Annotated in this window: 118 protein-coding genes and 3 riboswitches (1 of these 121 only partly in view); of the genes, 84 read left to right on the forward strand and 34 right to left on the reverse strand. The window is 38.2% G+C overall.

Going from position 1 to position 115,343, the window contains the following annotated elements; genetic code table 11:
* Positions 1–506 (reverse strand): hypothetical protein (locus ACH0CI_RS23110; RefSeq protein WP_406902326.1); only part of this gene is annotated, 506 nt, incomplete at its 3' end.
* 214 nt (positions 507–720) lie between these two features.
* On the opposite strand from ACH0CI_RS23110, the gene ACH0CI_RS23115 reads away from it, so the two are divergent.
* The 7 genes from ACH0CI_RS23115 to ACH0CI_RS23145 all read left to right on the forward strand — a co-directional run bounded on the left by ACH0CI_RS23115 (position 721) and on the right by ACH0CI_RS23145 (position 7,648).
* Positions 721–1,242: a M15 family metallopeptidase gene (locus tag ACH0CI_RS23115; protein ID WP_335706969.1), complete on the forward strand. Its 522-nt coding sequence runs from the start codon at positions 721–723 to the stop codon at positions 1,240–1,242.
* A gap of 476 nt (positions 1,243–1,718) precedes the next feature.
* On the forward strand, positions 1,719–2,447 hold the full coding sequence (locus tag ACH0CI_RS23120) for an amino acid ABC transporter ATP-binding protein (RefSeq protein ID WP_028410185.1): 729 nt from the start codon (positions 1,719–1,721) through the stop codon (positions 2,445–2,447).
* 21 nt (positions 2,448–2,468) lie between these two features.
* Positions 2,469–3,284, forward strand: coding sequence for a transporter substrate-binding domain-containing protein (locus tag ACH0CI_RS23125; RefSeq protein ID WP_033580702.1), 816 nt, complete (start codon positions 2,469–2,471; stop codon positions 3,282–3,284).
* A gap of 74 nt (positions 3,285–3,358) precedes the next feature.
* Positions 3,359–3,997, forward strand: coding sequence for an amino acid ABC transporter permease (locus tag ACH0CI_RS23130; RefSeq protein ID WP_013055074.1), 639 nt, complete (start codon positions 3,359–3,361; stop codon positions 3,995–3,997).
* A gap of 14 nt (positions 3,998–4,011) precedes the next feature.
* Positions 4,012–4,662, forward strand: a complete 651-nt coding sequence (locus tag ACH0CI_RS23135) for an amino acid ABC transporter permease (protein WP_033580703.1) — start codon at positions 4,012–4,014, stop codon at positions 4,660–4,662.
* Between the two features lie 225 nt (positions 4,663–4,887).
* Positions 4,888–6,243, forward strand: a complete 1,356-nt coding sequence (locus ACH0CI_RS23140) for an amino acid permease (protein WP_406902327.1) — start codon at positions 4,888–4,890, stop codon at positions 6,241–6,243.
* 127 nt (positions 6,244–6,370) lie between these two features.
* On the forward strand, positions 6,371–7,648 hold the full coding sequence (locus tag ACH0CI_RS23145) for a DUF445 domain-containing protein (protein ID WP_335707344.1): 1,278 nt from the start codon (positions 6,371–6,373) through the stop codon (positions 7,646–7,648).
* Positions 7,649–7,685: 37 nt separating this feature from the next.
* Here ACH0CI_RS23145 and ACH0CI_RS23150 read toward each other — a convergent pair whose 3' ends face one another.
* The 6 genes from ACH0CI_RS23150 to ACH0CI_RS23175 all read right to left on the reverse strand — a co-directional run bounded on the left by ACH0CI_RS23150 (position 7,686) and on the right by ACH0CI_RS23175 (position 13,603).
* On the reverse strand, positions 7,686–8,222 hold the full coding sequence (locus ACH0CI_RS23150) for a PepSY domain-containing protein (RefSeq protein ID WP_335707345.1): 537 nt from the start codon (positions 8,220–8,222) through the stop codon (positions 7,686–7,688).
* A 133-nt stretch (positions 8,223–8,355) separates the two neighbouring features.
* Complete coding sequence (locus ACH0CI_RS23155; protein WP_406902328.1) at positions 8,356–8,931, reverse strand: PepSY domain-containing protein; 576 nt, start codon at positions 8,929–8,931, stop codon at positions 8,356–8,358.
* Positions 8,932–9,003: 72 nt separating this feature from the next.
* Positions 9,004–10,350 (reverse strand): HAMP domain-containing sensor histidine kinase, encoded by a 1,347-nt coding sequence (locus ACH0CI_RS23160; protein ID WP_406902329.1) that lies wholly within the window; start codon positions 10,348–10,350, stop codon positions 9,004–9,006.
* Positions 10,351–10,353: 3 nt separating this feature from the next.
* Complete coding sequence (locus ACH0CI_RS23165; protein ID WP_033580709.1) at positions 10,354–11,046, reverse strand: response regulator transcription factor; 693 nt, start codon at positions 11,044–11,046, stop codon at positions 10,354–10,356.
* Between the two features lie 80 nt (positions 11,047–11,126).
* Positions 11,127–12,881, reverse strand: coding sequence for a sensor histidine kinase (locus ACH0CI_RS23170; protein ID WP_406902330.1), 1,755 nt, complete (start codon positions 12,879–12,881; stop codon positions 11,127–11,129).
* Entirely contained in the window at positions 12,878–13,603 is a 726-nt protein-coding gene (locus ACH0CI_RS23175) for a response regulator transcription factor (protein ID WP_098112292.1), read from the reverse strand. Before ACH0CI_RS23175 ends, ACH0CI_RS23170 begins: the two co-directional genes overlap by 4 nt.
* Before the next feature lie 170 nt (positions 13,604–13,773).
* Here ACH0CI_RS23175 and ACH0CI_RS23180 point away from each other — a divergent pair, with 170 nt between their 5' ends.
* The 7 genes from ACH0CI_RS23180 (at position 13,774) to ACH0CI_RS23210 (ending at position 20,567) form a co-directional block, all read left to right on the forward strand.
* Positions 13,774–14,988, forward strand: a complete 1,215-nt coding sequence (locus tag ACH0CI_RS23180) for a DUF418 domain-containing protein (RefSeq protein ID WP_406902331.1) — start codon at positions 13,774–13,776, stop codon at positions 14,986–14,988.
* A 35-nt stretch (positions 14,989–15,023) separates the two neighbouring features.
* On the forward strand, positions 15,024–15,707 hold the full coding sequence (locus ACH0CI_RS23185; RefSeq protein ID WP_406902332.1) for an ABC transporter permease: 684 nt from the start codon (positions 15,024–15,026) through the stop codon (positions 15,705–15,707).
* A gap of 1 nt (position 15,708) precedes the next feature.
* Positions 15,709–16,641, forward strand: a complete 933-nt coding sequence (locus ACH0CI_RS23190; protein WP_406902333.1) for an ABC transporter ATP-binding protein — start codon at positions 15,709–15,711, stop codon at positions 16,639–16,641.
* A gap of 146 nt (positions 16,642–16,787) precedes the next feature.
* Complete coding sequence (locus ACH0CI_RS23195; RefSeq protein WP_028412492.1) at positions 16,788–17,381, forward strand: undecaprenyl-diphosphatase; 594 nt, start codon at positions 16,788–16,790, stop codon at positions 17,379–17,381.
* A 152-nt stretch (positions 17,382–17,533) separates the two neighbouring features.
* Positions 17,534–17,953 (forward strand): organic hydroperoxide resistance protein, encoded by a 420-nt coding sequence (locus tag ACH0CI_RS23200; protein ID WP_028412491.1) that lies wholly within the window; start codon positions 17,534–17,536, stop codon positions 17,951–17,953.
* A 105-nt stretch (positions 17,954–18,058) separates the two neighbouring features.
* A riboswitch (cobalamin riboswitch) is annotated at positions 18,059–18,241 on the forward strand.
* 133 nt (positions 18,242–18,374) lie between these two features.
* Positions 18,375–19,172 (forward strand): HoxN/HupN/NixA family nickel/cobalt transporter, encoded by a 798-nt coding sequence (locus ACH0CI_RS23205; RefSeq protein ID WP_406902334.1) that lies wholly within the window; start codon positions 18,375–18,377, stop codon positions 19,170–19,172.
* Between the two features lie 231 nt (positions 19,173–19,403).
* Positions 19,404–20,567, forward strand: a complete 1,164-nt coding sequence (locus ACH0CI_RS23210; RefSeq protein WP_406902356.1) for a M20 family metallopeptidase — start codon at positions 19,404–19,406, stop codon at positions 20,565–20,567.
* Positions 20,568–20,634: 67 nt separating this feature from the next.
* Here ACH0CI_RS23210 and ACH0CI_RS23215 read toward each other — a convergent pair whose 3' ends face one another.
* The gene (locus ACH0CI_RS23215; RefSeq protein ID WP_033580717.1) at positions 20,635–21,057 is read right to left on the reverse strand and encodes a DoxX family protein; all 423 of its coding nucleotides are present in this window, start codon (positions 21,055–21,057) and stop codon (positions 20,635–20,637) included.
* A gap of 306 nt (positions 21,058–21,363) precedes the next feature.
* On the opposite strand from ACH0CI_RS23215, the gene ACH0CI_RS23220 reads away from it, so the two are divergent.
* From ACH0CI_RS23220 to ACH0CI_RS23265, 10 genes are all read left to right on the forward strand, one after another.
* Positions 21,364–21,888 (forward strand): type 1 glutamine amidotransferase domain-containing protein, encoded by a 525-nt coding sequence (locus tag ACH0CI_RS23220; RefSeq protein WP_013055087.1) that lies wholly within the window; start codon positions 21,364–21,366, stop codon positions 21,886–21,888.
* Between the two features lie 238 nt (positions 21,889–22,126).
* Positions 22,127–22,327, forward strand: coding sequence for a hypothetical protein (locus ACH0CI_RS23225; RefSeq protein WP_326137952.1), 201 nt, complete (start codon positions 22,127–22,129; stop codon positions 22,325–22,327).
* Between the two features lie 30 nt (positions 22,328–22,357).
* Positions 22,358–22,723 (forward strand): YwqH-like family protein, encoded by a 366-nt coding sequence (locus ACH0CI_RS23230; protein ID WP_406902357.1) that lies wholly within the window; start codon positions 22,358–22,360, stop codon positions 22,721–22,723.
* Entirely contained in the window at positions 22,723–23,013 is a 291-nt protein-coding gene (locus ACH0CI_RS23235; RefSeq protein WP_406902335.1) for a YwqI/YxiC family protein, read from the forward strand. The genes ACH0CI_RS23230 and ACH0CI_RS23235 overlap by 1 nt, the downstream gene beginning before the upstream one ends.
* Positions 23,014–23,027: 14 nt before the next feature.
* Complete coding sequence (locus ACH0CI_RS23240; RefSeq protein ID WP_406902336.1) at positions 23,028–24,527, forward strand: T7SS effector LXG polymorphic toxin; 1,500 nt, start codon at positions 23,028–23,030, stop codon at positions 24,525–24,527.
* Between the two features lie 18 nt (positions 24,528–24,545).
* Positions 24,546–24,797, forward strand: a complete 252-nt coding sequence (locus ACH0CI_RS23245) for a hypothetical protein (protein ID WP_406902337.1) — start codon at positions 24,546–24,548, stop codon at positions 24,795–24,797.
* Positions 24,794–25,105, forward strand: a complete 312-nt coding sequence (locus ACH0CI_RS23250) for a DUF4176 domain-containing protein (protein WP_406902338.1) — start codon at positions 24,794–24,796, stop codon at positions 25,103–25,105. Before ACH0CI_RS23245 ends, ACH0CI_RS23250 begins: the two co-directional genes overlap by 4 nt.
* On the forward strand, positions 25,102–25,509 hold the full coding sequence (locus tag ACH0CI_RS23255) for a DUF4176 domain-containing protein (RefSeq protein WP_406902339.1): 408 nt from the start codon (positions 25,102–25,104) through the stop codon (positions 25,507–25,509). The genes ACH0CI_RS23250 and ACH0CI_RS23255 overlap by 4 nt, the downstream gene beginning before the upstream one ends.
* A gap of 44 nt (positions 25,510–25,553) precedes the next feature.
* Positions 25,554–25,772, forward strand: a complete 219-nt coding sequence (locus ACH0CI_RS23260) for a hypothetical protein (RefSeq protein ID WP_025752849.1) — start codon at positions 25,554–25,556, stop codon at positions 25,770–25,772.
* A gap of 563 nt (positions 25,773–26,335) precedes the next feature.
* Positions 26,336–26,824 carry a DinB family protein gene (locus tag ACH0CI_RS23265; protein ID WP_033580719.1) on the forward strand — a complete coding sequence of 163 codons (489 nt, stop codon included), beginning with the start codon at positions 26,336–26,338 and terminating at the stop codon, positions 26,822–26,824.
* A gap of 26 nt (positions 26,825–26,850) precedes the next feature.
* Here the strand turns inward: ACH0CI_RS23265 and ACH0CI_RS23270 are convergent, their stop codons facing one another.
* Complete coding sequence (locus tag ACH0CI_RS23270; RefSeq protein ID WP_033580720.1) at positions 26,851–27,603, reverse strand: lipase family protein; 753 nt, start codon at positions 27,601–27,603, stop codon at positions 26,851–26,853.
* Between the two features lie 256 nt (positions 27,604–27,859).
* Here ACH0CI_RS23270 and ACH0CI_RS23275 point away from each other — a divergent pair, with 256 nt between their 5' ends.
* Complete coding sequence (locus ACH0CI_RS23275; RefSeq protein ID WP_028412486.1) at positions 27,860–29,314, forward strand: alanine/glycine:cation symporter family protein; 1,455 nt, start codon at positions 27,860–27,862, stop codon at positions 29,312–29,314.
* A gap of 32 nt (positions 29,315–29,346) precedes the next feature.
* Here ACH0CI_RS23275 and ACH0CI_RS23280 read toward each other — a convergent pair whose 3' ends face one another.
* Positions 29,347–30,402, reverse strand: a complete 1,056-nt coding sequence (locus ACH0CI_RS23280; RefSeq protein WP_335707243.1) for an aromatic acid exporter family protein — start codon at positions 30,400–30,402, stop codon at positions 29,347–29,349.
* A gap of 143 nt (positions 30,403–30,545) precedes the next feature.
* Between ACH0CI_RS23280 and ACH0CI_RS23285 the strand changes: the two genes are divergently transcribed.
* Positions 30,546–31,712 carry a M20 family metallopeptidase gene (locus tag ACH0CI_RS23285; RefSeq protein ID WP_047751748.1) on the forward strand — a complete coding sequence of 389 codons (1,167 nt, stop codon included), beginning with the start codon at positions 30,546–30,548 and terminating at the stop codon, positions 31,710–31,712.
* A gap of 54 nt (positions 31,713–31,766) precedes the next feature.
* Here ACH0CI_RS23285 and ACH0CI_RS23290 read toward each other — a convergent pair whose 3' ends face one another.
* Positions 31,767–32,222, reverse strand: a complete 456-nt coding sequence (locus ACH0CI_RS23290) for a ferritin-like domain-containing protein (protein WP_406902340.1) — start codon at positions 32,220–32,222, stop codon at positions 31,767–31,769.
* 151 nt (positions 32,223–32,373) lie between these two features.
* Here ACH0CI_RS23290 and corA point away from each other — a divergent pair, with 151 nt between their 5' ends.
* The 16 genes from corA to essA all read left to right on the forward strand — a co-directional run bounded on the left by corA (position 32,374) and on the right by essA (position 52,489).
* On the forward strand, positions 32,374–33,339 hold the full coding sequence (gene corA / locus ACH0CI_RS23295; protein WP_028412482.1) for a magnesium/cobalt transporter CorA: 966 nt from the start codon (positions 32,374–32,376) through the stop codon (positions 33,337–33,339).
* 154 nt (positions 33,340–33,493) lie between these two features.
* Positions 33,494–35,080 (forward strand): DcuS/MalK family sensor histidine kinase, encoded by a 1,587-nt coding sequence (gene dcuS / locus ACH0CI_RS23300; protein WP_406902358.1) that lies wholly within the window; start codon positions 33,494–33,496, stop codon positions 35,078–35,080.
* Entirely contained in the window at positions 35,073–35,798 is a 726-nt protein-coding gene (locus ACH0CI_RS23305) for a response regulator (RefSeq protein WP_406902341.1), read from the forward strand. Before dcuS ends, ACH0CI_RS23305 begins: the two co-directional genes overlap by 8 nt.
* 141 nt (positions 35,799–35,939) lie before the next feature.
* Entirely contained in the window at positions 35,940–36,599 is a 660-nt protein-coding gene (locus ACH0CI_RS23310; RefSeq protein ID WP_406902342.1) for a cobalamin B12-binding domain-containing protein, read from the forward strand.
* On the forward strand, positions 36,589–37,338 hold the full coding sequence (locus ACH0CI_RS23315; RefSeq protein ID WP_335707239.1) for an STAS domain-containing protein: 750 nt from the start codon (positions 36,589–36,591) through the stop codon (positions 37,336–37,338). The genes ACH0CI_RS23310 and ACH0CI_RS23315 overlap by 11 nt, the downstream gene beginning before the upstream one ends.
* Before the next feature lie 293 nt (positions 37,339–37,631).
* Positions 37,632–38,726 (forward strand): ATP-binding protein, encoded by a 1,095-nt coding sequence (locus ACH0CI_RS23320; RefSeq protein WP_224980631.1) that lies wholly within the window; start codon positions 37,632–37,634, stop codon positions 38,724–38,726.
* Positions 38,727–39,090: 364 nt separating this feature from the next.
* Positions 39,091–40,296, forward strand: coding sequence for a DEAD/DEAH box helicase (locus ACH0CI_RS23325; protein ID WP_028412476.1), 1,206 nt, complete (start codon positions 39,091–39,093; stop codon positions 40,294–40,296).
* Between the two features lie 252 nt (positions 40,297–40,548).
* Positions 40,549–40,866, forward strand: coding sequence for a hypothetical protein (locus ACH0CI_RS23330; protein ID WP_013055102.1), 318 nt, complete (start codon positions 40,549–40,551; stop codon positions 40,864–40,866).
* Positions 40,867–40,975: 109 nt separating this feature from the next.
* Positions 40,976–41,575, forward strand: a complete 600-nt coding sequence (locus ACH0CI_RS23335; RefSeq protein WP_335707238.1) for a WXG100 family type VII secretion target — start codon at positions 40,976–40,978, stop codon at positions 41,573–41,575.
* Between the two features lie 61 nt (positions 41,576–41,636).
* Positions 41,637–42,029, forward strand: coding sequence for an SseB family protein (locus ACH0CI_RS23340; RefSeq protein WP_033580724.1), 393 nt, complete (start codon positions 41,637–41,639; stop codon positions 42,027–42,029).
* Between the two features lie 369 nt (positions 42,030–42,398).
* Positions 42,399–42,692, forward strand: a complete 294-nt coding sequence (locus tag ACH0CI_RS23345; protein ID WP_028412473.1) for a WXG100 family type VII secretion target — start codon at positions 42,399–42,401, stop codon at positions 42,690–42,692.
* A 93-nt stretch (positions 42,693–42,785) separates the two neighbouring features.
* Entirely contained in the window at positions 42,786–43,025 is a 240-nt protein-coding gene (yukD, locus tag ACH0CI_RS23350) for an ESX secretion system protein YukD (protein WP_025752817.1), read from the forward strand.
* A 14-nt stretch (positions 43,026–43,039) separates the two neighbouring features.
* A complete protein-coding gene (gene essB / locus ACH0CI_RS23355; RefSeq protein ID WP_406902343.1) occupies positions 43,040–44,344 on the forward strand; it encodes a type VII secretion protein EssB in 1,305 nt (434 codons plus the stop codon).
* A 12-nt stretch (positions 44,345–44,356) separates the two neighbouring features.
* Entirely contained in the window at positions 44,357–48,835 is a 4,479-nt protein-coding gene (gene essC, locus ACH0CI_RS23360; protein WP_406902344.1) for a type VII secretion protein EssC, read from the forward strand.
* Positions 48,832–52,014 carry a type VII secretion protein EsaA gene (gene esaA, locus ACH0CI_RS23365; RefSeq protein WP_406902345.1) on the forward strand — a complete coding sequence of 1,061 codons (3,183 nt, stop codon included), beginning with the start codon at positions 48,832–48,834 and terminating at the stop codon, positions 52,012–52,014. Before essC ends, esaA begins: the two co-directional genes overlap by 4 nt.
* On the forward strand, positions 51,992–52,489 hold the full coding sequence (gene essA / locus ACH0CI_RS23370) for a type VII secretion protein EssA (protein ID WP_033580728.1): 498 nt from the start codon (positions 51,992–51,994) through the stop codon (positions 52,487–52,489). The genes esaA and essA overlap by 23 nt, the downstream gene beginning before the upstream one ends.
* 50 nt (positions 52,490–52,539) lie before the next feature.
* On the opposite strand, the gene ACH0CI_RS23375 is transcribed toward essA, so the two are convergent.
* On the reverse strand, positions 52,540–53,016 hold the full coding sequence (locus ACH0CI_RS23375) for a hypothetical protein (protein WP_028412469.1): 477 nt from the start codon (positions 53,014–53,016) through the stop codon (positions 52,540–52,542).
* A gap of 287 nt (positions 53,017–53,303) precedes the next feature.
* Here ACH0CI_RS23375 and ACH0CI_RS23380 point away from each other — a divergent pair, with 287 nt between their 5' ends.
* Together ACH0CI_RS23380 and ACH0CI_RS23385 are read left to right on the forward strand one after the other, a co-directional pair.
* Positions 53,304–54,458: an endonuclease gene (locus tag ACH0CI_RS23380; protein WP_335707234.1), complete on the forward strand. Its 1,155-nt coding sequence runs from the start codon at positions 53,304–53,306 to the stop codon at positions 54,456–54,458.
* Between the two features lie 104 nt (positions 54,459–54,562).
* A complete protein-coding gene (locus ACH0CI_RS23385) occupies positions 54,563–56,200 on the forward strand; it encodes a family 14 glycosylhydrolase (RefSeq protein WP_033580731.1) in 1,638 nt (545 codons plus the stop codon).
* A gap of 48 nt (positions 56,201–56,248) precedes the next feature.
* Here ACH0CI_RS23385 and msrA read toward each other — a convergent pair whose 3' ends face one another.
* Complete coding sequence (gene msrA, locus ACH0CI_RS23390) at positions 56,249–56,764, reverse strand: peptide-methionine (S)-S-oxide reductase MsrA (protein WP_028412466.1); 516 nt, start codon at positions 56,762–56,764, stop codon at positions 56,249–56,251.
* Positions 56,765–57,111: 347 nt separating this feature from the next.
* On the opposite strand from msrA, the gene ACH0CI_RS23395 reads away from it, so the two are divergent.
* Positions 57,112–58,449, forward strand: a complete 1,338-nt coding sequence (locus tag ACH0CI_RS23395) for an ATP-binding protein (protein ID WP_406902346.1) — start codon at positions 57,112–57,114, stop codon at positions 58,447–58,449.
* Between the two features lie 160 nt (positions 58,450–58,609).
* A complete protein-coding gene (locus ACH0CI_RS23400; RefSeq protein ID WP_406902347.1) occupies positions 58,610–59,506 on the forward strand; it encodes an amidase in 897 nt (298 codons plus the stop codon).
* Between the two features lie 194 nt (positions 59,507–59,700).
* On the opposite strand, the gene ACH0CI_RS23405 is transcribed toward ACH0CI_RS23400, so the two are convergent.
* Positions 59,701–61,257, reverse strand: a complete 1,557-nt coding sequence (locus ACH0CI_RS23405; protein WP_028412463.1) for an ABC-F family ATP-binding cassette domain-containing protein — start codon at positions 61,255–61,257, stop codon at positions 59,701–59,703.
* Positions 61,258–61,518: 261 nt separating this feature from the next.
* Between ACH0CI_RS23405 and ACH0CI_RS23410 the strand changes: the two genes are divergently transcribed.
* Both ACH0CI_RS23410 and ACH0CI_RS23415 read left to right on the forward strand, forming a co-directional pair.
* Positions 61,519–62,451 carry a D-2-hydroxyacid dehydrogenase gene (locus ACH0CI_RS23410; RefSeq protein WP_033580734.1) on the forward strand — a complete coding sequence of 311 codons (933 nt, stop codon included), beginning with the start codon at positions 61,519–61,521 and terminating at the stop codon, positions 62,449–62,451.
* Positions 62,452–62,550: 99 nt separating this feature from the next.
* Positions 62,551–63,636, forward strand: coding sequence for a nitric oxide synthase oxygenase (locus ACH0CI_RS23415; RefSeq protein WP_335707229.1), 1,086 nt, complete (start codon positions 62,551–62,553; stop codon positions 63,634–63,636).
* Between the two features lie 48 nt (positions 63,637–63,684).
* Here ACH0CI_RS23415 and ACH0CI_RS23420 read toward each other — a convergent pair whose 3' ends face one another.
* Both ACH0CI_RS23420 and ACH0CI_RS23425 read right to left on the reverse strand, forming a co-directional pair.
* The gene (locus ACH0CI_RS23420) at positions 63,685–63,816 is read right to left on the reverse strand and encodes a YflJ family protein (RefSeq protein ID WP_016762840.1); all 132 of its coding nucleotides are present in this window, start codon (positions 63,814–63,816) and stop codon (positions 63,685–63,687) included.
* 173 nt (positions 63,817–63,989) lie between these two features.
* Complete coding sequence (locus ACH0CI_RS23425; RefSeq protein ID WP_028410145.1) at positions 63,990–64,439, reverse strand: Rrf2 family transcriptional regulator; 450 nt, start codon at positions 64,437–64,439, stop codon at positions 63,990–63,992.
* A 216-nt stretch (positions 64,440–64,655) separates the two neighbouring features.
* Here ACH0CI_RS23425 and hmpA point away from each other — a divergent pair, with 216 nt between their 5' ends.
* The 4 genes from hmpA to ACH0CI_RS23445 all read left to right on the forward strand — a co-directional run bounded on the left by hmpA (position 64,656) and on the right by ACH0CI_RS23445 (position 68,960).
* The gene (gene hmpA / locus ACH0CI_RS23430; protein WP_335708324.1) at positions 64,656–65,837 is read left to right on the forward strand and encodes an NO-inducible flavohemoprotein; all 1,182 of its coding nucleotides are present in this window, start codon (positions 64,656–64,658) and stop codon (positions 65,835–65,837) included.
* A 72-nt stretch (positions 65,838–65,909) separates the two neighbouring features.
* Positions 65,910–67,199: a lysine N(6)-hydroxylase/L-ornithine N(5)-oxygenase family protein gene (locus tag ACH0CI_RS23435; protein ID WP_406902348.1), complete on the forward strand. Its 1,290-nt coding sequence runs from the start codon at positions 65,910–65,912 to the stop codon at positions 67,197–67,199.
* Between the two features lie 143 nt (positions 67,200–67,342).
* Positions 67,343–67,855 (forward strand): type 1 glutamine amidotransferase domain-containing protein, encoded by a 513-nt coding sequence (locus tag ACH0CI_RS23440; protein ID WP_335708325.1) that lies wholly within the window; start codon positions 67,343–67,345, stop codon positions 67,853–67,855.
* A 358-nt stretch (positions 67,856–68,213) separates the two neighbouring features.
* Positions 68,214–68,960, forward strand: a complete 747-nt coding sequence (locus tag ACH0CI_RS23445; RefSeq protein ID WP_406902349.1) for a CAP domain-containing protein — start codon at positions 68,214–68,216, stop codon at positions 68,958–68,960.
* Between the two features lie 238 nt (positions 68,961–69,198).
* Here the strand turns inward: ACH0CI_RS23445 and ade are convergent, their stop codons facing one another.
* Positions 69,199–70,935, reverse strand: a complete 1,737-nt coding sequence (ade, locus tag ACH0CI_RS23450; RefSeq protein ID WP_335708327.1) for an adenine deaminase — start codon at positions 70,933–70,935, stop codon at positions 69,199–69,201.
* 83 nt (positions 70,936–71,018) lie between these two features.
* Positions 71,019–71,120: riboswitch (purine riboswitch) on the reverse strand.
* A gap of 182 nt (positions 71,121–71,302) precedes the next feature.
* A complete protein-coding gene (locus ACH0CI_RS23455) occupies positions 71,303–71,530 on the reverse strand; it encodes a DUF1128 domain-containing protein (RefSeq protein ID WP_013055127.1) in 228 nt (75 codons plus the stop codon).
* A 176-nt stretch (positions 71,531–71,706) separates the two neighbouring features.
* Between ACH0CI_RS23455 and ACH0CI_RS23460 the strand changes: the two genes are divergently transcribed.
* Genes ACH0CI_RS23460 through ACH0CI_RS23470 form a run of 3 tightly spaced genes read left to right on the forward strand, consistent with a single transcriptional unit; the run spans position 71,707 to position 73,412 of the window.
* The gene (locus ACH0CI_RS23460; RefSeq protein ID WP_335708328.1) at positions 71,707–72,180 is read left to right on the forward strand and encodes a low molecular weight protein-tyrosine-phosphatase; all 474 of its coding nucleotides are present in this window, start codon (positions 71,707–71,709) and stop codon (positions 72,178–72,180) included.
* Between the two features lie 39 nt (positions 72,181–72,219).
* A complete protein-coding gene (locus ACH0CI_RS23465; RefSeq protein WP_098112305.1) occupies positions 72,220–72,558 on the forward strand; it encodes a YtxH domain-containing protein in 339 nt (112 codons plus the stop codon).
* Between the two features lie 14 nt (positions 72,559–72,572).
* On the forward strand, positions 72,573–73,412 hold the full coding sequence (locus tag ACH0CI_RS23470; RefSeq protein WP_045291980.1) for a YihY/virulence factor BrkB family protein: 840 nt from the start codon (positions 72,573–72,575) through the stop codon (positions 73,410–73,412).
* Positions 73,413–73,641: 229 nt separating this feature from the next.
* On the opposite strand, the gene ACH0CI_RS23475 is transcribed toward ACH0CI_RS23470, so the two are convergent.
* Together ACH0CI_RS23475 and ACH0CI_RS23480 are read right to left on the reverse strand one after the other, a co-directional pair.
* A complete protein-coding gene (locus tag ACH0CI_RS23475; RefSeq protein WP_034267025.1) occupies positions 73,642–75,561 on the reverse strand; it encodes a heavy metal translocating P-type ATPase in 1,920 nt (639 codons plus the stop codon).
* 225 nt (positions 75,562–75,786) lie between these two features.
* Positions 75,787–75,936 carry a BH0509 family protein gene (locus tag ACH0CI_RS23480; protein ID WP_013055132.1) on the reverse strand — a complete coding sequence of 50 codons (150 nt, stop codon included), beginning with the start codon at positions 75,934–75,936 and terminating at the stop codon, positions 75,787–75,789.
* Between the two features lie 208 nt (positions 75,937–76,144).
* On the opposite strand from ACH0CI_RS23480, the gene ACH0CI_RS23485 reads away from it, so the two are divergent.
* A complete protein-coding gene (locus ACH0CI_RS23485; RefSeq protein WP_034267028.1) occupies positions 76,145–76,462 on the forward strand; it encodes an ArsR/SmtB family transcription factor in 318 nt (105 codons plus the stop codon).
* A gap of 15 nt (positions 76,463–76,477) precedes the next feature.
* On the forward strand, positions 76,478–77,404 hold the full coding sequence (locus ACH0CI_RS23490; RefSeq protein WP_028412452.1) for a cation diffusion facilitator family transporter: 927 nt from the start codon (positions 76,478–76,480) through the stop codon (positions 77,402–77,404).
* Between the two features lie 14 nt (positions 77,405–77,418).
* Here ACH0CI_RS23490 and ACH0CI_RS23495 read toward each other — a convergent pair whose 3' ends face one another.
* Complete coding sequence (locus ACH0CI_RS23495; RefSeq protein WP_406902350.1) at positions 77,419–78,603, reverse strand: MFS transporter; 1,185 nt, start codon at positions 78,601–78,603, stop codon at positions 77,419–77,421.
* Between the two features lie 181 nt (positions 78,604–78,784).
* Between ACH0CI_RS23495 and ACH0CI_RS23500 the strand changes: the two genes are divergently transcribed.
* The 3 genes from ACH0CI_RS23500 to ACH0CI_RS23510 all read left to right on the forward strand — a co-directional run bounded on the left by ACH0CI_RS23500 (position 78,785) and on the right by ACH0CI_RS23510 (position 80,344).
* The gene (locus ACH0CI_RS23500) at positions 78,785–79,240 is read left to right on the forward strand and encodes a DUF3237 domain-containing protein (protein ID WP_028412450.1); all 456 of its coding nucleotides are present in this window, start codon (positions 78,785–78,787) and stop codon (positions 79,238–79,240) included.
* Positions 79,241–79,265: 25 nt separating this feature from the next.
* Positions 79,266–79,754: a phenolic acid decarboxylase gene (locus tag ACH0CI_RS23505; protein WP_034263740.1), complete on the forward strand. Its 489-nt coding sequence runs from the start codon at positions 79,266–79,268 to the stop codon at positions 79,752–79,754.
* Positions 79,755–79,960: 206 nt separating this feature from the next.
* Positions 79,961–80,344 (forward strand): OsmC family protein, encoded by a 384-nt coding sequence (locus tag ACH0CI_RS23510; RefSeq protein WP_406902351.1) that lies wholly within the window; start codon positions 79,961–79,963, stop codon positions 80,342–80,344.
* 19 nt (positions 80,345–80,363) lie between these two features.
* Here ACH0CI_RS23510 and ACH0CI_RS23515 read toward each other — a convergent pair whose 3' ends face one another.
* On the reverse strand, positions 80,364–80,777 hold the full coding sequence (locus ACH0CI_RS23515; protein WP_034263743.1) for a pyridoxamine 5'-phosphate oxidase family protein: 414 nt from the start codon (positions 80,775–80,777) through the stop codon (positions 80,364–80,366).
* Between the two features lie 200 nt (positions 80,778–80,977).
* Here ACH0CI_RS23515 and cax point away from each other — a divergent pair, with 200 nt between their 5' ends.
* Positions 80,978–82,033, forward strand: a complete 1,056-nt coding sequence (gene cax / locus ACH0CI_RS23520) for a calcium/proton exchanger (protein WP_034263745.1) — start codon at positions 80,978–80,980, stop codon at positions 82,031–82,033.
* A gap of 140 nt (positions 82,034–82,173) precedes the next feature.
* On the forward strand, positions 82,174–82,974 hold the full coding sequence (locus ACH0CI_RS23525; RefSeq protein WP_028412446.1) for a YfkD famly protein: 801 nt from the start codon (positions 82,174–82,176) through the stop codon (positions 82,972–82,974).
* A 35-nt stretch (positions 82,975–83,009) separates the two neighbouring features.
* On the opposite strand, the gene yfkAB is transcribed toward ACH0CI_RS23525, so the two are convergent.
* Positions 83,010–84,128 (reverse strand): radical SAM/CxCxxxxC motif protein YfkAB, encoded by a 1,119-nt coding sequence (gene yfkAB, locus ACH0CI_RS23530; RefSeq protein WP_034263747.1) that lies wholly within the window; start codon positions 84,126–84,128, stop codon positions 83,010–83,012.
* A gap of 203 nt (positions 84,129–84,331) precedes the next feature.
* On the opposite strand from yfkAB, the gene ACH0CI_RS23535 reads away from it, so the two are divergent.
* The 7 genes from ACH0CI_RS23535 to ACH0CI_RS23565 all read left to right on the forward strand — a co-directional run bounded on the left by ACH0CI_RS23535 (position 84,332) and on the right by ACH0CI_RS23565 (position 94,529).
* Entirely contained in the window at positions 84,332–84,517 is a 186-nt protein-coding gene (locus tag ACH0CI_RS23535; RefSeq protein WP_013081532.1) for an SE1561 family protein, read from the forward strand.
* A 162-nt stretch (positions 84,518–84,679) separates the two neighbouring features.
* Positions 84,680–86,221, forward strand: coding sequence for a fumarate hydratase (locus ACH0CI_RS23540; protein ID WP_098627107.1), 1,542 nt, complete (start codon positions 84,680–84,682; stop codon positions 86,219–86,221).
* Positions 86,222–86,315: 94 nt separating this feature from the next.
* Positions 86,316–87,125, forward strand: a complete 810-nt coding sequence (gene pdaA / locus ACH0CI_RS23545) for a delta-lactam-biosynthetic de-N-acetylase (RefSeq protein ID WP_034263749.1) — start codon at positions 86,316–86,318, stop codon at positions 87,123–87,125.
* Between the two features lie 162 nt (positions 87,126–87,287).
* A complete protein-coding gene (gene rlmD / locus ACH0CI_RS23550; RefSeq protein WP_406902352.1) occupies positions 87,288–88,673 on the forward strand; it encodes a 23S rRNA (uracil(1939)-C(5))-methyltransferase RlmD in 1,386 nt (461 codons plus the stop codon).
* Between the two features lie 302 nt (positions 88,674–88,975).
* A complete protein-coding gene (locus tag ACH0CI_RS23555) occupies positions 88,976–90,325 on the forward strand; it encodes an FAD-binding oxidoreductase (protein WP_406902353.1) in 1,350 nt (449 codons plus the stop codon).
* A gap of 199 nt (positions 90,326–90,524) precedes the next feature.
* A riboswitch (glycine riboswitch) is annotated at positions 90,525–90,605 on the forward strand.
* A 159-nt stretch (positions 90,606–90,764) separates the two neighbouring features.
* On the forward strand, positions 90,765–92,108 hold the full coding sequence (locus tag ACH0CI_RS23560) for an amino acid permease (protein WP_028412440.1): 1,344 nt from the start codon (positions 90,765–90,767) through the stop codon (positions 92,106–92,108).
* A 279-nt stretch (positions 92,109–92,387) separates the two neighbouring features.
* Positions 92,388–94,529 carry a PAS domain-containing sensor histidine kinase gene (locus ACH0CI_RS23565; protein ID WP_028412439.1) on the forward strand — a complete coding sequence of 714 codons (2,142 nt, stop codon included), beginning with the start codon at positions 92,388–92,390 and terminating at the stop codon, positions 94,527–94,529.
* Between the two features lie 423 nt (positions 94,530–94,952).
* Here ACH0CI_RS23565 and ACH0CI_RS23570 read toward each other — a convergent pair whose 3' ends face one another.
* The 4 genes from ACH0CI_RS23570 to ACH0CI_RS23585 all read right to left on the reverse strand — a co-directional run bounded on the left by ACH0CI_RS23570 (position 94,953) and on the right by ACH0CI_RS23585 (position 98,077).
* Positions 94,953–95,069 (reverse strand): YfhE family protein, encoded by a 117-nt coding sequence (locus ACH0CI_RS23570; RefSeq protein WP_013055148.1) that lies wholly within the window; start codon positions 95,067–95,069, stop codon positions 94,953–94,955.
* Positions 95,070–95,170: 101 nt separating this feature from the next.
* Positions 95,171–95,731: a GNAT family N-acetyltransferase gene (locus tag ACH0CI_RS23575; protein WP_013055149.1), complete on the reverse strand. Its 561-nt coding sequence runs from the start codon at positions 95,729–95,731 to the stop codon at positions 95,171–95,173.
* Between the two features lie 255 nt (positions 95,732–95,986).
* A complete protein-coding gene (locus ACH0CI_RS23580) occupies positions 95,987–97,114 on the reverse strand; it encodes an amidohydrolase (RefSeq protein ID WP_033580772.1) in 1,128 nt (375 codons plus the stop codon).
* A gap of 60 nt (positions 97,115–97,174) precedes the next feature.
* Positions 97,175–98,077, reverse strand: coding sequence for a TIGR01777 family oxidoreductase (locus ACH0CI_RS23585; protein WP_155008634.1), 903 nt, complete (start codon positions 98,075–98,077; stop codon positions 97,175–97,177).
* A 98-nt stretch (positions 98,078–98,175) separates the two neighbouring features.
* Here ACH0CI_RS23585 and recX point away from each other — a divergent pair, with 98 nt between their 5' ends.
* Entirely contained in the window at positions 98,176–98,985 is an 810-nt protein-coding gene (gene recX, locus ACH0CI_RS23590) for a recombination regulator RecX (RefSeq protein WP_098999469.1), read from the forward strand.
* A gap of 108 nt (positions 98,986–99,093) precedes the next feature.
* On the opposite strand, the gene ACH0CI_RS23595 is transcribed toward recX, so the two are convergent.
* Positions 99,094–99,747, reverse strand: coding sequence for an SDR family NAD(P)-dependent oxidoreductase (locus tag ACH0CI_RS23595; RefSeq protein WP_406902354.1), 654 nt, complete (start codon positions 99,745–99,747; stop codon positions 99,094–99,096).
* Between the two features lie 82 nt (positions 99,748–99,829).
* Between ACH0CI_RS23595 and ACH0CI_RS23600 the strand changes: the two genes are divergently transcribed.
* A complete protein-coding gene (locus ACH0CI_RS23600) occupies positions 99,830–100,144 on the forward strand; it encodes a YfhH family protein (protein ID WP_028412434.1) in 315 nt (104 codons plus the stop codon).
* An 84-nt stretch (positions 100,145–100,228) separates the two neighbouring features.
* Here the strand turns inward: ACH0CI_RS23600 and ACH0CI_RS23605 are convergent, their stop codons facing one another.
* A complete protein-coding gene (locus ACH0CI_RS23605; protein ID WP_028412433.1) occupies positions 100,229–100,384 on the reverse strand; it encodes a small, acid-soluble spore protein K in 156 nt (51 codons plus the stop codon).
* A gap of 135 nt (positions 100,385–100,519) precedes the next feature.
* Here ACH0CI_RS23605 and ACH0CI_RS23610 point away from each other — a divergent pair, with 135 nt between their 5' ends.
* Entirely contained in the window at positions 100,520–100,789 is a 270-nt protein-coding gene (locus tag ACH0CI_RS23610) for a YfhJ family protein (protein WP_028412432.1), read from the forward strand.
* A gap of 63 nt (positions 100,790–100,852) precedes the next feature.
* On the opposite strand, the gene ACH0CI_RS23615 is transcribed toward ACH0CI_RS23610, so the two are convergent.
* Entirely contained in the window at positions 100,853–101,833 is a 981-nt protein-coding gene (locus ACH0CI_RS23615; protein WP_028412431.1) for a metal-dependent hydrolase, read from the reverse strand.
* 242 nt (positions 101,834–102,075) lie between these two features.
* Between ACH0CI_RS23615 and mutY the strand changes: the two genes are divergently transcribed.
* Positions 102,076–103,170, forward strand: a complete 1,095-nt coding sequence (gene mutY / locus ACH0CI_RS23620) for an A/G-specific adenine glycosylase (RefSeq protein ID WP_154990659.1) — start codon at positions 102,076–102,078, stop codon at positions 103,168–103,170.
* Positions 103,171–103,204: 34 nt separating this feature from the next.
* Here mutY and ACH0CI_RS23625 read toward each other — a convergent pair whose 3' ends face one another.
* Complete coding sequence (locus ACH0CI_RS23625) at positions 103,205–103,429, reverse strand: hypothetical protein (protein WP_406902355.1); 225 nt, start codon at positions 103,427–103,429, stop codon at positions 103,205–103,207.
* Positions 103,430–103,545: 116 nt separating this feature from the next.
* Here ACH0CI_RS23625 and fabL point away from each other — a divergent pair, with 116 nt between their 5' ends.
* The 5 genes from fabL to ACH0CI_RS23650 all read left to right on the forward strand — a co-directional run bounded on the left by fabL (position 103,546) and on the right by ACH0CI_RS23650 (position 107,789).
* A complete protein-coding gene (fabL, locus tag ACH0CI_RS23630; protein ID WP_028412429.1) occupies positions 103,546–104,295 on the forward strand; it encodes an enoyl-[acyl-carrier-protein] reductase FabL in 750 nt (249 codons plus the stop codon).
* Positions 104,296–104,392: 97 nt separating this feature from the next.
* Complete coding sequence (locus tag ACH0CI_RS23635) at positions 104,393–104,686, forward strand: gamma-type small acid-soluble spore protein (protein WP_028412428.1); 294 nt, start codon at positions 104,393–104,395, stop codon at positions 104,684–104,686.
* 189 nt (positions 104,687–104,875) lie between these two features.
* Positions 104,876–105,136, forward strand: coding sequence for a YgaB family protein (locus ACH0CI_RS23640; RefSeq protein WP_014461824.1), 261 nt, complete (start codon positions 104,876–104,878; stop codon positions 105,134–105,136).
* Between the two features lie 195 nt (positions 105,137–105,331).
* The gene (ntdP, locus tag ACH0CI_RS23645; RefSeq protein WP_013055163.1) at positions 105,332–105,868 is read left to right on the forward strand and encodes a nucleoside tri-diphosphate phosphatase; all 537 of its coding nucleotides are present in this window, start codon (positions 105,332–105,334) and stop codon (positions 105,866–105,868) included.
* A gap of 169 nt (positions 105,869–106,037) precedes the next feature.
* Positions 106,038–107,789, forward strand: a complete 1,752-nt coding sequence (locus ACH0CI_RS23650) for an ABC transporter ATP-binding protein (protein ID WP_013081549.1) — start codon at positions 106,038–106,040, stop codon at positions 107,787–107,789.
* A gap of 35 nt (positions 107,790–107,824) precedes the next feature.
* Here ACH0CI_RS23650 and ACH0CI_RS23655 read toward each other — a convergent pair whose 3' ends face one another.
* Together ACH0CI_RS23655 and ACH0CI_RS23660 are read right to left on the reverse strand one after the other, a co-directional pair.
* Positions 107,825–108,913 carry an FUSC family protein gene (locus ACH0CI_RS23655; RefSeq protein WP_013081550.1) on the reverse strand — a complete coding sequence of 363 codons (1,089 nt, stop codon included), beginning with the start codon at positions 108,911–108,913 and terminating at the stop codon, positions 107,825–107,827.
* A gap of 327 nt (positions 108,914–109,240) precedes the next feature.
* On the reverse strand, positions 109,241–110,539 hold the full coding sequence (locus tag ACH0CI_RS23660; protein WP_028412426.1) for a glutamate-1-semialdehyde 2,1-aminomutase: 1,299 nt from the start codon (positions 110,537–110,539) through the stop codon (positions 109,241–109,243).
* 202 nt (positions 110,540–110,741) lie between these two features.
* Between ACH0CI_RS23660 and ACH0CI_RS23665 the strand changes: the two genes are divergently transcribed.
* The 6 genes from ACH0CI_RS23665 to perR all read left to right on the forward strand — a co-directional run bounded on the left by ACH0CI_RS23665 (position 110,742) and on the right by perR (position 115,048).
* Positions 110,742–111,755, forward strand: a complete 1,014-nt coding sequence (locus ACH0CI_RS23665) for an ABC transporter ATP-binding protein (RefSeq protein ID WP_047751720.1) — start codon at positions 110,742–110,744, stop codon at positions 111,753–111,755.
* Positions 111,748–112,539, forward strand: coding sequence for an ABC transporter permease (locus ACH0CI_RS23670; RefSeq protein WP_274863198.1), 792 nt, complete (start codon positions 111,748–111,750; stop codon positions 112,537–112,539). The genes ACH0CI_RS23665 and ACH0CI_RS23670 overlap by 8 nt, the downstream gene beginning before the upstream one ends.
* Before the next feature lie 9 nt (positions 112,540–112,548).
* Entirely contained in the window at positions 112,549–113,334 is a 786-nt protein-coding gene (locus ACH0CI_RS23675) for an ABC transporter permease (RefSeq protein WP_013055169.1), read from the forward strand.
* A gap of 92 nt (positions 113,335–113,426) precedes the next feature.
* Entirely contained in the window at positions 113,427–113,819 is a 393-nt protein-coding gene (locus ACH0CI_RS23680) for an ion channel (RefSeq protein ID WP_013081554.1), read from the forward strand.
* Positions 113,820–113,888: 69 nt separating this feature from the next.
* Positions 113,889–114,359, forward strand: a complete 471-nt coding sequence (bcp, locus tag ACH0CI_RS23685; protein ID WP_028412424.1) for a thioredoxin-dependent thiol peroxidase — start codon at positions 113,889–113,891, stop codon at positions 114,357–114,359.
* 254 nt (positions 114,360–114,613) lie between these two features.
* On the forward strand, positions 114,614–115,048 hold the full coding sequence (perR, locus tag ACH0CI_RS23690) for a peroxide-responsive transcriptional repressor PerR (RefSeq protein ID WP_013055172.1): 435 nt from the start codon (positions 114,614–114,616) through the stop codon (positions 115,046–115,048).
* Positions 115,049–115,070: 22 nt separating this feature from the next.
* Here the strand turns inward: perR and ACH0CI_RS23695 are convergent, their stop codons facing one another.
* Positions 115,071–115,343 carry the 3' portion of a YgzB family protein gene (locus ACH0CI_RS23695; RefSeq protein WP_014461817.1) on the reverse strand. 87 nt of this gene lie beyond the right edge of the window, so the window shows 273 of its 360 coding nt (coding positions 88–360); its start codon lies off the right edge, out of view — the gene reads right to left on this strand; its stop codon occupies positions 115,071–115,073.

Here is a 115,343-nt window from a genome sequence, read left to right on the forward strand (position 1 = left end):
ACGCCAAGTTCTTTTAATTTGGCTTCAGCTTGTTCCTTAGTCAGCGTGCCATCGCGAAGCTGATCCATAATAGCTTTGGCTTTTTTCTTAGTGGCTGCATCTAGATTGCTAAAAGGACCACCTTTATGTTCAGGGAAGTCTACGCCAAGTTCTTTTAATTTGGCTTCAGCTTGTTCCTTAGTCAGCGTGCCATCGCGAAGCTGATCCATAATAGCTTTCGCTTTTGCCTTTGTACCAGCATCTAAATTGCTAAAGGGGCCTTCTTTATGATGCTGAGGTAAGCTTACGCCGAGTTTCTGTAATTTTTCCTGTGCTTTTTTCATGATATCATCAACTTTTTGTTGTGTTGCATCACTCGTAGTTGTTGTATTGCCATTTGTTCGCTCTACGACTGTTGAAGAGCTTGTTTCATCTTTGCTTGCTGCAAATGCCGTGGAATTTGCAGCGGCCATAACTCCTAATGTTAAACCGCTTGCCATGATATAACCCAATAGTTTCTTTTTCATGCTGTTGTCACTCCTTAAAAGTTATAGGGGTGTGGTACAGAGCTGTCCACAATTGTTAATGTAACCACCAATAGTGAAAAAATGGTGAAAATAGATAAAAAACGAAAAAATATAGACGTTTGTTGAACTACACAGCTCTTTTATTGGATAACACAATGAAATCCGATATGATTTTATCTAAACAACAGTAAAAAAGAATGGAGACTTTATATAGATGAATGTTCTTAAAAAATTGGCAATAGCTTTGATAGTTGTGATAGCGGTAAGCCTGGTATTTTTGTTTCGCGATGAGTTAAAGCCAGGTCCAACGCTAGAAGATTTTTCAGGAGCAGCTGAGTTACATCCTGTCGTAGAAGAAAAGAAAAATAAACTTGTTCAACAAGCAAGTGACCAAGGAATCTCGATTGTCATCACGGAAGGTTTCCGTTCAAAAGAAGAACAAGATAAGCTTTATGCAAAAGGCAGGACGGAAGAAGGCAACATTGTGACCTATTCAAAGGGCGGCCAGTCCTACCACAACTATGGACTAGCTATTGATTTTGCTATTCAGTCAAAAGATGGACGAGTTATTTGGGACATGGAATATGACGGTAATAACAACAATAAATCTGATTGGATGGAAGTTGTAGCTATAGCAAAAAAATTAGGATTCGAATGGGGAGGAGATTGGAAAGGGTTTAAAGATTATCCGCATTTTCAAATGAGTCCGGAAAATATAACAGACGACACACGCTAATAAAGCGTGTGTTTTTTTAAAAGAACAACATAATTTCATTATATTTATGTCAGAACCTCTACCGCGACTGAAATCTTGTACTTTCTTTTTTGTTAATTTTTTGACAAGAGAATTATATATATTAATATAATAAAAACATAAACGGATGAGTAGAAAGAAAAGTGATTAGAGAAAAATGCCCTATAAAAATGAAAGACAATTTGTATAAAGATATGCGTTAACTAATATAATCTATTGATTAAGCTTATACAAGTACCTTCAGCCTAGCGAACGTATGCTTACATATCGGGGGATGCCGACAAAACCTTTTATTTTTCTAGCATATTTTATTTGAAGATAGTTCATTTTGATTACAAAAAAGAGATAATTTGTCAACTGTTGACTTTTTTTTGAGGGTAAGAATATAATTTTTTATATATTTTAAATTTTTAAAATATTTAAATATTTATTGTTGTTCGCAGATTAGGAGGGGGAAAATGATTGTTTTTGACGGAGTGAACAAATATTACGGTGACTTTCACGTATTAAAAGATATCAATTTAACGATTAAAAAAGGGGAAGTTGTCGTCGTAATTGGACCGTCGGGTTCGGGTAAAAGCACGATGCTGCGATGCATAAATTATTTAGAAACAATATCTAACGGACAGTTAACGGTAAATAATATATTGGTCGCGGATAAAAAAACAAATATTAACAAACTGCGCCGCAATATAGGTATGGTGTTTCAGCATTTTTATTTATATCCGCACAAAACGGTTTTAGAAAATATCACGTTAGCACCTATGAAAGTATTGGGACAGTCGTCAGAAGAAGCTAAGAAAACAGCTCTATACTATTTAGATAAAGTCGGAATCGGTGAAAAAGCTAACGCCTACCCGTCCCAGCTTTCAGGCGGCCAGCAGCAGCGGGTAGCTATTGCGAGGGGACTCGCGATGAAGCCAGAAATTATGCTTTTTGATGAGCCTACCTCTGCTCTTGATCCAGAAATGATTGGAGAAGTGCTGGATGTCATGAAAACATTGGCTAAAGAAGGAATGACCATGGTAGTTGTAACTCATGAAATGGGGTTTGCAAAAGAAGTAGCGGACCGCATTGTATTTATGGATCAAGGAAAAATCTTAGAAGAGGCAACTCCGGCTGAGTTCTACGAAAACCCGCAAGAAGAAAGGGCACGTTTATTTCTTAGCCGTATTTTAAATCATTAATTGTTTAATAGGGGGAGTAATATGAAAAAATCAAAAACGTTTTTAAAGGCAGCTGTGCTTTCATTAGCAGCGGCTATGATGTTAGCGGCTTGTGGAGGAAAAAGTGAAGAAACGAGTGGATCATCAGCTAAAAAAGATGCGCTCACTGAAATTAAAGACAGAGGGAAAATTGTCATTGGTGTTAAAAATGATACGCGTTTGTTTGGCTTAAAGAATCCAAAGACGGGTGAAGTAGAAGGTTTTGATGTTGATATTTCTAAGCAGCTGGCTAAAGAGATTTTAGGAGATGAAAACAAGGTAGAATTTAAAGAAGTTACGTCCAAAACAAGGGTTCCTCTTCTTCAAAAAGGAGATATTGACGCTGTTGTTGCAACAATGACCATCACAGATGAGCGTAAAAAAGAAGTGGATTTTACGGACGTGTATTTTCAAGCTGGCCAGTCTCTTCTTGTGAAAAAAGGCAGTAAAATTAAAAGCGTTGATGATTTGAAGAAAGGTACTAAAGTGTTGGCTGTTAAAGGATCAACTTCAGCTATTAATATTCGCGAAAAAGCACCGGAGACAACGGTATTAGAGTTTGAAAACTATGCAGAAGCATTTACCGCTTTAAAATCTAAGCAAGGAGATGCTTTAACAACTGATGATGCTATTCTTTATGGAATGGCTGATGAAGATCCTTCTTATGAATTAGTAGGAAAGCCGTTCACAGAAGAGCCTTATGGCATTGCTGTGAAAAAAGGAAACAAAGAGCTTGTAGATGCATTAAACGATGCGCTTAAAAAAATGAAAGACTCTGGAAAATATGATGAAATTCACGACAAGTGGATCAAACAATAAGCGTACAGTTTTCTTTTCTCAGGATGAGCAGCATTATGCTCATCCTGCTTGTTTAGTTGAAAGGAGGAAGAAAATTGCTGGATTTTTCAATTCTTACGAACAATATGGATCTTTATTTAGAAGGTTTTAAGTACACCATTATCGCCAGTCTGATTGCTTTAGTGGCCAGTTTTGTACTTGGTACAATCATTGCGGTAATGCGAATAGCCCCTCTCAAAATAGTAAATGTAATTGGCACTGTCTACGTAGAGTTTATTCGAAATATTCCACTTGTGGTTATCGTCTTTTTTATTTTTATTGTGGCAGGAATCAGCGGTACAGCAGCCGGAGTGCTGGGATTAACTATTTATACGGCGGCTTTTATAGCCGAAGCCATACGAGCGGGAATTATGGCAGTTCCAAAAGGGCAGCTTGAAGCGGCGCGTTCATCCGGCCTTACGTACGGTCAGGCTATGCGATTCATTATATTGCCTCAAGCCATTAAAATTGTCATTCCTCCTCTTGGGAATCAATTTATTAATTTAGTGAAAAACTCATCCGTGTTAGGGATTGTTGCTGGTTTTGATTTAATGTATCAGGCAGATCTTGTTTCCTCTCAAACTTATGTAGTGTTTGATGTGTATATTTTTGTTGCTCTGTTTTATTTAGTTCTAACCATTCCGTTGAGTTTAGGAGTTGGTTATCTTGAGAAACGTCTTGGTAAAACAAGCTGAAAGGAGTGAAAGTGATGGATTTTATGGGTGCTTATTCTCCTGATCACCTTTCCTTCTTAATGGAAGGATTTTGGGTCACTTTAAAAGTGGCATTCATTTCGATTGTGTTAAGTTTTCTTATTGGAAGTATAGTAGGTATTTTAAGGTATGCCCGCATTCCAGTTCTGTCTCATGTACTCGCTTTTGTCGTAGAAATTATCCGGAATTTGCCGCTTCTTTTAATCATCTTTTTTACATACTTTGCTTTACCTGAAATCGGAATTGATATGGAAATTACGTCAGCAGCGATTGTGGCCCTCACTGTATTTGAATCTGCTATGATTTCAGAAATTATCCGAAGCGGATTAAAATCAATTGAAAAAGGACAAATTGAAGCGGCACGTTCATCAGGTTTAAACTATTATCAAACGCTTCGTTTTATTGTATTGCCACAAGCTTTGCGACGAATGGTACCTCCTTTAGTTAGTCAATTTATTTCATTATTAAAAGATACGTCGCTTGCAGTGGTCATCGCGCTTCCTGATTTGCTGCATAATGCTCAAATCATTTATGGACAGAAACAAAGTTACGTGGTGCCGATGTTTTTGATCATTGCGATGATGTATTTTATTGTAAACTATGCTTTATCAGTCATTGCACGAAGACTAGAAGTCAAAAGGGTGTAGATACTCTTTTGACTTTATTTTTGGAAAATAAATAACATTGACAATGCATTGTTGCAACGCATAAAATGACTAAAGTAACAGTGATTAAATGAGATTATTTTCATTCATTATATAGAAGAAAAAAACAGTGTTGGTCCAACCCCTACTGAATATCCGGTAGGGGTTTTTGTGCAAGAAGTGATTTGGTTAAACTAACACGTAAAATGAACAGAAGGGACGGGCATTATGGGAAAACAAGATCAAAATTTAAAAAAAGGTCTGTTGCCTCGTCATGTGCAGCTCATTGCACTTGCCGGCATGATTGGGACAGGCATTTTTAAAGGTAGCGCTGACACGCTAGGTATTGCAGGACCAAGTGTTGTACTTGCGTATTTATTTGGCGGCCTTATCTTATTTATTGTAATGACAGCACTAGCGGAGATGGCAATTGTCTATCCGAATATGAACGTACAAAATTTAGTGCATAAGGCATTCGGTACGCAAACCTCTTTTATTGTAGGGTGGCTGTACTGGGTAAACTGGATTGTTGTGACGGTTGTTGAACTGCTTGCGGGAGGAAGCTTTTTGAAGTTTTGGTTCCCTTCTGTACCTCTTTGGCTCTTAAGCTTTCTCTGTGCAGTGCTGATTGTAGGGATGAATTTATTTCAAGTGAAGTATTACGGAGAAATTGAGTTTTGGTTTGCCGGTATTAAAGTAATTGCTCTTACTGCTTTTATCATTTTGGGAGCTTTCATTTTATTCGGTGTAATTCCAAGTGATGTGCAAAATCCTTGGGCAAATTATACGGCTCATGGAGGCTTTTTCCCTCACGGCATGAGCGGTGTGCTGAGTGCCTTTTTAATTGTGATGTTCTCTTACGGGGGAGCTGAACTAATTGGTGTGGCCGTAACGGAAACAAAAGATGTAAAAAACGTTTTACCGAAAGTAATTAAAGGCACAGTATGGCGAGTGATTGGCTTTTATATTTTGCCTATTTTAATTATTTGCGGCCTTATGCCCTGGAATTCTGTATCGGGGCAAGACAGTCCCTTTGTGCAAGTGTTTAGTATTACCGGTCTGCCAGGTGCGGCTCACATTATGAACTTCGTTTTATTGACGGCCGTTTTATCAGCAGCCAATTCAGGGATGTATGCAACTTCGCGTACGCTCTATGCTATGGCTCAAAGCGGAGAAGCATCAAAGCGCTTCTTGAAAGTTTCAAAAAATGGCATTCCGATTAACGGTTTGATGATTACGGCTGCTTGTATTTTAATGGGTTTGTTTTTAGCCTATAAGACGCCGGATAATGTAATTAGTTATTTAATGACTATTCCAGGTTTCACGATCATTCTCATTTGGGTGAGCATTTGTTTAGCTCAATTAAAGCTGCGTAAAGGGTATAAAGAAAAGCCGTTTTTTGCCTTAAAGTGGTTTCCTTATACAACGCTCTTTGCAACAGCAGCACTGCTTGTTATTTTTGTATCGTTCATGTTTAACAAAAACAATGTGATTGGATCAAGCGTATGTGCGGTTATCCTGGTCGTACTCCTTATTTTTTCATTTATTAATAAAAGCCGAAAAGAAAAAAAGTTTGAAGTATAGCAAAAAGGCAATATACTAGAAAGACGAGGGTAAAAGCTTGTCTTTCTTTTTTTGCAGAAATTTCTGCATCACGTTACATATTTCTAGATGAAATGTTTAGTTAAATAAATAAAGGATGAGGACTACAATGGAATCAAATAATGTATTAAAAACAAACTCAAAGAAGAAATCAAAGCACTTAGCTACGATTTCTTTGGCGATTATGGGAGTGGGCTTCGTTGCCACAATGCCTTTTGGTGATTCAATTTGGGGTCGGTTGCTTCAAGGTGGATTCGAAGCTGGATTAGTCGGCGGCTTAGCGGATTGGTTTGCTGTTACGGCTCTTTTTCGTCACCCTTTAGGCATTCCTATTCCGCACACTGCCCTGCTTCCTAAAAACAGACAGCGTATTACAAAAGGGTTAGTCTCAACGCTTGAAAACGACTGGCTGTCAAAAGAAAGCATTCAAGAAAAAGTAAAAAGAATTGCGTTTACAAAACGTTTGCTTCCGATTGTTCGAAAAGGCGTTCATTCGGAAACGATTCAACAAAAAGGAACAGCACTGCTTGTTGATGCGATTAATCGTGTGGATACAGAGAAAGTAGTTCCTATTATTGAAAAAGAGCTCAAGTCATCGCTTTCAGCAATAGAGTTAAAGCCTATTGTGCATTCGGTTGTTGGAGAAGTGGTTAGAAATCAGTATGATGAAAAAGCACTTGATGTTCTTTTAAATAAGGGAGAGGGCTGGATTAAAAAAGAAGAAACCCAGTATCAGCTCGGAAGTATTGCTAAAAATGCGCTTGATAATATTGAGCTTGACGGTATTTTACAATTTGCTCTCAAATCATTTCAAAGCATGATTAACGAAGAGAAGCTAGGGTCTATTTTGCAAAATCTACTGCTTTCTATTACAGGTCGTCTTCGTAATGAAGATGATGAATATCGCCTTGCTTTGGTAAATGGAATTAGAAAAGAGCTGCAAGGCTTGGAGCACAATGAAGAGCTTCTTGAGAAATTAGAAGCATGGAAACAAAAAACGATTAATGAATTAAATGTAACGAATAAATTAACAGAAATCGTCGATAAAATGAAAGCGAAAGTGACGGCATTTATTGAAAGCCCTGAATTTATGAAAAGCTACGCCGTTCCTTACGTAGAGAGCTGGCTGAATGCTCTTGAAGTGGATGCACAGCGTCAAGAAGCAATTGATACGGCTATTCAAAAGCAAATCATGAGTTTTGTAGACGAGAATCATTCAAAAATTGGGCAGCTTGTTCAAGAAAACTTAGATAAATTAGATGATGAAACGCTTGTGGATATGATGGAAAACAATGTCGGAAAAGATTTGCAGTGGATTCGAGTGAACGGAGCTCTATGTGGATTCTTGATTGGTATTGTGTTAACGGTTATTAAATTAGCGGTATAAAAAAGAAGCACGCTCCTTTTGGAGCGTGCTTTTTCTATTAATCATCTATTTCTACACTGATTACGTCACCGTTTTTGGCATCTACTGAAACAGTTGCTTCACGTTTATCGGCTGTGTCAATTTCAATTTCATATACTAAACGGTTGTTTTCTTGGTCTAAATCCGTTTCGTTAACGGTTCCTTTAGCACTCTTTAAAGCTGTTTTGATTGCTTGATCTAATGAAATAGCAGGGGAAACGTTTTGAAGATTCTCTTCTTTCTCATCTTCATCGTCTTTTTGTTCTTCATCAAATTCAATGATTTTACCGCTGCTGCTGTCAATATCTACATCGTATTCTTTATTACCTTTTGTGATGTCTACTTCATATTGTTTAACGCCGTCATCTACGGCCAATTGGATATTTGTAATGTCACCGCCGTCTGTTTTTTGCAGGGCAATGTCTTTTGCCTTCGCTTCTTCAATCGTTGTTTGAGTCTTGGTACTGCTTTTAGACTGATCCGTCATGGCATATGCACTTGCACCTAATCCACCGACTAATACTGCACTGGCTAAAACGGTTGTAATAACTTTCATATGTTACGGCCTCCTTGGTTTGTTGTTAAGACTATCTTAGCCCATGAACTTTAAAGGAAAAGAAGAAGAAGTTTAAAATTTTCTTAGAAATAAATAAAGGTGTATAAAAAAAGCACAGCTTTTCGCTGTACTTTTAATCGTCGTCATTTTCATAGGTGATGGAATCTACATGCCCAGAGTAAGCGTTTATCATTACTTTAGCTTCTCTTGTTTTAGACTGATCAATTTCGACTTCGTAGAAGGTTTGGCCTTCTTCCTCTTCTATTTCAACTGAGGAAAACGTTCCTTTTACTTTTTGTAAAGCAATATCTCTTGCTTGTTCCATTGAAATGAGAGGCTCGTCGGATGTAGGAGAAACGGGTGGCTGCTCGCTCTTTTTTTGTTCTTCTTCTGTATCATTTTTAGTTTGAGTAGACGTTTGTTTCTCTACTTTTTGTTTGATTAATGACTGGACTTCTCCATTTTCTCCATTTACTGTGATGTGGTATGGAATATCACCTTTAAGCAAAGTGATTCGATAAATCGGTTCATCATCTTTTTGAGAAAAACTTGCATTTTCAATCGTGCCGCCATATTTCTGCTGAATCATACGGCTGATTTCAGACTCGGATAAAATGGTATCAGATCGATTCATTGCTTTTGCTATTCCATAAAAGCAAGCTGAACCAACAGCAAGAAAGATAAGTATAAAAAGCACCGTTTTCTTCATACATTCACCTCCAGTATCTTAAAAAGTAGTATATCAGGCAATTCTTAAAAATCTCTAAGAAACGGTGAGAAATTAAAGAGGAAAGCAAACCGTTACGGATGTCCCTTTTCCTTCATCGCTGCTAATCTCAATACGTCCGCTATGGGCTTCTACAATCTTTCGAGCAATGGATAATCCAAGCCCTGAACCACCGGTTTCTCGATTTCTTGCTTTATCTACGCGAAAAAAGCGTTCGTACACGTTTGATAAGTCTTCTTTTGGAATACCAATTCCTTGATCTGTGACCGTAATCATAAAGCTTTCGCTTCTTGTTATAGTTACTTCCACTGCTTTTTCACTATATTTAATGGCATTATCTAAGAGGATGTACAGCAGCTGCTTTAAGCGTTTTTCATCCGCTGTTACGACGGGATGATCCGTTTTTATATTTAAATAAATGGTTCGTTCAAAAGCTTGTTCTAGATGCTTGATTGTTTGGTTACAGACGGCCGCCGCATCTACGTGTTCCATGTGAAGCTCCCACTGCGACTCATCTTTCGCAAGCACCAGCATTTGAGACGTAAGCTGTTTCATGCGTAAAGACTCAGAGTGAATGGCTTCGATGGCTTCTTCTAAAATATCTGGACGCTTCATCCCCCATCGTTTTAGCATATTGGCATAGCTTTCTACCACGGTAAGTGGTGTTTTTAATTCATGAGAAGCATCCGATACGAACTGCTCTTGCTTTTTATAGTTTTCCTCTAATAAATCCATCATATTATTGAAGGTGTTGGCCATTTGATCTAACTCATCTTTAGAAGAGGAAGAGAGAGCGATTTTTTTGAATGTGCGAGACACTTGAATTTCTTCCATAGTATGAATAAGAGATTTGATAGGCCGCAAAATGATTTTACTTAAAAGCCGTCCGGCAAATATGGTCGGAATTAATATAACAAGAGAGGCAATAAGCAAGATGAATTTTAACGTCTGTAAAGATTGTTCCACGTCTTCGAGTTGTTCCGTGACTTCTAAAGAAACGACTTCACCGTTCGTCCAAATGACCGGAGTATGCGAAATTGCGTATAGGTGGCCGTCGTCTTCTTTGATGGTTGTTTGTTCATTTGAATAATAAGAATAGGATAAGTCCTGAAGCTCTTTCGTTTGATCAGTAACCGATACAACTAAAGGACTCCCTGATTTAGGCAAAATACGAATCATTCCGTTAGGAGGCAAATAGGCACGAAGCAAATTGGCTTGTTTAACCGTCGAACTTGTTTGTTTTAGCCCATTTGTTACGTTGCTTGTTTCTGCTTGCAAACGTTCAATTGCATTGTCTTCCATGGTTTTCTTGAAAATGAAGTAAATCGAGCTGTTCGCAATCACTAGCAGAATAAAAAGCAGCACAGTTGATGTAAGGATAATCTTTGTTTGCAGTTTCATAAGCTACTCCTTAAGCATATAGCCAACGCCGCGCACCGTTTGAATATAAGGTGTTGAAAATGGTGCATCAATCTTTTTGCGCAAATAACGAATGTATACGTATACAATATTGGTGTCGCCGTAGTAATCAAATCCCCATACGTTTGTAAGAAGTTGTTCAAAGCTTAGAACTTGATTGTTGTTTTGAAGCATATAGACAAGCAAATCATATTCTTTAGGAGTCAGCTCAATAGCTTCATTTTCACGCGTGACTTCTCGCGTTTTTTCATTCACAACTAAAGTTCCTAGCTGCAGAGTATCTGCTTCTTTTTCAGCAGGAGATGCTGATGCAGGATGGCGAAGCCAGACGCGGATACGTGCAAAAAGCTCCTCAATTTGAAAGGGCTTTGTAATGTAATCGTTCGCTCCTAAATCTAGTCCGCTTACCTTATCAGGAAGGGCGTCTCGAGCGGTTAATAAGATAACGGGCGTCTGATCATTGTTTGCTCGAATGCGACGCAGTACTTCAAGTCCGCTCAGTTCAGGAAGCATCACATCTAAAAGCAGCAAATCCCAATCGTGTTCTTGAAACTCTGCTAACCCTTCCGTCCCTGTATAAGCCATGCCCGTTTCGTACCCTTCGTGTTCAAGCTCGAGCTGAATCAAACGAGCAATTTTGCGCTCATCTTCTACAATTAAAATTCTGCCTTTACTCAAAAAAATTCCCCCTTGTGTCTATGTATAGTTGCGTACATTATAGCATGGAGAGGATTGAGGTGTATAAAAGCAGCTGGAGGTTAGCCCGGCTGCTGATTGCTTGAAAGAGGAATATGCAAGGTAATGGCAGTGCCTTGGTTAGGAGTGGATTTCACTTCAATATGCCCTTTATGAAGTTCGCAAATGGCCTTTGCGATACTCATGCCGAGTCCAGCACCTTCTGTTTTTTCGGTTGTATTTGTGCCGCGGTAGTAGCGGTCAAATAAATTTTTCTGCGTTTCTTCATCCATTCCAATTCCATCATCTTGAATTGTAATCAAGACGTTGTCACTTTTTAGAACGGTCAAAATTGTAATAGTGGTGTTCTCCGCATTATGTTTAATAGCATTAAAAATTAGGTTATCAACCATTCGTTCAAACCACCGTGCATCAGCTTGAATAAAAGGTTGAAGGTGAACGGGTACATAAGAGAATTGCACATTTTTAATGGTTCGATCGTTAACGAATTTTAAAACAATATGCTGAAGCAATTGATGAACGTCCACTTTTTTTGTTTCTAAGGCAACCACATTATTTTTGAGCTTAAAGGCTAGTGAAAAATCTTCTACAAGCCCCACCATATATTCACTTTTGTCACGCAGCGTTTGGCCAATTTCTTTTAGCTCTTCTTCGTTCCAATTATAATAGCCGCTTTCAAGCATATGACCATATCCTTGAATCGTCGAAAGGGGGGTTCGCAAATCATGTGATATTCCAGTCATCCATTCTTCACGAGTGGTTTCTAGCTGCTTTCGTTCTTTTTCAGCTAAGCTAAGCTGCTCTGCCATCTCATAAAAGGCGTTAATGACTTCTGAATACAAACGATATTGAAAACGTACTTTTCCATTTTTCCGAAAGACGCGCTTCCGCTCTTTTTCTGTTAGCACTTCTGAATAGTTTCCGCTTCCCATGCGCCCGAGCCAGCTGGTGAAGAGAAGTAAGGGACCACCGTAGCGAAAAGCGTTCCAGATGGAGAAAGTAATAGTGGCTATAAGAACAGAAACCGCCACGATGATGGAGATCATCCAAGCTTTTCGGATAATAGATTCATCGGTTATACTGTGATAATTATTAGGAGTGTAAAAAACCCAAGAAATTTTCTTCTTTGGATCATGGAATACAGTAGCCGTTGAATCATATTTATCTTGTTCAATTTTTCGGGAAATAATTTCTAAAGGATCGTAACGTGTTTTTTCTTTAGGCATTCTAATTGAAGCTAAGATATCACCTTTCTCATTTAAAATTTGAAGCGAAGCATCTTTTTCTTTTAACGCCTTTTTGATAAGTGGAATATCGCTTTTGGGAGGCACACTTTGTTTATTATATTTAGCATACAAAGCGTATAGCTGGTCTTTTAAATCACTTTTATAGCCCAAAATATAATAAGTAGGTGTAGTCAAAAAGGTATCAAGTTCTGTTACGACATTATAGTTTCTAAATTTTTTGGTTTTATCCATTTCTAATAACTCTGAAAGACCGTAGTACTTAGGTAAGTCTTTTGGGGAGTTAACTTCTCCAATTACTTTTCCTTGTTTGTTCAGTACTTGGTACCATAGTCCTTCTTGTTTAAGCTGTTTTGCTAAATCATCTGAAACGCTTGCTTTTCCACCTTCAACTGTTGTATCCCCGGTTAATACGCTAAGTGATCCAGAGGGCAAGTCTCTTTTGATATCTTGCTTTGAAAGGTAATAAGCTAGGAACATTAAAGCGCAAAAGAGAACGCAGCAAACACATGCAATAATCGCAATAAACTGAAACGAAAAATGAAAGGTCAACCTTCTTTTAATTGATTTCATAGTGCTTTTCCGTTCACTAATTTATATCCAAGCCCTCGTACCGTAACTAAATGTTTTGGATTGCTAGGATTATCTTCGATTCTTTCTCTAATTCTTCGAATATGAACGGTTACCGTATTATCGTCTACGAACTGGTTATATCCCCAAACGGCTTCAAGCAGCTGTGATTTAGAAAGAACCATGTTCATGTTTTTACAAAAATGAAGTAGCAGCAAAAATACTTGTGCGGGGCAAGCAACCGTTTGACCATCTACAATGAGCTCTCCAGCGGATTCATCTACGATAAAACGATCAAACTCATAGCGATTTGAAGGCTGTAATTCCATTTTTACAGGACTTCTTTCGATCAGCGTTTGTTTTCTGCGCAATCGTGCTTTAATTCGTGCCGCAATCTCTAAAGGATTAAATGGCTTGGTTACGTAGTCGTCTCCGCCCATGGCGAAACCTGTTAACACATCCAAGTCAGATACTTTGGCTGTTATGAACAGGATATATGCGTTTGAGAGCTCACGAATTTTAGGACAAATATCAAATCCGCTTTTATCGGGAAGCATGACGTCCAACAAAATAATATCAATCGTTTTATTATGTAAAACATCTAGCGCTTCTTGAGCGGTGTGAGCTTTATAGATTTGGTTGAAGCCTTCTTTTTTTAATACTGTCTCCAGCATTTTGACAATAGCAATTTCATCATCCACTAGCAAGATAGATGCATCTTCCAATATAAATCACCTCTGTTTCATTTCATACGTATTCGATTTTAGCATAAGAACATTACGAAAAGATTAACAAAATTGGAAAATGTTAAAGAAAAGATAATCTCCCGTTTATTTTCTTGAAACCTTCATTTCATATACTAAATATACAGACACATAGTAAAGGAGTTAAAAGGATGAGTAATGATGTTAGGCGGGTTAAAGTAATTGATAGTATGAGAGGATTCAGCTTGTTTGGTATTTTACTAGCGAATATGCTGATTTTTCAATATGGTATTTACGGAAAGGATACGATTCATCTCTTCTCGCTATCGCCAAGTGATTCAGCAGCCTATGTCTTTTTAAAAGTCGCGGTAGAAGAAAGTTTTATGCCAATCTTTACTTTTTTATTCGGTTATTCAATGGTGAAGATGAAAGAAAGTTTAGAAAGAAGGCAGTTAGGAGTAAAAAGGCATTTCTTTCGCCGCTTTCTTCTGCTTCTAGGGTTTGGCCTACTGCATGGAGTACTTTTATGGGAAGGAGATATTCTTACGTTTTACGGAATGATGGGGATATTTTTATTAGTTTTCTTTTTAAACCGTAAAGCTAAAACGCTGTTGGTATGGGCATCGATTTTACTAGTTCTTACGGGAGCAGCCGGTTACGGTTCATTAAACGATAATATGTATCTTCTTAGTGATAAGCAAACGCTCACCACATACGTAAAAGATACGATTCATGTATATGGAAGTGGAACTTATGAACAAATTAAAGACCACCGCAACAACGTTGATCCGATGAATATAGCAGGATATAAATTTGCGTTTGCCTTCTTGTTTACACCATTTATAATGGGTGCTTTGTTTTTGTTTGGTATGTATGCGGGGAAGAAAAATTGGTTTTACGACGTTTCAGCTAATCCAAAACAGTATGGCCGTTGGGCGGCCGTGTTGATTCCGCTTAGCTTGCTGTTAAAAGGAACTATGTACGTATGGCCAGATGCTAATTGGGCTGGTTCTACACATATGTTAGGTGGGAGTCTCTTATCTCTTGGTTATATTGCAGGCTTTGCTTGGCTATATGCGAAATACGAAAAGTCATTTTTGATGAAGGCTTTTGAAAGCGTAGGCAGGATATCGCTTAGTAATTATTTAATGCAAACGGTTATATGCACGACGATTTTTTATGGTTATGGATTAGGTTATTTCGGAAAGCTCGGCATGATTGCAGGGGTTTTTGTCTGCATAGGTATTTACGGAATTCAGCTTATCGGAAGTTATATGTACGTGCAAAAATTTCAAACTGGACCGGTGGAAAAGCTGCTGCGCATATGGACAAATTTTTCTTGGAACGGAAAGCCCAAAGAGAAAAAAGCTTTACCTGAGGGAATAAATCATCCTTTTGTTGGATGATAGCAGTCAAACTTATTTAAAAGGAGATTTTCGAAATGTGGGCCATTAGTGTAAAAGAGTTTCAAAGCTTATTTAAAAGTGTTAAATCAATTATCGTTATTTTAATCGTATGCGGTGCTTCCTATGGAATAGCCCATCTAGTTAGTCAACTTGGAGGTCAACTGACGAGCGCACAGATTCGAGATGGAGCCAACGGGGGAATTCTGGTGATGCTTCTCGGATTCGGACCCTTGTTTATTTCAAGTCTTTCTCATAATGTTATTAATCAAGAAATTAAAACAAGAACAGCTAGGTTTTTAGTTACCAAAACATCAAGAGAGCGTATTGTACTAGGGAAATTCTTAGGAATTTGTTGTTTCTGGCTTGTTTGTATCTCTATTTCTTTTCTACTGATTGGGTTTATTTCGCATCATTTTTCTTTTTATATATTTTTAGAGTGCCTGCTATTCACCGTTTGTATCATTTCATTTGTTTTAATGCTTTCAGCTTTAATACCAAGTCCAACTCATACTATGTTTTTATCAATTATTTCATCGTTTGTTCTACCGGTACTGAGTGGATGGAGCATATTTTCATCAAAAGCGTACATTGCATGGTTTAAGTATGTGACACCCTACTACTATTTAAAGTTGGAGAAAGGTTATTTAACGGTTCTTCTTATTTTTGCAGCACTCTGTTTATGTACGGCACTTTGGAGTTTTAAAAGGAGAGAAGTATAATATGTATGCTATTGAAACAAGTAAATTAACTAAAAAGTATGGATCTAAAACAATTGTTAATAGTATTAATTTGCAAGTCCCACAAGGAGAAATTTACGGATTTTTAGGGAGAAACGGAGCAGGGAAGTCTACATTTATTAATATGCTTACCGGCGTTTCATTCCCTTCAGCAGGAGAATTTACGCTGCTGGGACAGAGTGATATTGATTTAGGGCTTCAGAAGAAAATAGGTGTGCTTCCTGACTATGCTACCTTTTATGATGAGATGACGGCACTCAATCATTTGCGCTATTTTTTAAAGATAAACGGACATCGTTTTTCGAAAGAACACTGTAGTAATGTACTGAAGAAAGTAGGATTAGAAGGACATGACCATCAGAAAGTTGGAAAGTTTTCTTTTGGAATGAAAAAGAAGTTAGGAATTGCTCAAGCGATTGTAACAGACCCAGATCTTATCTTTTTAGATGAACCAACTTCTGGAGTAGATATTGAATCTGCTCTCCACATTCATGAATTAATAAGAGAACTTCAAAATCAGGGCAAGACAATTTTTATGACGTCTCATAATTTAAATGAAGTTGAGAAGATTTGTACACGTGTGGCGATTATGAAAAATGGTGTTATTTTAGTAGAAGGGACAATGGAAGAACTGCGTTTTCAATACCAAGCGAAAAAAACGGTGATGATTAAACATGATCCTTACCCAAGCAGTCATAAAGAATATATTCAACAGTTTTTCCGTACGGTGAGTCCGGACGTGGAATACCATCACACGTACACAAAAGTGATGCTTCAAAAAGAGAGAAATATCCCTCTGATTATTCGCGAATTGATTCAATGCGGCATCGATATTTATCAAATTCACGTAGAAGAGCCTTCTTTAGAAGAAATCTTTTTGCAAAAAAACATCGTGGATCATTCGCAGGTAAGTTAATGGGCAAAAATCTGTTGGCTTACCACTCAGCCTGACTACGTTATTTATAAATACCAGTTAGGAAGCTTCTGACAAAAACATGTTCATTTTCTTCAGAAACTGATAAGATAGCTAATGACATTTAAAAATAAGAAAGGATTTCGATTATGTTATCAGCTATTAATTCAGTAGACTATACCATTTTCCATGCGGTGAATCAGTACGCCTCGCATGTGAAGTTTGTAGATTCGCTGATGGTATTCTTTGCAGATTATGCCCAGTATGTACTTATTGTTTTACTCGGCTTGTTTTTACTTATTAATAAAAACGGCAGCCGTGTTGTAGCATTCCAAGCTTTATGTGCTTGTGCCACAGGAGTCATTATCAATAAAGTGATTAGTTTATTTGCTTATCGAGATCGTCCATTTATCTCTCACCACGTGAATCAGCTTATTGATCACGCCGCGAATTCTTCATTTCCAAGCGACCATGCTACGTCTGCATTAGTTATCACTTTTACCATTTGGCTACATTTCAAACGTTCAGGGCGCATGTGGGTTGTAATGGGTGCACTCATCGCATTTTCACGCGTATGGGTTGGCGTTCACTATCCATTCGATGTGTTAACAGGAGCTATTCTAGGCTGCGTGCTGGCGCTGTTTATTCATTATGTTATTTTTAATACGAAACTGATGAGGGCTATTACCAATTTGTCTATTTTTCGAAAATCAGCTTATGACGAACAGTCTCAATATTATTAAGAAAAAGCCGCAAATACGCGGCTTTTTTTATTGGGAAATTTTTAATGCATTTAATACTTGTTTTTTAAAATTAAATTGTGTACAATTAAATTACAGAAATGATAAATAAAAAACTTTTAATAAAATTACTAAAAAAGAGGAGAGATTTATACATGAAAGCTTTATATGAAACAACAGTCGTTAACACAGGTGGAAGAACAGGAGAAGTTCATTCTTTAGATAATATCTTTAATTTAGATGTTGCAACACCTCCAGCACTTGGTGGAGAAGCAACAACAGCAACAAACCCAGAGCAGCTATTTGCAGCTGGATACAGCGCTTGTTTCAACAGCGCTTTAGAATTTATGTTGAAAAAACACAATGTAGAAATCAAAAGCAGTGAAGTAAAAGCTACGGTTCAGCTGCTTCCTGATAAAGCTGATCAAGGAGTAAAAATTGCTGTAGCGCTTGAAGCTCATATCGAAGGCTTAGATTTAGAAACAGCTAAAAAATATGTAGACCTAGCTCACTCATACTGCCCGTATTCAAAAGCAATCAGCGGTAACGTAGACGTAACGGTAGAAGTAGTTTAATTGCTTTAAAAAGCCCTGCTAAGCATGTAAAGCTTAGCAGGGCTTTTTTATTTGAATTTTCTCTATTCATTTGTAAAGAGTACTAGTATAATGAGGAAGAAAATGAATCATTCGCACAGTTTAGGTGCTCTTACATAGCGTAAGAGGTAACAGGGAATCGAGTGCAAATCTCGAGCGGTCCAGCCACTGTAAGCAGGGAGTTTTCTATCTTATCGTCACTCAAAACGGGGAAGGCGGTAGAAAATGATGATCTCAAGCCAGGAGACCTACCTATTCTGTACACTTGACTCTTCTAGGAAAGAGGCGGTGTATCAAGGTACGCAGTGAGCAATTGCTGTTTATTTTCATATGCCGACACATCCTCAATTTCTATAGAATTGAGGCTTTTTTACGTTTTATTTTAAAAAAAGGAGTGTAGGAAATGGAAGGTTTATCAGTTTTTTTACTTGTCTTTTTATTAGGAATCAGGCACGGATTGGATGCAGACCACTTAGCTTTTATTGACGGCCAGACCCGATATAATTGGCGAATGGGCAGCCGTTTTGCCCCGTGGGTTGGAACGCTGTTTTCACTAGGTCACGGAGGAATGGTGGCCGTCACGGCCGGGGTGCTGGGCGTGGTGATGAAGAATTTTACATTTCCATCATATTTCGATCATTTTGCATCTTGGGTATCCATTATCTCCCTCTTTCTAATCGGGACATTAAACACATATCATTTGCTTCGAACTAAAAATAAAGAAGAAGAGTTTCAGCTGAGCGGGTTAAAAGGGAAGTTTATCCCCAAAATCGCAAAAGGAACAACGAATCCTTTTTTAATTATTCTTGTAGGAGCATTGTTCGCTTTAGCAGCCGAAACGGTCAGTCAAACGGCCGTGTGGTCTCTAGCTGTAGGGAACGCAGGCAAGTATACGCCGCTTTTATTAGGACTAGTATTTATGTTTGGAATGATGCTGACAGATACAATCGATTCACTGATTGTACATAAAATGGTGAATGAATCGAGTAAGTTTGGGCAATCTGCTTCCCGCTTGATGGGCTGGGTTATTGTTGTCCTCGCGTATGGTGTGTCCTTCTACTTAGCGTTCACTTTCTTTAACCCATGGGCCGAGGTGAATTTTGAAATGGTTGGCGTTATTCTATTTATTTTTTTAGTGTCTATGTTTGTTTTTGTTAGTGTGAAGTCAAGAGGAAAAAATATCAAAATAAATATCAATTAATAAAATGAAAGCTTTAATCTGCTGGAGATTGAAGCTTTTTTGTATGAATTTGTTGAAGTTTATGGCTATTTTCGGTCGGTTACGAATAAGTTAAAGTATTATCTGTATTTTAAGGATGGAAAATTGTCTGAAAACCATTATAATTAAGGATAATTTAAGGTCGTTATGTGAAACGTAGAACATACTCATACGTACGATAAATAAAAGCAGTGAATGCACAAGCAGCAGGGGTTGTTTGGAGGAGGAATTGATTTGAGTCAGGTAATGGTAGAACAAAGCGTATTTAGTTATTTAAAAGAACACGAACAAGAGATGCTCGAAGATTTAGTTGGATTTGTGAAAAAAGAATCACCGTCCTACAGTAAAGAGTTAGTGGATCAGTGTGGAATGTATTTAACGCAGCTGTTTCAAAAGCGTTTAGGGGTAGGGTATGAAATCATAGAAGAAAAAGAAGTAGGAAACCACTTGAAATTTACGATTGGGGAAGGAGAAAAGCAGCTTTTAATTATCGGTCACTTTGACACAGTATGGGAAAAGGGAAGGCTGAGCTTAAGAACAGAAGGAAACAAGCTTTATGGTCCGGGAATTTTAGATATGAAAGGCGGCATTGTGCAATCTATATGGGCGATTAAAGCGATTCAAGAACTTGGCTTAGCACTGGATAAAAAAATTGTGTTTTTCTGCAATTCAGATGAAGAGATTGGGTCGATTTCTTCTAAAAAATATATTGAAGAAGAAGCAAAAAGAAGTGAAGCGGTGCTAGTAGCGGAACCGGCGGTGGCGGGTTCAGGTGCGTTAAAAACGTCGCGCAAAGGAGCGGGGATTTTCACCGTAAAGGTGTGGGGACGAGCAGCACACGCGGGTAATCATCACAAAGAAGGAATCAATGCCATTGAAGAACTGGCGCGCCAAGTGATTTTTCTGCAGAGCTTAACTGATTATGAAAAAGGTACAACGGTAAACGTTGGGACGTTTACCGGAGGCAGCGGTACAAATGTAGTGCCGGAGTATGCAGAAGCGCACGTGGACTTACGTGTTTCTACCGAAGAAGAAGCCGAGCGCATGACGGATATTATTTTGAATTTAACGCCCATTTTAAAAGGGATTAAGATTGAAGTAACAGGAGGCATGAACCGTCCTCCAATGGTTAAGTCTAAACAAACGGAAGAGTTATTTGAATGCGCTCAGTCAATCGCGGCCAAACTTGGGATGAAATTGGAAGAAGCAGCTGTGGGCGGCGGAAGCGACGGGAATTTTACAGCGGCCATTGGCATTCCCACGTTGGATGGATTAGGAGCATGCGGAAAAGGAATACATGCAGAATATGAACATATTCAAATTGATACGTTGTCCGAGCGTTCTTCTTTATTTGCGAATTTGCTGCTTCAAATATAAAAAAAGCCCGCCTCAAACGGCGGGACTAACCTGAAAGCTTATAGTGGGAGAGTATAAGCGTTCTTTTTTACTTACTGCTTTCTTCTTGAAGAGAAAAAGCAGTTTCTTTCTTTTTAAATACCACTTTATCAAGAGCAAGGAACTGGCTTCCTGCAAGGAACAAGTGAGCAGACATGGCAATTAAAGCGATATCAAACTCAAACCCGCCAACAAATCCGCTTTTAAGCTTGGCTGTGAAAATAGCGCCAAGCATAACGGCCACAAATAAAGCAGCTACGACTCTTGTTGCTAGACCAAGAATAATAAGGACCCCACCTACAAGTTCAATCGTTGCAACAATGTAGGCCATAAAACCAGGGATTCCTAAGCTATCAAAGAATCCTACTGTATTTTCAATCCCGCCCTGCCATTTTTGAAAACCGTGTACTAAAAATGTAAAACCTAATACTAAACGAATAATAAGTGAACCAATTTCGACGTTTTTATTCACTTTACTTCCTCCTTTAAGTTTATTTAATTAAACACTACGTTATGTAGTGTGAAAGCCCGAAAAAAGAAATGTAGCAATTAAATCAGAAAGTCTTTCTTATTTGGATAATTTTACAACATTATAAACATCACACTACACATTGTAGTGTGGTGTTTGTCCCCAGTCAAGTGAAAATATAAAATTAGACCATTTGGCATACAAAAAATTTCTGAAGGGCACTTGAAAAATCCTTTAATTATGTACAAGTTAGTTCCTTATTTTCAATCTTATTCTCCAACATGCTATACTGATGGCGGAGGTGTTACGATGCGCTTAGAAAATAAAAGAGTTATTGCGCTTGTTAGTGCAGACTTTGAAGATCTAGAACTATGGTATCCAGTGATGCGTCTTCGCGAAGAAGGAGCAGAAGTACATTTAGTTGGAGAAAAAGCAAACGAAACGTACATGGGGAAATACGGTGTTCCAGCCGTATCGGACTACGCATTTAAAGATGTTGATCCAGCTGAATATGACGCTATTTTAGTACCTGGAGGCTGGGCGCCGGATAAGCTGCGCCGCTACCCTGAAGTAATTGAAATGGTTCGTCATATGGACGAACAGCAAAAGCCAATCGGCCAAATCTGCCATGCAGGATGGGTATTAATTTCTGCAAAAATCTTAGATGGCCGAAACGTAACAAGTACGCCAGGAATCAAAGATGATATGGAAAACGCGGGAGCTATTTGGCATGATGAAGCAGTCGTAATCGACGGCCACATCATTTCAAGTCGCCGTCCGCCAGACCTTCCACCTTATGCAAAAGCATTTGCGGATGTACTAGCAGAGCAATAAGAAAAAAGCCGAAACCATATTGGTTTCGGCTTTTTTGTGTAAGGTGTTTCCAATTTAGAGGGTGTTGGGTATATGAGACTAAAGGTTATGCAAAAAATTACATTGATTTAAACGAATCATATACAAATAGTGTAAAAGACCGTAGGGATGACCTATTTATTGGTAAAGAATAGGTCGTGTATGATGGAAGGTGGGTTAATTCATGAGGCAGCAGCTTTAAATAAAGGGAGGGATACTGGTGAGTGAACTATGGGAGCGCTACGGAAAAACTGCTTGTATCATCTTTTATGTTTTTGCACTTGCGATGCAAATGACAACAACATTTTTAATTTGGAACGGTCGGAGTTTATTCTGGATTATGATCATTATACAGTTTTTAATTACAACTGTTTTTATATTTATTGCGTATAAAGTAGCTAACCGGGTGTTGTTAAAGTAATGGAAAAGGAGGAGATACGTATTGGATATCATGTTAACACCCTACAACACAACGTTGAGTAATGAAAAAGAGAATTTAAAACGTCTACAAAGTTGTAGAAAAAGCTTAGAGGCATATGAAAAAGAATTCGCTGATAAAAAGCGTTTAGTTAAACAGCCATCTAGCTCACCAGACAGTTTTAAAGGCAATAAAGCAACTACTTTTTATACTTTAAGAGATCACGATATACAAGAGAAGTACCAAGCTATACTTACGACTCAATTTACCCAAATTTTTGCGGAAATTGATACAAAGATAGAGTCTATTCAAAGCTCTATTCAAGAAACTCAAAGGTTAATAATAAAACATGAAGAAGCCCTTGAAAACGAAAAGAATAATAAGGAAGGAGCTTATTGATGGGAAAAGAAATTTTAATGAAGTACTCTGAAATTGATACCGCCCTTTCACAGCTTCGATTATCTGCTCAAGCTTTAGATCCCTCATTTCCTCAAGATATAAAGGGGCTTAATGTTCTAGACACAATGGATAAGCTAAGCGAGATTAACACTAAATTAGAGGCGCTTCTTAAGTCTTATCAGGCTTTACTAATAAAGAGCGAACAAATGGCTGGAAGTTCAGTAGAATTAATGAGGGAAGCTGATCAAAAGCTTTCAACCGTATCCGTATCTACTTCTATCTTAAAATAAAAGGAGTGTATGCCATGGCAAAAGTGTTAGATGCTCATGCTTTTCGTGAAGCAATTTTAAATACAAAAAGAAATATAGCAGTTCAACAAAAGATGGTGAGCCAGATAGGAAAGAGCGTGGATGGAATTATTGCTCTTGATTCTTCATTGAAAGGTGAGGGAGGAGAAAAAATTCGTCAATTCTATCAAGAATGCCATAAGCCTTTTCTTATGTTCTACAGTCTATTCCTTACAAAGTATATGACAACTTTAACAACTATCGATACAGCTATAGATGAAGTTGATAGTAGTAAAGATGCATTAATTCATGAAAGCTATTTAGAAAATGATTTAACAAAGGGTTTGAGCGATGCACAGCAATCCACCGTTAACTTAACAGATGAAACGAATAAAATAATTGGACAAATCCAAGATTTAATCTCGGTTAGTTCACTCGATGACAGCGAAGTAGTTAGTGGGTTTAACGATGCAAAAAAGCAGTTAAGTGATTTGGTGCAAAAAATCAACGAGTTCGATGCTACGCAGTCCCAAAGCCTTGAATCCATCAGTAAAGATATACAAACAATGGAGCAGCATGTAGAATCAGTTCAAGGTATGCTTAGCAACGGTGCACGTACATTGGATGTCTACCAAAATGGATTTGTCAAGACTACACCACAGTGGCGAACCATGAATAAACGTAATACCGATTATGTGAATTTTGCTAGGGAGTATCCAGTAGTCTTTCAAAGAATTACGGTAGAGAGTCAGTACCGTAATATGTATGATTTGTACTATAGTGGCAAATATGAGAGTACATTAGCAGTATTTTCAACTAACTCTAACATAACTAATAGGTTGAGTATCTCTAAAGATAACAAAGATTTGTATAGTAAAATTGTAAAAAAAGAAACTAAAAAAACAGATGGATTTGAAATCAAGAAAGACGTATCTGATAGTTGGGATTCAGATGGTGTAGGAAATGCAAATCTAGAATTTTCTACAAAAGAAGATACTTTAAGTATGAAAACCAAGGCATCAATAATAGATACGGAAAAGATGGATGATATACCAGGCTTTTTATCACAACAAGTTCTATATGGTGAAGCTGAGGTGGCAATGCCATATAGTTATAAGTCAATGATAGAGTCTATCGATTATGGACAAACGATAGGATTAAAAGGGGAAGTAGGAGTTTCAAAAAGCTCTTTTCATACAAAAGATTCAGCAGTTAGTGCAGATTTTACTTTTGGGAAAGCAGAAGCTCAGGCTAACTATGAGAACTACCAGGTTAATTTAGGAGCTGAAGCTGCTGTAGGAAAAGCTGAGTTTAAAGTCGAACCATTAGAATTTCCATGGGTGAATAAAATTCAAAAAGCTGTTGGACTTGATTATGATCCTTACGTTGGAGTAGATCTTTCAGTAGGAAGTATTGGAATAAGTGGATCATTAGGAAAAGAAACAGGAATTCATGCTGCTCTGGGAGTAGGTGCAGGTTTTTCTTACGGTTTCCAGGAAGATGAAGATGAAGATTAATATAAAGAGGTTTTTAATATGATTACCAATAAAAAAGATCTAAACAAAGTACTAAGAGCTGCTTGTATGATTTATGCAATTGTGATATCTCTTACTTTTACAGGTTTACTAACAGCTACGTTTTTCGTTATTCTTCCTGAAGCAGGAGTCCATTCTAGCACAGTAAAAAAAGCGATGGCTGGCGTTGCTTTTATGGCTTACGGCACTTCTGCAATTGCAATTTTTATTCGTTCAAGAATTAAAAAAGACATAGGGAGTGATTGTGAGTGAATAATCAACAAAACATTCATTACAAGGACCTTTTACCAATAGGTAGTGTAGTAAAACTAAAGGATGTTGAAAAATTTGTGCTGATTTTTGGTAGGTTTCAAATTCAAGCATCTAGTCAACAAATTTATGACTATGTTGGTGTTCCTTATCCTGAAGGCAATATTACGAGTGATTATAATGTATTCTTCAATCGTAATATGATTCAAAGTGTTGAACATTTTGGTATGAAATCAATAGTAGAAGATAAAATGAGAAAAAAAATAGAAAAAGAAATCCAAAAAGCCCGAGAGGAGGAAACTCAACAATGAAAAAAAGAATCCTACTAGTTGTGCAAGCTCTGGTCATTGGAAGCTTATTAATAGGATGTTCTTCCAGCACAAGCTCTAAAGAGGAAAGCAAGGAGCTTAAATCTAGTGATGAAGCTGTTAAAGTTGATACAACAGAGCTCTTGCCAATTGGAACAGTAATGAAACTAAAAAATGTAGACAAGGCTGTTATGGTTTATGGGCAATACCAAAAGAATGTTTCAAATAACATTACATATGATTACATTGCTGTACCATATCCTGAAGGTAATGTTTCTTCAGATTACAATATGTTTTTTAATCGCAACCAAATAGAAAAGGTTTTGCATGTTGGATACGTAACACCTGAAAGTAGAAAGCTTTTGAAAAATGTACAGCAGCAAATAGATGGAACAAAAAGTAAATAAATTAACTATTTGCGTCTGGTTGCAATAGAAAAGAGGAAATTCGATTGCCTAACCAAAAAAGTAAATACTTCTTTATCCGTCTCATTTTGCTAGTGCCACTATTCGTTGCAATAGCAGCTACGATTTCTACAGCGACTTTGTTTATGGTGGAAGGAGCTAAAGGAAATCAGCTTTCGTTTTGGGCATTTGTTATGATTGTTGTTCCTTGGTATATCATTGGGGCTATTTGCTGGCGGATTCGGCGTAAGCTTGGAAAGCTTTAATAAAAAATCATCATTAAAAAAGCGAGCAGATGCATCTGCTCGCTTTTGTTCGTGTTTCTTATCAGTAACTTGCTTTTTGCAAGTGTAAAAACAAAATGATTACTTTCTTTATAAAATCCATGATTACGGTTTTTGTATGTTTCGTTGTTGTTAGGGCACAATTAGCATTGATTGTGCTTGCATGGATTTCATCCATTGCCGCGGTTTGTTTTTCCACATGATCGATTAACCTAAACGACGCAAGCCCTACCTCTCTTGCATCCTTACGGCTCCGAAGCCGATCCAGTGTGAATAAGTTTTGTTCAAAGACATGTGTCGAATGCCAGTATTTTTACCTTGCATTGTACGATACATCCTTTCAAGTTACTTTCACTATGTCCAGCTCTTAAAGAAAAGCCAGAAATCTAAATATAACACTTCAGTTGATCTATGTCAAATAGAAAAAAGATTTTTTTCACGTGAAACAATTGTAGCTAAAACATGGTTATGTAAAGGGATATCCTTTTTATATAGAAGAGTTTTTTGATACGATAAGCTAGAGGAATCCTAGAGGAGGATGAACAATGAACAAAAATGAACAGTTTCGAAATGATGTATTGAACAGTGTAGAATCATTAACATATGAACAATTAAATCAGCAGCCAGCATCTAATACATGGAGCGTTATGCAAGTATTAGAACATTTATATTTGATGGAGCGCATGATTGTTTCACGTGTAAAGGATCAGTTAGAAAACGGTGTAGATCAGCCAACCGAAGATAAGCCGTTTCATTTAGCGGTAGACCGTTCTCGAAAAGTAGATGCACCGGCTCAAGTTACGCCTTCTAATGAAAAGCAGACATTAGAAGAAATGAAGAGTAAGCTGGCGGAATCAAGAGCGGCTTTAGTAGAGTTAGAAGAAACAGCCAGTGAAGAAAACCTAAAGCAAAAATCGTTTCCACATCCTGTGTTTGGGTTAATGGATTTAAAGCAATGGATTGATTTTATTGGCTATCATGAAAAGCGTCATCAAGAACAAATAGAAGAAATCAAAACAGCAATTGGCGCATAAAAAAAACAGGCATTCCGCCTGTTTTTTTATTTTTGGACCAAAATAGGATAATCCGACATCATCCATATCCCAACACTGTATGTTTGGGGATTATGGTTCCCTACGGTAGAGCCTGTTTGGATGGTAAATGAGAGTTGCAGAGGGTCTTGATCGTAATAAATTGTTTGCTTGGTGGAAGGGGAATAGAGTCGCTTCGGAGGGATTTTAGGAACCGTATCCGTCGTGTTAACAAAACAGCGGCTATTTGAAACAAGATTTGTGTATGTTTGAACGAATTGAGGATCCCCTACTCGAGGAGCTCCGTAGTTGTACATTGTAACTTCCGGAAAAGATGCGTTTGTGGCGACATCCAAGGCATGAAGAGCAGCGAGTGCGCCACCTAGGCTATGACCCGTTATATAAATGGGCTTGGTGGGAAGCGATTTATATGTTTCAAAAATTTCATCACGGCATGATTCGTAAACAGCTAAAAAACCTTCGTGGACGAGACCCGCTTGTTGATTGTATGGATAAGGGCGCTGCCGAATGCGAGCATCAGCAATCCAGTCTGCCTCAGATTGAGTTCCTCGAAAGGCAATCACAATGGCTTCATCAGATTCTAAAATAAAACCAAACCATTCTTGCACCCCTACGGCAGAAGCTTTAAACGATTTAATAAGCCGGTAGCCTTCAGGTACATCAAATGTGCCTCCCTGTGCGTATTGCTTATAAGCTAAGACGCACGCATAAAGAAGGTCTAGAGCTAAAGAACGATAAAATAAAGGCTCGATTCTCATCATTGTTTTTCACACCTTCTAATAGAAAATAACTCCTATAGCCTATGTGTTCTTGAGAAGAAAGGTGCAGATATCTCTTTTTTGAGAGCAATAATTATGGAATGTAAACGATTTCTTATTGGATGTTTTTGAGGGGTTTATAACTTTTTTTGTGTATTTTAACTAAAAAACAAGTTTTAATTTAGAGTTTTATTGTTAAAATTTATAATTTAACTTATAATTTAAAATAGTCTGAATTAAAAAATAAGGGGGTTATCGTTTGGAGCAATTTGTAACGAGTTTGAATAATGTGCTATGGAGCACGCCTGTTATTTATGGGTGTCTTGCGATCGGCCTGTTTTTCTCAATTTTAACGAGGTTTTTGCAGGTAAGACACTTAAAAGACATGGTTATGCTTATGTTTCAGGGTAAAAGCTCAGAAGCGGGAGTTTCTTCCTTCCAAGCCCTGTCTTTAGCGCTGTCGGGACGAGTTGGAACAGGTAATATTGCTGGAGTTGCGACAGCTATCGCTTTTGGAGGTCCAGGGGCTGTATTTTGGATGTGGGCAGTTGCTTTTATTGGTGCTTCTAGTGCATTCATCGAATCAACACTAGCTCAAATTTATAAAGTTAAGCAAGATGGCCAATATCGAGGTGGTCCAGCGTACTACATTGAAAAAGGAACAGGTATGAAATGGTATGGCATTTTATTTGCTATTGCAGCACTTGTTGCGATGAGTATCTTAATGCCGGGCGTTCAGTCCAATTCCATCGCGCTTGGCATCGACAATGCATTTGGTGTTAGTCCAACGGTTACAGCAGTAGGATTAGTTATTATTCTTGCTTTTATTATTTTTGGAGGCGTTAAGCGTATTGCAGGGGTAGCCCAATTCGTTGTACCTTTTATGGCACTTGGGTATATTATTTTAGCTCTTATTATTATTGCAATGAACATTTCCGAGTTGCCGGGAGTTATCGCTCTTATTTTTAAAAGTGCTTTTGCATTAGATTCTGCTTTTGGAGGAATCGTTGGTTTAGCTGTTTCTTGGGGAGTGAAGCGCGGCATTTATTCAAACGAAGCAGGACAAGGGACAGGACCTCACGCAGCAGCTGCAGCAGAAGTTTCACACCCGGCGAAACAAGGTCTTGTACAAGCTTTTTCGGTTTATATTGATACACTGTTCGTTTGTTCAGCAACAGCGTTTATGATTTTATTCACAGGCATGTACAACACGGAAGGACCGGGAGGTTCATTTATTATTTCAAATTTACCGGGTGTAGAAGCAGGACCTGGATTTACACAAGCTGCTATTGAAACAGTGTTGCCGGGGTTTGGAGCTGGCTTCGTGGCAGTTGCCCTATTCTTTTTCGCGTTTACAACGATCATGGCTTATTATTACATTGCTGAAACAAATATTGCTTATCTAACTCGCGGAAAGAACGGAAAGTGGGCTATGTTTGCATTAAAACTTGTCCTGCTGGGAGCTACGTTCTATGGGTCAGTGAAACAAGCCTCATTAGCTTGGGCGTTAGGTGATGCAGGACTTGGTATTATGGTATGGCTAAATTTAATTGCTATCTTAATTTTAGCTAAGCCTGCGTTAGTTGCATTAAAAGACTATGAAGCTCAGAAAAAACAAGGGGTAGACCCCGTATTTGATCCTGTTAAGCTAGGAATTAAAAATGCGGACTACTGGGAGAAAGAATATAAGAAAGATGAGTCACAAGTTTCGTAAACAAGAAAATCCTCACATATGTGAGGATTTTTTTATGAAGAAAGTGAGACAGGCGAATTATTTAAGTTATAGCGTTCCTTCAAACGATGAATACGGTGTAGTTCTTCAAGCAGGTGATGAATTGCAAGAAGTTCGTACAGCATGGTTGTTTCTGTTGAAAAAGGCTGATCCACTCTGTTTTCTTCCTGCTTATGTGCCCAAAACCTTTGTTTTAAAGTCAAAACAAGCGTTTGATGCTGCAAAGAGCTTTTATATTGTTCATTTTGTAAGACGTTATGAAAGGAAGTGAAAGTGTCCCAAATCACTTGATGTTTTGCACTTTGCAGCTGATGAGCGGGCAAATAAATTAAATTACCAATATGGTAGACAAGCTGCCTCATAAGAGAAAGTTTCTTATATTCATAGTGGAATTTTCTCATAGCTGTACGAGTGAAATGATGAAATTTCCATTCTTTTCGCTGATACTTACAAAGCGTCTCAATTTTTTCAATTTCAGCAGAAAGCTGCTGAAATTGAAGCTTTGTTTGTTTATGACAAGCGTGTACTTGAGAAAGTTCGCTTCCTCTTTGCTGTAAGACGCTACTCATTTGTTTTGAGAGATTTTGAATTTTCCTCGTAATAATCGGTGTATAATTAGGAGGAAGAACAATGATATTTACAAGTGAAGAAGTAAGCAGCCCAATACTAGTGGTCGCTAGGCGAATTAAAAATGATATGAAATAATGGTCGTGCACAATCGTCAGCATAGCCACTCCTGTTAGCGTTGCAACGAGTGTTCCGGCATGTAAACGCAATTTATAACAGGATATAATAGTAGAAACAGCAACAAGCATATAGGTAAGCGGCGTTACGCCTAAAAGAAATGTATAAATCATGGCAAAAGCAGCTCCAATTGCTGAAGCAGGAAAGCGAATGAACGCTTTTTTGATAGAATCCGCAGCGGTTGGTTCAATCGTAACAATGGCTGTAATAACAGCGAGCATACACGGCCAGCCAACGGACTGACAAATGAGTGCAGTCAAAAAAACGGCAATGCCTGTTTTAATAATACGACCGCCTAAAAAATTAAATTTTTTTACGTTAATCATTATGCATACCTTCTTTAAAACAGTTAGTAGTTTAATTATAAGGCATATTAAGGTGATAGGAAAACACGTCTTAAAAACTAGCTTTCAAAAAAAGAATAAATATACTATAATTTGTTTAAATATTTAAAAGAGGAGTACAACTAATGAAACAATTAATAAATGAAACAATTAATAAATTACAGGATACATTTTATGATGTAAGCAAATATATTGGACAAAATCCTGAGCTTGGCCATGAAGAATTTAAGGCTTGCAAAGCATTAACAGATGTTTTAAAAGAACAAGGGTTCACAGTTGAAATTGGTACATGTGACTTGCCAACGGCTTTTACCGCTGTTTATGACAGTCAAAAGCCAGGTCCATCGATTGGGTTTATGGCAGAGTACGATGCTTTGCCGGATCTCGGACACGCATGCGGACATAACTTAATTGGAACCATGTCAATTGCCGCTGGTATTGGTCTGAGCAAAGCAGTCGCAGAAACGGGCGGTAAAATATACGTATACGGAACGCCTGCAGAGGAAACACGAGGCGGCAAAGTAACGATGGCTGAACAAGGGATTTTTAATCATTTAGACGTAGCTATGATGGTGCACCCTTATTACTGTCATCAAAAAAGCGGGCGTTCTCTTGCGATGGATGCGATTCAGTTTGAGTTCTTCGGAAAATCTGCACATGCAGCCGCTGCCCCTCATGAAGGAATCAATGCGCTAGACGGTGTATTACAAACGTTCAATAGCATTAATGCGCTTCGCCAGCATGTAAAGCCGGATGTACGTATTCATGGAGTGATTACAGAGGGTGGCAAGGCGGCCAACGTTGTACCGGATTATGCAGTAGCGCAATTTTATGTTCGCGCTTCAACTCGTGCATATGTAGATGAAGTAACAGATAAGGTGAAGGCATGTGCACATGGTGCTGCTTTAGCGACGGGAACAAAATTAAAAATCTCAAACTATGAGTTTTCTTATGATGATATGCAAACGAATCAAACATTATCCGACGTCTATACAAATAATCTCATCTCATTAGGTGTGAGCGAGCAAAGCATTACGGAAGACCAAGGCGATCATGGATCTTTAGATATGGGGAATGTGAGTCAGGTTGTTCCGGCTATTCATCCGTATATTCAAATTTGTGATGATTATTTTGTTTGTCATACGCACGAATTTAGAGAAGCAGCTTTAAGTGAGCAAGGAAGAGAAGCAATGATACTTGGTGCAAAAACAATGGCATTAACAGGGTATGACGTATTAACAAATCAAACGCTGCTCCAAAAAATTAAAGAAGAATTTAATGCTACAAAGTAAGAGATAATAATAAAACCATACTAAATAATACGCTTGCAGTGGCAAGCGTATTATTTAGTATGAGAAGTGGGACTGAATGGTTCGAAAAATTTGACCGTGGCGCTGTTCATCGCTCGCAGCTCGAACAATGCGGCTTTGAATTCGAGCATTTGTGATTCTTCTAGCGATTGATTGATAAAATGGAACGGTTTCTACTTCATCTTTAATGGATTCAGAGACCCCTTCTTGAAAAGTATTTGGCAGTTTTATGTTTAATGAAATCTGTGGGTAGCTGCCTGATAAATCATAATAGGTTTTAGAAAACCAGTCAAAGTGTTTAATTTCATCCTGCCGAATACCTAATATAGCTTGTTGAAACTTATCATTAGGAGCTAGCTCTGCTAGGCGTGTATAGTAGTGAATAGCGGAAAACTCATCGTTTACAGCTTTGTTTATATCTCTTAAAAGCTGTTCGTCTAGTCTTGTATCATCTTCCCAATATTCTTCATGCCGGGAGTAAAATTCATACATATGGATATACCTCCTCACCGTTTTGTTCTCTTGTCGTCACCATCATCGTATGTATAGACAAGAAAAGGCGTACATTAAAAGAAAAAAGTTTAACAAAATGGTAAAAAGGGTATGTGCAGAGAATAGTATCAAAAAAGACAGAGGTTATCTTATGATTAAAATTGTAGCTAAAACCAAAGAAGGAGCTATTAAAGAGATAGAAATGAATGAGATTCGTTCAAGCCATGACTTTCAATGGTATTGGGTTGATTTTTACAATCCCACCGAGGAAGAAAAAAAGCAGCTTGAACAATTTAATTTTCATCCTTTAGCAGTTGAGGACTGTTTGAATCAAGGTCAGCGGGCTAAATTTGAGTTGTATGATGAGCATTATTTTTTAGTGTATTATGCACTTCATAAAGAAGAGCTTGAGCACTTAGAAGTATCTGCATTTGTAGGAGATAACTTTTTAGTCACTTACCACTTGGACAAGCTAACGAGCGTGGCTAGAGTGTGGGAGCTTATCAAAAAAGACCCTGAGGCTACCGAAGATGGAACATGGGATATCATGTATGAACTCTTAGATCATACCGTTGATGAATACTTCCCTGTGCTTTATAAATTTGAAGATCACATAGACGACATTGAAGACAATGCAAAAGACGAACCTATGGATGAACTAATGAGGCAGCTTTATGACATCCGAAGTGATTTGTCACGAATGCGCCGGATTTTAAACCCCATGAGAGATTTAATGTATCGTATTATGTCAACCAATGCGTTAAAAGCAAAAGAGCAGGTTCGCTATTTTAATGATATTTATGACCACCTATTAAATATGATTGAAATTATGCAAGCAAGCAGGGATTTGTCAAATGATATTCGAGAAAGCTTTATGTCCATCAACTCGGATCGTATGAATTCAATCATGTTTACGCTAACGCTGATGTCAGCTATTTTCTTACCGTTGACGTTTATTGCTGGCCTCTATGGCATGAACTTTTCATATATGCCGGAACTGACGGGAAAATATAATTATTTTATTGTACTGGGCATTATGATTGGGCTTGTAGGCGTAATGGTCTTTGCCTTTTATAAAATGGGATGGTTCAAATATCGAAAAGGACCTAAACTATAAAGTAGATTGTTAACCTTCCTGTATAAATGTGTATCAGCTCAGTAAAAATGAAATTAAATAAGCGAAGATCTTATCTGCCTCTAGATAAGATCTTTTTCTTGTGCTATAAACAAGGAAAGCAGGGAAGCGAGGGAAGAATGTGAAACACGGAAGAATGGGACTGCGAAGCATCACGGTGCTGCTTGTATGCATGGTGGTAATTCTATCGCTATTGTTAACGGATTTATTAGTTAGCAGTTCAATTGGAAAAAACATCCGAGATCAACAGGCTGAAAAAGCTCGGACTATTGCTACAATTATTTCAGAATCAACGAACGTGAAAAAAGGACTAGAGACAAAAACACCTCAGTCAATTCAGGAATTTACTGAACGAATTCGTGAAAAATCAAGCGTCTTGTTTATCGTTGTTATAGATATGAATGGAATCCGCCAATCTCACCCAGATCCTAAAAAGATAGGAAAGAGGTTTGCCGGAGGCGATGAGCAAAAATCATTGCACGGGAAATCTTATGTATCTGTATCAAAAGGAACGCTTGATAAATCTCTGCGCGCTTTTGCACCTATTTATAATGAAAAAAATCAACAAATTGGCGCAGTGGCTGTGGGGATTTCTTTGAATAATGTAAATGAAGCGATTAGAGATGGGCATCGTCGAATTGTTTTAGGTTCATTAATTGGCTTACTTGTAGGCGTTCTTGGTGCTATTTTATTAGCGAATTACATAAAGAAAATTTTATTTGGCTTGGAACCTTCTGAAATTGCTAAAATTCTAGAAGAGAGAAGCACCATGCTGCAGTCGGTTCGTGAAGGAGTGATAGCTGTTGATAAAGAAGGTAATATTACACTTGCTAATCGTTCTGCACGCCGCTTATTTGTTAAAGCAGGGTTAGCACCAGAGCCAATCGGTTTGTCTATTCGAGAATATATGCCCACCTCCAGATTGGACGACGTTTTGTCTACGGGGGAATCTCATTATGATGAAGAGCAAGTCATAAATGGAGTAGCCATTGTAGTTAATAGGGTTCCGCTAGTGGTAAACGAAGAGATTGTAGGAGCACTTTCTACGTTTCGGGATAAAACAGAAGTTAATATCTTAGCAGAACAGCTAACAGGTGTTAAAATGTATGTGGAAGCGCTTCGAGCACAATCGCATGAATTTATGAATAAACTTCATGTGATTTTAGGAATGGTGCAGATGAATTATTATGATGAGCTAAAAACGTATATTCATCAGCTTGTTAATCATCGTGTCGATGAATCTAGTTCAGTGACTAAATCTATTAAAGATCATGCGTTGGCAGGGTTTCTCATGGGCAAAATGAGTTATGCTAGAGAGGAAAGCGTAGAACTGACGTTTTCCGCTGATGAAGTTATTCCAGAACCTTCAGATCCACACGTTACTCATCATCTCATTACCATTATTGGAAATTTAATTGATAATGCAATTGATTCAGTTTGTCATCAAGCTTCTAAAAAAGTGTCCGTTATGCTTGTGTATAAAAACAATAAGCTTACGATTCAAGTTACGGATACAGGCTGCGGCATTCCTTCCGATACAATGAATCAGATTTTCAAGAAAGGCTTTTCTACAAAAGGAACGAGCAGAGGGTTTGGGCTGCATTTAGTGAAGCAAACGATTGATGAACTAGGTGGCCAAATCGTTATTGACTCATTTATAAATAGCGGTACCACATTCTATATTGATATTCCGTACGAAACAAGGAGAGATCAAGTTGATTAAAGTATTAATTGTTGAAGATGACCCAATGGTTGCTCAGTTTAATCAAAAGTACATTGAAGAGATAGAGGGGTTTACAGTGGTCGCTGTTGCTCATTCGGGTCATGAAGCCTTAGTGAAGGTAAATGAATATCAAGTTGATTTAGTACTGCTTGATATCTTTATGCCTGGGCAAAATGGTTTGAGAATTTTACAAGAGATTCGAACAAAGCAAGAGGAAATAGACGTCATTTTTATCACCGCTGCTTCGGATGCCCAAACGATTCAGCAAGCTTTACGCTATGGAGCGATTGATTATTTGATTAAGCCTTTTACATTTGAACGCTTTTATCAAGCACTTTCGGCTTATAAACAAACATTTCGTACGTTAAAACAGCAACCTCAGCTTAATCAACAGGAATTAGACGGGCTGCTGTCTAATAAAAAAATAAAAGAAGCTCCGGTAGAGCCGTTGCCTAAGGGTCTAACGACAGGAACATTAGAAGTCATCGTAGAAGCCATTGTGCATCTTAAAGATCACCCTTTTTCGACCGATGATGTGGCTGAAAAAACGGGAATTTCAAGAGTGTCTATTCGAAAATATTTAAAATTTCTAACAGATATAGGTCTTCTTGGAGAAAGAATGACTTACGGCACAATAGGACGTCCTGTGTATGCGTACTTATACAATGAACAAAACCGTCACTTGCTGCATCACTACCTCGTTGACTTTGAAAAATAAAAAGATTTACCTGTCAGAGACGTCCGGTGCTATTTTGTCGGTGTGAGAATATTTTACTGTAGAGTGCCGGTGAGTTAAGTGGTATGGTTGATAATAACAAAGGAAAAAAACAAGTCGTTTGACTGAAAAAGAGGTGGTTTCTTGATTGAAAGCATAGAACGCTTGACTGAATTACTGTTATCAGGGAATCAAGATGAAGCTTGGAATATTGTGTGGAAAAAAAGACAGCAGGGTTTCGACACATTTTATATTTTTCAGCGATTCATTTCAGTGTCAATGGCTCAAATCGGTATGATGTGGGAAGAAGATGAAATTTCAGTGGCTGATGAACATTTAGCTACTACTACCTGTGACTATGTTTTGTCACGCTATCAATTGTGTATAAGACAAGAAGTTATTAAAAGTGAAAAAAAAGGTCTGTTTTTGTGTATAGAAAATGAACAGCATTTTTTAGGTTTAAAAATGATTTCCATTCTCTTTGAAGAGCACGGATGGCAGACGAAACTTTTAGGAGCAGATTCTCCGCTTTTACATGCAACGCACGCTGTTGAACAATGGAAACCTGATTTAGTAGGAATCTCGTTCAGTTTAACTCATCATATAGAAAAAGCAAACGAATATATAGAAGGATTAAAAAAGACAAAACATCAGCCGCTTATTTTAGTTGGAGGCCGAGTAGTTTCAAACTATAAGTTTCCTCTTGTTCAAACAAATCAAGTTCGATTTATTGCACAGCTAGAGGAGTTGAAAGAGCTTTTTCATTATCAATCAATTAGGGGGATTAAGGTTGTTGACTATTAAATATGCTCCGCTTCCTGCTTTTATTATGGATGAGGAAATGAATATTCTAGCGCAATCTGATGAAGCAGCCGCTTTATTCGGAGAGGTTCAACATTTTTTAGAAATTGTTGATGAAGATAGTCAGAACAAAGCTAGAAAACGATTAGGAAAGAAGGAAAAAATAAAAACAGAATTAGTCATGCATTCGCGTAAAGCTAAGATGTCTCTTTATACCGTGAATTGCAAATGGGAGCAAGATAAGGCGCATGTAATATGTGTAGAGGAAGATTCTCAAATTAGAATTCTCTCAGAAAAAATCGAACAGCATACAGCGCGTTTATGTGAAACAGACTTAGAACTGCTGCTGCAAAAAGAACGATTAGAAAAGGCCATGAACCGAGTTATAGAGCTGTCGGGACCGTTTATTCATTTATCGAACAACATGGTGCTTATACCTCTGTTTGGCGATTTATTTGAGGAAGTCATCATGAAAAATGAATATCGGCTGCTCAGACAAATAGATGAGGAAACGGTTGATCGAGTTATCATTGATTTTAATGGAATCGGTCAAATTGATGAACGAGGTGTTGCAGCCCTAGAACATTTAATATGGGAATTTCAGCTAATGGGCGTACAGATTTATTTAACAGGTGTGACACCCGATCACAGTCAATGGCTTCACCAGTATCATTTTCAAGCAAATGTAAAATCTATTAGTAATCTAGGTCAGGCCATTCATCAATTTTTTACAACGGCATGAAATGGCTACAAAAAGTGAACACTTCATATAAAGGCAATAAGACAGGGGATCAATACGGATAAACAGGTGATTAAAATTTGGTGAAACACGCGCGTAAAGTAGCTTTAAGGATTTCAATTATATATATCATTATTGGCGCTGTATGGATCTTGATATCTGATAATATATCTAGAACATTAGCGCAAGGTCGTTTTGAAGTATATATTTTTTTTCAACAATACAAAGGTTGGTTTTTTATTTTAGCTACGGGCATTATTTTGTATGGGTTGGTATATAGGAGAGCTTATAAACTAGTGGAGTCCCAGCAAGAGCTCGTAGTGAAAGAACACGAACTTCAAACGAGCAATCAGCACTATCAATCTTTGTTCAAACATAATCCTGATGGTGTTTTTGAAATAAGTAAAACGGGTGAAGTACTTCTTGCTAACCCGGAAGGTGAAGCAATCGTTGGATACTCCAGTGAAGAACTGCAAAAGATGAAACCTTCAGCTCTTATCGCAGCTGAAGAGTTTGATATGTGTAAAGAGTATTTTAAAGAAGTGCTGAATGGAAAAGGTGCTAAGTTCGAAATGAATGTGATCAATAGAAAGCGAGAAAGACGGTTGCTTAGGTGTTCTTTGCTTCCCATTATTGTTCATAAGCAGGTAGTAGGTGTATTTATGATTGCACGCGATATTACTACATACCGTCAAGATGAAGAGCTTATGATAACCTCGGAAAAAATGTCGGTTATTGGACAAATGGCAGGTGCCGTAGCACATGAAATTAGAAACCCCCTTACTTCTTTAAAAGGTTTTGTACAGGTTATGCAAGCCTCTAAGGAAACAAATGACACATATTTAGATATCATGATGTCTGAAATCGACCGCATCAACTTAATCTCCAGTGAAATGCTCATTCTTGGAAAAAAGCAGCATGTATCTTTTGAAAAGACCAATTTATGCGAGATTTTAAAACAAGTTATTACGCTAATGGAAGCGCAGGCCAATTTAAATAATGTTTCTATTTTATTGAAAGAAACAGCAAAAAGGCCTATTTATGTTTCGGCTGATGCAAATCAGTTGAAACAAGTGTTCATCAATGTGATCAAAAACGGTGTAGAAGCTATTATTGAGAAAGGCCATATTACAATAACAGTTGAAGAAAAAGATACACGAGCATTGATTCACTTTGAAGACAATGGAATCGGAATGAGTCAAGAGAGGATTGAACAAGTAGGGACGCCGTTTTATTCTACAAAAGAAGCTGGAACGGGCTTAGGGCTGGCCGTGTGTTACAAAATCATGGAGCGTCATCAAGGTACCATGCATTTTAAAAGCGGTAAAGGAAAAGGGACAACGGTTACTATTGATATGCCAATTACAGAACGAAACAGCCGCCTTTCGTAGTTCAGAGAGGCGGTTGTTTTCTTGAAAAAGATGAAGTAAGCAGCTGAGCCCTTTGCGTCCGGATCCATATAGGACATAAAACCTCCTTCTTATACAAGTTTTCGTCCATAATAAAGAGGATCATATTGTTTTCTATAGAAGCAATAGTGTATCATAGTTGAAGCTATGTATATCGATGTAGAAAAGTTAAGGCAACAATCGACTTTTCTACTGACGGATTGACAGGGTCCCTTGGGATAAGGAAGGTTTATTTATAAATAGAAATTAGGGTCAGTATTAACGCACATGGCCACTGATACATTCGTTTAATTGAAATAAAAAAATCGTTTATAATATCGAGAAAAGCATGGAAAAGGAGATAGATATGAGTCAGTTTATAGAGACTTTACAGCCTTTTTTACAAGAGGCGTGGAAAAAAGCAGGGTTCAATGAGCCTACTGCCATTCAAACGAAAGCTATTTCAGAGATTTTAGCTAATAAAGATGTAATAGGAGAATCCCCAACGGGAACAGGAAAGACACTGGCATATTTGTTGCCTGTCTTACATCGCATTCAGCCGGGACCATCTCATGTTCAAGCGGTTATTTTAGCATCTTCCCATGAATTAGTTATGCAAATTCATGGTGAAATTCAAACTTGGTCGCAGGGAAGCGGTATTTCAAGCGCTGCGTTTATTGGCGGAGCAAATATGAAACGGCAATTAGAAAAACTCAAAAAGCGCCCTAATATCATTGTTGGTACCCCAGGACGTTTGAACGAATTAATTAAAATGAAGAAATTAAAAATGCACGAAGTCAAAACAATTGTGATTGATGAAGCGGATCAATTGTTTGTACCTGAGCATGTTCAAACGGTTCAACAGATTGTAAAAATGGCGTTAAGTGATCGTCAAATCCTAGTCTTCTCAGCTACTGTATCAGAACGTACCAAATCGCTAGCGAAAGACATGATGAACCAGCCTCTTGAAATAGAGGTAGGAAGAGATGAACTCCCAGCTTCGAAGGTAGAGCATGTATACATCAAAAGTGAAGCTAGAGATAAAGTGGACGTGCTTAGAAAACTAGTTCGTCAAGAACAAATGAAAGCTTTAGCCTTTTTTAAAGGGATTGATACTCTGATCGAGTTTGAAGAAAAATTAACATTTAAGCGTGTAGAAGCAGGCTCTTTACACAGTGAAACGAAAAAAGAAGATCGTGCTACGACGATTAAAGGGTTTCGAAAAGGAGATTTCCCTGTCTTATTAGCAACGGATGTCGCAGCTAGAGGATTAGACATTAAGGGATTGACGCATGTAATTCATATCGATGTTCCTCAAGATGCAGATCAATACGTACATCGCTCAGGTAGAACAGGCAGATCGGGAGCAGAAGGTACAGTCATTTCTCTTGTCACTGAACGAGAAGAGCGAAATTTAAAACAAATCGCACGTGAACTTCAACTTTCATTAGCGAAAAAAGAGCTTTATATGGGCGAAATCGTCGATGAAGGTACAAAAGAGCAGTCCCGTACAGCTAAAAAACCTTCAAAAAAGCCATTTAACAAGAAAAAGAAACAAAAAGGTCGGATGTAAACTAGGTATTCTTCCTTTTTATAACAGCAGTGTCACAACCTAAAAAGCAACGTCTACTGCTTTATTACAGCAGCCTGGCGTTGTTTATTTTCTCTATTTCCCCTGTATAAATAAGTAAAAAAAGAGAAATGTAGATATTTTTTCCTAGGTATGAAAATAGTTTGAATGATGGATTTTGTTTTTTGTAACCTTATTTTAACATTACTTTAAGAGACTTCTAATAAAAGAGGAAGAAGGACGTGGGGACATTTTATGGATGCAATTGATGATCTCTTTGACGACATAGAGCGAAGAAGAAAAAGCAAAGAATATAGTCGAGATGCAGATCAATTAGAATCATATTTACATGAAGTTCAACGTATCATGGAATTTCTTGAAGAAGGTATCTATCTGTTTCAAAATTCGCACCAACAATATGCGTCAGATTGGTCAGGGCGTTCTAAGAGCTCATATGAGGATATTTATAATGATATTACGCAATCTACTTTTCATCTGTACGACGTAAGGGATGAATTGTTTCAAACTTTACGCTTAGAAATTTCACGATTAAGAGAGTTAGCATCGGCGTAATAAATAACATTATCGACTCACTCCTTTAGAAAGTGAGTCTTTCCGTATAGGCTTAAAAAATGTTTGGATGATAACTGAAGGCTTACAAGAGATAGGGGGACGGACATACATGGAGATAAAAGTAAATCCAGAGGTGCTGCAGACATTTGCAGAGCGAATTCAACAGTCTCATTCACAGACGGCTGATGCACTTCAAAAACTAAGCTGGGAAGCTACAAATCTACATTTCTTGTCTGTTGCAGATATTGATAAAGTGCTGGACTTGCAGGAAGAGTTACAGCATATGATTCGCAAACTTGATTCGCTAACGGAAAATGCACATTTATTAGTAAAAGACACTGCGGAGCAAATGAGAAAAGCAGATGGAGAGCTAGAAGGCTCTTCAGGCTGGACGGGGTTTTGGTCGAGCGTATGGAGCGATGGGAGCGCCCATTCGCAAGATACGTGGAATGACATAAAGAACTTAAAAGAATGGAACACGTATGACAATATGCATAGAACGATTGAAAAACCTCTAGGTACTCTTAATGTTATGTGGAATTCGCTTTCTATGTCTTGGGAAGAAAAAGTAGTGAATGGTTCTACATGCAGTCGAACGGAATTTTTTACTTATGGGGTTATTCAAATGGGATTGGGCATTTTAAGTCAGGAGATGAATCCTTCAAACATTATGTTTAGTGACAGCACAGAGGAAGTGAAGAGAGAATGAATGAAGTATATGATGGCGCTGGAAGTGAAATGGTACAGTTCCTTACAGGGTTGTCTCAGCAATGAAGTATACATTTAATTTATTAGAAAAATCGTTAATTGAAGCAATGAAAGATAATAAAAAAATTGCTCAATTTTATAAAACTTTAATGAATAGCAATTTATGGCTAGTTGTTAGCTCAGAACATGTAGCATCAGATATATTAATTGCAGAGCACTACGTTCAGACGATGAAAAGTGCAGCGTATCGATATTTACCTGTTTTTTCGTCAAAATATCCGATTGAACAGATGCTAAAAGATGAAAAAACCGTATGTGTATCATTTAAGGATATGCTGCCTGTATTAAATGAAGAAATAGCCATATTACTTAATCCTGACACGCCTCTCTCAAAATTATTCATCCCGGAAGAAATAAGAATGTTAAAAGAAGATCAAAATTATTTTAAGCAGTAGCCAAGGCGATAACAAGCACATGTCCTTTTTTAAAGCATGTCTGAATCTTAAATAAATAGGATATATATAGGCAGGGCCTTAAACAGGCTGCTGCTTTTTTATTACTAGTAAATAGTTCTATAGATAATAAATAGAAATGTAATTTAATAGTCTTATAGTTTTTATTTTCCTTTAAATAGGTACCTATAGATTAGATGGAAAAGGTTTAAATGAGAACAAAATCTTGGTTTTTCAGGTTTTATTTGCATTTTTTAGGGGTATTTGTAGATACATGTTCTCATTTTTGGAGGCTTTTGCAAGTAACCTTTGACCTTATCACTAGAGTTTCTTACAATAATAGTAAATATATAAACCGAAGGAGAGATATGTATGTCAGGAATTATTCGCGTAACACCAGCAGAGCTTCGCGACATGTCAGGTCGCTATACTAACGAAAGCGGTCAAGTTCAAGAACTAGTAAGCCGTCTTGATACAATGAAAAATCAACTTCAAGATATGTGGGAAGGTGCTTCAAGCGAAGCGTTTGCTGCTCAATACGAAGAATTAAAACCTTCTTTCGTTGAAATGTCTAACCTACTTACAAAAATTGCTAAGCAATTAGACGACTCTGCAAATGTTCTTGAAGATACAGATAACCAAATCGCTAGCCAAATCCGCGGTTAACTTCATCTAATAATCTAAGTGAAGTAATAAAAGGAGCGCCCCATTCTCAAAAGATGAAGGCGCTTTTTCTATGTTTTGAGGTGATGAAACCCTATGTATATAGAAGTAACAGTAGACTTAAAGCACTATACAGGTGATCGGTTCGATTTGCGACTATCAAACTATCATTCAATCAAAAAAGTAGTCGAGATCGTTTGGCAAGCTAAAAAGATTACTCAATCACCAAAGGACGGTGCGTGGATACGTGTTTCAAATAAAAATCTTATTTTCTCGGGAAATGAGACGATGATTAACTGCGGAATTACCACAGGTGATTGTATCGAAATTCTCTAAAGGAGTCTATTAGAATGTCAGAGAAGAAACCGACTTACTTAGAAGAGCAGCTCGAAGCTGTAATGACACGTCATAATAATGAATATACATTTGTTTTTCAAAAAGAAAAAATTCGACTTGATCGTTCTGTTGAAATTGAAATGTTAAAGGATGTAAACACGGCTTTTCAAAAAGAAATCATGATGAGCGATGATGAACTTAAAATAACAATTAAGCCTACCTCTGAATTTCAACCTTTTACAGCATTAAGGGGAAAAGAAGAACAGCAAAAGTGGCTGTTTGCAGATCAGCTTATCAAAAAGATAAAGCAGCATTCTTTTTCAAGGCTGCATTTGTTGATTTGTCCAGAAAATATCATTTTTGATAAAAGTTTAAGTCCTGCTTTTTTACATTATGGAGTGAAAGAAAGTTTACCTCCTTATGAGCCTAACGAGGAACAAAGCTTTCAGGAGTTAAAGGCTACGATAGCGGCGGCCGTTGACTCATCGCATACATTTGAACAGTATTTTAAGTTATACGAGACCTTGCAATTAAAAGAAGACGCTAAAAAAATAATGCATATCAGCAATGAGGAAGAGCTGAGTCAATTTGTTCAGCATAAGCTAACCCAAATTGAAAAACATCAAAAGACACTTGTTCAACTTCCTCAAAAACGCTGGACCATTTTTAAGTTTTCATCTGTCGGTATACTTGTCTTATTAATTCCAGCTCTTATTTATACTTTTTATTCTTATTTTTTTGCTCAGCCGAAACAAGAAGCATTTGTAGAAAGCAACGAATACTTTCTTGAAAAAAACTACAGCAAAGTAGTCGACACACTTGAAGATTACGATATTGAAAGTATGCCTAAAATTGTGCAATACGAAATAGCAACCTCCTATCTTGTTAATGAAAAGTTGGGAGAGGAGCAAAAGGCAAATGCTTTAAAGGATATTACGCTTCAGTCAGATCCTCAGTACTTTGCCTATTGGTTTTACATTGGCCGAGGAGACAACAAAAAAGCTTTAGAAGTGAGCAGGTTGTTAGAAGAACGTTCGTTAATTATCTATGCATTAATGAAATACGAAGGTCAGCTAAAGACAGACAACGATTTAGCGGCTGATAAAAAGCAAGAAGAGCTTGATAAAGTAGCGAATGAACTGGAAGAATTCAAGAAAGAAAATGATCAGCAAGAAGCGGAAGCAGCCAAGCAGCAAGAAGAGAAACAGGCTGAGGAAGCACAGGCGGCCAAGCAGCAGGAAGAAGAACAGAAAGCTGAAGAAGCCGAGAAAAAGAAAAAAGAAGAGCAGAAAAAACAGCAGGAAGATCAATCGAAGTAGGGAGGTAGTTGTATGAATATGCTTTGGATAGTTAGTGGGCAAACGTATCAGCAGCTGCCTATAGATTTTAAAACCTTTCGCCAAGCAACGGTTGGAAACACTCAGCATCAAACGTTTACTTTTTCCTATCCGTTTGAGAAAGGGCAAATGACGCTGTCATCTGAAAAGAACGGCCGGCTCTTGATTTCCTACGGAGAAGAAAGGATAGCAGAGCTATCTGTTTCTGAGTCGTTTGTATGGCAAGAACAAGGACAGGCTTTAACCTTTGCCCTTACAGAGACGGCTGTTAAAGAAGCTGTCTATTATATTGATTACGGATCAGAAGTCTCGTTTTCCACAAGTGATGAAGCAGCTGATGTGTATCAGCAGAAAGAAAAGTATGTAGTAGAGCCAAAAGAAGGATTTTACTTATCAAAGATAAACGGGAAGTGGAAGGTCTTTTGTAACCAAGAACGGCTTTATCTTAATGGACACCGAATAGAAGAGAATAGGAACCTTCAGCCCGGAGATCTTATTTTATGGTCTTCTATGACGATTCAATTGATTGAAAAAGATTTGCTGAAGATTCAAAGCTACTATGATTATGCATCTAAGCTTCCGGCTACGGCACAACCTATTTCTGAAATGAAAAAGAAGTACCCGGTTTATAGACGGACACCGCGCATGATATATGATTTGCCTAATGATAAGGTGAGCTTGTCCTTTCCGTCTCAAGACAATGATGAAAATAACCGAAGCTTATGGCTTACCATTTTACCCCCATTAGTCATGCTTTTAGTCATGGGTACGGTATCAATTATTCAGCCCAGGGGAATTTTTATTATTATATCTGTCATGATGTTTACGACTACGCTGATTGTATCTACCGTTCAATATTTCAAAGATAAAAAACAGCGCAAGAAGCGCCAAGAGCGTCGTCGTCGAATTTATACAAAGTACTTAGAGAACAAGCGCGAGGAATTACAAGAACTAGCATCAGTTCAACGAGATGTATTATCTTATCATTTTCCAACTTTTGAACGAATGAAATATTTAACAGAACAGATTTCCGATCGAATTTGGGAACGAACTGTGGAAAGCAGTGATTTCTTACAGGTGCGTCTTGGAAAAGGAACAGTTCCTGGAAGCTACCAAATTTCTTTAAATAGCGGAGATATGGCTAATCGAGAAATTGATGATTTGCTTGAGCAGTCTCAGCACATGGAAAAAGTCTATCGAGAAGTCAAAAATGCGCCTGTTACCGCTCACTTAGGTTTAGGCTCTATCGGTCTGGTAGGAAAGATGAAGACGGTGAAGAATGAACTGCATCAGCTTGTAGGACAGCTGGCATTCTCCCACAGTTATCATGATGTGAGATTCGTATTCATTTTTGATGAAGAAGAATATAAAGAGTGGGAATGGATGAAATGGCTCCCTCATTTTCAGCTGCCTCATTCTTTTGCGAAAGGCTTCATTTATAATGAACAAACGAGAGATCAGCTTTTATCTTCTATTTACGAAATGCTGAGAGAACGCGACTTGGATGAAGCAAAAGGGGAAGGGGTTTTCCTGCCTCACTTTGTTTTTATTATTACGAATCAGCAGTTAATTGCAGATCACGTTATCTTGGAGTATTTAGAAGGGTATCACCCTCATCTTGGGTTCTCTACGATATTTGCGGCAGAGACAAAAGAAAGCTTAACAGAGCATGTTCACACACTCGTTCGTTATATTAACGAATCTGAGGGGGATATATTAATTCAAAAGCAAAAAGCTGTGAATATTCCATTTCAGCTTGATAAACACAAGCTTGATTATAATGAAAGATTTGCAAGGATGCTGCGGACATTGGATCACCAAGTTGGCATGACCAACTCAATTCCAAATAGCGTTTCATTCTTAGAATTATTTAAAGCAAGAGAAATTGGTGAGCTGGATATCGTGCAAAGGTGGCACACCAATGAATCAGCTAAGTCGCTAGCGGTTCCAATTGGTTTAAAAGGAAAAGAGGATATTGTTGAACTAAATCTTCACGAAAAAGCGCACGGCCCTCATGGATTACTTGCAGGTACGACGGGGTCAGGGAAAAGTGAATTTTTACAAACGTACATTCTTTCTCTAGCGGTGAATTTCCACCCCCATGAAGTCGCATTTTTATTGATTGACTATAAGGGCGGAGGAATGGCTCAGCCGTTTAAAAACATGCCTCACCTGCTTGGAACCATTACAAATATTGAAGGAAGTAAGAATTTTAGTACAAGAGCCTTAGCTTCTATTAAAAGTGAATTAAAGCGACGCCAACGCTTGTTTGATAGATATGAAGTCAATCATATTAATGATTATACAGATTTATATAAGCAAGGTATGGCAGAAGAACCTCTGCCTCACTTATTCTTAATCTCGGATGAATTTGCTGAGTTAAAAAGTGAAGAACCAGAGTTCATTCGCGAATTAGTCAGCGCGGCGCGAATTGGACGTAGTCTAGGCGTTCATTTAATTTTAGCAACACAAAAGCCAGGCGGTGTTATTGACGATCAAATTTGGAGTAATGCGCGCTTTAAAGTAGCGTTAAAAGTCCAAGATGCCGCTGATAGTAAAGAAATCTTAAAAAATGCAGACGCTGCTTCTATTACGGTGACGGGTCGAGGCTATCTGCAGGTTGGAAATAATGAAGTGTATGAACTGTTTCAGTCAGCCTGGAGCGGCGCGCCGTACATGGAAGATACGTATGGGGCTGAAGATGAAGTAGCCATTGTCACAGATCTCGGGTTGATTCCTTTATCTGATGTATCTACTCAGCAGACGTCATCCAAACAAGCGGAAGCAGAAATTGATGTTGTGGTGCAAAAAATCGAACAAACGCAGCAGGAATTAGGTATCAAAAAATTAAATAGTCCATGGCTGCCGCCTCTTAAAGAGAGATTGCTTCGCAGTGAGTACAAAGAGAAGCGAGACGGCGTATTCCCAATTGGCTTAATTGATGAACCTGAAAAGCAAAGTCAAACGGTATATAACTATCAGCTGATGGACGATGGAAACATTGGTATATTTGGTTCGTCAGGATACGGTAAATCGTTTACAGTCATGATGTTGCTTCTTAGTCTAGCTGAAAGACAGAGCCCAGAGCAGCTTCATTATTACATTTTTGACTTTGGGAACGGTACGCTGCTGCCGCTTCGTCAGCTGCCTCATACGGCGGATTATTTCTTAATGGATCAAATGCGTAAAATTGAAAAATTCATGACGATTATCAAACAAGAAATCGCAAGGCGAAAGCAGTTATTTCAACAGCAGGAAGTTAGCAATATCAAAATGTATAATGCTTTAAGTTCAGAAGAGCTTCCTCTAATTTTTATCACGATTGATAATTTTGATCTTGTCAAAGAAGAAATGCAAGATCTAGAAATGCAGTTCACGCAGCTTGTGCGTGACGGCCAATCTTTAGGAATTTATATGATCTTTACCGCAACGCGCGTGAATTCTATTCGTCAGTCACTTATGAATAACTTGAAAACGAAGGTGGTTCATTACTTAATGGATCATTCAGAAGCGTATTCTATTTTAGGGCGTACGCCGTATGCGCTAGAGTCTATTCCAGGCCGGGCTATTATCAAAACGGATCAACCTTATTTTGCACAGCTGTTTTTACCTGCGGAAGGAAAAGATGATTTTGAAATTTTTGATGCAGTTAAGCTGCACATTCAACGATTAAAGAATCAATACGCTGATGCTATTCTTCCGGAGCCGGTGCCAATGCTGTCATCGAAACTTGTACTTGCCGAATTTATGACGGACAGAAGAGTTATTCGCGAAAAAGGAGTTATTCCTCTTGGGTTAGATGAAGAGTTTGTTCGACCGGTGCATATGAACTTTACGAAAAATAAGCATTGTATCGTCATGGGGCAGACGCAAAAAGGAAAGACAAATGTAGTGAAAGTCATACTGCAAACAGCGCTTGAACAAGGCGTGAAGCAAATCGGACTATTTGATTCGGTTGACCGTGGTTTATCAAGCTATGCAGCTGAAGAGCAAGTTGTTTACATGGAAACAAAAGAACAGATCGTCGACTGGCTTGACCTAACCGAAGAACGATTGCAGCGACGTGAAAATAAGTATTTGGAAGCAGTGCAGGAAGGAACCGTACACGGCCTTTCATTTGCCCCGATCATGCTTGTAGTAGACGGATTTGTACGATTCCAGCAAAACTTAGACAGTGTCTTGCAGGATCGTATTACAAAATTGATGAAAAATTATAGCCACCTGGGCTTTAACTTGATTGCTGCAGGGAACAACAATGAGTTTTCAAAAGGATTTGACGCGTTAACAACAGAAGTGAAGCAAATTGGCCAAGCTGTGTTGTTGATGAAGAAAACAGAGCAAAGCTTATTTACGCTTCCTTATGACCGAAAAGAAGCCGACGTTAACCCTGGCTTCGGTTATTATATTAAAAGTGGAAAAGAAACAAGAATTCAAATCCCGCTATGTGTAAGTGAAAGGAAGATCTTAACATGACCGAACAGCGTAAGTATACACTTAAAGTCATATTAGCTGTTGTTTTAATTTTGGCTCTTCCTTCTTTCTTTTTCCAGTATATTGGAGACAACCCGCTACAAGTCACAGAAAACTCAACAAGAACGATTGCGGTTGTTAACGAAGATAATGGAGTAAAAGAAAATAGTGAAAAAGCGATAGAATTTGGAGAAAAAGTGACTCCTCTTTTACAGGAGGGGTCAGATTATCAATGGACCGTGCTTGGACGAAGCGCAGCTACAAGCGGTTTACAGAATGGGAAATATGATGCGGTTATTTATATTCCCTCGACTTTCTCACAAAATATTTTATCGTATCAGGAAAAAAAGCCAGAAAAAGCTACTTTGGAATACAAAGTTCAAAGTCAGCTTAACGCAGTTAATAAGGAAAAAGTAGTAGGGGAATTAGAAGATGCTACTACAAAGGTTAATAATGAAATGTCCTCTTTGTACTGGAGTTATGTATCACAGGAAGTGGATAAGGTACGCGGACAGTTCGATAAAATTCTAAATAAAGAAATCGCCTTTCAAAAAACAATGGTCGCTTTTTATAAACCGAATTCAAAAGATTTAGCAGGTGAATTAAATGATCAAAAGAAAATTCTTCAGCAAATCCAAGATAATGTAAATAAAGCAGAAAAAGGTTCTAGCGACAGACAAGGCGACGTAGAACAGGTTGAAAAGAATTTAAACAGCTTCATTGAATATGTAAATCAATATCAAACATATCAAGAAACACAGAAACAAATGCTTGAAAAAACGCAGGCTCAAAGCGTCGCTGCGATTCAACAAGGGTTGTCTTCCCTTGAATCTAATCAGCCAAGCTCTAAGCAAAATTTTAATGAGCAGGCCAATCAAGTGTTTAGTGGCTTATCTTCCATTCAACAGCAGCTGGATGAAAATCAAAAAGCCGTTGGAGAACTTGGAGATCAACAAGCAGATAACGTCAGTGAACAAGAAAAAGCTCTGCAAGATTTGAACGGCCAAATCATCAGTTCATACAAACAGCAGACTGAGCAAACAACCTTAAATCAAATTGAAAGTAAGCTAAAGCCGCTTCGTGCGCAGCTAGAGACAGCTTCATCAAATGATAGTGGTGGAGGCTCAACGGATCCAGGGGAAAGTGATGGAACTCAGCCAGATCCTAATCAAGACGGAGAGACGCCAACGGACCCTGGAGAAGGTGACGGAACTCAGCCAGATCCTAATCAAGGTGGAGAGACGCCGACTGATCCTGGAGAAGATGATGGAACTCAGCCAGATTCCGGTCAAGGCGAAGGAACGTCAGAACCAATTCAAGTGGATTTATCTCAGCAAACAGCAAAGCTTGATGATATATCAAAAGGGCTTGATGATTTAGAAAAGCAGCTTCAAGGCATGACGAGTGAAACACCCGAAGCACCTGAGACACCTGAGACACCTGAGGGCACGGAAACGCCTGGAACGCCTGAAACACCGGATACACCGGATACATCAGGCACATCCAATGCTGTGAAAAGTGCGCTTGAAAAAGTGGCTAATCTAAAAACACAGGTACAGGCAGTCAAAGATGAGCTGCAAAATGTAACTGTTCAGCCTGAAAATTCAGGAGAAAATACGGATGCGCTGAAGCAGAAAATTGCCAGTTTGGAAGCAGACGTTGAGTCTTTGACAGCACAGAAAAACAAAGCAGAGAAAGACTTAGAAGAAGCAACCAAGTCGTCGAGCAGTCAAATTGCTAAGCTTCAAGAAGAAAATGAACGATTAAAAAAAGAGAATGAAAAGTTGAAAGAAGACGGCAAAAAAACTTCTAAAGGCAGTGCGGATGTTGATGGTCTCATTACGATGATTAAAAACAAAGAAGATAAAATCTTATCTTCTCCAAACCTTTCAGCTTCTCGAAAGGAAAAGCTGAGCAATACATTCTCAGGTAAGATTAAAAGCAGCAGTGCCGAAGATCTGTTAAAGTACTACGGTGATTTATCGCAGTATGATTTGACTTTAGCTCAAGTAGGAAATACAGACATACAGAACAGCGTCCTTAACAATGACTCTATTAAAGGAAGTTTGCAGCAGGCGTTAGCTGGAACCGTTTCTTCTCAAGACGCGCGTAAGCAAATCCAACAAAACCTGTCTCTAACAAAAGAAGAGTTAGCACAGTTCCAAAGTTCAGTGCAAGATTTTGCCGATCAATATGGACAAACAGTTGATGCTGAACAAGCATCGATTATGGAAGAGCTATCAGCTATTCAAGAAAAAGCAAATGCAATGAATCAAGAGCTTCAATCTAGCGCAGGTGAAGATCAAGCATTAGAAAAGAAAGAAGCTCCGGACGTAACAGGCTTAATGACGCTGCAGCAAAGCATGGGTCAAGAGTTGAAGGGAATGAACGAACTCATTTCATCTTTAGGTGAAAGACAAGCTAATGTTGTCACGTACACAGATGAATTGCAGAAGCGTGTAAATGAAGTTCAGGATAAGGCTGACACGCTTAACAGCAAGTGGGCCCAAAACGTGGATTCAACGAAGTTGGTGCGAGGCCAGGTATACCGCTTGTTAAATAATACATTAGTAGATGGACAGAATAATGATTACGTTTATCATTATTTAGCAAACCCTCTTCAAGTAAGCGGTGAAGTGCCGGCTGAAAAAGTAAAAGAGGTTCCACCGGTTGTCATTTTGGTTATTATCTTAATCAGCAGCCTACTAATTGGCTATTTCAGCCAATACTACCGACATGCACCTATGCTTGTAAAAGGTACGCTCTTTGGATTATTGAATTTGATTGTAGGGTTAATGGTAAGTATCTTTAGCCTTAATATTTATTCGTTATCGGGAGACCGGGCAATGGAATGGTCAATCTTTACGATCGTCTTATTGCTTGCTTCATCTACACTTGTACGTATTGCTTTCTTATTAGGAAGCTTCGCTGGATGGGTGACGACAGTAGGGTTGATTTTATTTTATATTACCCCGCTTCTTAACTTATCTATGCCAAACTTTAATTACGAAGATCCAGTATCTAAAGTGTACATGTCCATTCAATATGATACGCAGTCTCTGTTTGGACAGGCGCTTATTGTATTACTGGGAATGACTGCCGTTTTAAGTGTTCTGCCATCTATTATTCGTGCTTTAAAGACGACTAAAGAGGTTGAAAATGATGAAACCTATAGTGCTTAGTAAGAAGATTGGAAGTGTTGTTCTTATTTTTTCACTTTTTTGTTTCCCTATAGCAGCAGCGGCTGAAGCTGATGATGGAAACGTTGAAGAGATTAAACCAAATGTATATAAAGATGATCCCATTAACTTAGACCCCGAATCTTTGCTAGAAAATAAAAAAGAAGTAGGAAATATTCCGGAGGAAATAAAGGATCTTACATTTGAAAAAGAGGAAGATGCAGAGAAAGAGAGTTTAAAAGAAAGTCTTTTTGCGAACGCATCAGCTGAAGATAATACGATTTCTGCGAAAGCAAAAGAATATAACTTGTTTTCTTCTAAAAACACTTCCTACAAGAAAGATCGGACAGAACAAACGGCTTCTGAAAAGTCATCAGATCTACAATGGTTTTATTTATTATTGATTGGTGTGGGGGTTGTTGTATTATTTGTGGTTTTAATACCGCGCATTAGCCCTCAGCCTTCTGTGAAAAAATGAAAAAACCTCGCTGTTAATCAACAGCGAGGTTTTTGCGTATAGACGTAAATTTACAGGCGGCGGAAGCCTTCTTCAAACAAATAATCTTCTGCTTCTTCGTAAGATAAAAATGCTGCCTCTAAATTCAAGCCAGAATAAATATTCCACAGGTCATCTTCATGAACAAGTAAAAGCGTTGCATTGTCTGGGCCGTTCCAGCGCTGTTCATTTCCATTCCCTACAATAGCTTCTTCTCTAGCTGTATCAGGAAGGGTAGACAAAGATTCAATAGAAGCTTCAATAATTGATCGAAGATCTTCTTCAGTGTAATCACGGATATTCACAAGACCTTTGTCATTTGTTTCATATCCTTTTAAAAAACCTGCATATACAAATCCATTTCCGTTAGGATGCAGATGATGCACAACAACCGTTTTATCGTACACGCTTTCTTCATAATGAAAATTCACGCGTCCTAAAGATACATCTTTTCGATGCAGCTCTGGAAACGATGAAATAATAGCTAATTTTTCGTCAAAACTAAGCATAGACAATCCTCATTTCTATTTAAATCATTTCATTTTCTGAAATGGTATAAGCTCTTTTACGATTCGGTTGATTATACCATATATAAAGAAAGACACATAATGCTTTTTCCAGTGTGGACTTTTAAAAATATAACCCTTCGCATAAAGCAGCCGCCACTGCAAAGAAGAACACATCTTTTTCACTATAAAACTTAACAAAAAACAGGCAGGGAATTCACAGTGAAAAAATAATATAAAGAGGTGGAAGGAAACGAGTTTTTAAACCTATCATAAGGAGGAATAAAAAAGTGAGATTACATGCTCTGTGTAAAAAAACATGGGTAATGTCCCTGCTTGTTTTTGCTCTTGTAGTGAGCTTAACTCCTGTTAGTCAAGCAGCGGCATCTTTATCTGTGTCACAAGCTCTTGAAAATCAAAACAATAGTGTACAAGCTGTTAAAGGATATGTAGTAGGTCAACCTACAGGCACATCTACAGTTATTACGAGCAATTACCCAAACGATTATGCACTTGCTCTCGCTGACAGTGCAAATGAAACCAACACAGACAAGATGGTATACGTTCAAATTCCTTCAAATTTGCGAAGTACATTTGGACTTCAAAGTCGCTCGGAGTTAAAAGGGAAAAGTCTTACTGTTACGGGCACACTCACCCCTTACTTTTCACACCCAGGAATAAAATCAGTTACTTCTATCAGTACAGAAACAGGAGGAACTGATCCGACTCCAGATCCCACAGAGCCAACTGTTCCAGTAGAAGACTATTATCGTACCGCAGCTGGAAAAACAGGAAACACCTTAAAAACAGAGCTTCATAACATTATTGACCATCACACAGAACTTTCGTATTCAGCTGTATGGGAAGCTTTAAAGAAAACGGATGAAGATCCAGCTAACGCAAATAACGTTATTTTGCTCTATACGGGGCGTTCACAGAGTAAGAGTACAAATGGAGGCGGAGTGGACGATTGGAATCGTGAGCACGTCTGGGCAAAGTCTCACGGGGATTTTGGAACAGCTATGGGTCCTGGAACAGATCTTCATCATTTACGTCCAACCGATGTGTCTGTAAATGGTACGAGAGGAAACTTAGATTTTGATAACGGAGGGACGGAACATAGCGAGGCACTCGGAAATTATTTTGACAGTGATTCATGGGAACCTCGAGATGAAGTAAAAGGTGATGTGGCTCGTATGTTGTTTTATATGGCCGTACGCTATGAAGGCGATGTAAGTGATGAGCCTGACTTAGAACTTAATGACACAGTGAATAATGGCACTGCTCCTTATCATGGGAAATTATCTGTGCTTCTTCAATGGAACGCCGAAGATCCAGTAGATGATCGAGAACGACGCAGAAATGATATTATTTATTCAGACTATCAGCATAACCGCAATCCGTTTATTGACCATCCTGAATGGGTGAATGAGATTTGGAACTAATGTAGGAGGCGTCCTGGCGGGGCGTCTTTTTTTATAAAAGAAAAAGGAAAAAACTAAAATCCGCCGAATACCTATAGGTGATTTTGAAAAAATGGAGGGAAGCTATGAAACAGCTATGTAAAAAAGGATTGGCTTTTATTTTGGTACTCATTTTTGTTAACGCTTTCATTTTGAACCCACTTAATGGAGCGGCTGCCGTAGATGGAAAATCAATGAATCCTGGTTACAAAACCTACTTAATGGCGCCTTTAAAAAAGGTAACAGACTATACAACATGGGAAGCGTTTGAGAACGATTTACGCAAAGCGAAACAAAATGGATTTTATGCGGTGACAGTAGACTTCTGGTGGGGAGATATGGAGAAGAACGGCGATCAGCAGTTTGATTTTTCCTATGCTCAGCGCTTTGCTCAAGCTGCTCGTAATGCAGGTATAAAGATCGTTCCTATTATTTCTACTCATCAGTGCGGCGGTAATGTTGGAGATGATTGTAACGTTCCGCTTCCGTCTTGGGTATGGAACTTAAAAAGTGATGACAGCCTTTACTTTAAATCTGAAACAGGTACGACAAATAAAGAAACGCTAAGCCCGCTTGCAACTGACGTTATTTCGAAGCAATACGGAGAGCTCTATACGGCATTTGCGCAAGCGTTAGCACCTTATAAAGACGTGATTGCTAAAATCTATTTATCCGGAGGCCCTGCAGGTGAAATTCGTTATCCGTCCTATACAGCAGCAGACGGAACCGGCTATCCGTCTAGAGGAAAATTTCAAGTGTATACGAACTTCGCCAAAAGCAAGTTTCAATCATATGCTTTGACTAAATACGGTTCACTCGCCGGCGTCAATCAGGCATGGGGAACGAATTTAACCTCTGCATCGCAAATTTTACCGCCATCAGATGGCTATCAGTTCTTAAAAGATGGTTATTCAACAGCTTATGGAAAAGATTTCTTAGCATGGTATCAAGGAGCTTTGGAAGATCACACAAAACGTATTGGACAGTTAGCTCATCAGGCTTTTGATGCCACCTTTAACGTACCAATCGGTGCAAAAGTGGCGGGAATTCATTGGCAGTATAATAATCCGACGATTCCTCATGCTGCAGAAAAACCTGCTGGATATAATGATTACAATGCGCTTTTAGACGCTTTTAAAACAGCTAAATTAGATATAACGTTTACGTGCTTAGAAATGACGGACAGCGGAAGTTATCCCGAATATTCTATGCCAAAGACGCTTGTACGCCAAGTAGCAGGTATTGCGAATGCAAAAGGAATTGTTTTAAACGGGGAAAATGCTCTAACTATAGGCAGTGAAGATCAATATAAAAAAGCAGCTGAAATGGCCTTTAACTATAATTTTGCAGGATTTACTTTGCTTCGTTTCTACGATGTGATTAACAATGATACGCTGATGGGGCAATTTAAAAATACGCTGGGCGTTACACCAGTTGCGCAAACGGTTGTAGTAAAAAATGCGCCAACTGCGGTAGGAGAAACGGTTTATATTGTTGGAGACAGAGCTGAGCTAGGTCAGTGGGATACGTCCCTTTATCCAATTAAATTAACATATAATTCATCTACAGCCGATTGGAGAGGCACCGTCTATTTTCCTGCGAGTCAAAATGTTCAATTTAAAGCAATTGTGAAGAGAGCTGATGGCTCGTTAAAAGCATGGCAGCCTTCGCAGCAATATTGGAGCGTGCCGTCAACAACAGCAACTTATACAGATAATTGGTAAACAAAGCCGCATAGCAAACGCTATGCGGCTTTGTTTCGAACATAAGAATTATTTCCAGTTCGCTTGAATAAACTCATCTCGACCAGACTTAGCGCGGTCTTCTTTATAATGCTTTGGATTTTTCTTGTGGAAATCTTGGTGATACTCTTCCGCTTCATAAAACGCAGAGGCAGGAAGGATGCTTGTCACGATTGGTTTTTTAAAACGTCCGCTTTTTGCGACCTCTAGCTTTGTCTCTTCAGCTTCCTGCTTTTGGCTATCGTTATGGTAAAAAATTGCTGTTCGATACTGCGAGCCTCGATCTTGGAATTGACCTCCATCATCTGTTGGATCAATTTGCGGCCAATAAAGATCTAACAAACGTTTATACGGAAACACTTCAGGGTCAAATGTGATTTGAACCACTTCGTAATAACCGCTTGTGCCAGATTTTACTTGCTCATAGGTAGGGTTATCCACAGTTCCCCCCATATATCCTGATACAATGCCGTGAATACCTTCTAGCTCTTCAAATGGTGTAACCATACACCAGAAACATCCACCTGCAAATGTAGCTTTTTCCATACGTAATCCCTCACTTAATCCGTTGTTATGAAGGGTATTATAACAAATTTATATTGAAACAGCTAGAAAAGGGTTTGTAGGTTGTGTAAAAGCTGTGGATAAAGATAAATATCCACAGCTTTTACACAATAAACTCGGCTATGTTGAAGATTGAAAAATGCAGGAGAGAAGAAAGAAAAAATGATAGAATAGATGAGGTGTATATATCGATGTAGCAGAGATTAGGCGGCAGAAGCAGGATCTATGCGGCATCTAGATAAATAAAGTTAGTACGTTAGTAACAAGAGGTAAGAAACAGCATATTCGCGCTGTTAAATAAATATACAAAGATAATAGGAGAGTTGAATATGTTACAAGATAATCTCATCCTAGAGCACTATGGATTAAATGAATTAAATTTTGATACGATCAAAAGCTACCGGGATCGATTTGCTGAAGTAAAACCAGCTCATCCTTGGAATGCGCTTGAAACAAAAGAGTTTTTATACAAAGTAGGAGCATGGGGAAAGGTAAGAGATACCCATAAAGAAGGAGTTACGCTCGCAGGCCTGCTTTTATTCAGTGAAGAACGGATTATCACAGAAGTTTTACCACAATACTTTTTAGAATACCGGGAAAGTAAAGGGAATGAAGAATGGACAGAGCGTTTTACCTCTCAAGACGGGACGTGGTCAGGAAATATTTTCGATTTTTATTTCCATATTCATGAAATTGTTCGCACTAGCGAACCCCAGTCGTCAATCGCTTCCTCTTTAACAGAAGTTTTAATCAATATGCTTATTCATGCAGATTATAATGGCGAGGGCGGCGTTATTTTAGAAAAGCAACCTTCTCATTACGTTTTTTCTAATCCAGGTCTTTTGTTAGTACCTACAGATTCAGTTTTTAGTAAAACCGTTATTCAGCTTCGAAACCCGAATATCGTTAAGCTATTCAGTTTACTAGGGCTATGTGAACGTTCGGGCTCTGGCTTGAAAAAAGTGAAGCAAAACTGGAGCTTGCATCATTATAAAAAGCCTTCTGTTGATCAAGATGTTTCTATGCATCGTACGGTAGTCACGTTATCTCTGTCCACTCAAGAAAGACAGATTAGTTCTTCTGAAAAAGACACTTATCATACGTCTGTAACTGATTTGGGAAATAATTTTAAAAGTGTCGAAAAATATCAAGACATACCTGAAAACAATGTCGAAAATAACTCCTATAATAAAAATAAAGACTCTTATAATAAAGATTTATTAGAGGAGTTAAACTCATGTAATAACGACAATAACTCCTATAATAAAGAAGAAAACTACTATAATAGTGAACTTAACTCATATAATAAAGATGATTACTCCTATAATATTTATCAAAGCTCCTATAATAAAGAATCGGAAGATGGTTCTTCTAATTCAGTGAATGGTGAGGATATTGATACGAAGCTATGGGATATTGCAGCGCTGGCTCGTGAAAAAAAACGGCTTTCGCCTAATCAGATGGAGCATATTATTCTTGAATTATGCAAAGAAAAACCGCTCATGCTTAAAGAGTTTGCTTATTTACTAGAAAGAACGCCGGATGGAGTACGTAATAATTATTTAACAAAGCTATTACGAAAAGGACAATTACAGTTGAAATATCCAAATCAGCCAAACCATCCAAAGCAGGCATATTTATTCCATAAGAAAGATACAGGGAAGTAAATCAAGCAACCGCTAGAACAAATAAAGATTAGGCTGAAAAAATTGATAAGGGAGAGTTTGCTGAAAGCTACAGATCTAAGGGAGAAATTCACCATAAAGTTGCCAAGCTGCCAGACTCTCTTTATATGAGTTCTGGCTCGTATAAAGGAGGAAATAGAGTGTGAAAAGCAAGTGCGTTCTTATTTTTCTGGTGGTTGTATGGCTGTTTAATATGGGGAAAGGAACAGGATGTGGATCAAAGGTGAATGCAGAGATGAATATACCGCTGTCGACGTGGGTGTGGGATACAAAGAAATGGATGTTGGACCAAGAAGCTATCCGTGAAAAACTTAAAGAAAAAAAGGTGACAAAGGTTTATTTACAAATTGACGCTCATCTTTCACCTTCTGTATATAGGCATTTTATCCAACAAGCGCAAGTCCAGGGTATAGATGTCTACGCACTTGACGGCGCTCCTTCTTGGATAGGGCCTTCTGGTATAGAAGAGCAAGACGCATTTTTTAATTGGATAACAGCTTACCAAGCAGAAGCGGAAGAACAACAGCAATTTTCAGGGGTTCATTTAGATATAGAGCCGTATTTGTATAAAAGCTGGAAAAATAATCGAGCGAAAAGTATTCTGCAGTATCAATATGTTATTTCTCAAGCTGCAGTACAGTCTCGTCAGTTACACTTGCCGCTTGCTGTAGATATACCGTTTTGGTTTGACGAAGTTCCATTCAAAAATAGCAACGGTTCCGGTTCGCTGGGGCATTGGATTATTCAGTACGCTGATGAAGTCACAATTATGTCGTACCGAAACCATGCAGATAAAGAAGACGGTATTGCTGACATAACGCAAAATGAACGCAAGTGGGGACGTGTACTATCCACTCCGATTGAAATAGGGGTAGAAACGATGGCTTCAGATGAAGGGGAATACATTTCTTTTTCTGCTAAAGGAGAAGAAAAGATGATGCAAGAGCTGGGTAAGTTGCTTACGAAGTGTCAAGCTAAAAACCCTCCAAGCAGTATAGCTGTTCATCATTTTGATAGCTGGCTACAGATGAAACCATGACAACGAAAAGACCGCTGCATCACTGCAGCGGTCTTTTTGGGTTTAGGGAGTATAGATACAATATAGCCATTTTATTAAAGGACTATACATAAAAAAAGTAACCATTTAAAAAATGGCTACTCACACAAAGGGGGGGAACTTAATCTTATCATTCCCACTTTTTCTAAAAGATATGCCTCTTTTAACCCGTTTTTTTAAAATAATTTAGTCGTCCAAGATTCGCAGTTCCACACGTCTGTGACTACATCTTGATAAAATTCAGGTTCGTGACAAATAATTAAGATACTTCCTTTGTATTCTTTTAAAGCTCGTTTTAATTCATCTTTCGCATCTACATCCAAGTGGTTTGTAGGCTCATCCAGTACAAGAATGTTGGTTTCATTGTTAATCAGCTTACATAGACGGACTTTTGCTTTTTCTCCACCGCTTAGAACTTCTACTTTACTTTCAATATGTTTGGTTGTTAAGCCGCATTTAGCTAACGCTGCACGAATTTCATATTGGGTAAAGTGAGGAAACTCGTTCCATGCTTCTTCAATACACGTATTGTAGTTAGCTGATTTAACTTCTTGTTCGAAATAGCCAATATGCTGGTAATCGCCTTTTTCTACAGAGCCTGAAATCGGTTTGATTTCTCCTAGAATACTTTTTAAAAGAGTTGTTTTCCCGATTCCATTTGCTCCTACAAGGGCAATCTTTTGACCTCGCTCCATTTTTAGATTCAGTGGCTTAGAAAGCGGCTCTTCGTATCCAATGACTAAATCAGATGTTTCAAAAATTAATTTGCTTGAAGTACGAGCACTCTTAAAGTTAAACTCTGGTTTTGGACGCTCTTGAGCTAGTTCAATTACTTCCATTTTATCCAGCTTTTTTTGACGGGACATGGCCATATTTCGTGTCGACACGCGCGCTTTGTTTCTCGCTACGAAATCTTTTAAATCTGCCATTTCTTGCTGTTGTTTTTTATAAGCTGCTTCAAGCTGCTGTTTTTTCATCTCATATACTTTCATAAAATCGTCGTAGTCTCCTACATAGCGATTTAACTCTTGGTTTTCCATATGATAAATTAAATTGATCACGCTATTTAAAAATGGAAGATCGTGAGAAATTAAAATAAAGGCATTTTCATATTCTTGCAAGTAGCGTCGTAGCCACTCAATATGCTGTTCATCCAAGTAGTTTGTAGGCTCATCAAGTAAAAGAATTTCTGGTTTTTCAAGCAATAGTTTGGCTAGCAATACTTTTGTACGCTGTCCGCCACTTAAATCCTGTACGTCACGATCTAAGCCGATATCTTCTAATCCTAATCCGCGTGCAATTTCTTCGACTTTTGCATCGATAACGTAAAAGTCATTGTTTGTTAAGAGGTCTTGAAGCGTACCGACTTCTTCTAATAGTTTTTCGAGTTCTTCTGGTGATACATCCGCCATTTTCTCATAGAGGCCATTCATTTGAGCTTCTAAATCAAATAAATATTGAAAAGCACTTTTTAGTACATCACGAATAGAAAGGCCGCGCTCTAATGCCGTGTGCTGATCTAAATAGCCAACGCGCACTTTTTTAGACCATTCTACTTTTCCCGCATCCGGTTCTAGCTTGCCTGTAATGATGTTCATAAATGTTGATTTACCTTCGCCGTTTGCTCCAATCAAGCCGACGTGTTCACCTTTTAACAATCGAAATGATACATCGTTAAAAATCGCACGGTCACCAAAACCATGGCTTAGATTTTTTACGTTTAATACACTCATGCTGACACACCTTTTCTTTTAAAATATCTATCGTACGTTTCGTTATAAACAAATTGATTCATAACGATTATAGCGAACTTATATACATAAATCCATATGAGTTTTCCAGCCTTGAAAGTCATATAAAATTCACTCGCGTCTTCCTTTCACTTGATTCATACTATATATATCAATGTAGAAAATCCTTCATGACGACGGGACGGTTATATCGAATCATTCAAATAGAGTATATAGAAGAATAAAAAGGCAGGAGGAAAAGAAATGAACATTTATACGATACTAGTGGCAGGAAGAATGCATAAGGAGCTGGAGGAGATAATCAAACAAAAGCAGCTGTCTCAGACGTTTCGATTTATGGAAGAGCAAGACGTTACAATGGAAGATTTAAACTGGGCTGACGCGCTTTTATCCTTCGGTCCAACGAATTACTTTAAAGACCATAGCTTCAAATGGATTCATTCTCTCGGTGCAGGAGTTGATCGGTTCTTAGAAAGTGCGGATTGGAAAAAGAGCGTGATGTTAACACGTACGGTTTGTTCATTTGGTCAGCGGATCAGTGAATATTGTCTTAGCTATATGCTAGCTGAACTTCAACACCACGCACAGTTTCAGCATCAGCAAAAACAAAAGCGGTGGAAAGCGGTAGAGCCTCAGCAGCTTTCTGCTCAAACGGTCATCATTTATGGAACAGGTGAAATCGGCGGACGTCTTGCAACCGTTTTAAAATCTTTTGGTGTACGAGTGATAGGAGTATCTAAAAGTGGAAATGAAAAGCCGTCATTTGATCAAGTAGTCTCGATTTCAAATGAGAGAGACTTGCTAAAAGAAGCTGATTGGATTATTAGTACAATGCCGCTAACGAATGAAACAAAAAGCTACTTTGACCAAAAATGGATGAATTTAGTTGAGAATGCATACTTTATAAATGTTGGACGAGGTGCAACTGTAGATGAAAATGCGTTAGTAGGGGCTATTGAGCAAAAGCGTATTCGAAAAGCATACATAGACGTATTTGAACGTGAGCCGTTAACGAAAGAATCTTTTTGGTGGAATCATTCACATATCATCATAACACCTCATATTTCGGCGGTGACTACGCCTGCAGAAGCCGTAGAGTGCTTTGTTGAAACGCTGCAAAAAGTTGAGCAAGGCGAATTGCCTTCTAACTTGGTTAATATTGAAAGAGGTTATTAAAGCATTATGATGCGCGTTTCCGCTATGAGGATGGTATACTGAAACTTGCTTTTCTTGGACGAAAAGAATGAAATCTGTTCTTCTAGGGGGGAACAAACGTTGAAGCAAGAAGAATTATTTGAACAAGCACGTATATTTATAGAGACGTGTTACGCTGAACTTGAAAAAAGCGAAGCGGACAAAAACAGGCGATTAAAAGAAATTCATCAGCAAATTATGTCACTCGGACATTATGATCATACATTTGAAGAGTTAGAGCACGGAGCTCGCATGGCTTGGAGAAACAGCAATAAATGTATCGGACGACTATTTTGGCAATCGCTCAATGTATTTGATAAGCGAGAGGTGAGCACAGTTGAAGAGGTAAGAGACGCTCTTTTTCACCATATTGAATATGCAACAAATGACGGGAAAATCCGGCCTACTATTACGGTGTTTAAACCGAAAACGCAAGCAAAAGAACCGATTAGAATCTGGAATCATCAGCTAATCCGCTATGCTGGGTACGAGACGGAATATGGCGTGATAGGAGATCCTGATTCTGTTGCGTTCACGGAAGTTTGCCAAAAGCTGGGGTGGGAAGGTGAGAAAACTCACTTCGATGTTCTTCCTCTGGTCCTGCAAGTTAATGAAGCGTCACCTCGATGGTTTGAGATTCCAAAACATTTAGTGACAGAAGTAGCTATTACGCATCCAGAACTTCCTGAATTTGAAGACTTACAGTTAAAATGGTACGCTGTCCCGATGATTTCAGATATGAAGCTAGAAATTGGAGGGATTGATTACGTCGCAGCACCATTTAATGGATGGTACATGGGGACTGAAATTGGTGCCCGAAATTTGGCGGATACGTATCGCTATAATCAACTTCCAAAAATAGCTTCTATGATGGGATTGAATATGGATTACAACGCGACGCTTTGGAAGGACAAAGCTCTTATTGAATTAAACGTTGCGGTGCTTTCTTCTTTTAAACGAGAAGGTGTTAGCATTGTAGATCATCATACGGCTGCTCAGCAATTTCACTTGTTTGAAGAAAGAGAACAAAAAAATGGCCGGGAAGTGACTGGGAACTGGACATGGTTAATCCCACCGGTTTCACCAGCTACCACACATATTTTTCATAAGCCTTATAAAAATAAAGTATTATCACCAAATTATTTTTATCAAGACGCAGCTTATTAAATGAACAAAAAAGAGAGTACAAATTTGTACTCTCTTATTACACGTTAATTAATTTTTGTGTTTATCAAGCAAGTTAGCAAGTACATATGTTTTGTACTTTTCCACTTTGCGGCCTTCATGGTTGCGAACTCCTCGTTTTTTAAGTTCCTCAACATACCAACCTTTGCTTCCTACGTGCATACTCAAACACCCTTTCGTCATTTTTTTAGGATGAACAGAATGAGGTTCATTGTCTGCTCGAATGGAGACATCTTGTCTTTCCAATACGTGCCTCATTGTAACATCTTTTATTTTATGATGAAAGGGAAAAAGGTCGAAAAAACGAGAATGATTTCAGAGAAATTTTAGTTTGCTCATTCCTCGTTTTTTTGAGATAGAAGGAGGAGGTTTAATTCGTCTTTATTTTGGATTAGATCTTCTAATGTATACTGATCTAACACTTTAATGAAGGCTTGCATGGCTTCATGCAAAACACTTTTTAACTTGCAGACGGGGCTAATAATGCAGAAGTTTCCTTCACGGTCAAAACATTCAACAATATGAAAATCTTCTTCAGTTTGACGTACCACTTTGCCAATATTAATGTCTTTTGGAAGCTGAGCTAAACGAATACCGCCGTTTCGTCCTCGGATCGTTTCAATTAAGCCAAGTTTTCCAAGTTCGTGAATGATTTTCATAAGATGGTTCTTTGAAATATTATACGCTTCAGCAATTTCTTTTATATTGCTTAGTTTATTATTATCGCGAACGCCTAAATATAATAAAACTCGCAGTGAGTAATCTGTATATTGTGTGAGCCTCATCTTTTTACCTCTTCTCTTATCAGCAGCTGATATATCTATAATAGCATGTCTATATCTAAGAAATACAGAAAGAATGCTCACATTTTTGACAGGGTGAATTTGTGAACATTTCTTTAAATATGTATATAAAATATATCTTTTTAAGTAGGATATGAGTATTATAAAGATGTATTAAAAATATATCTTTTAAAAATGAATCTTTCGGAGGCGAAAGTTATGAAACAAACAACTATTTCTATTGTAAAAAGTACAGTTCCTGTTTTAGAAAAGCATGGTCAAGCAATCACAACTCGTTTTTATGAAATGCTTTTTGAACAGTATCCTTCTTTAAAAAATGTATTCAACCAAACAAATCAAAAAACAGGACGTCAGCAAATGGCGTTAGCTAATACAGTTTATGCCGCTGCGCAGTACATCGATCGGCTTGAAACGCTGCTTCCAGTTGTGAAGCAAATCGCCCATAAACATCGTAGTATCGGCGTGAAAGCAGAGCACTATCCAATTGTCGGCGAGTTCTTATTAAAGGCAATTAAAGATGTTTTAAAAGAAGCTGCGACCGATGAGATTATGGAAGCTTGGAAAGAAGCTTACGGTGCCATTGCAGACGTATTCATAAGTGTGGAGCAAGAGTTATATGAAGAAGCCGAAGAAAAAGGATGGAAAGATTATAAAAAATTAATGGTTCATAAAAAAGTAAAAGAAGCAGAAGACGTGTACTCGTTTTATTTAGTATCACCTGATCAAAAAGCGCTGCCTGCTTTTCTACCAGGTCAGTATGTGAGTGTACGAATTCCTGGTCAAGAGTATTTATCTATTCGCCAGTACAGCTTATCTGGCTATCCAAACCAGCCATACTATAAAATTACCGTAAAACGAGAAAAACAAATGGAAGACGGGGTTGTGTCAACTTATTTACATGATCAATTGAAAGAAGGAGACTTGCTTGAAGTCAGCGTTCCAGCAGGAGACTTTGTCTTAAAAGAAAATAATAAATCAGTATTTATCAGCGGAGGTGTAGGGATTACTCCAATGATGTCAATGCTTCATCAAGCATTGGAAAACAATCAAGAAGTAACATTTATTCACAGTGCTAAAAATGAGCAGTTTCATGCAATGAAACGAGAGCTTCAATCGTTGTCAGAGAAATATACGTTTGAACAACACGTTTTCTATAGTCAAGCGCAAACAGATCAGCATGATGAAAACATAACGTATGGTCGCTTAACTAAAAAAGAGCTAGCTAAATATGCCGGCGATAAACATGCATATTATTATGTTTGTGGATCTTCTTCATTTACGCAAATGGTGTTAGAAGGCCTAGATGAAATGGGTATTTCCCAAGAAAATATCATGTATGAATCGTTTGGCCCGAAAATGAGTATGACTCCTTCCGCATAAATGTATGGAAAAAGGGTAAAAAGCTAACAGTAGACAATACTGTTAGCTTTTTTTATGAAAGGGAGTTTAAAGATGACAAATAAGCAGTATGACATGGTGGGAATAGGAATAGGACCTTTTAACTTAGGCTTAGCGGCCCTTGCTGAGCCTCTTGATGAAATTGATGCAGTCTTCTTTGATAAAGAAGAGAAATTTGAATGGCATCCGGGCATGTTAATTGACGGCACGGACTTGCAGATTCCGTTTCTAGCAGACTTAGTTACATTTGCAGATCCAACAAGCCCCTATTCTTTTCTAAATTATATTCACAAGCAAAAGCGCTTGTATCCGTTCTTTTTCTTTAATCGTTTTGACATTCCGCGTCAAGAATACAACGAGTACGCGAAATGGGTAGCGGAGCAGCTATCTTCCTGCCACTTTTCTTCAAAAGTTGTGGACGTGATACCAAAAAATGAAGAAGAGTATTATGAAGTAAAGGTAGAAACACCTGAGGGAATTCAAACGGTAAATGCTAAACACGTTGTAATGGGAACAGGAAGCATTCCACTTGTGCCTCCGGCTTTTGAAGAAAAGCTAAATGAGCATATTTTACACAGCAGCGGCTATTTACATAAAAAAGAAGAGATTCAAAAAGGAAAGCATGTAACGATCGTTGGTTCAGGGCAAAGTGCTGCCGAGATTTTTCTGGATTTACTAGAAGAACAGACTGAACATCATTACCACCTTACATGGTTTACAAGATCCTCTAATTTTTTTCAGCTTGATCAATCCAAGCTTGCTCAAGAGTTATTTTCGCCAGACTATGTAGATTACTTTCATTCGCTGGCTTTTGAGGAACGTACAAGCACGGTAGAAGATTTAACCCCCCTACGTCACGGAATTGAATCTTCTACCTTAACGAAAATCTATGATTTACTCTATCATCGTTCACTTAAAGGAAGAGTACCCGTTACGATTCAAGCTTCGACTGAAGTAAGTGATATTCATAAAAAAGCAAATGGATATGAGCTGGAGTGCAAACAATTAAAGGCTGATCGCTCTTTTCAATACGAAGCGGATCGTTTGATATTATCCACGGGCTATAAGCCAAAGATTTCGCCGTTCATCGAACGAATAAAAGATGATATCGAATGGGAAGATGACAAGCGTTTCAACGTCACAAAAGATTACCGGCTTGTCTTTAAACAACCCCGTAACCACCACTTTTTTACGTTAACTAACATTGAACATTCACACGGATCTGGCGCAACAAATCTTGGTTTATCCGTTCAGCGTAATCAGCGTATTCTGAACGTAATTGCAGGTAGAGATGTGTATCCAGTTCCAGAAGAGACGACGTTTCAGACATTTAATTTGTTTTGAATGTCTGATTTATAAAAACCTACACTGTGTTTTTAGATTATTGTAGAAAAGTTTTTTACTCATAAACCATGTTTAAAAGAATAGTGTACGGGTATTTTATTTATAGAACATTAGTACACAAATCAATTAAGGAGTTGCTTAGAATGAGTAAGAAAATTGCAGTATTAGTAACAGATTTATTTGAAGATGTGGAATATACAGATCCAGCCAAAGCCTTTGAAGAAGAAGGCCATACGCTAACAAAAATCGATGTGAAAACAGGCGAAGTAACAGGTAAACAAGGCGAAACAACATTAACAATTGATAAAGCAATTGCCGATGTAAAACCAGAAGATTTTGACGCATTGTTTTTACCGGGAGGCTTCTCACCAGATATCTTGCGTGCGGACGATCAAGTCGTAGCTTTTACAAAATCATTTATGGATGAAGGCAAACCGGTGATGGCTATTTGTCACGGGCCACAGCTGCTAATCAATGCTGAAACATTAAAAGGACGTGACGTAACTGGTTTCAAATCAATTGCTGTTGATTTGAAAAATGCAGGCGCAAACTTCCATGATAAAGAAGTTGTGGTATGCGGTAATCAACTAGTTACAAGCCGTACACCAGATGATATGGAAGCATTCGTACGTGAATCAGTAAACATCTTAAAATAAGTAAATAATATTAGTAAAACTTTCTGTAAAAGGCGATAATAGGGTGGTTTACCACTCTGTTGTCGCCTTTTTTGTATGTAACGTTTTTGACGAGGAATTTACAGTTATATTACCGCGTTGGATGAAGCTGTTTTTCAAAGTATATGAAAACCTTTTACTATCAATAGCTGGAAGTCGCGTAATATAATCGAAATATTTTTTACATAAGTGTGAGTATAATTTTGGTAGCTTAAAAGACGTTGCGAGTTTCATAGTTTTCGTGCAACAATGAGGATGCATCACGAGGTTGGCTTGCTACAAGCTTAGATGCGTTGCGGTTTTACAAAAAACTTTATTATCACATAGGAGGATTTCAAACATGAAGAAAAGGTTTCGTATTGCCACTGTCGCAGGTGCCGTATCATTAGGATTACTAACAGCAGGACAAGCAAATGCAGCAGCTCCTGATTGCAACACTCCAAAACAAATTACCATTAAAGATGCTCAAGCAGCACAAAATATAAATGTAGACGAGCTATTAAAGAAATTTAACGCTCAAGGACAATCTGCTCAAGCAGCAGCTCCACAGCAAGAAACACAAGCACCAGATCAAGCTCAAGCAGCTCCACAGGAACAAGCAAAAGCACCAGAGCAAAGTGAGGAGGCAAAAACTCCTGAGCAAACACAGCAAAACACAAAAGCTCAACAATCAGAAAATACTGATAAAGCAGAACAAACAAAAGATGCTAGTCAATTTGAACAAAAAGTAGTAGATTTAGTAAACCAAGAACGTCAAAAACAAGGTTTAAAGCCTTTAACACTTAACAAAAAATTAAGTGACGTTGCGCGCACTAAATCAAAAGATATGATGGACAAAGGGTACTTTGACCACAATTCACCAACATATGGTTCACCATTTGATATGATGAAACAATTCGGCATTGAATATACAACTGCAGGTGAAAACATTGCAAAAGGTCAGCAATCTCCTGAAGATGTAATGAATGCTTGGATGAATAGTGACGGTCACCGCAAAAATATTCTAAACCCTGATTTCACTGAAATTGGTGTTGGATACGTAAAAGGTGATACTACGTACTGGACTCAACAATTTATCGGTAAGTAATACAAAAAGAGCAGGATATACCTGCTCTTTTTTGCGTTTTTAGCTGTCCAATTTGGGTATAGTAAAGTAAGAACACGTAAAGGAGTGCCTTAAATTGGGACGTATATTAAAAAAAATTCTAGTGGCTGTCTTTCCCATCCTTTTAAAAGAAGGATATCGTCATTATAAAAATCGTAAAACTCGAACTACGCCGTCTAAAGGGTATAAATAAAAAGGACTCAAAAGAGTCCTTTTTGTTTTATGCTTGAACGGGGATATGCTTGAATTCTTTTACGTTAAATAATCCTTTGTCGGTTAATTTTAGACATGGGATAACGGGCAAGCTTAAGAAAGATAACGTCAGCAGCGGGTTGAATTTCTGTGAAATATCAAGCTCATGAAGAGCCCCGTGAAGCTGCTTAAGTAAGCTATTTACTTCATTGTAAGGGTGAGGTGACATTAACCCTCCGATGGAAAGAGGGAGGGAACCAATCACTTCATTATCTTTTACAATAACAATACCTCCGCCGATTTCTTCAATTGCCGCAATTGCTTTTGCTAAATCCTCATCATTTGTTCCTACGGCTACGATATTATGTGAATCGTGAGCAATCGTAGTAGCGATCGCTCCGTCTTTTAACTGAAAGCCTTTTACGATCCCAAGACCAATATTCCCTGTTAAATGATGGCGCTCAACAACAGCCATTTTCAGCTGATCGTTTTCTACAGAAGGCTGAAATTCGTTTTGCTTCACGTGAACTTCTTCTACAATATGATTTGTAAGCAGGCTGTTTGGATTAATTTCAATAATATTAGCCCGATTGTGCTGAAGTGGTATCGTAAGTTTGTTAATAGAAAACTCTTTCAAATGAACAGAATTCATTAGTTCTGTTGGCAGATCAATTTGTTCTTCTTGCACAGACAGCATCTCTCCATTTTCAGCAATGAGCTCTCCGTTTTGATAAACATGTGCTGCAGATATATCGGTTAAGTCGTCCAACAGAATAAAATCAGCTTTGTAACCAGGAGCAACCGCACCTCTATCTTTTAACCCGTAGCATTCAGCGGCATTTAATGAAGCCATTTGAATCGCAATTAACGGATCCAGCCCGAGTTCAATAGCAAAACGAACATTGTAATCAATAGAGCCTTCCGTTAATAAATCATCTAGATGTTTGTCATCGGTACAGAATAAAAATCTGCGCGCGTTGCGTTCATTTACAGCAGGTAACAATTGTTTCAAATCTTTAGCAACAGAACCTTGGCGGATTAGAACATACATCCCGCGCTGAATACGTTCAATTGCTTCTTCTGCTGTTACGCATTCATGATCTGTTGAAATATTAGCGGTACGATAAATGTTAACGCCCGTGGCATCTAGCCCTGAGCCGTGCCCATCAATTACGCCGTTTGCATCGTTAGCTGCTTGTAATTTATCGAGCATATCGTCATCTCCATCTCGAACAGCAGGGAAATCCATTACTTCTGCTAATCCAAGCACGCGAGAGTGAGAGAAAAATGGCGCTAAGTCAGCTGCTTTTAAGATGGCTCCAGAGCTTTCAAAAGGAGTTGCTGGCACGCTTGAAGGTAAGTTCACAAATACGTCTAAAGGAATGGAGTCCGAGTTTTGAAGCATAAACTCAATACCAGATTTCCCTGAAACATTCGCAATTTCATGAGGATCCGTTACGACAGTTGTGACGCCTCTAGGTACAAGAAGTTTTGAGAACTCTTTAGGTGTAACCATTGATGATTCAATGTGAACGTGTCCATCAATGAACGTAGGCGAAATGTATTTTCCTTTTGCATCAACGACGTTATTTCCATCGTATTGACCTATTCCAACAATCACTCCATCAGCAATCGCAATATCAGCTTCAATGATGGAAAGCGTAAAGACATCGATAATTTTCCCGTTTTTCACTACAAGATCTGCAGGTATTTTTTTATTGGCAACAGCAAGCTGTTTTTTTAATGTTGTTTTTGTATTTGACATGAATGTGACTCCTCTCATTGTATAACTGAATAACAATGAAGGACTATGTAAGGGAGAACATAAAGAAGAATAAAAATGCAGTATGAATGATGTTCAACCCTCGTAGTCCAACTATTTACGGTAGTTCGGTAGAAACTCTTGGACCCTATTTCCAAGACTATACGAGCTTTAGGTATTTCGATACATTCTATAGACAAATAATAAAAACGTCAATTCCTAATAAAAAAGAAAGATTTTTGGGAATATTTCATCTATGTGTATGTAAACGATTTAACTCTTATTTGCTCGCTAAAAGGTGCAGCATTCATGTATAGAAAAAAATGTAGAAAAAACCGTCAATGGCTATTAGTCATTGACGGAGATGTCATTAAGCTTGTTTACGCAGTGTACCTAATTCTTCCGCGATCGCTTGCATTTCACTTGGGCTAAAAGAATCTTTTCTCATTACCATATCGTATAAGTACTTTAAGTCTTCATACATTTCTTCGTCAAAAGCTTCGGCTTTAATTGCTCCGATATTTAGCATGCGCAATTTTTCACTAATGCTATCGACCATATGTTTAATATTCTCTGGAGATTTTACTGATAAATCCACTTTGTTCATCCTTCCAGTTGCGTTTTTTTTATTGTAACATGTTTTTATCGTGTGAACACTTTTATGTCAGGTTCTTATCCACAGAAGAGTGGAAACGATATAAATAAAAGAAAACTATTTTTTAGTTTAAAAATGATTGTATATAATGTTTGTAATAAGGGAAAGGAGTCGAGACTATGATTAACGTATTATTCGTTTGTTTGGGAAATATTTGTCGTTCACCCATGGCAGAAGCGGTCTTTAAAGATATGGTGAAGAAAAAAGGGCTACAAGGACAAATTCACGTAGATTCTGCAGGCACAGGAGGCTGGCACAAAGGAAATCCTCCTCATGAAGGGACACAATCTATTTTAACGAAAAACAACATTGATTTTAAAGGGCAAACAGCAAGACAAGTGATTCAAGAGGATGTAGCTAAATTTCATTATATTATTGGAATGGATGTCGAAAATGTAGGAAATCTGAGAAGAATGGCTGGACATACTAAAACAGGTTATATTGCAAGACTTTTGGATTTTGTGCCTGGTTTACATATTGAAGATGTGCCTGATCCTTATTTCACGGGAAATTTTGACGAAGTATATGACTTAGTTCAAGGAGGATGCAAGGCGCTTTTAGACGAAATTATAGAGAAGCATTTCTCGGAATAAGTGATACTAAAAAAATAAAAAGCGGAGGAGAAACGACAAATGGGTAAACGAAATAAGCTAGTAGAAGGTATGGTCATTGGAGCAATTATAGGAGGAGCTGTTTCTTTATTTGATAAAGAAACCAGAAGTTCCGTTATTCAAGGAAGTAAAAAATTGAAAGACAAAACAACAACTCTTATTCAGCATCCTGAACTTGTAACGGATACTGTGAAAGAGAAATATGAAACGATCCGTACGACCATTGAGCAAGTTTCTGAAGATGTATCATTTGTAGCAGGAAAAGTAGAAAAGTTAAAAGAAACAACGCCTCAGGTGATGGAAATTGTAAACGATACAAAAGAAGCATTTGTGGAGAAGTATGGTGATGAACAAAAATAAATAAGGAGGCACATATGGCTGGAATATACATAAATAACATCGTAAGGTTTGGCAAAGAACTGATGGGCCGCATTCATCGAGATGAGCTGCCCAGCTTATCAGCTGAATTGGCTTATTATTTGCTGCTCTCGCTATTTCCTTTTTTAATTTTCTTAATTACGCTGATTGGATTTTTGCCATTGGAATCAACAGATCTGCTTGATTTGGTCGAAAATGTAGCGCCACAGCAAACGCTGCACATGATTGAAAGCAACGTTTCTCATATCATTGGTTCTCATAATGAAAAACTATTGTCCTTTGGTATCATTGCCACGATGTGGTCTGCTTCAAATGGAATTAATGCGATCGTAAGGGCATTTAACCGAGCGTATCACGTACAAGAAAATCGGCCGTTTTTAGTGGCGAGAGGCATGGCAGTTCTCCTTACTTTTGCGATGATATTTGTTATTATTGTAGCGCTTTTACTTCCTGTTTTTGGTCATATGATTGGTCTTTATTTATCGTCTACGTTTGGATTTTCAGAAACTTTTCTCGCTTTATGGTCTGCTTCCCGCTGGATTATCAGCGGTCTCATTTTGTTTACTGTTTTTACGGGGTTGTATTACTTTGCTCCTAATAAAAAGCTGCTGATTCGAAATGTTGTAAAAGGAGCGGCTTTTGCTACGGTCGGCTGGACAGTGGTATCGATGCTATTTGCGTATTACGTCAATCATTTCAATAACTATACAGCTACATATGGAAGCTTGGGCGGAATTATTATTTTGCTTATTTGGCTGTACCTATCGGGGATGATTATCGTTATTGGAGGAGAAATTAACGCTATTTTCTACGACCGCCGAGTCAAATCTTCATAGTCACAAATTGGGATGAAATCATTCGCAAGATATGAGCATACTAACAAAGTGAAAGGGAGGTTTTACATCATGACAAAGCATACGAAAAAAGACGGAAGCAATACAAAACAAAATAAAAAGAGTCAGCCAAAGCATAAAACAAGCAACAGCCAAAATGGACAAAACGGTTACCATTAAGGCATTGATTTCCATAATAAAAAGCCTAACAAATACGTTAGGCTTTTTTTCGTTAAGATTTTAGCAAGCGAAGGCCGTTTAAGATAACTAAAATGGTGCTGCCTTCGTGACCTATAACACCAAATGGCATATCAAGCACTTGGAAAAAATTCGAACAAATTAATAAAAAGATGACGGCAATAGAAAAAATAACGTTTTGCTTCACAATTGAGTTCATTCGTCTGGAAAGAGCTACTGCATCCGAAATTTTTGATAAATCATTTTTCATTAAAACAATATCTGCCGTTTCCAGTGCCACATCGGTTCCTTCTCCCATGGCTACTCCAACGTTAGCAGTAGCGAGAGCAGGTGCATCGTTAATCCCATCTCCGACCATTGAAACGGTAGGGAATTTTTCTTTTAACGCTTTAATTTTATCTACTTTCGCTTCAGGCAAACATTCTGCAATGTATTCATCGACGGCACATTCTTTTGAAATGGCCTCGGCTGTTTTTTCGCTGTCTCCTGTAATCATGACGGTATGAATACCCTGCTCTTTCAGAGATTTAACAGCTTCTACAGCTTCTGTTCGTACAACGTCTTTTAGCGCAAGCAATCCCACAATACCATGCTGGTCTTTTGCGTACACAATCGTTTTTCCTTCACTGGCAAGCGTAGATGAAATCCCATTTTCAAATTCAGCTGCTTCTTCTTTACCTACAAAATCTGCTTTTCCTATCTTCCACGTATCTCCTTGAAGAGACCCAATCACACCGTATCCGGGAACGTCTTCAAGTGAATCTGGCTGAACGAGCGTCAATTCCTGCTTGTTTTTCACAAAGTCAACAATGGATTGAGCAAGCGGATGATTAGACTGACGTTCAATTGATGCTATTTTAATAAGAAATTCCTGTTCGTTTATATCAGAACGTACAATAACATTTGTCACTTCTGGCTTTCCTTTTGTTAACGTGCCTGTTTTGTCAAAAGCAATTGCGCTTAAATGGCTTAACCTTTCCAAATGCACGCCGCCTTTGAACAAAATTCCTTTTTTTGCTCCGTTTGAAATAGCAGACAGCGAAGCAGGGGTGATAGATGCAACTAGGGCGCAAGGAGACGCTACAACTAAGAGAATCATTGCTCGGTAAAATGTCTCGGTCCAGCTCCATCCAAGCACATAGTGGGGGAGAAACAGCATAACTGCCACAACCGATAGAACAATTTTTACGTAGGTGCCTTCAAATCGTTCGATAAACAATTGAGAAGGAGACTTTTCACTTTGAGCCGTTTGAACAAGTTGAATGATCTTTTGAAACAGCGTCTCAGCACTTGGCTTTGTCATTTTAATGGTAATGGCGCCTTTCACATTCACCGTGCCCGCGAATACTTCATCGTCGAGCTGTTTTAGTACAGGGACAGATTCACCCGTAATAGCCGCCTGATCAATCGTTGTTTGACCTGAGACAACAATACCATCGGACGGCACTCGTTCACCCGGCTTAACTAACAGCAAGTCTCCGATTTGTAAATCTGAAATGGAGACAATTTCTTCTTGGTCTCCAATCAGCCGCGTTGCTTCTTGCGGCTGCAAATTCATTAAGGCGCTAATTTCTCGGTTGCTTTTATTCATGGTGTACGTTTCTAATGCACCGCTTAGTGCAAAAATGAAAATAAGCATAGCACCTTCTGTCCAGTAGCCAATTACAGCCGCTCCAATGGCCGCAATAATCATTAGCATTTCGACGTTTAATTCTTTATTTTCAATCGTTTCTTCAATGCCTTCTTTTGCTTTAGCAAATCCACCTATCACATAAGCTAATACAAAGAGCGTAATAGATACAGCTGTATCCTGCTGTTTTGAAATCAGCCAGCCGGCTAAAATAAGCACTCCGCTCAACAGTGCAGCAATGAGTTCACCATGTGTTTTTAATACGTTGACAGCAGAAGATGTTTGCGGCGTTTGTTCTTGTTTTTTAGGTAACGCATTTTCCATACAAATCCTCCTTGAACGATAATTGAGAAAAATAATCACAATCATTACCCCTAAAAAAGCACGAAAGCTGCCATCTCAGCGATAGCAGCACACTTTTTCCATTTATTATCTTTTGAATTGGGATATTTAGTATAGTATAGCACGGAACAAGCAAGTAGGTAACAACTAATGCTTAAAAAATAAAAACAGAATGCAGCTGGACGTCTGCATTCTGTAAAAAACGTACTACATATCTAAATGCTCTTCATAATATTTATAAGCGGAAGTGTAAATGTGCTCGATATCGGCATCCGTCATGTACATTAAGGTTTCACGGTCAATCCCCTTCATTGTTTCAATAAATGTAATCATGTTTTTACGTTCTTGTCTGCTCATTTATTATTCTCCTCTCCATCTGTTTTAATACAGTTTATTATATTTAATTGTATTATATAACAGAAAAAGTATTTTGTGTGGATTTTTTTTAAAAATAGGCAAAAAAATTTTGAAAGACGTAAATAATTGACTATAGAGAAAAAGGTATTTTATAATTTATATATGAACATATGCTCATATACTTGCATATAATGAACGGAGAGATGTTATGAAAAAAGATGAACATTCGTTTTTATCACCTCAAACAGTAGAAGAAGCATCAAGAATACTAAAAGCTATTTCAGATCCTACGAGAATGAAGATTCTCTATTTGCTATTTCAAGAAGAGTGTTCAGTCGGTCATATGGTTGAAGTGCTTGGTGTTTCACAATCAGCTATTTCACATCAGTTAACTCACTTGCGTCATTTACGTTTAGTAAAATATCGCCGTGAAGGGAATACGTATTTCTATACGTACGATGATGAACACGTGGTTGGAATACTGCATCAAGTGATTCAGCACGTAGAATGCGCACATAACGATTAGAAGGAGGGGCTTTGCATGAGTCATGATCACCACCATCATCATCATGGTCATCATCACCATTTTGATACACAGCGTGAAGGCAACAAAAAAGGTCTGTTAATTGCACTAATTATCACCGCGGGTATTATGGTTCTTGAGTTTGTCGGAGGGCTTTTTACAAATAGTTTAGCGCTATTATCCGATAGCGGACACATGCTGTCTGATACAAGCTCACTTGCTCTTAGCCTCGTAGCCATATGGTTTGCTAACCGAGCTGCGTCGGCTAAAAAAACGTACGGTTATTATCGTTTTGAAATATTAGCGGCTCTTTTTAACGGAGTGGCACTGTTTGTAATAGCAGGGTTTATCATTTATGAAGCCTATCAGCGCGTACTGGAGCCGCAGTCTGTAGCAAGCGGCAGCATGATGCTGATTGCTGCTGTTGGTTTACTCGCTAATTTAATCAGCGCATGGTCACTTATGAGACAAGGCGATGTAAAAGGAAATGTAAATTTGCGCAGCGCTTACTTACACGTATTGGGAGATGCTTTAGGGTCTATTGGAGCTATTGTAGCGGGACTTCTTATGATGCTGTTTGGATGGTATATTGCTGATCCGATTATTTCTGTAGTTGTGTCTGTATTAATTTTAAAAAGCGCTTGGGGCGTGCTTGCTCATAGCGTTCATATTTTGATGGAAGGCTCTCCTGAAGGAGTGGATCACAGTGAAATAAAAAACCTTCTTGAAAACATTGAAGGAGTCAAAGATGTGCATGATTTACACATTTGGACGATTACTTCAGGACTGGACTCATTGAGCTGTCATATGCGCGTAGAAGATGAAAAAGATTGTCAGCAGATTTTGCAAAAAGCCATTGATTTAGTACACGATCACTGTGGTATTGAGCATACGACGATACAAATTGAAAAATCAGCTCTTCAGCACCGGACGCTAAAAGTTTAAAAACAAGCGAGAACTTATAAGTTCTCGCTTGTTTTTTGCTGCATAGGCATTTTTTGTCCGAATACAAAAAGAAGGATAAAAATAAAGCCAAGCATCCCGCTAATAATATTAAAAAAGCTGACATGATGAAAGAACTGAATAAAAGTACCGCCTATGTAAGGACCGGCAAGGCTTCCGATACTAAAAGCAATGCCGCATAGTAAATTACCTGTAGGAAGCAGACGAGTAGGAATCAAATCCGTCATATAGCTGATTCCTAAACTAAACGTAGAACCTACAACCATGCCTGCTATAAATAAACACGCTACTAATGGAATAGCGGTGTCTTCCAAGAGACTTGCTGTAAAAAAAGTCACGGCTCCAATTGATAAAATCCATCCTAATATCAATTTCCGTCCGAATTTATCGCTCAGTATGCCAAGAGGAAGCTGAAACACAATAGCTCCAACTGCAAAGGAAGTCAGCAACAGTGAAATAAACTCTACTTGCAATCCAATTCGTAAACCGTATACAGGAAAGCTGCCGTTCAGTGATGACTCTAAAAAACCATATCCAAAAGGCGGTAAAAAAGCAATCCAAGCATATTTAGCCGCTTTAGAAAATCGCTTAGCCGTTTCTTTTAATGAATTAACCTCAACTCCCTGAAGGGGAAATTCATTTTTTATCAAAAATAAAAATACCCACGTTAGAAGACATAGAGCAGAAGAAATCATAAAAGGCAGCGCTTGATTAATTTCAATTAACGGCGTCATTAAAGGACCAACAGCAAAACCAATACCAAAAAAGAGCCCATACAGTGAAATGTTTCTACCTCTTTTATCAGCAGGGGAAGACGATGTAATCCACGTTTGAGTTCCAAAGTGCAGCGCGTGATCTCCTATTCCAATAAATAAACGGAGCACAAACCAAAATACAACAGATTTCCACAGGGGAAACAAAGCTAAAGATACAATAACTAAAAGTCCTCCTGCTGCGATAATTGGCTTGTATCCGTATCTGCGAAGCGGCGCTTCCATGAAAGGAGAAATAAATAAGATGCCCAGGTACAATCCAGTTGCGTTTAATCCGTTTATAGTAGAGGAAAGACCATCTGTCTCAAAAATAATAGCAATTAAAGGAAGCAGCATGCCTTGGCTGAATCCAGAAATGGCGACAAGGCTAACTAAAATCCAGAAACGTTGTTGATGAGTAGCACCCATAGCATTTAACCTCTTTTTATCTATATTTTGTCAATCCAACTGTTTAATCGTACAAGGAAAACGCTTTATTGACAAGGATATAAACAGACCGTGCTGTCCATTTGACATCTTTATGTAAGGGGAGTAGAATAAAACGTGTAAATATTTACATGTTTTTATTTACAATTAAGAGGTGATTGCTATGATAGAACCAGGGCTGAAGAAAATAGCAACATTCACAATTAATGTTGGTACACCCGTCGTTATTGGTCATACAGGATTAGGAAAAAAACAGTTTATTCCCATTAAGTCAGGTACTGCAGACGGGGAAATAAAAGGCTTAATTCTTCCAAGTGGAGCGGATTCTCAAATTATTCGTTGGGATGGCCGCGTCGATTTATCTGCACGATATGTCATTCAAACAGAAGATGATGAACTTATTTATATTGAAAACAATGGAATACGTCAGGTTAGTGAAGAGTTTAGAGAACAGGCTGCTGAAGGTGAAATTATACCTCCAGAGCACGTTTACTTTCGTACGATTCCTGTCTTTGAAACTGGAAGTGCAAAGTATAAGTGGTTACAGGACCGCATGTTTATAGGCGCTGCTGTAAGAAACCCAGAAAGCGTTGTGCTAGACATATACGAAGTTTTATAAATCAAATCAAAGGAGAGGTATAGACATGGAAAAATTTATTGGAAATCATATGATTTACACATACGAAAACGGATGGGAATATGAAATCTATATTAAAAACGAAAATACAATCGATTATCGTATTCATAGCGGAATGGTGGCAGGACGATGGGTTCGTGACCAAAAAGTAGATATTGTGAAATTAACAGAAGGTGTATATAAAGTATCTTGGACTGAACCAACGGGGACAGATGTATCTTTGAACTTTATGCCTGATGAAAAACGCATGCACGGAATTATTTTCTTCCCAAAATGGGTACATGAACATCCTGAAATTACCGTGTGCTATCAAAATGATTATCTTGATTTAATGCATGAATCCCGTGAAAAATACGAAACATATCCGAAATACGTGGTTCCCGAATTTGCTGACATTACATTCATCAAAAATGTCGGAGTAAACAATGAGGAAGTTATCGCTCAAGCGCCTTACGAAGGAATGACGGATGATATTCGCGCTGGAAAATTAATTTAATACGGAGTCATACAAAAGGCTAGGACAAAAGTATATTAGTTGAAGGAAGATCCGAACGAATTTGATTCTTGATCAAGAATCAAATTCGTTCGGATTTTTTTATTGTGATGGTGCCCGGAAATAAACCGCGGTGTAACAAGTGATCTATAGTGAGAGTAGTTGGTTATATAAAAAACGGTTTATAATGAAGGAAAGGAGTGAAGAAAATGGAATTTAACATGAAAAAAGAGGCGGGGTTTACGACAGATTTTCCTTATGGAGAGCTACATATCGCCGGAGATGAAGAGCATGGCTTTCGTCCGTATCAGCTAATGACATCGTCAATTGCCGTGTGCAGCGGAGGCGTGTTAAGAAAGATTTTAGAGAAAAAAAGAATCGCTTTTTCCGATTTACGCATCCAAGCTGATGTAACGCGCAATGATGAAAAAGTGGGGCGAATCGAAAAAATTCATTTGCACTATATCATCACGGGAAAAGACCTGCCATTAGACAAAATTGAAAAATCGATTGAGCTAGCCCGAAAAAATTGTTCAATGCTACAGTCGGTTATTGACAGTATAGAAGTGACAGAAACCTTCGAAATAAAATAAAAGTGGACATCGTCCACTTTTATATTTCTTTTGGTTTGCTTCCGGCTTTATCAAAATAGCGCATGCGTTCAGGAGTCAGCTGAAGAAGCAAAAAATTTGGGTCATCTGGACTTTTAATCCACTCTTTTAACTTTTCATTCCAAAATTTCTTTTTTAACTCTTCGTTTGTTTCTACATTTACTTTGGCTTCTACCTCTACATACGGATCACTCCAACCTTGCCCATCATAGCCTAACAAAATATGAACGTAAGGGTTTTTTTCTAGTTCTTCGACTTTGTGGGTATCTTTATTGGTGGCGGTGTAAAGCACAAGATCTTCATGAAAAAACATCATAAAGCGTGAATAAGGTTTTCCATCTTGAATCGTAGCTAACGTTCCGATTGTATAGTCATCCAGTACCGATAAAATTTGATTTTTTACATCATTACTCATTTTTTCACTCCTCATTCTATCTCATTATCCTTGGTAGTTTGGCTGATTTTTAAATATCTTAATCAAAAATCAATTAGAGGTTTATCATTTATAAAAATAGGTTAAAAATACTAACATTGACGGTGAGTCTATACAAATTCCATTAATTTGATATGATTGATTTTGTTGTCAAAAAATGAATAAGGTAGGTGTACATATCGATGATCAATCGGATTTTTCTGATAGCGGTTATTCTTGGGGTGCCGCTATCTGTTATTGGGCACATGATGCACTGGTCAGATGTTCTTATGTTTATTATTTACTGTTTAACAATCATTGCCCTCGCAGCTTTTATGGGAAGAGCTACAGAGAGCTTAGCTGTTGTAGCTGGTCCTCGAATAGGCGGTCTATTGAATGCTACCTTTGGTAACGCTGTAGAATTAATCATTTCGATTTTTGCTTTAAAAGAAGGCCTTACAGCCGTGGTGCTTGCATCGTTAACCGGTTCTGTATTAGGAAATCTCCTTCTTGTAGGCGGTCTTTCATTCTTTATCGGGGGACTTAAATTTAAGCGTCAAGAATTTAATGTCTATGATGCAAGACATAATTCTGGATTATTGATCTTTGCCGTTATCGTTGCGTTTGTTATTCCTGAAGTGTTTGCTAGCGAAATGGACGAAGCGAAGACCATGTCTCTAAGTGTCGGAATTTCCATTATTCTCATCATCTTATACTTAGCGGCGTTATTCTTTAAGCTGGTCACGCATCGAGGCGTGTATCAGCATAAAAGTGAAGAAGTGGAAGAACATGAGGAGCCAGAGTGGTCAATGTGGAAAGCGATTGCGGTTCTCTTTTTGTCTACGTTAGCGGTGGCTTATGTATCCGAAAGCTTGGTAAGTACAATCGAAATTGTCTCGGAAAGCTTTGGCTGGAGTGAGCTGTTTATCGGGGTCATCATTGTAGCGATTGTTGGGAACGCGGCAGAGCATGCTTCCGCTATTATTATGGCTGTTAAAAATCGCATGGGTGTAGCTGTTGAAATTGCTGTTGGATCAACTTTACAAGTAGCGATGTTTGTAGCACCAATATTAGTACTTGTTTCGCTAATGTTCGAAAGCCAAATGTCTCTTGTTTTTACTTGGCCTGAGTTGATTGCGATGGTAACAGCCGTATTTTTAACGATTGCGATTTCTAATGACGGAGATACAAACTGGTTTGAAGGCGCAACTCTTTTAGGTGCTTATATTATTATGGGAATTGGTTTTTATCTCATTTAAAAAAGAAACGTTCACTTTATGTGGACGTTTCTTTTTTGTGAGTGAATAGAAGAATTTCCCTTTTGGTATTCAGGATAAAACAGGGGATGTTTGAAAAAACTATGGTTGCATTCATTAACGATGTTGAAAGGAGTTTCTAGATGTTACGTAAATTGCTTTTATTTGTGTTTACCATCATTATTTCGTTTTCATGTTCAACGAAGATCGCCATTGCAAAAACAGCTCAGCCTACCATCAACGTGCCTTCTTCAGCTTTAAATATTTCAAAAGAAAATACGTATCCAAATGCTAGTCAAGACACGCCTTATTTGCAGCCGAGTGAGTTCACAAAAGAGCTCATTGAAACGTCAAATGTAAAAATTGAAAACCCTGATTTAATTCGTATATTAAATGAATCAAACATTTCTAAAACTCCATGGGCAATTGGATTTAGAGCAACCATTTTTTTAGGACAGTGGCCGTTAAATTATGAATCAACAGAAACAAACGTTAACTGGCAGCACCAGCGAATCAATACGAATCATTATGATAACAGAGCAGGAAAAACTCAGTACAAAATGATGTACAGTCAGGAAAATCAAAGCCATGTAAAAGGCGGATTAACGGCAAAAGTGCCTCAGCCTGATCATGTTAAACAAATGATGCTAATTGAAGCAGCTAAAAAAACAAAGCTCACTTTATCATTTCAAACGTTTGTAGGTGCCGGAACGAAAAAAGACCAGGTGTATAACGTAGCTCCTAAAAAAGTAGGTTATCTCTATGCGTACACGCCTGCTGTAAGTGAAAAGGGAAAAGTAACGTATGGGGAAGTATATGTAACGGTAAAAGGCAGCAAGCGTTCAATTGTGGTGAGAAATGTAACGTCTCAAGGAATTGGAGCATGGATTCCAGTACAAGATTATGTCTCCTTAAGTTTCGGGGCTTACGATCAGCCGAGATAACAAAAAAGAGATTCCAGTGGTGGAATCTCTTTTTGTTATTTTGTAATGTTCGCTTGGAGTTTGCTAAAATCAGTATCTTGATAATAGCTGTTTTTTACCAAAATATTAGGTCCCAAACAAGAGACCGCTGAACAATGGCAGCTAAGTTCTTTAGAAATTGTGCTTTGCTGCCACGTATCAAAAGCGTCTGTAAGCTTTGTATCTTGAATGTTGCCAAGAGGAGGCGTATCACCAAAATCAGTTACGATAATATCTCCGTCGAAAATATTTACATTTAGGCGAGAACGTCCGTCTGGATCGTTTCGAACGGTTACATTTTTACTGCTATACAAGCGCTGTAAAAGCGTTAAGTCTTCCTCGTTATTACTGCATGCATAAAACGGCAGCGTGCCGAATAGCATCCACACATTTTCATCTCGAATATCAAGAAGGTGATGAATCGCTTGACGCATTTCAGGAAGAGATAATGTCTCTAAGGTGCTGGCAAAGTCACTTGGATACATAGGGTGTACTTCGTGACGCTGACAAAGCATTTCATCCACAATTTGACGATGAATTTTTTCCATATGAGGAAGCGTACGTTTATTTAACATCGTTTCAGCTGATACCGTTACACCTGCTTTTACAAGCGCGCGGCTGTTTTCAATCATACGGTCGAAATATTTGGCGCGCTGCTCATAAGTAGGCTTTCGCTCCATCATTGCAAAGCCAGCTTCCACAAAATCGTCCATCGTTCCCCAGTTGTGAGAAATATGTAAAACATCTAAATAAGGAATGATTTGTTCGTAACGAGCAAGATCTAATGTTAAATTTGAATTAATCTGTGTACGGACACCTCGTTCGTGTGCATACTTTAATAAAGGCACCACATAATTTTTCACAGAAGATAGAGACATCATAGGCTCTCCGCCCGTGATGCTTAACGCTCGAAGTGTTGGAATTTCATCGAGACGTTTTAAAATTAAATCAAGAGGCAGTGCGTTTGGGTCTTTTGGCTGCAGCGTATATCCAACTGCGCAGTGCTCACATCGCATATTACAAAGCGTCGTTGTTGTAAATTCAACGTTTGTGAGCGTCGGTTTGCCATATTGTTTCATATCTAAATACGCTTCCCACGGATCGAATTCCGGGGTAATTCGTTGTAAAGTGGCCATAAAAAAACTCCTTTTATTTTTCCGTAAAGTGAAATGATGATGAAAACATCTCACGGTCCGTCCTGCTAGACTAAATTATACGTCCCATTCAAAACGGACACCAGTGACTATTATGGATTTTATTGCTTTTAGTTGTCAAATATGAAAGTATTCGTTAGGATATAAGGAAATACGAATGAAAAGCTACATCAGGAGGGTTTAAAATGGGAAACGCCGTTCGAGATAAAGATTCACAAGTACGTTATTTAAAAGATCGTTTAAATATGTTTGTACATGTATTAGACTCTATGGAGCCTGAAAACACAGATCTAGAAGATATTGACCGTTTGATTACAATGATTGATGACTTAGAAGCAAAATGTGAGCAGTTTAAAAAAGATAAAGAATGAAGAAGAAAAAAGCGCTAGAAAAACTAGCGCTTTTTTGCTTGAAGTAGAAATCCTCCTATAAAGGTCTTTCGAAACAATTTTTGAAGGAGTATAATAAATTTTGAAAGTTGTACGACAGATAGATAAATACATACATTAGCGGGATATGGGAGGAATTAAGTGATGATTGAAGCTTTAAAACAAAGCATGTACGATTTAATTGTTGAAACATCTACAAAATTGCCAAAAGACGTTCGACGTGCTATCGCAAAGGCAAAAGCGCGTGAAAATGCAGGAACGCGTGCAGCAATGTCTTTAGCGACCATTACCAATAATATTAAGATGGCGGATGATAATTTATCGCCAATTTGTCAAGATACAGGTATGCCAACATTTAAAATTAAAACCCCTGTAGGAGTGAATCAGCTTCAAATTAAAGAAGCGATTTATTGGGCAATTGAAGAAGCAACAAAGCACGGAAAGCTTCGCCCTAATTCTGTAGATTCGTTAACGGGAGAAAACAGCGGTAATAATTTAGGCGGAGGCACGCCGGTTATTAAGTTTGAACAGTGGGAAAATGACTATATTGATGCGCGTCTTATTTTAAAAGGCGGCGGCTGTGAAAATAAAAACATTCAGTATAGCCTGCCTTGTGAAGTAGAAGGGTTAGGCCGAGCTGGCCGTGATTTAGACGGTATTCGTAAATGTGTGATGCACTCAGTATACCAAGCGCAAGGCCAAGGCTGTAGCGCCGGCGTCATTGGTGTTGGAATCGGTGGCGACCGTACAACAGGCTATGAATTAGCAAAAGAGCAGCTGTTCCGAAACTTAGATGACGAAAATCCAAACGCTCAGCTGAAAGAATTAGAAGAGTATGTAATGGAAAATGCTAATAAGCTAGGAATCGGTACAATGGGCTTTGGCGGAGAAACGACATTACTTGGCTGTAAAGTCGGCGTAATCAATCGTATTCCTGCTAGCTTCTATGTGTCAGTTGCGTATAACTGCTGGGCTTACCGTCGCTTAGGTATTAAAATCAACGCTGATACAGGAAGCGTTCAAGAGTGGCTGTATCAAGAAGGCGAAGAAGTAGATTTTAATAAAAATGCAGGTGCAGAAGAGAAACAAAATGCGGATGAAACAAAAGAAGTTGTATTACAAGCACCTATTACAGAAGAGCAAATTCGTGAATTAAAAGTTGGTGACGTAGTGCGCATCAACGGTATGATCTACACGGGACGCGACGCTATTCATAAACATTTAACAGACCACGATGCGCCAATTGATTTAAATGGACAAATCATTTATCACTGTGGCCCGGTTATGTTAAAAGACGAAGATGAAAAATGGCACGTAACCGCTGCAGGACCAACAACAAGTATCCGTGAAGAACCTTACCAAGGAGATATTATGAAGAAATTTGGTATCCGCGCGGTTATCGGTAAAGGCGGTATGGGTCCTAAAACGCTTGCTGCTCTTCAAGAGCACGGGGGCGTATACTTAAATGCTATCGGCGGAGCTGCGCAGTACTATGCTGATTGTATCAAGAGCGTAGAAGGCGTTGATTTGATGCAGTTCGGTATTCCTGAAGCAATGTGGCATTTAAAAGTAGAAGGTTTTACAGCTGTAGTGACGATGGATTCACACGGAAACAGCTTGCATGCAGATGTAGACAAGTCTTCATTTGAAAAGCTTGAGCAATTTAAAGAACCGGTATTTAAATAAACATACGTCGGGAACGTATGGTAAAAAGTAACGTTCATGAACGAGAAAATTGAGTGGATACTAAGCGTAAAATGACTTCCGAAAGGAGCTTCTTATGCGCCGGTTCACCTTTTTTCTCGTTTTTTTATTCGTGATGTCAACAGGCATAGCATCTGTTGAAGCACAAATGTATCCAAATACTCCGATCAGCTGGGGATTTCAAAAAAGTAAAAATCACAAGCCCGCATCCGCAGGTACAGCTTATGAACAAATTCTTGCTAAGTATGATGCGTTTTACCTCGGCGATACAACTAAAAAAAATATTTATTTAACGTTTGATAACGGTTATGAAAATGGTTATACCCCGCAGGTATTAGACGTGCTCAAAAAAAGAAAGGTTCCTGCGACGTTTTTTGTAACAGGACACTATTTAAAAGAAGAGCCTAAGCTAATTAAGCGAATGGTAAAAGAAGGGCATATTGTCGGCAATCATTCATGGCATCACCCTGACTTAACTCAAGTGGATGATGCACGTTTTAAAGAGGAACTGCAAAAAGTAAAAGATGAATACAAGAATATTACCGGTCGTGATGAAATGAAGTATCTCCGCTCACCTAGAGGTGTATTTAGCGAACGAACGCTAGCTCTTTCAAAGCAAGAAGGCTATACGAACGTATTTTGGTCACTAGCATTTGTTGACTGGAAAGTGAATGAACAAAAAGGCTGGCGCTACTCATACGACAATATGATGACTCAAATACATCCAGGTGCGATCATGCTTCTGCATACCGTTTCAAAGGATAACGCAGATGCGTTAGATCAAGCGATTGTGGATTTAAAAAAGCAGGGCTATACGTTTAAAAGCATTGATGATTTAATGAACGAACGTAAACAATTGAAGAAAAGTCCTTCTAAAACGAAATAAAGATAAAAACCGACGGGAATATTTCTTCTGTCGGTTTTTTGCTGTTGAAGTGTTATAATATGCGTTGATGTCTTTTTTAAAGCGATACGGTCCAATAGGTTTTAAGCAGCTAAAGACCGTTAATAACTATATAAAGAATTTAAACTAATCGGAGTTGGTCTCATGAATAAACCAAAAACTGAAATGAAAGTTCAAAAAGGACAAACGTTTCCGTTGACGATAAAAAGACTCGGTATTAATGGAGAAGGCGTAGGCTATTTTAAGCGCCAAGTCGTCTTTGTACCGGGAGCATTACCGAATGAAGAAGTGGTTGTAGAAGCAACAAATGTTCAGCATAAGTTTGCCGAAGGGAAAATCAAGCGAATTCGCAAAAAATCTCCTCATCGCGTAGAAGCACCCTGTCCGATTTACGACCAGTGCGGAGGCTGCCAGCTTCAGCACTTATCTTATGAAGGTCAGCTAGAATCCAAGCGGGATATTGTTCTGCAAGCGTTCGAACGTCACAGTTCATTAAAAAAAGTAGAGGAAAAAACTCGCCAAACGATTGGTATGGAAGATCCGTGGCGCTACCGTAATAAATCTCAGTTCCAAGTCGGCGTGGACAAACAAAAAGTCATTGCTGGTTTGTATGGACTGAATTCTCACCGCTTGATTGATATTGAAAACTGTCCCATTCAGCATAAAGCTACAAATCACGTGACAAAAGAAATAAAACGAATTTTACAAGACCTTCAAATTCCTATCTACAATGAGCGTAAACGCCGTGGAATTGTGCGTACCATTGTATCTCGAGTAGGGTTTGAAACGGGTGAAGTTCAAATTGTCTTGATTACGGCTAAAAAAGAAATTCCGAAAAAAGAGCTGCTGATGAAAGAAATTCAGCGCCGCCTGCCGGAAGTGAAATCGCTCGTACAAAACGTAAACGGCCAAAAAACATCGCTTATCTTTGGAGACGAAACGTTTACGCTCGCTGGAAAATCGGTGATTCAAGAAACGTTAGGTGATATCTCATTCGAACTTTCAGCGCGTGCATTTTTCCAGCTGAATCCTCTTCAAACGGTGAAGCTATACGACGAAGTAAAAAAAGCAGCTGCGCTAACAGGCAGTGAAAAAATCGTAGATGCTTACTGCGGAGTAGGGACAATTGGCTTATGGCTTGCTAAAGATGTCAAAGAAATTCGCGGAATGGACACGATTGAAGAATCCATTGTAGACGCGCGAAAAAATGCCAAAGATCATGGATTTGAACATGCCACGTATGTAACAGGTCCGGCTGAAAAATGGATGCCGCAGTGGGTAAAAGAAGGCTGGAAGCCAGACGTTATCGTCGTTGACCCGCCGCGAACAGGCTGTGATGACAAGCTTCTAAAAACAATTTTACAAGTAAAGCCAAAGAAAGTGGTTTACGTATCTTGTAATCCATCCACATTAGCCAAAGATGTGCAGCAGCTGTCGAAGGCTTATCATGTGGATTACATTCAGCCTGTGGATATGTTCCCTCATACGGCGCATGTGGAGAATGTAGTGAGTTTGACGTTAAAGAAGTAAATAGATGAAGAGTAAAGGGCAGATTTGGTTCTGCTCTTTTTTTATTTGAATTGGACTCTTGTTGGAAGAAAAAATATTCTAATATATCTAATTTGAATTATTGGAAAGTTATGTTTTAGAAAGCATCCGAGCACCGAAAAGAAGTTTTATTAGTACTTATATTTCGGTAAATGAACTGAAATTTCATTTTTAATAGAGATGATAAACGCCAATCTAGTCTTGAAAACCCACACCCTCAACCACCCCAAGAATACTATAGTAATAAAACTACTAAAAAGTATATACAGAGGGGCAGAGGTCAAATGGACTCAATGTTTTTGAAAGGTCTTACGGGTAAAGTGGTAACGCCGAAAGACCCCATTTATGAGGAAGCTCGTCAGGAGTGGAATCGTGCTATTGATAAATTTCCGCTTGTGATTGTGTACTGTGAAAAAAAGCAGGATGTTGTAAATGCAATTCAATGGGCGCGCAAGCATCGTGTAGACATTCGCATTCGATCTGGCGGTCATCATTATGAAGGGTATTCTACGGGTGAATGTGTATTAGTCATTGATATCAGTCGGTTAAACGGGTTGAAATTGGATAGGAAACGGAACATCTTAAAGATGGAGGCAGGAGCAAAGAATACGGAAGTGTATGATTTTATCGGTTCGAATGGATATGTGTTTCCAGGAGGAACGTGTCCGACTGTTGGGGTGTCTGGCTTTACGCTCGGAGGAGGCTGGGGGCTTTCGAGCAGACTTTACGGATTAGGTTGTGACAGCTTGATAGAGCTAGAGTTGGTCAATTATGAAGGAAAGATTATTAAAGCAAACAAATCGTGTAACGCGGATCTTTTTTGGGCATGCCGAGGTGCTGGTGGCGGTAATTTTGGCGTTGTGGCAAGCATGACGTTTCAGCTTCCAAAACCGACGAACAGCTCTGTGACGCTTGTTCGCTTCTTTTATGTAGGTACTACAAGAGAAAAACAGGCACAAGTGATGAATATATGGCAAAGCTGGCTGCCTGAATTGGACAAACGTATGACGCTAGTTGCCAGTTTTTATAATGCAGAAGGGGAAGGATTGGGCATATTTGCGAACGGCTTCTTTTACGGATCTCCAGAAAGAGCTCGAAAGATCTTGCAGCCTTTTGCAGAGGTGGAGGGGTTCCGAGTCGAGCTAGAGTCATTATCTTTTCTTGAAGCGGTACAAAAGATAGAAGCAACCTATCCTCCGTCTGAAAAATTTAAGTCAACGGGAAGATTTGTGCAAAGAAGTTATTCAGTTGGCGAGCTTGAAAATCTTGCAGATCTCATACAGCGTCCAGCAGAAGGGTCCGTTTACGCCGCGATTTCTTTTTATGCACTAGGAGGAGAAATTCGCAGTGTTGGTAACAGAGAAACGGCCTTCTTTTACAGAAACGCTAGATATATTCTGGGCTTTCAATCTGTATGGACAGACGATGCGTTTGCACGAGCAAACAGAGAGTGGCTGTATAAGCGATTTCAATATATTAAACGTATTACGAAAGGCTCCTATGTGAATTTCCCTATCAGCAACCTTAGAAACTACGAGTATGAGTATTTTGGAGACAACGCAGAGCGGTTAGAAAGAGTAAATAAAAAGTACGATCCATTTAACGTATTTAGGTTTCCGCAGGGACTCAGGTAGCATGTAGAAAAGGATACTAAGTTGACGATTGAACCTGTTTCATTACCTTCTTTCGAAGAAGGTAAATAAATGAAAGTCATCTTTCTTGTTGACAAAGCATCCAACTGGTATTAGAATAAACAACTATTCGACAGTCATTATCTTGATCGGAAAATTTAATACGTAGAAAGCTATGATTGCTATGGATCACACTATAGCAGGAGCAGCTTCTGGAGAGATCGCGATAGTTTCGCGACGCCGAAGGGTTCACAATCTCAGGCAAAAGGACAGAAGAGTACCGGATATTTATTTGGCATGTTACTAATTGGTAGCATGTACCATAATATTTGTTATTCTTATGACCATGAGATTGGAGCGCATCCAATCTCTTTTTTTATTGGACTTTATTTTGTAGTCCGCACGATCGCATCAAAGGTTTTATTGTTAGGAGGAGTTAGAGTTGGAACAACGAGAATTAAAGAGGGATTTATCCAATCGTCATGTTCAGCTAATCGCGATTGGAGGAACCATTGGGACGGGATTATTTTTAGGTTCTGGTAAAGCCATACAGCTTGCAGGTCCCTCTATCATCTTTGCTTATTTAATTGTGGGTATTGCGCTTTTCTTTGTGATGAGAGCGCTAGGAGAACTACTGCTGTCTAAAGCAGGTTATCAATCGTTAACAGATATTGCTGAAGAGTATCTTGGACCATGGGCTTCATTTGTCACAGGGTGGACGTACTGGTTTTGCTGGATCATGACAGCTATGGCTGATGTGATTGCCGTTGGCGTATATGTGAAATATTGGTTCAATATTCCTCAGTGGATTCCTGCACTTATTTGTGTAATCATTTTATTAGGACTTAACTTATTAACCGTAAAATTATTTGGAGAATTAGAGTTTTGGTTTGCTTTAATAAAGGTTATTACGATTCTTGCGTTAATTGTTATTGGCGTTATTTTACTGGTAATCGGATTTAAAACAGATGCAGGATCCGTTACGGTTCAAAATCTTTGGAATCATGGAGGACTGTTTCCAAACGGTGTTTCAGGTTTCTTACTTTCATTCCAAATGGTTATTTTCGCATACGTCGGGGTTGAATTGGTAGGGGTATCGGCAGCGGAAACATCAAATCCCCAAAAAAATATTCCATCGGCGATTAATAAAATTCCGCTGCGAATCTTATTTTTCTATGTTGGAGCGCTTATCGTCCTTTTATTTATTAACCCGTGGATGGAATTGAATGCAGCAGAAAGCCCATTTGTTAAAACCTTTAGTTTAGTCGGAATTCCGCTTGCTGCTGGAATTATTAATTTTGTTGTATTAACTTCAGCCGCTTCTGCTTGTAATAGCGGAATGTTTTCAACAAGCCGTATCTTATATAACTTAAGTAAAAATGATCAAGGGCCATCTACGTTTGCAAAACTGAACAAAAACCACGTACCAAGCAACGGATTGTTTGTATCTACGCTGGTTATCTCGGCGGGAGCTTTGTTAAGCAAACTGATACCAGATCAAGCTTTTGGCATCGTAACAACCATCAGCGCTATTTGTTTCATTTGGGTGTGGAGTATCATTTTGATTTGCCATCTAAGATATAAAAAAACACGTCCGCAGCTGCATGCAGCATCAACATTCAAAGCACCGTTAACACCATTTATAAACTATGTTGTGCTAGCGTTGTTTGCAGTGATTCTTATTATTATGCTGTTTTCTGATGCGACGCGCCCAGCCTTATTGTTGACACCCGTTTGGTTTATTCTCTTATTTGGTTTTTACGGAGCTAGAAGGAAGAAGAAATAGTAAATGGGTGACCTCATCATTTCGTGATGGGGTCTTTTTATTGGAAGATAGATAATTGATTTCTACTGTATGAAGAAAATGCAGTAAGCAAAGTTTATATAAGAACCCTAAAAAAATTTTAGCAGAAAATACAGTGAAAAAGCTCATAGTTTTCTGATAGTAATGTAGAACCAAATGCTTTTCTTCTATGTCTAAAGGTGGAATTCTATCATTTACATGGAAAAGTTTTCATTTTGCAGTACAATGGAGGTAGACTTCATTGAATTAAGGTGAACAAACATGAAATGGTTTAAATCTCATACGTTTTGGAAAATCTTCACGATTAATGTGCTTCTTATTTGTACCGTACTGACGCTAATGTTTATAGTTTCAAGAGTGATGCTGCCTAATATTTCTCAAGATCAATATCGACAGGTAACTGATAAAACCGTCAAGAGAATGAAAGAGCAAATTAACATCGTTATTAAAGATATTTGGAGCTTGGGCGACGAGGTACAGCAAGATCCTATTTTTTTATCAGATGATGAACAAGAGATAGACAAAGAACTGCAGAAAATAGTTAATATTTCACCGTATATCGATAGCGGAACCATTTTTAATACAAAAGGGTATGTGGAGCATTATTACCCAGATGATTTAAAGAGTATGAAGCACGTGAACTTAAGTAAAAGAAAATATTTTCAAGAAGCGCTGCGAACTAAAAAAATATATTTAAGCGATGTCGTTTCAGCAGACACAAAGCATTACATTGTGGTGATGGCAATTCCTATTTTGGATGAGCAGCAAAATGTAAAAAAAGTTATAAATTTAGCGCTGCGCATTGAAGAAAATAAAAGCTTTCAATCCATTTTTCAAACGTTCGATATAGGAGAGAACGGCTATACGTTTATTGTAGACCGCAATGGTAGAATTATTTCACACCCTGAGAAACAGAGAATCGGTGAAAATGCCAGGGAAAATGAAATCGTTCAGGAAACGATGAATCATAAATCAGGATATCAGCGCGTTGTGAACACCGAAGGTAAGTACTTCTTTGCGTCATTTGAATATATTCCTGTTTTGGATTGGGGAATTGTCGCTGAATTACCCGTTGAAGAAATTTACAGGCCTTATGAAACGTTTGAAAAAACGCTTTGGACCGTTTCAGGTATTACAATTTTACTGCTTTCTTTTTTTACTGCGTTATATGCAAGGCAAATTGTGAATCCTATTCGTAAACTATATGAATTGGCGGGACAAGTAGCGCGCGGGAATTTTAATCAAAAAATTCCGGAACGAGAAATTGAGCGGGGGGAAATCGGTACTTTATCTAAACAGTTTAATGAAATGATTAGCTATATACGCCATTCTAAAGCAAATTTACAGCAAAAAGAAAATCAGCTGCAGGAACAAAAAACGTTTTTAAGACAAGTCATTGACATTAATCCAAGCTATATTTATGCCATTAATCAAAAAAGGGAGTTCATTCTTGTTAATGAATCTTTTGCGATGCTGCTAGGTGAAAAATCTGATGACTTGATTGGACAACCAATTGATAAATATCAATTCAACCTTCAATCAGATCTTTTATATAAAGGGACGTTTTCAAACTGTACGCAAAAAGGGATGGTATTAGAAGAACAGTTTAAAGATTCGAAAGGAAACCGGCGCTGGGTCGAAACAGCAAAACTTCCTATTATGAATGAAAAACAGGAAGTGATTCAAATGCTGTGCGTATCGACAGATATTACGGAGCGTAAAAAAGCAGAAGAGAAGCTTAGAACTTCTGAGAAGCTTGCCGTTGTAGGAGAACTTGCAGCTGGAGTTGCTCACGAGATCAAAAATCCTTTGACTTCTTTAAAAGGTTTTGTTCACTTATTAAAAGAACAAAATCCCAAAGATGCTTTGTATATAGATATCATGGAAACTGAATTAGAACGAATGAATGGAATCGTAGAAGAATTTTTGATGTTAGGAAAACCTCAGGTTATGAATGTTGAACCCTTAAATATGCAAGCGCTTGTTCAAGAAGTGTGCTCGCTTCTTGAACCTGAAGCAGTAGAAAAAAAGGTAGCTTTCATATTTGAAAGGGATGAGCAATTACCGCAGGTATATGGAGATAAAAATCAGTTAAAACAAGTATTTATTAATATTATTAAAAACTCTATCGAAGCAATGCCTGAAGGAGGGGGTATTCATATTACGATTAAAGCAAAAGAAAACCACCTTTGGCTGCAGCTTGCTGATGAAGGGCAAGGTATTCCTCCTGAACGGTTAGCGAAGATAGGTGAGCCTTTTTATAGTACAAAAGAAAAAGGTACAGGTTTAGGGCTGATGGTCAGCTATCGGATTATTAAAGCTCATCATGCGCAGATGACATTTTCTAGTCAGTTAAATCAAGGAACAAGTGTGGATATATTGTTTCCAATCATAAAAAAGTAGGGGAAGTTCCCCTACTTTTTATTATTATACTTATAATATATCAAAAGCTTTCATGTTACTAAAACAAACGAAAGTGCTAAAGAAGATATCCACAGGTTAACAAGAAGTTAACTGCTGAATTGTATAGGATATTCACAACTTTATCCACATTATTCACATTTTTTCAGAAAATTTACATAAAAATTACCCACTGTCATTTCAAGTTATGAAAGCGGTAATATACATATCTGATAAAGTTATGCACATTATCCACATAATTGTGGGTAAACTTTGTGGATATAGTAAAGTATTAAAAAATCGTAAATCATACGCATGAAATCTTCGCGTTATTATCTTTACATAATATAAAATGTCCTTCCGATACACAGTGTACAGAAAGGACGTTGGGATGATCAAGCGTTGGATAGAGATGTTTTGCCTCACTTATTTTTTCGTGTAGCCGCCTGCACGGTCTGCTTTTTTAAACTCGCGGCCGTAATAGATTTCTTGAGCGCTACTTAACGTATTTTTTGCGTTTTCTTTTCGTTTTTTTTCAGACATAAAAAAACCTCCAATTAACGTTTTTCGATCATGCTACTTATTTTTTCCAGAATCTCTCGTTTTTAATCATAAAAAAAGCTCTCCGTGTAACGGAGAGACTCTTACGCTTCTTTAAGCTGGTGATCTTCTTGAACGTCTTGTTCGTGACGCAGGTAGTATAATGTATACAAGTCTTTTGGAATTTCGTATAAATCATATACGTCTTCATGTTGATTAATTTCATCGTATAAAGCTTTGTGTGTTTCATTCGCAAGTACTGCATAAGGCAGTTTTTCGGCAGCCTTAATAGACCTGATGTTGATTTTGCGGATTCGCATAAAAATTCGCTCTATATTTAACTCAAAGAACAGTTCATTAAAGAACGCTTCTTTTGCAATTTGATTATATCCTTTTCCATGAAACGGTTTGCCAAGCCAAGTGCCTAAAAAACCAGCTTGATCCTGTACATCAAATAAATTAATGGTGCCGATAGGGTTACCCCATTCATCTAAAATCGTGCGAGAAATAATTTCTCCATGATCTTCTGCTTCCATCGTTTGTTTAGTCACAAATAAAAATTCTTCATAGGAATGGGCTTTATGACGAACAAAAGGGAAGACATCAGGATGTACCATGAGTTCGTATAGAGATTGACAGTCATTTAGGTCACGTTTTTTTAACATAACTTTTCCCTCCTGATCGAGGGTATATACAGACTCCAATCAAGTCCCCACCCTCGAAATTTTTTAATAATTAAAAAAATTTCGGGGTGGGAATCGAACCCACTAGAACCAGTTACCTGGTGGCGCACCATTTGCCTTCCCATTACAAGTCAACAAACATAAAAAGTCAACGTGTGATGTTTATGCTTTTGTGAAATTCACATGCTTCTAAACGTATCATACTAAAAAAAATAAAAAAAGAAAATAGGTAAAATGTTAATTTTTTTTAAATAATATTTTACCATCTATCATGGTAAAAATAGGCTTTGCTAAGTAGTGAAAGGGATGATGGCTCCATAGCACTAAATCAGCGTCTTTTCCTGCTTCGATACTGCCGATTCGATGATCAATACGGAGATTCCGAGCAGCAGTAATCGTGATGCCTTCTAATGCTTTTTGCTCTTCGAGTCCTTCACGTACGGCAATGGATGCGCAAATATTTAAATACTGAATAGGCGTATAAGGATGGTCCGTTGTAATGGAAACTTCTACTCCTTCATTGCAAAGAGCTTGATAGGTTTTCCACGTTTTATTCTTAAGTTCAACCTTTGAGCGGCGTGTTAAAGTTGGACCTACGCTCACTTTTAAATTTCTTCCACCCAGCTCTTTAGCAATTAAATGGCCTTCTGTACAGTGCTCAATACGGACGTCTAAATGAAATTCATCTGCTAAGCGAAGAGCTGATAGAATATCATCGGCTCTATGAGCATGAATCCGAACTGGAATTTCTCTATTCAGTGCTTGAGTGAGAGGTTTGATGCGCAAATCATCTTTGTTGTCACTGCTTGCTGCGTGATAAAAGGCTTCTCGCAGCATCCCCATAATACCCATTCGCGTAATCGATTCTTTATTGCCGTGGCTGTGAATTCGTTTTGGATTTTCTCCTAGCGCAATCTTAAGTCCAGCTGTCTCTTGAATTAACATTTGAGAAATGCTTGTTCCAGCTGTTTTAATAACGGAAGTTGTGCCTCCAATCACATTTGCACTTCCTGGCATAATGTGTACAGACGTAATACCCGCTTCAATGGCATCTTTAAACCCAGGATCTAAAGGATGTACACTGTCAAAAGCTCGGATATGTGGAGTCATAGGTTCAATGGTTTCGTTAGCATCATTCCCGGCCCAGCCGGTTCCTTCATCATATAATCCTAGATGTGTATGAACATCAATAAATCCAGGGAATAAATAACGCTGTTTGCAGTCAATGACTTCTACTCGAAGAGGTGGCTGCAAGTTTGGCCCAATTAAAACAATTTTTCCATCTTGAATGAGCACATCACTATTATAAATAGGTTTTGACGTAATAGGATAGAGCGTTGCATTTTTTAAGAGAATGGTTTTCATAAAGTTACTCCTATCTATCGGCAGCTTAGTCACCTGTTTTAGGGAAATAACAGAAAATAACTAGAGTAAATCTCGCAATGCATCTTCTAATACAGTATATGTAAAAATGTAATTCTGTTGAATCAATTTTTCAGGTAAAACGCGCTGTCCCTTTAAAATAATCATACTCATTTCTCCCATCAGCAGCTGAAGGCCAAAGCTAGGTACGGGCATCCAATGAGGACGATTCAACACTTTTCCAATCGTCTTTCCAAACTCTTTCATTTGAACGGGATTTGGGGCAGTGACGTTAACAGCTCCCTCTATTTGTTCGGTATGAATACAGTAATCAATGATCTTCACGACGTCTTGAAGATGCACCCAAGACATCCACTGTTCTCCGGAACCGACTGTTCCTCCTGCAAATAATTTATAAGGAAGGGCCGTAGAAGGAAGTGCTCCGCCATCTTTCCCTAATATAACGCCGAATCTTGTTAAGACAGTACGAATATTGATTTCCATGGCTTTTAGCGCTTCATTTTCCCACTTTTTTACCGTTTCAGCCAAAAAGTCTGTCCCGATCGATGGAGAAGCTTCTGTGAACGTTTCTTTCGTTGATGTCCCGTAATAACCAACGGCGCTTGCATTTACATAAAGTGACGGTTTTTCGGGTAAAGAAGCCATAATGCGAAGAATTTCTTGAGTAGAAGAAAGGCGACTTTCCACGATGGCTTTTTTGCGTTCGTCCGTCCAGCGGCCGCTGTTAAGTGAAACGCCAGCTAAATTGATAAAAACGTCTGCTCCTTCTACATGCTCTTCAGGTTGGCTGTTTTCTTGCATCCACTCTACATATTTAAGTTTCGGATCTCTTGCAGCTTTATCTGCATTGCGTGTTAAAATATATACATAATGTTTTTGTGTTAAAAAATGTTTTGTTAAAGCTTTACCTACGAATCCAGTTCCTCCAGCAATAACAATTTTCATACGAACTTCCTCCTTTATTGAGATAAATAAAAACGTGTATGATACGTTTGGCGGTTCTTCAGCCATCAATTTAAATAAGAAATATGAGGTGAAGGTTAATGCCTGTTGTCACAAAGATCACAACGCAAAAGAATAGCGGTGAACGTTATAATGTGTATTTAGATTACGGTAAAGGTGAAGAGTTTGGCTTTGGTGTTGACGAAAATGTCCTCATCAAATATGACTTAAAAAAAGGTCGTGAGCTTGATGAATTTGAATTAACGGAAATTCAGTACGCAGATGATGAGAAAAAAGCTTATAATTTAGCGATCATTTACTTATCTTATCGAATGCGCTCTGAAAAAGAGGTACATGATTATTTAAAGAAAAAAGAAATTAACTCTACTATTATTCAACAAGTTATTCAGAAACTAGTCAGCCACCGTTATTTAAATGATGAAGAGTTTGCAAAAGCATTTGTGTTAACTCAGATGAACACAACACCAAAAGGACCAAATGTGATTCAAAGAGAATTAAAAGAAAAGGGGATTTCTGATTCCATTATTACCCTTAGTTTATGTGAATACCCTGAAGAACAGCAAATTCAAACTGCTGTAAAATTAATTGAAAAGTTAAAAGGGAAATATAAAAAATTATCTCAAGTAATGATGAAACAAAAAATGGAACAAGCATTGGCAGTGAAGGGCTATTCGTTTTCTGTTATTCAAGAAGCATTTCAGCGAACGGATACAGAAAAAGAAAGCGATGAGGTTTGGGAAGCTCTGCAATATCAAGGAATGAAAGCTCATCGTCGTTTTTCAAAGTATGAAGGCTGGGAATATCAGCAAAAAATGAAGCAGGCTCTTTATAGAAAAGGATTCTCCATTGAACAAATTCAATCATTTCTAGATTCTATTGAAGAGGAATAGAGCGGGGAAAAAAGTATGTTAGTTGAAGGAAGATCCGAACGATGAATCGAGATTCTTGATAGAGAATCCAACTCGTTCGGATTTTTTTATTGTGATGCTTCAATCTTTTTAAAACAAAATATCTTCTGAGTCATTCTGCTGTTTATAAATAATCTCAGCGATTTCTGAAGCTGAGCTCAAGCGGCTTTTATCTTTAATATGGTTGTTGTGATCCCAAAAAGGAGTATTCATGCCTCCCATATAAGCTGCCGTCACATGAAGGTTGGTATCTTGGTACTCCACTTTTAAACTTTCTGTAAATCCCCTTACGCCAAATTTACTTGCCACATAGACGCTTTCATTGGCTTTCCCTCGAAGTCCTGCAGTTGAAATGATATTCATAACTTTAGGTTCAGGTCTCGTCAAGAGATGAGGCATAAGCGCTTGCGTTAAAAAAATAGTTCCTTTTACATTTGTATCGATGACTTCATCGATTGCTTGTTTTGTATAATCTATCAAAGGACCAAAATGTCCAATGCCTGCGTTGTTGATAAGGATATCTACTGAATGCTGCATCAGCAGTTTTTCTACAGATTTTCCTACTTCTTCATACTGTGTAATATCTACAGACATCGTATATACGTTTTCTCCTAGCTCATGCTGCGCCTCAGTTAATTTCTGTTGATTGCGTCCAGCTAGAATGACGTTGCAGTCTTTTGCGTAAAGTTTTGCGAGTTCTTTTCCAAGACCCGTCGCACCGCCTGTGATTAGCACTGTTTTCATTCCCAAAACTCCCTTTTCATAGTCTCCCTTTAGTTATACCTTTTGTTATAATAAAATGAAAGCAAACAAGGGGGAAAACAGCATGTCTGAAAAACGTTACAGTGATATGACGACGTATGAACTTCAACAAGAAATTGGGTCTCTTCAAGAAAAAGCACGAAAAGCTGAACAGCTTGGCATGGTCAATGAGTATGCAGTATTAGAAAGAAAAGTAACAATGGCTAGATCGTACTTATTGGATCCTGAAACGTTTCAAGCAGGGGAAGTATATGAAATTCAAGGAGATCCGGGTTCATATTTTAAAATTGATTATATGAACGGAGTTTTTGCATGGGGGTTTAGACTTGGTTCACCGCAAAACGAAGAGGCATTGCCTATTTCCATGTTGAAAAAATAAAGGGACGAACAAGCAGCACGAAATGTGCTGCTTGTTTGATATCTATATTCGCTTTACTTTTAAACAAATAAGCAAAGCAAGCGGTTATTCTTCGCGCTCATTAGAAGCATGCATACGTTCTTGCGGATGCGTATTGATCGTTCCATTTGCACGTTTTGAAGCGTATTCTGCTTTTGCTCGAGGTTCGCCTTCAAACTTAGTATGATGTTGGTTTGTAAAATCTTTTGCTTTATTGCGCATCGATACCTCTCCTTTTACAACAGAAAGCGTTGCGGTTATGATATAGTACATGAGGGAGTGAATAACTCCGCATTTATAGTGTAAGTTAAAAGTGCAAACATACTCATAAAGAATTTTGGTAATCGAGGTGTTCTTATGAACGATATATTCGAAAGATTAACGAATCAGCTATTAAGCAAAAATAGTTCGCTTTCATACGCTCAAGCCCGTACATGGGTCGAACTTTTCTGGGAAGATTTTGAGTCATCTTACGCAAAAGCAGGATATGATTATAAAGGGAAAGAAGCGACGGAAAAGGTTGTTACGATGTACATCAACAGCTACGGTGACAAACTTCATGAAATCGCGGTTAAAAACCCTAAATATCAGCATTTATTAAATAACGATGACTATTTAAAACATTAAATAAAAACGAACCGTCTTCTCAAGACGGTTCGTTTTTGGGTTTCATATTTGTTCTTGTTATGATTAGTGCGGGAGGTAATCAAGCTTTTTACGCAATTTTTTCTCACTGAAAATCCAACCAGTGTACGAACAAATAATATTTAAATCGTAATCAAGCTGGACCACGGCTACAAATGGATAGTAGTCTTTGCTGCGGTAGCGTAAATCAATAAAGCGCACTTCAATGTGGTCGTTATATTCGTCCAGTTCCCATCTATAAATAGGTGAAAAGGAAAGAAAAGCAGATAAATTTTCATCTTTTTTCGCTACTTCAATTACGGCCGATTCAGGAATTGGAACTTTATCAAACGTATCATAAATAAAAATTTCTTCTCCGATTGCTCTTCCTACATGAAAGTACTTTTCGGTCGTCACGGCTAAGTGCCAGTGAGTGAAACGCAGCGTAGGAGAGATATTGAGCTTGATAACATCAGGAAACTGTTTTCGAAGCTTCTTGGCGATTTGGTGGCGCATATAAAAGCGCAGTCCATAGTAAAACGCCAATAACACATATAGCGTAATGAATGTTGGTCCTGGCTCTGCTCCAATAAACCAGATTAAAATTGCGAGCACGTGGGCTGAGAAAATCACGTAATCAAACGTGTTGATTACGCCAAGAGCAATCCATTTATTTGTGAAAGGCCGTAAAGCCTGCGTGCCATAAGCGTTAAAGATATCAACAAAAACGTGAATAATGACGCCTGCAAAGGTCCACATCCATAGGTGCAGCAAGTTAGCTCCTGGCAGCAGAAGCGAAAGAATGAACACGATAAGCAAAGGCCATAAAATAACAGCCGGGATAGAATGTGTAATTCCACGGTGATTGCGGATATACTGTGCATTATTTCGCAGCTTTAAAACAGTGTCTAAATCAGGTGCTAATGACCCGGCCATTACGCCAATCATCACAGCATCCATTGTGGCTGTATTCGCAGATACAGTGGGGTCTAATGTTGCAAGGCCGCCCAGAGCGATTCCCATTGCAATGTGTGTACCAGTATCCAGAGCGAACTCCTCCTTTGTAAGATGATGACGATCTTAGATTATTCTAATTCAGCATGAAAGCTTGATTTAAAGCAAAAAATCTCATTTTATTATTAACGCAGCAAATTGGCTGTTTTTATTCATTATTTGAACAATTCATTTTACTATTCATATTTGTAGTTGTTATAAGGTTATCATAAAGTTACTAAGATTCAAAAAGCAACACATTGTATATGTATAGTTAATACCTCGGAGGCTATGACGTGAAACAAAGTAAAGATATTGTACAAAATTTTGATATTCAAGCATTTCAAAATGACTTAATCTCTTGGTTTGAGCAGGAACAGCGCATTTTACCTTGGCGTCAAGATCAGGACCCTTATAAGGTGTGGGTATCTGAAATTATGCTTCAACAAACGAGAGTAGATACGGTCATTCCTTATTTTAATAATTTTATTAGCAAATTTCCCACTATCAAAGACTTAGCTTATGCGAATGAAGATGATGTGTTAAAAGCGTGGGAAGGATTAGGCTATTATTCTCGTGCCCGTAATTTGCAAACTGCGGTTCGAGAAGTTCACGAACAATACGGGGGAGAAGTTCCAAATACGCCAGCAGAAATCTCCAAACTAAAAGGAGTGGGTCCTTATACAACAGGGGCCATTTTAAGTATTGCATACGGAGTGCCGCAGCCTGCTGTAGATGGAAATGTCATGCGTGTGCTATCGCGCATTTTATCCGTTTGGGATGATATTGCAAAACCGAAAACAAGAAAGTTGTTTGAAGAAATCGTGCATGAAATTATTTCAACAGATAATCCTTCCTATTTCAATCAAGGTATGATGGAGCTTGGTGCCATTGTCTGTACACCAACTTCTCCTTCCTGTTTGTTATGTCCAGTTCGCGAACACTGCCGCGCTTTTGAAGAAGGAGTGCAGAATGAGCTTCCCGTTAAATCAAAGAAAAAAGCGCCGCGTGCTCTTCAGCTTGCTGCAGCGGTGATTAAAGACGGTGAAGGAAATTATCTAATTCATAAGCGTCCAAGCAAAGGACTTTTAGCTAATCTATGGGAATTTCCAAATATAGAAGTAGATCTTAGTATAGCGCCAGATCATCATCAGCTTCAGGCATTTATTCAAAACGAGTACGGAGCTGATATTAAAATTCATGCGCCGTTTACCACAATTCAGCACGTGTTTTCTCATATCGTCTGGAACATCACAGTATATGAAGCAGAGCTTGCAAGTGATATCAGTGCATTAAAAAATTTGAAAGTAGTTTCTGAAAAAGACTTAGAACAATATGCATTTCCGGTTTCCCATCAAAAAATCTTAAAAGAATATTTGCTTGTTAAATAAAAGAAGCGTGGATAAACTCCGCGCTTCTTTTTATTTAATCATATGATACGTGCGTGCCGTGTGTATAATCTGCTTCGTGGTGCTGTAACCCGCCTCGTGCTTCAATTTCTTTAATAATTTGCTGATGAATACTTTGTCCTTCAGCATTTAAATACGGCGTCATTTGCTGTAAAGAGTGATGGGAAAACGCAAGCTCGCTGTCTTTCCACTCGCTTTTAGAAATCATTGAAAGAGCCGTCATGTCTCGACCTACATACATTCTATTCACCTCGTTCATTTTATCAAGTTTTATCTATTTTCCCTATATTACTTGTTTCTTATGCGATAAAATCAGTACAATGTAAAGATAATATGATACATAAGGGAGATGACATCATGTCACAAAAGGTAGCACTAGTTACGGGAAGCAGCAGAGGTATTGGTAAAGAGATTGCCTTACGTCTTGCTAAAGAAGGATACGATATTGTATTAAACTATGCACGAAGCAAAAGTGCAGCGCAGGAAGTAGCCGAAGAAATCAAAGCATTAGGCAGAGAAGCATTAGTTGTTAAAGCAAACGTAGGAAAAGTAGAGAAAATTAAAGAAATGTTTGAGCAAATTGATGACGCATTCGGTCGCTTAGACGTATTTGTAAGTAATGCAGCTTCAGGAGTTTTACGTCCTATTATGGAATTAGAAGAAACTCACTGGAATTGGACAATGGACATCAATAGCAAAGGATATTTATTCTGTGCACAAGAAGCGGCTAAACGTATGGAAAAAGTAGGCGGAGGAAAGATTGTTACCATCAGTTCGCTCGGTTCTATTCGCTATTTGGAAAATTATACAACAGTAGGCGTGTCAAAAGCTGCTGTAGAAGCATTGACCCGCTATTTAGCAGTGGAGCTTGCTCCAAAAAATATTGTGGTAAATGCTGTATCTGGAGGTGCTGTGGATACAGAAGCATTAAAGCACTTCCCAAATCGTGATGAACTGTTAGATGATGCGCGCAAACATACTCCAGCTGGTCGTATGGTGGAGCCAAAAGACATGGTAGATGCAGTGATGTTCTTAGTCTCCGATCAAGCAAATATGATTTGCGGTCAAACGCTTATTATTGACGGAGGGCGTTCACTTTTAATGTAAGGTAAATGTATTTTGTGCTTGCGCTTTAAAATACTGAAAAAAGTTTGCATACCCTATTTACCTCCCGGGCATATTAATTTTCGTGGAGGTGATTACAATGGCAAAACAAACTAACAAAACAGCATCTGGTACAAGCACACAACACGTGAAAAACCAAAATGCTCAAGCATCTAAAAACAACTTCGGTACTGAATTTGGTAGCGAAACAAATGTACAAGAAGTGAAGCAACAAAATGCACAAGCAGCGGCAAACAAAAGCCAAAATGCTCAAGCATCTAAAAACAACTTCGGTACTGAATTTGCTAGCGAAACAAGTGCTCAAGAAGTGAGACAACAAAACGCACAAGCTGAAGCAAAGAAAAACCAAAACGCTGGTAAATACCAAGGTTAATATCAAAAGCGAACTTAACGTCTTTCAAACGGCGATGTTAAGTTCGCTTTTTCTTATATAAAAAGCAACAAAGTATGACAAAACTTCTTGAAACTTTACACAACTCGTCAAAGGAATCTGTCTCACCTAAACAGAATGTTAACAGAAGTGCCGCGTGTATGGTTAAAGCAAATAGGGAGGAGCTATCGTATGAAAAAATTTGATCAGCTAGTGACTCAACAATTGGAGACCATGGATCAACTTCTGTTTTTGCAGTCTGAGATTGAGCGTTGTCAGGAAATCGAAGGTGAACTAGTAAAACTTCATGAAGAAGCAAAACTTCATTCTGTGCAAGATGAAATTAGTGAAATGAAGCTAAAATTAAAAGAGATTCAATTGACGTTTGAAGCACAAACCGAAGACATTATTCGTACATATAAAAGTGAAGGGGCTTGCTCTACACTTGCTTAATGAACATTGATGTGTCACTTCCTCTCTTTTTTAAGGCTGCTAAGCAAAGGAAAAGTAGGGGGAGTGACTTTTTTGAATTCAAGAAGGTTAGCACATTTGTGTTAAAATGAGAGAGAAACCGTTATAATAAACATAAGACAAATGGAGACGTTATATGAATTTTTTTAAGTGCTAAAATGAAAGTAGGTATTGGAGATGGGAATTCCGGTGGAAGGAGAAACAATTCAAATACACAGCTACAAGCATAATGGACATATTCATCGCGTGTGGGATCGGACAACCGTATTAAAAGCAACCAATAACTTAGTGATTGGAGGAAATGATCGTACAGTCGTTACAGAATCAGATGGACGAACATGGGTCACAAGAGAGCCGGCAATTTGTTATTTTCATGCTCAGCAGTGGTTTAACGTCATTGGGATGATCCGTGAAGATGGAATTTATTATTACTGCAATATCAGTTCGCCGTTCATTTATGATGACAATGAAGCGCTCAAATATATTGATTATGATTTAGATATTAAAGTCTATCCAGATATGACATACACCCTTCTTGATGAAGATGAATATGAGAAGCATCGAAAAGAAATGAATTATCCAGAAGTGATTGACCGTATTTTACATAATCACGTCGAGGAGTTAAAAGGTTGGATTCGCCAGCGAAAAGGCCCGTTTGCTCCAGATTTCATTGACATTTGGTATGAACGTTTTTTAACATATCGGCATTCTTGATGAATGAGCTAGAGAACATTATGTTAGGCCGTCTAAAGCTGACTGTTTGATATAATGTTCTTTTTGGCGTTATGGTCGCCATCTTTTAGAAGAGATAAAAGCACTAAAAAATCGACGCGTGTACATATACTAAGAAAGCTTGCCCTCATAGATAGAAAGGGGAGATTTTATGGGAAGTATAAGACGCTACATGAAGTTTGTACAGCCATACAAATGGCAAATTGTCGGCACTGTCTTAATTGGTATTATTAAATTTGCTATTCCTTTATTAATTCCGCTGCTTTTGAAATATGTTTTGGACGATATCGTAAATGGACATGGCATGTCTTCCTCTGAAAAAGTTCATAAAATGGTGACGATTATGGGGATTTCGTTTGTTATATTTTTAGTGTTAAGACCTCCCATTGAATATTACAGGCAGTATTATGCTCAGTGGGTATCGAGCAAAGTATTATATGATATTCGGGATCAGCTGTTTAGCCATATTCAAAAGCTTAGCTTGCGTTACTATGCAAACACGCGAGCGGGTGAAGTGATTTCACGAGTCATTAATGATGTAGAGCAAACAAAAAACTTTGTTATCACAGGCTTAATGAACGTATGGCTTGATATGATGACGATTGTAATAGCCATTGTGATTATGTTTACGATGAATGTACCTTTAACACTGGTATCGATTATTTTGCTGCCGGTTTATGCGTTCTCTGTAAAATATTTTTACAGTCGTCTGCGCCATTTAACGCGAGTCCGTTCGCAGGCTTTAGCCGAAGTACAGGGTCACTTGCATGAAAGGGTTCAAGGAATCTCTGTTATTCGCAGCTTTGCTATTGAGCCTCATGAGCAGAAACAATTTGATAAGCAAAATTCAAATTTTCTACAAAAAGCAATCAATCATACGAATTGGAATGCCAAAACATTTGCAGTAGTGAACACCATTACCGATTTGGCACCTTTAATCGTGATTACATTTGCTGGATATCAAGTCATCACAGAAAGTCTTAGCGTAGGAACGATGGTAGCATTTGTGGCCTATATTGACCGCTTGTATAATCCGCTTCGCCGCTTGGTCAATTCATCGACTACGCTCACGCAGTCTGTTGCATCTATGGACCGGGTGTTCGAGTTCATTGATGAAGAATACGATATTACAGACAAGAAAGATGCAAAAGAATGTACTGAGCTTCATGGAAAGGTGCAGTTTGAGCACGTTTCATTTGCTTATGAAGAAGAAGAAAAACCTGTGATTCATGATATTAATTTAGATGTAGAAAAAGGAAAATCCGTTGCGTTTGTTGGAATGAGCGGAGGAGGGAAATCCACGCTTATCAGCTTAATTCCGCGCTTTTATGATGTGACAGAGGGGAAAATTCTCATTGATGACATTGATATCAAAACCTATAAAGTACGCAGCCTGCGAGATAAGATTGGAATCGTCCTGCAGGATACGGTGTTGTTTAGTGACACGGTTAAAAACAATATACTGCTTGGAAAGCCAGGAGCGACAGATGAAGAAGTAATTGCTGCGGCAAAAGCCGCAAATGCCCACGATTTTATTATGAATTTGCCCGAAGGATATGATACAAAAGTGGGAGAGCGGGGAATGAAGCTATCAGGGGGACAGAAGCAGCGTATTTCCATTTCGCGCGTATTTTTAAAAAATCCAGCTATTCTTATTTTTGATGAAGCCACTTCAGCTCTAGATTTGGAAAGTGAGCACTATATTCAAGAAGCATTAGCTGAACTAGCAAAAGACCGTACGACTTTCATTGTAGCCCATCGTTTATCTACAATTACTCATGTTGATGAAATTGTACTTTTAGAAAATGGAAGAGTAGTCGAACGAGGTTCTCATGAGGAGTTAATTAAGAAAAAAGGTCATTACTATCAGCTCTTTAACGTTCAGCAGCTTGATACAATTTAAAAACACCACCTATTGTCTAACAATAGGTGGTGTTTTTAATCTTCTTGTCGCTGATGGTTAATATCAAATGAGTTAGCATCCTTGTGATAGTTTTGGAACGTATCAATCAGCTTATCAAGATGCTCTAACTCTTCACTATACTCAATGATGACAGAAATTAAAGGGAAGATATGATAAATAACCTTATTCTCTTCATCATTATCGTATATTTTGTACTGCATAAATTTATCGATTAAAGCTCGTTTTCCAACGCAGGCTTCGTTTGGTACAGTAGTGGTTGGCTGTACGCGTAATTTCCCAATGAATTTTAATAATACTTGCTCATGATACATTAACAGGCACTCAACTTCAGATTTGATTAAATCTTGAAATTGCTGCGGCATGACTTGAAGATCATTTTCCACTCGGTGAAGTAGTTTCAAGGTTGTAAGAGCTCTTGTTGTTACGGTAATCATTTGACGAAATAAAACGAGCTTGCGTGACTTAACAAAACGTTTTTTGGTTGAATAAGTGCGTTCTTCTTTGTAAAAATCAAAGATTTGATTCATTTTAGCCACATTGTCTTTCATTTTTTCAATGTCTTCTTTTAACAACGTGTGCTCAGATGCGTGATAAAGATTCATGCGAATCCATTTAATAATTTCTTCCGTTGTGCTTACAATTTTATAATACAATCTTGTTTCATACTTTGGCGGAATAAAAATAAGATTGACAATAAATGCTGAGAATACCCCAAGTAACACTGTACCAAAGCGTATAAGTGCATATTCAACGAAATTATCTCCTGGATTTTCCATGATTGCAATTACTGTCACAAGCGCAAGCCCAATTGTATTATTAATACGTAATTTTAAGTTGACTGCAATGACAACAACAGCGGTAAAACCAATAATGATGGGATGGGTACCAAAAATAAGTCCAAAACAAACTGCAGAAGCAGCTCCAATCACATTCGCCTGTATTTGCTCCAATATTGTTAAATAAGATCTGTAAATAGACGGTTGAATTGCAAAAACTGCCGCAATTGCCGCAAATATTGGAGATGGTAAACTTAGAAATTCACCTAATAACAATGAAAGTGTAATGGCAATTCCCGTTTTTAAGATGCGGGCACCAAGTTTCATGTGCGTTCGTAGTTCCTTTCTGTAAAAAAGTTTTTTCGTTATGAAGAATGTTCCCCAAAACAAATGATAAATTGCAAAAATCAATCCTTCTTTATTACATAACCTGTTGAAAATAATATAAACAATAACATACTATACAAGGTTTAAGAATGGATATCAAGAGAAAACAAGCAGAAAAATAAGGGTATTTCTCGGGATTTTTCGACAGGATGACAAAAAGGAGATGACGCGTAAGAAATGGTTATGAAAGGTGGGAATGTTCTATAAGGAAACCCAAAGGTAAGATAAAAAAGCACTCATTTTCAAACGAGTGCTTTAGAGTAAAAATTAGCGTTCTTCACTTAACTGTTTAAATGCTTTTTCTACAGCTTCTAAAGTGTCGGTAATATCTTTTTCTGTATGAGCTGTAGTAAGGAACCATGCTTCATATTTCGAAGGAGCTAAGTTGACGCCTTGGTGGAGCATTAGTTTAAAGAAGCGTGCGAATAATTCGCCGTCTGTATTTTCTGCTTGTTCATAGTTTTTAACCGTTTCTGTTGTAAAGTAGAGAGTAAGAGCGCCTTTTAATCGATTGATCGTAATAGGCATGTTATATGTACGAGCATGTTTTAAAATACCTTCTTCGAGCATCGCCCCTAGCTTATCTAGCTGTTCATAAACACCTTCTTGCTTTAGTACTTCCAGGCAAGCAATCCCAGAAAGAATAGACGCTGGGTTTCCTGCCATTGTACCTGCTTGATAAGCCGGTCCAAGCGGCGCCACTTTTTCCATGATTTCTTTTTTACCGCCGTAGGCTCCGATTGGAAGACCTCCGCCGATGATTTTTCCAAATGCAGTCAGATCAGGTTTTACACCAAGTAAATCTTGAGCTCCGCCGTACATAAAGCGAAATGCTGTAATCACTTCATCATAAATAACAAGTGCTCCAGCTTCGTGAGTTAATTCGTTAACTTGTTCTAAAAAGCCAGGTTCTGGCTCAACAATTCCAAAGTTTCCAACGATTGGTTCTACTAAAACAGCTGCAATTTGATCGCCCCATTTTTCTAATGCTTCCTTGTAAGGCTCAATATCGTTAAAAGGAACTGTGATGACTTCATTAGCGATACTTTTTGGTACACCTGCAGAGTCAGGAGTTCCGAGCGTAGAAGGGCCAGATCCAGCTGCTACCAATACAAGGTCGGAATGGCCGTGATAGCAACCTGCAAATTTAATGATTTTATCGCGTCCAGTATAAGCGCGTGCTACACGGATTGTTGTCATAACTGCTTCTGTTCCAGAGTTGACGAAGCGCACTTTATCTAATGCGGGCATCGCTTCTTTGAGCATTTTAGCAAATGTGACTTCATGAGCAGTTGGCGTACCGTAAAGAACACCAGTTTCAGCTGCTTTTGTAATAGCTTTCGTGATATGAGGATGAGCGTGTCCTGTAATAATAGGGCCGTAAGCTGCTAAATAGTCAATATATTTATTTCCATCGACGTCCCAGAAATAAGCTCCGCTTGCCTTTTCCATTGCAACAGGTGCTCCGCCTCCTACGGCTTTATATGAACGTGAAGGGCTGTTAACGCCGCCTACAATATGTTCGAGCGCTTCAGCGTGTAATTGTTCTGATTTTGTAAATTGCATGTTATGCCTCCTAATGAAAAGTTCAACTTCTTTATTCTATCAAACTTATTTGTTTCTTGAAAAACATTCGAGAACGTGTATGATAGAAATTTGTGAGCTAACTGCTAGAAAATAGTTCCTCATCTCGCAGAGGAGTTGCTAGCAAGGGCGCCGGAAACAATAAAAGAAACCACTAATACGTCGACGTAACGGAGGGAATACAATGAAAAATGCTATTGAGGTGAATCAACTTCGGAAAGAATTTAAAGCCTATTCTAGCCGCTCTGGCCTTAAAGGGGCATTCCGGGATTTATTTACCCGTAATTATAGAGTTATGAAAGCTGTGAACGATATTTCGTTTACCGTAAAACAAGGGGAAATGGTAGGTTATATAGGAGAAAACGGAGCGGGGAAATCGACCACAATCAAAATGCTGACAGGAATCTTAACTCCTACTTCAGGCGAGATTACCGTAAATGGAATGAACCCTCATAAAGAAAGGGAGAAGTTTGCCCAAACGATTGGAGTTGTTTTTGGTCAACGCTCTCAGCTGTGGTGGGATATTGCCGTACAAGAATCTTTTCGCTTGTTAAAAAAAGTATACAAAGTGTCAGATGAAGATTATAACGCTCATATGGAACATGTTATTCAAACGTTAGATATTGGACCGCTGCTAGATAAGCCGGTGCGAAAGCTTTCTCTAGGTCAAAGAATGCGCTGTGAGCTGGCTGCTGCTCTTATTCATAATCCGCCGCTTCTATTTTTAGATGAACCGACGATCGGTTTAGATGTGCTGGTTAAATTAAAAATCCGCCAATTTTTAAAAGAAATTAATGAAAAATATAATACGACGATTTTGCTTACGACACATGATTTAGCAGATATTGAAGCTTTATGTGAACGCGTTGTAATGCTCGATGAAGGCAGTATTATTTATGACGGATCACTGCAAAAGCTGCGTTCGAATTGGGGAGATCTTAAACAAGTCACGTTTGAATTTGGAACTGCGCCAAATAAAGAGCAGTTGAAGCTATTGACGCAAGGGATGCCTGTTAACTGGATTGAAGGTGATCAAAAATATTTGTGGACAGCGCAGCTTCAAAATAAAGGAGACTTAATGTCACAGCTGATTGCTAAAGTGGTGGCAAAGCACGAAATCAGTGATATTAACATTGAAGAAATTTCAACGGAAGAAATCATCCGCAACATTTATGAAGAAGGTGTTGTGAATGGATAAATATATAGAGATGATACGCATTCGCTTTTTAATGATGCTGGCGTATCGGACGAATTATTACAGCGGAATATTGATTTATGCGATCAATATTGGTGCTTACTACTTTTTATGGTCCGCTATTTATGGAGGAAAAGAGAATATTCAAGGGTTATCCATTACCCAAATGACAACGTATGTAGCCGTTTCATGGATGGCAAGAGCCTTTTATTTTAATAACATTGACCGTGAAATGGCAATGGAAATTAAAGATGGCAAGGTGGCAGTAGAGTTAATTAAGCCTTATAGCTACCTTGGTATGAAAACAATGCAAGGACTGGGAGAAGGGATTTTTCGGCTGCTGTTTTTCTCAGTGCCCGGTATGATTATTGTCGCGTTTTTATTTCCAGTACAGTTTTCAGCCAATGCCGCAACATGGCTTTATTTTGGACTGTCTTTAATTTTTAGTTTCATTATTAATACACAAATTAATTTATTAACGGGTATTACGACTTTTTTTCTCTTTAACAATGACGGACTCATTCGAGCGAAGCGCGTTGTTATTGATTTGTTTTCAGGACTTCTTCTGCCCATCAGTTTCTATCCTTTATGGGCGCAACATATTATGAGCTATTTCCCTTTTCAGGCCATTAGTTATATTCCGAGCATGATTTTCACAAATGGATTTAAAGGGCAGGAAGTAATACATGCTCTTATTACACAAGCAGTTTGGTCAGGGCTTCTATTTATTCCTATTGCGTGTTTGTGGAACATAGCGAAGAAAAAAATGGTTATTCAAGGAGGGTAGTCTATGAAAATGTTTTATTTTTCGATTTTCTTTCAGTACATTAGTCAATATATGAAAACAAGGCTTCAGTATCGCACCGATATGGTAGTTGAAATCATTTCAGACTTATTGTTTCAAACAGTTAATTTGATTTTTATTTTAGTTGTATTTGGACATACTCAGTCGCTGCACGGATGGTCACGAGAGGAAATTATCTTTATTTATGGTTTCTTTTTGGTCCCTTTTGCTATTTTTTCGTCTTTCTTTAACATTTGGGATTTCAACGAGCGCTACATTGTCAAAGGTGAAATGGACCGAATTTTAACGCGGCCGATTCACAGTTTGTTTCAAGTTATTTTAGAGCGGATGGAACTGGAATCATTGTTTGGTGGTATCACAGGGATTGCCGTAATGGCTTACGCTGCGTCTTCTTTACACCTTCATTTCCAGTGGTATGATGTTTTTATTTTTCTATTGTTTATTTTAGGAGGAGCGCTTGTATACGCAGGAATTTTCATCGCCTTAGCAAGCATAGGCTTCTGGTCGGATGCCAGAACCTCTATTATGCCTACTATTTATAATATTGGAAACTACGGAAGGTATCCTGTAGATATTTATAATAATGTCATCCGATATGTTTTAACGTGGATTCTTCCTTTTGCATTTGTAGGCGTATATCCAGCTGCTTATTTCTTAGGAAGGTCAGAATGGTACGGATATGCATTTTTAACCCCGGTGATGGGAATCGTCTTTTTTGTAATCTCTATTTTCTTATGGAATACAGGTGTCAAAAAATACAGAGGAGCAGGCAATTAAATGCCTGCTCTTTTTCGTGGTTTCTGAGTAGTAATGAATGGACAAGGATGCGCGTATAGTGGTAGTAGAGTATAAATTAAAGGAGTAGAATGATGGTTATTTTTCTAATCCTCGTTATCATTGTTTTTGTAATCGGTAGTATGAAGTTTCTTTTTGAAAAAGAACTTGGAGAATTTCATTTTTTCTCAATTGGTCATTTCTTTGTCTTGTTTTATTCATATATCACAGTTTTATTGGGGTTTAGCCTTATTTATACAGTGTGTGAGATGGGAAGTATTCCAGTGTTAAGCGGAGGGTTTGAACATGAAGGTCATTACTTTTATACGCTGTTTAACAGCATGTATTTCAGCGCAGCGACGTTATTTTCAGTAGGATACGGAGATATGTATCCGGTTGGAATTGGGAAATTATTTGCAACTTTTGAAGCGTTTATCGGCTACATTATGCCTGCAATCTTTGTGATGCGAACTGTTACCCGCACTTAAACTTGTCATCTTATCTAATATTGGGTACGCTATTCAAAGAAAATGAAAAGCGTAAAGGAGCAGATAAATATGACAGCTGTAGTTGGAGAAAAAGCACCCGATTTTGTATTAATGTCTACAAATGGAGAGCAAGTATCACTCGCTTCGATGAAAGGAAAAAACGTTGTGCTGTATTTTTATCCGAAAGATATGACGCCAGGCTGTACAACGGAAGCTTGTGATTTCAGAGATCAGCATGAAAATTTTGAAGAGCTAGATGCGGTGATTCTAGGAGTGAGCCCGGATCCAATCGACAAACACCATAAGTTTATTGATAAGCACGGTCTTCCATTCTTGCTTTTAGCTGACGAAGATCACAGCGTAGCTGAAGAGTATGGAGTATGGAAACTGAAAAAAAACTTTGGAAAAGAATATATGGGCATTGAACGCTCCACTTTTATCATTGATAAAGAAGGAACGCTCGTAAAAGAGTATCGCAAGGTTCGAGTAAAAGGGCATGTGGAAGAAGCTTTATCATTTATTAAAGAAAAAATGGCATAAAAACAGGCAGATAACTAGAGCAGTTTTAGTCTTTGAACATACAATATCAGTGTAGGGCATACCTCCTCAGATGTTAATATATTTAAAAGTGTGGATTGATTTCCACACTTCTTTTTTTGCATAACATATATGAATAATTTCTACTTATTACATAAAATAGGAATAGGCATCAAGTTGACAAAACGTGGGTAAAACATGTAGACTAATTATAAGAATTATAAAGTAATAATACTTATAGAAGAGGGGTGCATGACGTGTCAAATCATTTACAAGAAGCCCTTGAAACGTTAAAAGGTACTGGCGTTCGTATTACACCACAACGTCATGCTATTTTAGAGTATTTAATCAATTCTATGACACACCCAACAGCAGATGATATTTATAAAGCGCTGGAAGGTAAGTTTCCAAATATGAGTGTAGCAACCGTTTACAATAATTTAAGAGTATTTCGCGAAGTAGGTATTGTAAAGGAACTAACATACGGTGATGCATCAAGCCGGTTTGATTATGTTACAACAGAGCATTACCATGTGATTTGCGAAAGCTGCGGAAAAATTGTGGATTTTCATTATCCTGGTTTAGACGAAGTAGAAAAGCTGGCTGCTCATATTACTGACTTTGATATTAGTCACCACCGAATGGAAATTTACGGAACGTGTCCTGATTGTACGGCTAAAAAAGCGCATTAATAAGCTGATAGTAGTGATACTATCAGCTTTCTTTTTGTTTTTTTCTATTATACTTTTCATCGAATTGTTTTCCTTCAAGAGACCGGTCAAGCGTAAGCGGCTCGTTGCAATACATACACATATCTACGCGCCCTAGCATTTTGGTTTGCTTTTGACATGTAGGGCAGGTTACTTGAACTGCTTTTGTAGAAAGCATGCCAATCCAGAAATAAACGCCGGTACTAGCTACGATGCACAGTAAACCTAAAAGCATAAAAATAGTCATTAGCCAGACTGAAGACCGAAAGAAAATTCC

It is taken from the genome of Priestia sp. 179-F W1.4 NHS (assembly GCF_045369295.1).
Lineage (GTDB): Bacteria > Bacillota > Bacilli > Bacillales > Bacillaceae_H > Priestia > Priestia zanthoxyli.

What these genes read in the sequence shown, in the direction of transcription:
- ACH0CI_RS23115 (WP_335706969.1), top strand. Translation starts at nt 721, where the DNA reads ATGAATGTTCTTAAAAAATTGGCAATAGCTTTGATAGTTGTGATAGCG.
- ACH0CI_RS23120 (WP_028410185.1), top strand. Translation starts at nt 1,719, where the DNA reads ATGATTGTTTTTGACGGAGTGAACAAATATTACGGTGACTTTCACGTA.
- ACH0CI_RS23125 (WP_033580702.1), top strand. Translation starts at nt 2,469, where the DNA reads ATGAAAAAATCAAAAACGTTTTTAAAGGCAGCTGTGCTTTCATTAGCA.
- ACH0CI_RS23135 (WP_033580703.1), top strand. Translation starts at nt 4,012, where the DNA reads ATGGATTTTATGGGTGCTTATTCTCCTGATCACCTTTCCTTCTTAATG.
- ACH0CI_RS23140 (WP_406902327.1), top strand. Translation starts at nt 4,888, where the DNA reads ATGGGAAAACAAGATCAAAATTTAAAAAAAGGTCTGTTGCCTCGTCAT.
- ACH0CI_RS23145 (WP_335707344.1), top strand. Translation starts at nt 6,371, where the DNA reads ATGGAATCAAATAATGTATTAAAAACAAACTCAAAGAAGAAATCAAAG.
- ACH0CI_RS23150 (WP_335707345.1), bottom strand. Translation starts at nt 8,222, where the DNA reads ATGAAAGTTATTACAACCGTTTTAGCCAGTGCAGTATTAGTCGGTGGA.
- ACH0CI_RS23155 (WP_406902328.1), bottom strand. Translation starts at nt 8,931, where the DNA reads ATGAAGAAAACGGTGCTTTTTATACTTATCTTTCTTGCTGTTGGTTCA.
- ACH0CI_RS23160 (WP_406902329.1), bottom strand. Translation starts at nt 10,350, where the DNA reads ATGAAACTGCAAACAAAGATTATCCTTACATCAACTGTGCTGCTTTTT.
- ACH0CI_RS23170 (WP_406902330.1), bottom strand. Translation starts at nt 12,881, where the DNA reads ATGAAATCAATTAAAAGAAGGTTGACCTTTCATTTTTCGTTTCAGTTT.
- ACH0CI_RS23180 (WP_406902331.1), top strand. Translation starts at nt 13,774, where the DNA reads ATGAGTAATGATGTTAGGCGGGTTAAAGTAATTGATAGTATGAGAGGA.
- ACH0CI_RS23185 (WP_406902332.1), top strand. Translation starts at nt 15,024, where the DNA reads ATGTGGGCCATTAGTGTAAAAGAGTTTCAAAGCTTATTTAAAAGTGTT.
- ACH0CI_RS23190 (WP_406902333.1), top strand. Translation starts at nt 15,709, where the DNA reads ATGTATGCTATTGAAACAAGTAAATTAACTAAAAAGTATGGATCTAAA.
- ACH0CI_RS23195 (WP_028412492.1), top strand. Translation starts at nt 16,788, where the DNA reads ATGTTATCAGCTATTAATTCAGTAGACTATACCATTTTCCATGCGGTG.
- ACH0CI_RS23200 (WP_028412491.1), top strand. Translation starts at nt 17,534, where the DNA reads ATGAAAGCTTTATATGAAACAACAGTCGTTAACACAGGTGGAAGAACA.
- ACH0CI_RS23205 (WP_406902334.1), top strand. Translation starts at nt 18,375, where the DNA reads ATGGAAGGTTTATCAGTTTTTTTACTTGTCTTTTTATTAGGAATCAGG.
- ACH0CI_RS23220 (WP_013055087.1), top strand. Translation starts at nt 21,364, where the DNA reads ATGCGCTTAGAAAATAAAAGAGTTATTGCGCTTGTTAGTGCAGACTTT.
- ACH0CI_RS23230 (WP_406902357.1), top strand. Translation starts at nt 22,358, where the DNA reads ATGTTAACACCCTACAACACAACGTTGAGTAATGAAAAAGAGAATTTA.
- ACH0CI_RS23235 (WP_406902335.1), top strand. Translation starts at nt 22,723, where the DNA reads ATGGGAAAAGAAATTTTAATGAAGTACTCTGAAATTGATACCGCCCTT.
- ACH0CI_RS23240 (WP_406902336.1), top strand. Translation starts at nt 23,028, where the DNA reads ATGGCAAAAGTGTTAGATGCTCATGCTTTTCGTGAAGCAATTTTAAAT.
- ACH0CI_RS23245 (WP_406902337.1), top strand. Translation starts at nt 24,546, where the DNA reads ATGATTACCAATAAAAAAGATCTAAACAAAGTACTAAGAGCTGCTTGT.
- ACH0CI_RS23255 (WP_406902339.1), top strand. Translation starts at nt 25,102, where the DNA reads ATGAAAAAAAGAATCCTACTAGTTGTGCAAGCTCTGGTCATTGGAAGC.
- ACH0CI_RS23265 (WP_033580719.1), top strand. Translation starts at nt 26,336, where the DNA reads ATGAACAAAAATGAACAGTTTCGAAATGATGTATTGAACAGTGTAGAA.
- ACH0CI_RS23270 (WP_033580720.1), bottom strand. Translation starts at nt 27,603, where the DNA reads ATGATGAGAATCGAGCCTTTATTTTATCGTTCTTTAGCTCTAGACCTT.
- ACH0CI_RS23280 (WP_335707243.1), bottom strand. Translation starts at nt 30,402, where the DNA reads ATGATTAACGTAAAAAAATTTAATTTTTTAGGCGGTCGTATTATTAAA.
- ACH0CI_RS23285 (WP_047751748.1), top strand. Translation starts at nt 30,546, where the DNA reads ATGAAACAATTAATAAATGAAACAATTAATAAATTACAGGATACATTT.
- ACH0CI_RS23290 (WP_406902340.1), bottom strand. Translation starts at nt 32,222, where the DNA reads ATGTATGAATTTTACTCCCGGCATGAAGAATATTGGGAAGATGATACA.
- corA (WP_028412482.1), top strand. Translation starts at nt 32,374, where the DNA reads ATGATTAAAATTGTAGCTAAAACCAAAGAAGGAGCTATTAAAGAGATA.
- dcuS (WP_406902358.1), top strand. Translation starts at nt 33,494, where the DNA reads ATGGGACTGCGAAGCATCACGGTGCTGCTTGTATGCATGGTGGTAATT.
- ACH0CI_RS23325 (WP_028412476.1), top strand. Translation starts at nt 39,091, where the DNA reads ATGAGTCAGTTTATAGAGACTTTACAGCCTTTTTTACAAGAGGCGTGG.
- ACH0CI_RS23330 (WP_013055102.1), top strand. Translation starts at nt 40,549, where the DNA reads ATGGATGCAATTGATGATCTCTTTGACGACATAGAGCGAAGAAGAAAA.
- ACH0CI_RS23335 (WP_335707238.1), top strand. Translation starts at nt 40,976, where the DNA reads ATGGAGATAAAAGTAAATCCAGAGGTGCTGCAGACATTTGCAGAGCGA.
- ACH0CI_RS23340 (WP_033580724.1), top strand. Translation starts at nt 41,637, where the DNA reads ATGAAGTATACATTTAATTTATTAGAAAAATCGTTAATTGAAGCAATG.
- ACH0CI_RS23345 (WP_028412473.1), top strand. Translation starts at nt 42,399, where the DNA reads ATGTCAGGAATTATTCGCGTAACACCAGCAGAGCTTCGCGACATGTCA.
- yukD (WP_025752817.1), top strand. Translation starts at nt 42,786, where the DNA reads ATGTATATAGAAGTAACAGTAGACTTAAAGCACTATACAGGTGATCGG.
- essB (WP_406902343.1), top strand. Translation starts at nt 43,040, where the DNA reads ATGTCAGAGAAGAAACCGACTTACTTAGAAGAGCAGCTCGAAGCTGTA.
- essC (WP_406902344.1), top strand. Translation starts at nt 44,357, where the DNA reads ATGAATATGCTTTGGATAGTTAGTGGGCAAACGTATCAGCAGCTGCCT.
- esaA (WP_406902345.1), top strand. Translation starts at nt 48,832, where the DNA reads ATGACCGAACAGCGTAAGTATACACTTAAAGTCATATTAGCTGTTGTT.
- essA (WP_033580728.1), top strand. Translation starts at nt 51,992, where the DNA reads ATGATGAAACCTATAGTGCTTAGTAAGAAGATTGGAAGTGTTGTTCTT.
- ACH0CI_RS23375 (WP_028412469.1), bottom strand. Translation starts at nt 53,016, where the DNA reads ATGCTTAGTTTTGACGAAAAATTAGCTATTATTTCATCGTTTCCAGAG.
- ACH0CI_RS23385 (WP_033580731.1), top strand. Translation starts at nt 54,563, where the DNA reads ATGAAACAGCTATGTAAAAAAGGATTGGCTTTTATTTTGGTACTCATT.
- msrA (WP_028412466.1), bottom strand. Translation starts at nt 56,764, where the DNA reads ATGGAAAAAGCTACATTTGCAGGTGGATGTTTCTGGTGTATGGTTACA.
- ACH0CI_RS23395 (WP_406902346.1), top strand. Translation starts at nt 57,112, where the DNA reads ATGTTACAAGATAATCTCATCCTAGAGCACTATGGATTAAATGAATTA.
- ACH0CI_RS23405 (WP_028412463.1), bottom strand. Translation starts at nt 61,257, where the DNA reads ATGAGTGTATTAAACGTAAAAAATCTAAGCCATGGTTTTGGTGACCGT.
- ACH0CI_RS23410 (WP_033580734.1), top strand. Translation starts at nt 61,519, where the DNA reads ATGAACATTTATACGATACTAGTGGCAGGAAGAATGCATAAGGAGCTG.
- ACH0CI_RS23420 (WP_016762840.1), bottom strand. Translation starts at nt 63,816, where the DNA reads ATGCACGTAGGAAGCAAAGGTTGGTATGTTGAGGAACTTAAAAAACGA.
- ACH0CI_RS23425 (WP_028410145.1), bottom strand. Translation starts at nt 64,439, where the DNA reads ATGAGGCTCACACAATATACAGATTACTCACTGCGAGTTTTATTATAT.
- hmpA (WP_335708324.1), top strand. Translation starts at nt 64,656, where the DNA reads ATGAAACAAACAACTATTTCTATTGTAAAAAGTACAGTTCCTGTTTTA.
- ACH0CI_RS23435 (WP_406902348.1), top strand. Translation starts at nt 65,910, where the DNA reads ATGACAAATAAGCAGTATGACATGGTGGGAATAGGAATAGGACCTTTT.
- ACH0CI_RS23440 (WP_335708325.1), top strand. Translation starts at nt 67,343, where the DNA reads ATGAGTAAGAAAATTGCAGTATTAGTAACAGATTTATTTGAAGATGTG.
- ACH0CI_RS23445 (WP_406902349.1), top strand. Translation starts at nt 68,214, where the DNA reads ATGAAGAAAAGGTTTCGTATTGCCACTGTCGCAGGTGCCGTATCATTA.
- ade (WP_335708327.1), bottom strand. Translation starts at nt 70,935, where the DNA reads ATGTCAAATACAAAAACAACATTAAAAAAACAGCTTGCTGTTGCCAAT.
- ACH0CI_RS23460 (WP_335708328.1), top strand. Translation starts at nt 71,707, where the DNA reads ATGATTAACGTATTATTCGTTTGTTTGGGAAATATTTGTCGTTCACCC.
- ACH0CI_RS23465 (WP_098112305.1), top strand. Translation starts at nt 72,220, where the DNA reads ATGGGTAAACGAAATAAGCTAGTAGAAGGTATGGTCATTGGAGCAATT.
- ACH0CI_RS23470 (WP_045291980.1), top strand. Translation starts at nt 72,573, where the DNA reads ATGGCTGGAATATACATAAATAACATCGTAAGGTTTGGCAAAGAACTG.
- ACH0CI_RS23475 (WP_034267025.1), bottom strand. Translation starts at nt 75,561, where the DNA reads ATGGAAAATGCGTTACCTAAAAAACAAGAACAAACGCCGCAAACATCT.
- ACH0CI_RS23480 (WP_013055132.1), bottom strand. Translation starts at nt 75,936, where the DNA reads ATGAGCAGACAAGAACGTAAAAACATGATTACATTTATTGAAACAATG.
- ACH0CI_RS23485 (WP_034267028.1), top strand. Translation starts at nt 76,145, where the DNA reads ATGAAAAAAGATGAACATTCGTTTTTATCACCTCAAACAGTAGAAGAA.
- ACH0CI_RS23490 (WP_028412452.1), top strand. Translation starts at nt 76,478, where the DNA reads ATGAGTCATGATCACCACCATCATCATCATGGTCATCATCACCATTTT.
- ACH0CI_RS23495 (WP_406902350.1), bottom strand. Translation starts at nt 78,603, where the DNA reads ATGGGTGCTACTCATCAACAACGTTTCTGGATTTTAGTTAGCCTTGTC.
- ACH0CI_RS23500 (WP_028412450.1), top strand. Translation starts at nt 78,785, where the DNA reads ATGATAGAACCAGGGCTGAAGAAAATAGCAACATTCACAATTAATGTT.
- ACH0CI_RS23505 (WP_034263740.1), top strand. Translation starts at nt 79,266, where the DNA reads ATGGAAAAATTTATTGGAAATCATATGATTTACACATACGAAAACGGA.
- ACH0CI_RS23510 (WP_406902351.1), top strand. Translation starts at nt 79,961, where the DNA reads ATGGAATTTAACATGAAAAAAGAGGCGGGGTTTACGACAGATTTTCCT.
- ACH0CI_RS23515 (WP_034263743.1), bottom strand. Translation starts at nt 80,777, where the DNA reads ATGAGTAATGATGTAAAAAATCAAATTTTATCGGTACTGGATGACTAT.
- cax (WP_034263745.1), top strand. Translation starts at nt 80,978, where the DNA reads ATGATCAATCGGATTTTTCTGATAGCGGTTATTCTTGGGGTGCCGCTA.
- ACH0CI_RS23525 (WP_028412446.1), top strand. Translation starts at nt 82,174, where the DNA reads ATGTTACGTAAATTGCTTTTATTTGTGTTTACCATCATTATTTCGTTT.
- yfkAB (WP_034263747.1), bottom strand. Translation starts at nt 84,128, where the DNA reads ATGGCCACTTTACAACGAATTACCCCGGAATTCGATCCGTGGGAAGCG.
- ACH0CI_RS23535 (WP_013081532.1), top strand. Translation starts at nt 84,332, where the DNA reads ATGGGAAACGCCGTTCGAGATAAAGATTCACAAGTACGTTATTTAAAA.
- ACH0CI_RS23540 (WP_098627107.1), top strand. Translation starts at nt 84,680, where the DNA reads ATGATTGAAGCTTTAAAACAAAGCATGTACGATTTAATTGTTGAAACA.
- pdaA (WP_034263749.1), top strand. Translation starts at nt 86,316, where the DNA reads ATGCGCCGGTTCACCTTTTTTCTCGTTTTTTTATTCGTGATGTCAACA.
- rlmD (WP_406902352.1), top strand. Translation starts at nt 87,288, where the DNA reads ATGAATAAACCAAAAACTGAAATGAAAGTTCAAAAAGGACAAACGTTT.
- ACH0CI_RS23555 (WP_406902353.1), top strand. Translation starts at nt 88,976, where the DNA reads ATGGACTCAATGTTTTTGAAAGGTCTTACGGGTAAAGTGGTAACGCCG.
- ACH0CI_RS23565 (WP_028412439.1), top strand. Translation starts at nt 92,388, where the DNA reads ATGAAATGGTTTAAATCTCATACGTTTTGGAAAATCTTCACGATTAAT.
- ACH0CI_RS23570 (WP_013055148.1), bottom strand. Translation starts at nt 95,069, where the DNA reads ATGTCTGAAAAAAAACGAAAAGAAAACGCAAAAAATACGTTAAGTAGC.
- ACH0CI_RS23575 (WP_013055149.1), bottom strand. Translation starts at nt 95,731, where the DNA reads ATGTTAAAAAAACGTGACCTAAATGACTGTCAATCTCTATACGAACTC.
- ACH0CI_RS23580 (WP_033580772.1), bottom strand. Translation starts at nt 97,114, where the DNA reads ATGAAAACCATTCTCTTAAAAAATGCAACGCTCTATCCTATTACGTCA.
- ACH0CI_RS23585 (WP_155008634.1), bottom strand. Translation starts at nt 98,077, where the DNA reads ATGAAAATTGTTATTGCTGGAGGAACTGGATTCGTAGGTAAAGCTTTA.
- recX (WP_098999469.1), top strand. Translation starts at nt 98,176, where the DNA reads ATGCCTGTTGTCACAAAGATCACAACGCAAAAGAATAGCGGTGAACGT.
- ACH0CI_RS23595 (WP_406902354.1), bottom strand. Translation starts at nt 99,747, where the DNA reads ATGAAAACAGTGCTAATCACAGGCGGTGCGACGGGTCTTGGAAAAGAA.
- ACH0CI_RS23600 (WP_028412434.1), top strand. Translation starts at nt 99,830, where the DNA reads ATGTCTGAAAAACGTTACAGTGATATGACGACGTATGAACTTCAACAA.
- ACH0CI_RS23605 (WP_028412433.1), bottom strand. Translation starts at nt 100,384, where the DNA reads ATGCGCAATAAAGCAAAAGATTTTACAAACCAACATCATACTAAGTTT.
- ACH0CI_RS23610 (WP_028412432.1), top strand. Translation starts at nt 100,520, where the DNA reads ATGAACGATATATTCGAAAGATTAACGAATCAGCTATTAAGCAAAAAT.
- ACH0CI_RS23625 (WP_406902355.1), bottom strand. Translation starts at nt 103,429, where the DNA reads ATGTATGTAGGTCGAGACATGACGGCTCTTTCAATGATTTCTAAAAGC.
- fabL (WP_028412429.1), top strand. Translation starts at nt 103,546, where the DNA reads ATGTCACAAAAGGTAGCACTAGTTACGGGAAGCAGCAGAGGTATTGGT.
- ACH0CI_RS23635 (WP_028412428.1), top strand. Translation starts at nt 104,393, where the DNA reads ATGGCAAAACAAACTAACAAAACAGCATCTGGTACAAGCACACAACAC.
- ACH0CI_RS23640 (WP_014461824.1), top strand. Translation starts at nt 104,876, where the DNA reads ATGAAAAAATTTGATCAGCTAGTGACTCAACAATTGGAGACCATGGAT.
- ntdP (WP_013055163.1), top strand. Translation starts at nt 105,332, where the DNA reads ATGGGAATTCCGGTGGAAGGAGAAACAATTCAAATACACAGCTACAAG.
- ACH0CI_RS23650 (WP_013081549.1), top strand. Translation starts at nt 106,038, where the DNA reads ATGGGAAGTATAAGACGCTACATGAAGTTTGTACAGCCATACAAATGG.
- ACH0CI_RS23655 (WP_013081550.1), bottom strand. Translation starts at nt 108,913, where the DNA reads ATGAAACTTGGTGCCCGCATCTTAAAAACGGGAATTGCCATTACACTT.
- ACH0CI_RS23660 (WP_028412426.1), bottom strand. Translation starts at nt 110,539, where the DNA reads ATGCAATTTACAAAATCAGAACAATTACACGCTGAAGCGCTCGAACAT.
- ACH0CI_RS23665 (WP_047751720.1), top strand. Translation starts at nt 110,742, where the DNA reads ATGAAAAATGCTATTGAGGTGAATCAACTTCGGAAAGAATTTAAAGCC.
- ACH0CI_RS23670 (WP_274863198.1), top strand. Translation starts at nt 111,748, where the DNA reads ATGGATAAATATATAGAGATGATACGCATTCGCTTTTTAATGATGCTG.
- ACH0CI_RS23675 (WP_013055169.1), top strand. Translation starts at nt 112,549, where the DNA reads ATGTTTTATTTTTCGATTTTCTTTCAGTACATTAGTCAATATATGAAA.
- ACH0CI_RS23680 (WP_013081554.1), top strand. Translation starts at nt 113,427, where the DNA reads ATGGTTATTTTTCTAATCCTCGTTATCATTGTTTTTGTAATCGGTAGT.
- bcp (WP_028412424.1), top strand. Translation starts at nt 113,889, where the DNA reads ATGACAGCTGTAGTTGGAGAAAAAGCACCCGATTTTGTATTAATGTCT.